This is a genomic window from Parasphingorhabdus sp. (assembly GCF_048269915.1).
Classification (GTDB): Bacteria; Pseudomonadota; Alphaproteobacteria; order Sphingomonadales; family Sphingomonadaceae; genus Parasphingorhabdus.
Map to the genome: position 1 here is coordinate 303,052 of NZ_JBLWTY010000001.1, position 115,343 is coordinate 418,394.

Consider the following 115,343-nt stretch of genomic DNA (forward strand, 5'->3'; position numbering starts at 1 on the left):
TAGCAGCACTCCACCCAGCATTTCAAATTTGGGGCGAAAGCCCAAGAGGAATTAAGACATGAACCAAGTAACAAATTTTGCAAATCCGATCGCAAAGCCGGAAACATTTGACCAGATCCAGATCGGCCTCGCCTCGCCAGAGCGTATCCGCAGCTGGTCCTTTGGTGAAATTAAGAAGCCGGAAACGATCAATTACCGGACGTTCAAGCCGGAACGCGACGGCTTGTTCTGTGCGCGCATCTTTGGTCCGGTAAAGGATTACGAATGCCTGTGCGGCAAGTATAAGCGGATGAAATATAAAGGCATCGTCTGCGAAAAATGCGGTGTCGAAGTCACGGTAACCAAGGTTCGCCGCGAGCGCATGGGTCACATCGACCTGGCTGCTCCGGTCGCGCATATCTGGTTCCTGAAATCGCTGCCATCGCGCATCGGCCTGCTGCTCGACATGCAGCTCAAACAGCTTGAGCGTGTGCTTTATTTTGAAAGCTATGTGGTTATCGAACCCGGCTTGACGGCGCTGGAAAAATTCCAGTTGCTGACCGAAGACGAAATGCTCGAAGCCCAGGACGAATATGGCGAAGATGCATTCTCTGCCGGTATCGGCGCGGAAGCCGTCAAGATCATGCTGCAGGACCTCGATCTCGAGCGTGAAAAAGAAGATTTGATGGAAGAATTGCGGACGACCAAGTCGACGCTGAAACCCAAGAAGATCATCAAGCGCCTGAAAGTGGTCGAAAGCTTCATCGAATCCGGCAACAAGCCCGAGTGGATGATCCTCGAAATCATTCCGGTCATTCCACCCGAGTTGCGCCCGCTGGTACCACTCGACGGCGGCCGCTTCGCGACCTCCGATCTCAACGATCTCTATCGCCGCGTGATCAACCGGAACAACCGTCTGAAACGCCTGATGGAATTGCGCGCACCGGACATCATCGTCCGGAACGAGAAGCGCATGTTGCAGGAATCGGTCGATGCGCTGTTTGACAACGGTCGTCGTGGCCGGACCATCACCGGTGCCAACAAGCGTCCACTGAAATCGCTCTCCGACATGCTCAAGGGCAAGCAGGGCCGCTTCCGCCAGAACCTGCTCGGCAAGCGCGTCGACTATTCCGGTCGTTCGGTGATCGTGACCGGTCCCGAACTCAAGCTGCACCAGTGCGGTCTGCCAAAGAAAATGGCGCTCGAGCTGTTCAAGCCATTCATTTACGCGCGTCTTGATGCCAAGGGCCTTTCGATGACCCTCAAGCAGGCCAAGAAATGGGTCGAAAAAGAGCGCAAGGAAGTCTGGGACATTCTGGAAGAAGTGATCCGCGAGCATCCTGTGATGCTGAACCGGGCACCAACGCTTCACCGTTTGGGCATCCAGGCATTTGAGCCGGTATTGATCGAAGGCAAGGCGATCCAGCTTCATCCGCTGGTCTGCTCCGCCTTCAACGCCGACTTTGACGGTGACCAGATGGCGGTCCACGTTCCGCTGAGCCTCGAGGCCCAGCTGGAAGCACGCGTGCTGATGATGTCGACCAACAACATCCTGTCGCCAGCCAATGGCAAGCCGATCATCGTTCCGTCACAGGATATGGTGCTTGGCATCTATTATCTGACGATGGACCGCAAAGGCGAGCCGGGCGAAGGCATGATGCTGGCCGACATGGCCGAAGTGCATCAGGCGCTGGAAATCGGCGCGGTGACCCTGCACTCCAAAATCACCACCCGGGTGCCGCAAACCGATGAGGAGGGCAATCCCATTCTCAAGCGTTTCGAAACCACACCGGGTCGCTTGCTGATCGCGGAATGTCTGCCGAAATCGCACAAAGTGCCTTTCGACATCGTCAACCGCCTGCTGACCAAGAAAGAAGTCGGCGACGTGATTGACCAGGTTTATCGCCACACCGGTCAGAAAGACACGGTCCTGTTCGCCGACGCGATCATGGGTCTTGGCTTCCGTCACGCCTGCCGTGCCGGTATTTCCTTCGGCAAGGATGACATGATCATTCCGGACTCCAAGGATGCGACGGTGGAAGAAACCCGCACCCTGGTGGCTGACTATGAACAGCAATATCAGGATGGTCTGATCACCCAGCAGGAAAAATATAACAAAGTAATCGACGCCTGGTCCCGCTGTGGTGACACGGTTGCGAACGCGATGATGGACGAGCTGGCCGCGACGCCAGAGGACGAACATGGCCGCGAACGCGAGATTAACGCGATCTACATGATGAGCCACTCCGGCGCCCGTGGTAGCCCAGCCCAGATGAAGCAGCTGGGCGGCATGCGCGGCCTGATGGCGAAACCTTCCGGCGAGATTATTGAAACACCGATTATCTCGAACTTTAAGGAAGGCCTGACGGTTCTGGAATATTTCAACTCCACTCACGGGGCGCGTAAGGGTCTTGCGGATACGGCGTTGAAAACGGCAAACTCTGGTTATCTGACTCGCCGTCTGGTCGACGTTTCGCAGGATTGCACGATTGTCGAAGAAGATTGCGGCACCGAAAATGCGCTGGAGATGAAAGCCATCGTTCAGGGCGGTTCGGTTATCGCATCGCTGGGCGAACGTATCCTCGGCCGCACCATGGCTGAAGATATTATCGACAGCAAAGACGACAGCGTTGTGATCAAAGCCGGCACGTTGCTGGACGAAGCAGCCATCGTCGTGATCGAGGAGCTCGGCATCCAGTCCGCGCGCATTCGTTCGCCGCTGGTCTGCGAATCCAAGATGGGCGTCTGCGGCACTTGCTACGGTCGTGATCTTGCTCGCGGTACACCGGTGAACATCGGTGAAGCGGTTGGCGTTATCGCAGCCCAGTCGATCGGTGAGCCAGGCACGCAGCTGACGATGCGGACCTTCCACATCGGCGGCGCAGCGCAGCTCAACGAGCAGTCCAATCTGGAATCGGTGGCAGAAGGTGTGGTCGAATATCGCGACATGCCGGTCATCGAAGACAAGAACGGACGCTTCCTCTCGCTGGCGCGTAGCGGCATCATCGCCGTGATCGACAGTGAAGGTCGCGAACGCTCTGCCGACAAGGTCCCTTATGGTACCAGCGTGCTGGTCAAGGATGGCGCGAAGGTAAATCTGGGCGATCGTCTGGCCGAATGGGATCCGTTCACCATGCCGATGATCACCGAGAAACCGGGCGTCATCAAGTTCCAGGACGTCATCGAAGGCAAGACGATGACCGAACAGACCGATGAAGCCACCGGTATCGCACAGCGTGTGATCACGGAATATCGGGCTTCCGGCCGCGGTGCCAATAAAGAGGACCTGCGTCCCCGCCTCACCCTGCTGGATGAGAATAGCGGTGAAACCGGTCGTTACATGCTCGCCAATGGCGCAACCCTGTCCGTCGAAGACGGTGCCAAGGTGGCTGCTGGTGACGTGCTCGCCCGTGTTTCGCGCGAAGCTGCAAAAACCCGTGACATCACGGGTGGTCTGCCGCGGGTTGCGGAACTGTTCGAAGCGCGTATTCCCAAGGACAATTCGATCATCGCCAAGATCGACGGACGGATTGAATTCGTTCGCGATTATAAAGCGAAACGCAAGATCGCGATTGTTCCGGAAGAAGGCGAGCCAGTCGAATATCTCGTACCAAAAACCAAGGTCATCGACGTTCAGGAAGGCGATCTCGTCAAGAAGGGCGACAATCTCGTATCCGGTTCTCCCGATCCACATGACATTCTGGAAGTTCTCGGGGTGGAGGCGCTGGCCGAATATCTCGTTTCGGAAATCCAGGAAGTCTATCGTCTGCAGGGCGTGAAAATCAACGACAAGCACATCGAGACGATCGTTCGTCAGATGCTGCAAAAGGTTGAGATCACCAATGGCGGTGATACCACGCTGCTGCCGGGCGAGCAGGTCGATCTGGAAGAGATGCTGGAATATAACGCCAAGCTGACCAAGAAGCAGGAACCTGCTGCCGGCAAGCCGGTTCTCCTCGGTATCACCAAGGCGAGCCTGCAGACCCGCAGCTTCATCTCTGCTGCCTCTTTCCAGGAAACCACCCGGGTGCTGACCCAGGCAGCTGTCGAGGGCAAGAAGGATCAGCTGATCGGTCTCAAGGAAAACGTGATCGTTGGTCGCCTGATCCCGGCCGGTACCGGCGCGGGCATGAACCGTGCGCGTATCGCCGCAACCAGCCGCGATGCGGCACTGCGGGCGCAACAGCAGAAAATGCTCGACGCGATGCAGGCTGCTGAAGAGCTGAAAGCGGAAGAAGTGGCGCAAGCTGCTGCTCCGGTTGCAGCAGAGCCAACCGCTGCTGACGTGTTCGGCGAAACACAGGTCGAGGAAGCCTTGATTGCTGCGGATAGCTCCGAGGAACAGCATGCTGCCGAACTGGCGCAAGGTGATGAAGCTGCCACGGGTGATTCCCACATGGCCAAAACCATGGGTGAAGGCATCGAGGAAAGCGACACCGAAGCAGCACAGCCGGATGAAGGCGACGACGAAAAATAAACGTCAACGCGTTCAATAGCATAAAAAAAGCCCCGCCGGAGACTATCCGGCGGGGCTTTTTTCTTGCACCCGTCTAGATGATATTGGCGACATCCAGCAAAGCTTCTTCCAAAGCCGCCTCACCCTTCATGATCTGCTGATCTGCTGCAATAATCGTTACATCGTCAATGCCGATGAAACCCAATATATGGCGAAGATAACCGGATGCGAAATCAATCTCGCTGCCAATCTCGGTACCGCCCGATGCCATTAGCAGATAGGCCTTTTTGCCCTTTACCAGCCCTTCCGGACCATCGGCGGTATAGTGGAAAGTCTTGCGCGCCCGAGCGACCATATCAATCCACGCTTTCAACGCAGCAGGAATACCGAAATTGTAGATAGGCGTGCTAATGACCAGAATATCGGCGGCAAAAAGCTCGTCCACCAGCGCATCAGACTGCGCCAAGATCGCCTTTTGCTCATCGCTGCGCGCCGCTTCATCGGCAAAATTGGCGTTCACCCAATCCTCGGTCACATGCGGAATAGAATCGGTCAAATCGCGAATGACGATTTGGTCAGCGCCGAGCCTGCCGATCAATGCATCCGAAAGCGCTCGCGATGAAGATATTGCCTGACGGGCGCTGGCGTCGATACGCAGCACATTTTTCGAATTGCTCATGATAAAATTTCCTTTCTTGTGAGGTTGTTGAAGGGGTGCCGACGTTGAGGGAAAAATGGCACCCCTTCCGTCGGGGGACTAGTGTCGAGTTTCGAAAGCTTCGACGAAGACCAGTTCAGCCTCTTCCAGAGCTTCGATCTTCAGGGTCGCAACATCGCGAACAGACAATGCATCACGAGCCGCGATTTTTTCGCCATTGACGCGGAGCCGGCCCGATGAGGCCACCAGATAGATATCAGCACCCGCTTTAATATCATGGTCTATTGCCGTTCCGGCCGACAGCGTCCCTCCGTAAAGGCGCGCATCAGCCCGGATCATCAGGGCTCCGTCAGCAATATCCTGTTCAAATCCGCTGGCAAGGATTTCCAGCTGACCGGAGCGATCGCCTTTGGGGAAGGCTCTCGCATCCCAGCGGGGAGCACCGCCCGCGGCGCGCGGCTCGATCCAGATCTGGAACAGGCGCGTCTGTTCGTCCTCCAGATTATATTCGCTGTGCATCACGCCGGTGCCGGCGCTCATCACCTGAACATCACCGGCCTCGGTACGGCCTTCATTGCCCATATTGTCGCGGTGGGTAATCGCCCCTTCGCGAACATAGGTGATGATTTCCATATCCTTGTGCCCGTGCATCGGAAACCCGGTTTTCGGTTTGATCTCGTCATCATTCCACACCCGGATCGGGCCAAAACCCATGCGGGCCGGGTCCCAATAATTGCCAAAGGAAAAATGATGGCGGGCCTGCAGCCATTCATGATCAACATGGGCCAGATCGCCAAACTCTCTCTTCTCAATCATCGTCTTGCTCCTGTTCGAACGAACCTTGTTTCCGCTCTGCTTGAGAGAGAGATAGGGCGATGCTACTGTTTCTAAAATAGACAAAATTGAATTTGATTGTTTCCAATGTTTATCTAATATGTTGCCATGGCATTACCCGATTATGAAGCATGGGCGATATTTGCAGCGGTTGCGCGGCTGGGCAGCTTCACCGCCGCCGCACAGGAACTCGCGCTCTCCAAGCCGACCATTTCGAAAGCGATCTCCCGGCTGGAACAGTCGCTCGGCACCGTCCTGTTCCACCGCACATCGCGCAAGATTTCCCTGTCCACCGCTGGCAAGTCGCTGCTCCATCATGCCCAGCAAATTGCCCGGGACGGCGAGGCCGCAATGGAGGCAGCGCGCGATACTACCCATCTATTGCAGGGACAGGTGCGTCTGGCCGCGCCGCTCAGCTACGGCCTCTCTCACCTCGCACCCGTGATCGCCGATTTCATGTGCGCCTATCCGGAGATCACCGTCGATCTCCAGCTCAACGATGCACGGATCGATCTGGTCGAGGAAGGCTTTGATTGCGCCATCCGCATCGGCGCGCTTCCCGACAGCAGTCTGCGGGCGATAAAACTGCGCCAAATGAACGGCTATTTCATTGCCGCACCGAGCTACGTCAAACGCATGGGTAAGCCCAAGACACCGGCCGACCTGAGTCATCACGATTGTTTTATCTATTCGAACACCTCCAGCCCCGAGGTCTGGCAAATTACCGACGCAAAAGACCGCACGACCAGTATACGCCCCAAATGCCGGTTCAAAAGCAACAATGGCGACGTCATGCTGCCGGCGCTCATCGCCGGACGGGGGATCGGATATCTGCCCGACTTTCTCTGTCAAAAAGCTTTGGATGAAGGCCAGCTCATCAATATTCTTCCAGAATGCCGCATAGGTGATATGGCCCTCAATATCATCATGCCCCCTTCCCGCTTGCGACCGGCCCGCGTGAATGCGCTGGTCAATCATCTGAAAGACTATTTGGATTAGCCAGCGGTAGGCGGAGCAGGAAATCCATCATTTCGCTGTCCTACATCGCCGGGACTTTGTAGCTTTCCCTTATGACCCATGATTTAATGATCTGTCCCAGTGCCAACAGACTTCTCCCCGATAGAATTTCGGATGCGCGAAAGGGCGTGTTTTTGTCAAAAATCAAAGGCGAAGAATTTTTTGCTCTTACACTGTAACGTTTGTAAAGTTCGTCAGGAAAACAGGTCCGAATATTAATGCCGATTGAAACCATATTGCTATTCGCCGCTGCCGATTTGATGCTCTGTTTGACTCCGGGACCAGCCACCATGGTAACCGTCAGCCACGCCCTTCCGCCCGGAAACGCTGGTGGGATGCGCGGCGCACTGGGGCCGATAGTCGGGATCAATATTGGCAATTTCATTTGGTACGCGCTGACCGCATTTGGTTTGATTGCGCTGATACAGGCGTTCCCGACCACCTATGTAACGCTCCGCTGGGCCGGCGTCGCTTATCTTGCCTGGATGGGGTTTCAGATGCTTGGGGGAAGTCACCGTCGCCTGACAAACCAGGCCGCGAACAAGGCCGATTTCAAACGTGGCTTTTTAAATGGCCTTTCCGTGCATATGTCGAACCCAAAAGCGCTGCTCTTCTACACGGCGTTCATCCCGCCGTTCATTGATCCCAATGGCAATTTAATACTGCAATTTGCAATCCTTGCCGGCATTACGGTGATCACCGAAACCACCGGCTTGACCTTATACGCGGCTCTGGCCTCCAAGGCGCGCACCTTGGGAAATGCCGGTCTGGCGCAACCGGTGTTTCAAAGGATCGCAGCGGTAGTGCTAATTTGTGCAGCGTTAATATTGGCTTGGTGGAACCTCACCGACAGCGCAATACAGAGCGCGTTCAACCTGACGAAAGGAGCGATCGGCTAGATTCGCGCCATGATCCGTATCTTTTTTCCTCTCTTGGCTTTGCTCGTTGCTGGGCCGCTGTGCGCACAAAACGCGCCCGATGCCGACTATGATCCCGATACAATATTGGCGCTAAAAGGTCTGCAGCGGCTTGACCAGCGGATGAACGCGATCGGTTACCGACTGGTCGATGCCAATGCGTCCTATTGCGACCAAAAAACCGCCAGGACCGGTCTGCTACTAAATGATGTTGCCCAATATGCCGACCAGGGCACCGCCCGTTTTGCGCTCGGTTTCGACGGTCCGATAGGGATTACTGCGGTGGCTCCTGACAGTCCGGCCGCAGCGGCAAAATTATCGCCGGGCAATAGCCTGCTGGCGATCAACAATATGGCAATTGATGATATTGTGATCGATGATTCGCAATCATCCAGCGAACAACCGGCCTACCGGAGGGTCGACACGATCAACCGGATGTTGCGACAGATGCTCGCCGAGGGCGATGTGGAACTGACCATATCGGAAGGCGGTATCAGCCGAACTGTTCCGATCAAGCCGGTCCAGACATGTCCAGGGCAATTCCAGATCCGGGTCAGTGCCGACAGGAGTGCAACCGCCGATGGCAAGATGGTCAGTGTCTCGTCGCGCCTCGCCGAATATTTCCTGGCCGATGATGAATTTGCTGCGGTTGTCGCGCATGAACTGGCGCATAATCTGCTGAAACACCGCGACAGGCTCGATGCGCAGCAGGTCAATCGCGGCTTTTTCGGGCAGTTGGGCAAGAGCGCCGGACGGATCAGGGACACCGAGATCGAGGCGGACCGGCTATCGGTCTGGCTGATGGCCAATGCTGGCTATGATCCGCAGGCTGCGATCCGCTTCTGGACCCGTTATGGCAAGGAGCATGGCAAAGGCATATTCTCGGCATCGACCCATTATCGCTGGAAAAAGCGCGTCCAATTGTTCGAAGAGGAAATCGCAAAAATGGCGGCAATGGAACCTGTCGATGGCAAATATGCGCCGCCTTTGCTGACCGAAGCAGACTGACTAATCGTCCCGGTTGTAAGCATCTTTACAATTGCGGCGCTCTCGCTTGTTTTGCGCTTCGTCCAGGCAGAGGTCCCGCTGCTTTTTCCGCTCGGCGAGCACTTTACGGCCCAGATCTTCTTCCTTCTCGGATTGACTCTGGGTGGTGGCATCAACCGCCGTTTCGACCACTGTCCCGGCGGCCTTGAACGGCGCCGTGACGATCTTGCTCGCGACGCAGCCGGACAATAGCAAGGGGATGAGGGCCACCGAAGATATGGATAATACGCGCATGATATGCTCCTCAGATGCTTTGTGCAGCGAATATGATGAAGTCCGGATGAATGGTGGAAGGTTCATGATTGCGCCAGCAGCTTCTCGGCCATCGCCCGGATGTCACTGCCGATTTCGGGATGGGCCAACGCCATCGCCAGATTGGCTTCGACATAGCCTTGCTTGGACCCGCAATCATAGCGCTTGCCGTCAAAGGTCATGCCATGAAACGGCTGTTTGCCGATCATCTGGGCCATTGCATCGGTCAGCTGAATCTCCCCACCGGCGCCCGCTTCCTGTGTTTCCAGAATACGCATCACTTCGGGTTGCAGAATATAGCGGCCCGGCAAGATCAGGTTCGACGGCGCGGTTCCCGCCGCAGGTTTCTCTACCAGCCCCTTCACCTCAGTGATCGGTCCGTCGCGATATCCGGGATCGATCACGCCATAAGAGGGCGTATCCTCGATCGGTATCTCCAGTGCACAGACAATATTCCCGCCGAGCTTGTCATAGGCGCTCACCATCTGCTTCATGCAGCCCGGCGATCCGACCATGAATTCGTCGGGCAGAAAAATTGCGAAGGGTTCGTCGCCAATGATGTCGCGCGCGCACCAAATGGCGTGTCCGAGACCCAGAGGCTCCTGTTGCCGCACAAAAACGCAGTCACCCGGCCTGAGCCGCGTGCCGTCCAGAACCGATGTGTCTTTTGACCGGTCGGCCATGTTGCGCTCCAGCTCAAAAGCCATGTCAAAATGATCCTCGATCATCCCCTTGCCGCGGCCATTGACGAAGATCATCTGCTCAATCCCGGCTTCCAGTGCTTCGTCTACCGCATATTGGAGCAGCGGACGATCGACGACAGGGAATAATTCCTTGGGCATCACCTTGGTCGCCGGGAGGAAACGCGTTCCCATGCCCGCAACCGGGAAAACAGCTTTTTTGATCGGTTTCATTGGTTTTCGCTAACCCTTCAGATTATCCGCAAAACTCGTCCGCAGTTTTTGCAATTTGGGTGGAATGGTTGCCACACAATAGGGATTACTCCGCCCTTCGTCAGCCCAATATTGCTGATGATAATCTTCCGCAACATACCAGGTCGCAGGTCCTTCGATGGTGGTTACTATCGGCTCTGCCCGCCCTTCGGCTGCCCGCGCTATGCCGGCTTCCGCTTGGACTCTCTGTTCTTCATCCAGCGGGAAAATCGCCGAACGATACTGGGTGCCAATGTCATTGCCCTGGCGATTAAGCTGGGTCGGGTCGTGGGTTGCGAAAAAAATGTCGAGCAGGACAGCATAGCTCACAATTGCATCGTCAAATATAATCTTGATCGCTTCCGCGTGGCCTGTCGTACCCGAACAAACCTCCCGATAGCTAGGGTCCGGTTTCTCACCGCCTATATAACCGCTTTCGACGGAACTGACCCCGGCAATATCATTGAATACCGCTTCGGTGCACCAGAAACAGCCACCAGCAAAAATCGCTTCCTGTTTTGCCATAAACACTCCTTTTACACGGCAGCAGCATGACCCTCGGTGCTTGTCTCGCCGCGCTCTTCGTCGCGCATGGCGACGAGAAGATACATGGCGGGTGTTACCACACGAGACAAGAGAGTCGAACTGATCAATCCGCCAATGATGATGGCCGCCAGCGGCCCGTACATCGCCCCGCCCCACAATGCCAGGGGAGTCAGTCCGCCAATCGCCGTGATTGAGGTTAAAAGCACCGGCAGAAAGCGCACTTCGCCGGCCTTTTCAATCGCCTCACGCAAACCCATGCCCCGGGCGCGCAGCTGGGTGGTAAAATCGACCAGCAATATGGAATTTTTGATTTCAATTCCGATCAGCGCAATGAAACCGATAATGGCCATGACACTGAGCGAATTGCCGGTGATGAAAAGGGCAAGAATGCCACCGAACGTTCCCAGAGGTATCACGCCCGCAACCACGATTGTTTCTCGAAACCGCCGAAACTCGGCGACCAGAATCGCCAGAATCAGCATGATCGCGGTTACGATCAACGGACCGAAATCGCCAAAAGTTTCACCAATGGCTTCGGATTCCCCGCCGACTGACCATTCATATCCCTCAGGAAAGTCGATCCGTTCCAGCTTTTCCACAGCCCGGTCGTTGACCTTCGAGGATATTTCTCCGAAGTCGATCTGAGCCGTAACCAGCACTGTCCGCTGCAATTGATAACGCTGGATTTGCGGCGGCACATTGGTCATTTTGGGGTTTGAAATCTGCGAAAGCGGTACCGGATCACCCGTACGACTGGCGACATAGACCTTGTTCAGCACCGAAATCGGAAGGCTGCCTTCGAACGGGAAACGGACGACCACCGGATAATTGTCTCCCTCCTGATCACGGAAAGACGCAGCCCGTTCTCCGCTGATCGCCAGCCGGATGGCGCGGCGCGGCTCTCCCGACGGAATATTTAGCAAGGCCGCTTTTTTTTCATCAAGGCCAATGTCGAGATCAATCTTGTCGATCTTCACCGGATTCACAATATCGCGCGCTCCCGGCGTTTCCCGTAACACGTCGGCCACCGTACCGGACAATTGTTTGAGCATGTCCAGATCGGGTCCCGTCACCCGGAAAACAATCGGGGCCTCGACCGGCGCTCCGTTCTGGAAAAGCTCGATTTTTATGCGCGCTCCTGCAATCTCGTCGAGTTGCTTGCGCAACCGGTCAATCATCTCGGGGCCCTCCCGGGTATCCCATTGATCCAGCACCGCCAACACTTCGCCATAGTTTATACGCTCAGCCCTGGGGCCGACATTGTAAAAAACCTGTGGATTGCCATTCCCGATATTTTCTGCCCGCACCTTGATACTGGGCTCGGTCTCCAGGATCTTGGTGACTTCCGCCACGATCCGGTCGGTGCGATCCAGACTGCTTCCCTGTTCCGATTCCACCGAAACTCGAAAATAGGGAGCATCCGCGAAGGGGAAAAGCGAGAAACCCAATGCCGGTACAAGCGCAAACGCCGACATACACAGTACCATTGCCAGCGCAACTGTCTTGACTGGTGCCGCGAGGGCAAGATGCAAAAAAGGCCGGTAGAATCGCTGAATTTTATCATTGACCCAGCGCAACGCTGGATTGCCTTCCGGATTTTCATCCCGCCGCAGGATAATACTGGCGAGAAACGGAATCAGCGACAGCGAAATCACCAGCGACGCAATCACGGTCGCAATAATGGCGATGAAAAAAGACCGTGTATAGGCTCCGGCACCGCCGGGAAGAAACAACAAGGGCACAAAGGCCAGAACCAAAACGAAAGTGGAGCCGATAACGGCTGCGCGGATTTCCAGACTGGCATCAATGGCAGCCTGGGTACGCGTCTTGCCCATCCGCAAATGCCGCGCGATATTTTCCGTCACCACAATGCTGTCGTCTACCAGCAGGCCGAGTGAAACGATAAACCCCGCAATGGAAAGCTGACTGAGGTTGAATCCCATCGCATAAAGAGCCAGCAGGCCGGACGCGAGCGACAGCGGAATGGAGATCATGACGATAGCAGAGGATCGCAATCCCAGCGGCAAAAGGGTGAAAACAACCAAGGCGATCGCAATCATGAAATCGCGGGTCAACTCGTTCAATCGCCGTTTAACATCTCTGCTCTGATCGAACTGCATCACCAGCTTCATATCCGGCGGAAGCGTGGCTTGCTGGCGCTCCAATTCGCTATCTAGCTGTTTTTTCAGCCGAGTGACATCGACACCGTCTTTCTGAGTTACGGTCAAGAACACCGCTCGTTGGCCATTGTGGCGTGTCCGGTAAATCTGTTCCTCAGACCCCCACCGGACATCCGCAACGTCACCGACGGTCAACAAAGACCCGTTCGCCGCCCGCAATGGCAACTCACGAATTTTTTGCAAATCTCTAAACGCACCGCCGGCTTCGACGTTCAGTCTTCGCTCTCCACTCTGCACCGCGCCACCGGGCAGGTCCGCTCCCCCCCGACGCACAGCATCGGCAATCGCACTGGCCGGAACGCGCAATTCAGACAAGCGACCGGGGTTCACTTCAACGCTGACTTCAGGTTTCGGCAAGCCGAACATCCGCGATTCCCGAACGCCGGGATTGCGGGTGAAGATGTCTACCATATCATCCGCATATTTTTCCATCCGTCGCCACGAAGCGGTTGGACTAACCAGAGCCACCTGCATGACGGCAGCTTCGGTGGTACGAATTTTGCGATATTCGAGCTTTTGCAATTGGTCCGGCAGCTGATCGCGGATCGCCGACACTTCGCGTACCACATCATCAAAATAGCCATCGACGTCGCCCGACCATTTACTGAATTCTACATGGACAACCGTACCGCCATCCGTGCTTGTCGATTGCACTTTGACGACATCATCAAGACTCTGAAGCACGTCTTCGATCGGTTTTGCGACAGTCTCTTCCATGTCCTGTGCATCAGCCCCGGGTTGGACCGCGATGATATTGACCGCCGGAATGGGAAAGTGGGCGTCAACAGCCTTGGGAATATTGTTCAGCGCAGTGACGCCCAGCACCACCAGCAGGATGAAAAGGACCAGACTGAGTTGCCAGCGGGAAATGACGAACCGGGCAAGCATCTCAGGAATTATGATCCTTTTCGTTTAAGCCGAAGATCACTGCGCCGTCCTGATCGGTTTTATCACGTCGCCATCCCGCAGCTTCTCGACCCCGCGCGTGACGATGACATCTCCTTCTTCCAGCCCGTCCAGGATTTCGAGACTCTCGTCATTCAATTTGCCAAGATACACGTTACGCTGCTTCACACGGTTCTTTACATCCACAACAAACACAAGACCTTCTCCCGTGCGGACACCGAATATCGCATTGGCCGGTATCGTAAAACCAGATGCAGTCCGACGGGACACTTCTATTTCGACCATACCCAATTGACCGGAACGCAGCCGGTCATCGACAGGGAGCAGAAAGCTCACTTCAAACGTACCGGTCCGCTCATCCGCCCGTCCGTCTTTCTCGCTGACCACCGCCTGAATCGGCAAGTCAGAAACCGCGGAAACCAGCACTCTGGCGGGCATCCCAACGTGCACTCGGGACGCGTCGGCATCGGTCATCGGCACACGCAGTACAAATCCCTTGTCAGTTTCTCCCAGCACCAAAGCGGTTGTGCCGGGCGCTACGACCTGCCCCGCGTCGATATTGCGTGTCAGGACTATGCCGTTACTCGGCGCATGGATTTGCGAAGTACGACTAGCGAAGCCAGTTGCCTTCACTCGGGCCCGAGCCGCTCGCGCTGCCGCGTCCGATTGTTCCAGCCTGGCTTTGGTCACCCAGCCGTCCTTGAACAATTCCCGGATACGGCCATATTCGGCTTCCGCACGATCACGTTCTGCGCGTGCTGCATTTAAATCTGCTTCAACCGTACTGCTATCTAGAGCGGCGAGCATCGCACCGCGTTTCACTCTGTCTCCCTCCTCATAGGAAACCGACGCGACTTGACCGCCAGTTGTGAAACCCAAGGCCGTTTCCCTCCGCAAGCGAACGGTACCCGCAGCACTGATAATTTCATTCTCGCTGGCGGGCTGGACGGTCGTTACGGCCGCCGGAATCAGGTCGGTAGATTTGGTGTTTTCATCTGGTTTGCCCGCGCTGCATCCAGCCAAAACAACCAACCCACCCAAAATCGATATTATCGTTCTGCCTACCGCCATATCGCGAACATCCACCCCTGATGTTTTCTTTAGGTCGCGATCGAGGCAGTACCAATAGAAAATTGAAAAATGGGACCAAAATGGGCCGGATTATCAAACCGTACCCCTCGAATGTGTTATTAATGAGTCAGTATCAGTTTTCCGTACCGACGACCTCTTGGCCGCAGCCATCCAAGATTCTATAATCAGCCCCTGCCAGAGTGACGGCGATGATATAATGCTGCATGCTATTTAGGGGCCGCGGCACGGCGTAGACGGTCATTCAACGCCATCCCGATGTCGGCATCGGGAATGGGAGCCACGGCAATTCTTGGTTTTCTACTCGCGTCGGCGTCGTGGAGCGCGGCAAACAACAAGCTGGCGGCTTCTGCGAGGTCCGAACGCGCAGAGAGGTTTTGGTCTCCTGCTACGGGTCCGAAGCCGATATGATATTCATCAGCCTCTACGGATTGCGCACCAAGACGCAGCGGTTTGGATGGGGCGTAATGCGAGGCAAGTTGGCCAGGTGCTTCAATTTTCCCGGCTTCCGCAATCATCGGCGCTTTGCCGGAGATTTTCTCAAGTTGCTCTTGTGTTACCGGTCCGGGCCGCAATATCCGGTACCCTCCGTCATTCACGGCAATAATCGTCGATTCGATTCCGCTTTCGCATGGTCCGCCATCCAGAATCAGCAAATTTTCATCCACCAGGCTACGCGCCACATGATCGGCCGTTGTCGGGCTGATTCCGCCGCTCCGATTGGCCGACGGCGCGGCCAGATATAGGTCGGATTCTGCCAGCAATGCGCGCATCACCGGATGCGCTGGACACCGCAAGGCGATTGTATCAAGGCCAGCAGTAACGGCAGCGACGACCGGACATTCCCTGGCCTTGGGGACGACAAGGGTCAATGGGCCCGGCCAGAAACCTGTAGCGAAACGGGTGGCAAGTTCGTCAAATTGACCAAGCTTTCCGGCAGCTTCCATATCCGGAACATGGACGATCAGAGGATTGAAATCCGGGCGGCGCTTGGTCCGGTAAATCTGTGCCACCGCAGCGGCATTGGTCGAATCGGCGGCCAGACCATAGACGGTTTCGGTAGGCACCGCGACCAGCCCACCCTGTCGCAATCGTTCGACAGCTTCACCGATTGTCGCCATGCCGTAACGGCCCGCGTCCGCGCCAATATGATCATTTGAGCCCGACATGACCCTGCGCTATAGCGCTCCGGAAATTGAGGCAACAACGGATAGCAAATTCATGAGTTTTTTAGCCCCCGGTCGCGAACAGAATTTTGTGCTCAAACATATCGCGGATATCGGTGCGCTGGTAGAACATGGACGTTTTGCTGGCGCGAGCGAGGATATGGTCGAGGCGATTGTCGAAGGTATCGGCCAATTCGCCGAGGGCGAATTTGCACCGCTCAACCGGATCGGCGACACCGTGGGCGCGCAATGGCATGACGGCCGGGTGACCATGCCCGAGGGTTATAAGCAGGCTTATACTCAATTTGTTGAAGGCGGATGGGCTTCGATCGACGGTCCGGAAGATTTTGGTGGGCAGGGCCTGCCCTATTCCCTGTCGGCACTGATCCTCGAGACGTGCGGTGCCGCAAATTTCGCCTTCACCCTGTGTCCGATGCTTAGTTTTGGCGCAGTTGAAGCGATTCACGCCCATGGGTCCGCCGAACAGAAGGCACAATATCTGCCCAAATTGATTTCTGGCGCGTGGACCGGCACGATGAATCTGACAGAACCCCAGGCGGGGTCAGATGTCGGCGCACTGCGCACGACGGCAGAACCCATCACCGATGGCGAACATGCTGGGAAATACCGGATAAAAGGACAGAAAATCTTCATCACGTTCGGCGAACATGAACTGACTGACAATATCGTCCATCTGGTACTCGCCCGAACACCGGGTGCGCCGGAAGGGACAAGGGGCATATCGCTTTTCATCGTGCCCAAATATCATCTCGATGCGGACGGCAATCCGGATGCGCCCAATGACGTGACCTGTGTATCCATTGAACATAAAATCGGCATCCACGCCTCGCCGACCTGCGTCATGTCCTATGGCGAACAGGATGCCTGCATCGGCGAGATGATTGGCGGTGAATTTGGCGGCATGAAAGCGATGTTCACAATGATGAACAATGCCCGCATCAACGTCGGTTCGCAAGGCGTCCAGATTGCAGAGCGGGCGACGCAGCAGGCCGTCCATTTCGCAGCGGAAAGAATCCAGTCGGCTCGTGCAGGCAGTGGCAACAAGGCATCGGTGGCAATCATCGAGCATCCGGATGTCCGGCGAATGCTGTTGCGCTCCAAGGCGCTAACACAGGCGGCGCGGGCCTTGCTTTACTACGCGACATCAAGCGTCGACCGCGCCACTTTGGGTATCGAAGGGGCCAAGTCCCGCGCCGAAATCCTGACGCCGCTAATCAAAGCCTATGGCACAGACATTGGCAATGAAGTCGCATCGCTTGGCGTTCAGGTGCACGGCGGCATGGGCTTCATCGAGGAAACCGGCGCTGGCCAGTATTTCCGTGATGCCCGAATAGCGCCAATTTACGAGGGAACAAACGGCATTCAGGCCGCCGATCTGGTGGGCCGGAAGCTGGGTCTGGATGGTGGCGAGGCAATGGAAGTGCTGATTTCCGAAATCCGGGCAGAAGCCGACGAGGAAGAGAGCCTCTCGGCACTGGCAGATGCCTGCGCAGATATCCGGCAGTGGATGGCGAGCGGTGATGCATCCATCGACGACCGACTGGCTGGCAGCTATGCATTCATGACCATGCTGGCGACTGCGACCTGCGGGATGCTGATGAAAAAACAACACCGGATCGCGGAAGCGCAACTGAACGGTGGAGAAGATCCATTTCTCAAGGCCAAGCTGGTGACGACCCGCTATTATCTCGACTATATCGTACCTGAAGCGATGGGGCTCAAGGCAGCCGCGCTCGGCGGAGCGGATATTCTATACAGTCTCAGCAGCGAGGAGCTGGTTGCCTGATCATGTCGGACGAAGGCGAAAAGGAAGAAGGCAACAAGGCCGTGTTGATGCGCATAGCCGATGCGCTTGATCGGTTAGCCCCTCCGCCTGCCAGACAGATTTCTTTGACATCGGGAGATGCCTTTCTTTGGGACGCCGCCAATCTCAAGTCTATTGCGCCCTTCCGGCCGATCGACATCGATTTGCTCACTGGCATTGATCAACAAAAGGCGCGCTTGCTCGACAACACGAGGCGCCACGCCAAGGGCCATGCCGCACATGATGTCCTGCTCTGGGGGTCACGCGGCATGGGAAAATCGGCCCTCGCAAAATCCGTAGTCCGGACGGCGCAGGGGTATCAGGGAAGTATAGCTTTGGTCGAAACGGCGTCCGACCAGCTTGAAAATTTGTCGGCATTGTTTGAAATTCTGGCGTCTGCCCCGCGTCGGTTCATTCTCTTCATTGATGATATTGGATTTTCCGAAGGCAGTTCCCAGCCGCGCCTTCTGCGTTCCATGCTGGAAGGCGGGGCCAGCCAGCGGCCTGACAATGTCCGCCTCTATGTCACCTCCAACCGGCGTCATATCGTACCACGCCAGATGAGCGAACAAGACGATCCGATCAACCCGCGTGACGCGGTCGATGATCAGTTGGCGCTGTCCGATCGCTTCGGCTTGCGGCTCGGCTTTCATGCTGCATCGCAGGACGATTATCTGGCAATCATCGCCCGCTATGCCGAAGCCCATGACCTGGACTTCGAGCCCGACGATGCCCTGCTATGGGCCAAACAGGCGGGTAGCCGTTCCGGCCGGATGGCGTGGCAATATATTGTCGAACTGGCCGGGCGGGCCGGAAAGTCGCTCGTATAGACTATTTCTCTGCCGCGGCGACAGGCGACGCGGTGGCTTTGCGTGACACCCGCCAGATGATCCCGCCGACATCGTCGCTGACGAGTAACGCACCGCTCTGGTCAAAAGTGACCATGGCCGGGCGACCGCGAGCCATGTTTTCTTCATCGACAAAGCCGCTCAGGATCGTGACCGGTTTGCCTTCCGGTTCGCCGCGCTGGCTGAAGTTGACATAGACCACATCATAGCCGGACAGCGGCTGGCGATTCCAGGAACCGTGCCGCGCAACAATCGCACCGGTCGCAAATGGCTTGCCAAGTGCCTGGCCATGCGAAAAGGCAAGACCAAGCGGCGCCACATGCGCGCCCAGCGCGTAATCCGGTCGCCGCTCATATTGGCGGTGGTCGAGATTTTTGGGTTCGACCCGCGGATCCACATGCCCGCCCCAGAAATGCCACGGCCAGCCATAATGCGCGCCCCAGCGCACCTCGGTGAGATAATCAGGCACCATGTCGCTACCGAGCATGTCACGCTCGTTGACCACGGTGTAGAATTTGTCGGTACCGGGCAGATAGGCCATGCCCACCGGATTGCGCATACCGGCAGCAAAGATACTCTTCTTGTTGGTGGCGAGTTCTACCTGTAATATGGCGGCGCGCTGTGTTTCTGTATCCATCCCGTTTTCGCCAATATTGCTGTTCGAACCGACGGAGATGTAGAGATATTTCCCGTCCTTGCTGGCGAGCAGGTCGCGGGTCCAGTGATTATTCGGCTGTTTGGCATTCAGATTGGCAACCTTGCGGCCTTCAGCGGTGATCTTGGTCTCGCCTTCCGAATAGGGGTAGGCATAAACCGCATCAGTATTGGCAACATAGAGCGTGTCTTCGATCAGCGTCATGCCGAACGGCGAGTTAAGATTTTCCAGAAAGGTGAACTTCTCGTCCACTTCACCGTCCTTGTCATTGTCGCGCAGCAGAGTGATCCTGTTGGCTGAATCGGTTCCTGCCCCGGCCTTGCTCATCAGATTGCGCATGACCCAGCCCTCAATACCCTTGTTAGTCCGCGGCGGGCTGTTAGTTTCAGCGACCAGCAAATCGCCATTGGGCAGACGGAACATGGTGCGAGGATGGTCCAGTCCATCGGCGAAGCGCTCAACCACGAAACCCTCGGCAGCGACCGGTCCTTCACCTTCGCTCCAAGGCTTGGCCTTGGCAATATTAATGGTCGGGAAATTTTCCGAACGGACGTTGGTCAGCTCCGGCTCCACACCAGTGGTTGCCTCCAGCGGCAAACGGGCGGTGTCGCCACGGGTAAAATAATAACCTGCGCCCACCCCAAGGATGATGAGCAGAATCGCGATATTTCTTATATGTTTCAGCATGGACCGATAATAGGTGGCGTCAAAGGTCCTGACAAGCGCGCTCTTGAACGCTCAGCGGCCGTTCCACCAGACCACCAGAGCCGCCAGAGCCCCGATTGCCAGTCCGGCCAGCAGGCCGGCCGAAGGCTGCCCCATATAGCCTCCGGTGAACACCCCGACAATGGCACCAATTGCGATGAATACACCGCCGCCGGCGCTATTTTTTGGCGGGTCATTGGAAGAATTGGAAACATGTTCCGGGATTTCAGGGTTCATGGCTGCAGCCTTAGCCGACGATTGACTATATGACCAGAACTTCCCATCCAACATATAGTTAACATGTTGGTAACCTTAGCTTTTGAAGATATTTCCACCGGTCGATTGTAAGACTTGCGGTTCAGCCTGGAAGTGCAACCACTTCCCGACAAAGGAGCCTTTGGTGCAACTACCCATATTTATCGACTCCACCCATTATAGTGACGCCGAACTGCTAATTTCCAACTATGGCGATGAAGCCGGTCTGGAAGCAGCCAATCGCGCGGATAAAAGCCGGTCACTTGGCAACCACATTCATTATTGCAAATGGCGACAAGTGGAACGGCTTTGCATTTTACTGTCAATCGACCAGTCGATCGGCACCATACACTGACTTAGCGGTCAGGATCGCAAATTATGTCCGCCGCACCATCGGTGCGAACGGTGCAGTTGGGTTTGCCGCCAATATCAATCCGGCCGGTACCATTATTGGTGATGATCGCCTCGCGTGTTGCGGTGATCCGGCTGCTTGCTGGTCCGCGCTGAATCAGCGTCAGCTTTTCAATCGTCAAGTCCGGGCTTTCAAAAATGCTGGCCCCTTGCAGTTCGATGCGGGCCTCGCGTGCCTTGCCAGCCATCACCACCTGGCCGCCGCCGGTCATTGCTACATCCAGCCGGTCGGCATCAACCGCGTCGATGCGCAGGATACCGAAGCCGCCCAGCCGCACACGCGGCGTCCGCCCGGATAATTGATCGAGCGTCACCCGACCCGAGCCCAGATGCGAAATATTGCTGATCGCATAGCTGCTGAGATATAGGGTGACCGGCGCATCCCTGTCATAATCATCGCCATTCAGCGATTTGGGACGGACGGACACGACCAACTGCTTGCCATTTTTCTGCAGGGAAACGCGGTCCAGAAGTTCGCGGCTATCCCCTTCCGCTCGCGCTGACGCACTTTTGCCAGACGTCAGCACCACATCGACGCCATTGCCGATTCGAATATCTTCAAATCCGAAGATGGAGAATTTGCGTTCGGCAGCCTGAGCCGTGGAAGACAGCAACAGTGAGAGGATCAACAGCGAGGCAGAAAGTAACCTCATATCGGTCGGGCCTCGCCAAATTCCATCCAGCCGAGCCAGCGCGGCGTCTTCGGCGCGTAATGGCCGTTATTTTCTGCAAGCGTGTAACCATTGGCTTCAATGAGCTTGGACACGGGTCGATGCAGATGGCAGCCGCCGGCGATATGTTTCCAGACCGGTTCGATCCGCCGTTGCCATTTTTCGGGTCCTTTGTCGGGCGCCCGGCCATGTTCGAGAAACAGAATCTTGCCGCCAGGCTTCAGGACCCTGCGCATTTCCGACAGGACCTGATTGCCATCCTGCACCGAACAGAGCGTAAAAGTGGTCAGCACAGTATCGAAACTGTCATCGTCAAACGGCATCGCTTCCCCGATGCCGTCGCATATCTCCATCTCCAGGCCGCGTTCACGCGCTTCGCGACGAGTATAGTCGAGCAGTTCTGCAGACGGGTCGAGACCGGTCAGTTTCGAGACCCGGTCCCGGTCGTAAAATTGTAGATTAATTCCGCCACCGCAGCCAAGTTCAAGCACATCACCTTCGGCTTTGGGCACGATCTGGCTGCGATCTTTCATCACCGCAGGTTGCGAACAAGCAACGCGGATCAGCTTCGGAACCGCATATTTTTCCCATAAATTTGACATCGCCGGCGAATCTGCCACAGCAGGGGCAGATCGCCAAGCAATTTCAACATATTGGCTGTGCGATCAACCGCAGGTAATGTCGCCGGATCCCGTCGCCCGTGACGTGCATTTGGCATCGCCGTGAATCCGAATATCACCCGACCCCATGACTTTGGCGTTGACGGTTCCATCCGACGAAAGCTCAACATCGCCGCTCCCGGCAACCGATATGTCAGCGCTCTCGGCTTTCAGATCCTTACCGCTGATATCACCCGAACCGGCAATCGATATGTCGATCGATTCCGCGGCCCCCGCCAGCGATAGATTTCCCGATCCGGCAATTTTTGAACTGAGCGATGCGGTATCAATTTTTGCGACCCGGATATTGCCCGATCCGGCAATGCTCAATCTGGTCGAATCTGTGGTCATCGCATCGACCTCAATGTCGCCCGAACCTGCCAGTTTTGCGCTTCTCAGGGATGGTGCACTGACATATATCGTTGCCCTGCCGCTGTCACCCCAGGACAGACCCTTGCTATCCCGGCCAATTTTAATTTGGTCGCCAGATATTTTATAGCGCAGCTGCTCGACAACATCGGCATCACCTTCGGCCCGGATCGAATAGTCACTGGCAGTGGTAAATACGACATTGTCAGGACCGGCGAGCGTGACGCCTTCAAACGCGCCGGGATTGCTATCGCTGGTTCCAATGGAACTGCCACCGGAAAAGCTGCTGCCACTGGAGCTGCTTGCAGCCTCGCCGACGGCATCGACTATTGATCCTTCACAAGCCGTGAGTGCCAGCAACGGCACGACAAACAGTATTTTTTTCATCCGATCCTCCTCTACTGTATTAATGAACTAATACAGTTGTTGCTGTTGGAGATCAACATAAAAATGCAGATCTTGCGGCATGAAAAAAGGGGCTGCCACATTATTGTGACAACCCCTTAACTGTTTCGACGAAGGATCGAAGCTTATCGATCAATCATCCTTGGTCTCATAATATTGCGGCGCGGCGATATTGAGGATTTCAAGAATCTTCGTCAGAGCCGTGGGCTCATCGGTTTCTTCCATCGCCGCCAGTTCGCGGGCAAGACGGCTGGAGGCCGCTTCAAAAATCTGCCGTTCGGAATAGCTTTGTTCCGGCTGGTCGTCGGCCCGGAAAAGATCGCGAGTCACTTCCGCAATCGATACCAGGTCGCCCGAATTGATCTTCGCTTCATATTCCTGCGCCCGGCGCGACCACATCGACCGTTTGACCTTGGGCTTCGCTTTCAGCGTTTCCATGGCTTCCTTGAGCGTCTTGTCGGAAGACAATTTGCGCATCCCTACGCCTTCTGCCTTGTTGGTCGGGACCCGCAGGGTCATCCGTTCTTTTTCAAAGCGCAATACATATAGTTCGAGTTGCATGCCGGCAATTTCTTCATTTTGCAGTTCGACAACCCGGCCAACGCCATGTTTCGGATAAACAACATAATCGCCCACATCAAAGGACAGCACATTCGCAGCCATAAAAAGCCTTTCTTGATTCGATGGAAAAGAACGCTGGTCACGTTCCGCTTTCGTAATTACGAAATAACCCTTTCGTACATATATTTAACGACCAAACACCACCTACTCCCTCGTGTGTTCGGTCGATTACATGCATCTTTTAACAGATTCGTAACAAAAAAGCAATTTATCGTTGCAATGCACAACTGATCGCAGCCAAACCGCCATTTTCAGGCATTTGGCTCTCAGAATCTTATCGCCACAGTGCAGCAATTATGGCCGGTACAGAGATGTGGCCGGATTCGAAGCTAGTCGCCCTCGCCGGGTTTCTCGGAGAAGAAGGCTTCGAACTTGCCTTCCATGCCCTTGAATTCTTCGGCGTCCGCAGGTGGGTCTCGGCTGACCGTAATATTCGGCCATTCTTCGGAAAACTTGGTATTTATCTCAAGCCATTTTTCCAACCCGTCTTCGGTGTCGGGAAGAATGGCCTCGGCCGGGCATTCAGGTTCACACACACCGCAGTCAATGCATTCGCTGGGGTTGATAACCAGCATATTTTCACCCTCGTAGAAGCAATCGACAGGGCAGACCTCGACGCAGTCCATATATTTGCATTTGATGCAGTCTTCGGTAACAACATAAGTCATCTGGTCGTGAACTCCCCAATACCAGTCCGCCATTTCAGGGCGGCAATTCGACCCTAGCTATTGTGCAATTTCTGACACGTCAACAGTTGGTTTAGACGCTATTTCAATTGCCAGTCTGCAATATTTCATAACAGGATTGGGCCAGCGCAGCGCTACCACGGCGTTCCGGGAGCGACAATATGCGCACCACATGCACATCCCGGCCTTGGGGTATGGTCAATATGTCGCCTTGCCGTACCTTGACATGACCCCGCTCAATGCGCCGACCGTTCATCCGGACATGGCCTTTTTCGGCGAGCTTGCGGGCCATCACGCGATTATGGGCAAAATGCAGGAACCAAAGCAATTTGTCGATCCGCAGCACCAGTTGTGCTGCCAGGGCCTGTTCCGATTTTTTGCCGCTCAATCCCGCATCCTATTTCTTCATGCTGTCCCGGAGCGCCGCCAATTCGGCAAAGGCGCCGCCTGCAGTAGCCAGCACGGGTTCTGCCTTGCGTTTGCCGGGCGTGGCCCTTGCCTGCTTTGCAGGCTTTCCCTTCGACTTGGCGGGATGGCGGGTCTTTTTGCGCGCCATGCCTTTCCAGCGCCAATATTGCGTGGCGGCAGCCGGTTCTCCGGTCCCAGGCCCATTATCTGCCGGCGCTTCGTCAACAGGCTTAGTGCCGGTTTCGATAGTTGCTGATTCTATTGGCTTAGCAGAAGCGGTTTCCGGTGCGGCATCATCACCCGATGGAGGTGGCGCAACCGGGGTTGGCTTGTCATCGGTTTTGACGAAGCCTGCGAGATCGAGCAACGCCTCGTGACAGGATTTCGACAGACCCAATGATGTCGCCAGGGCCGGGTCGATAGCAAATAATTCGCCCTGTTTCCGGGCTTCATGGGCCTGCTTGACTAGTCGCTCGACCATGTCAACGCGGACATATTCGTCGGCAATTTTGCGAAAACCGAGTCGCGATGCATGATCGGCAGCCGCAAATGTCCCTTCTTTCAGGTGCACCGCATTATCCGGCACCTGATCTATCATCGGTTGTGCGTCAAAAGCCGCGAACAGCGCGGTTCGCCAGAGCACGGCACCGGGCTTCATTAGCGCGTGATGAAATATATCAAGCGCTCCGAATACCAAGCCCGCGCGGCGCGCATGCCCCCTCATATCGTTATCGAGCGCACGGACTGCCTGGTCGATATCGCGCCGCGACAATATTCCGCCGGCATCGACGATTTGCGCAAATAACGCCCGAACCGCCGGCGGTGTTTCCGGATCATTCGCGAGCGCATCGATTTTCACCAAGCCTTCCAGATGCTTGGCTTTCATCGCTTCGACCCAGGCCTTGACGCGACTAGCCACTTTCTGACTGTCTTCGGGTGCCATATCCTTGACCGACCGGTCATATTTGATCTCGGGCTGCAAAAGCGTCTTGCCCTTGGTGAGGGTCGCCAGGTTCGCATCGCCCCAAAGGATCGTCGGCTGCCCGGCGGCGTCGGGCACCAGCGTCAATACGCTGTCCGGGGCCTTGGCGAGAGCATCTGCATTTTCCGTCATAATCCGTCCCAAATATCTTTCTGCTGCCGCGAGCAGCATCTTGCGGTCCTCTCTCCGGCTATCGGATGGCACGACAAATTGGAAGCCCTTGAGTGTTCCTAATTCGTGCCCCTCGACCATGACTGTGCCATCATCGTCGACCGCGACATCCTGTGGCAGCGTGTCTTTCAGAAGCCCCCGCATCAAAACCCGCGTTCTCTTATCAACAAAACGCTGGGTCAACTGACTGTGCATCGCATCGCTCAGCCGCGATTCCAGGGCTCGAGTGCGATCGATCATCGCGTCGGGCTGTTCCACCCAATGGGATTTTTGTGCGATATAGCTCCAGCTTCGCGCCGCAGCAATCCGTGCGCCAAGCGTTGCAATATCGCCCTGCACATTTTCCAGCCGTGATATCTCCTGTGCCATACGGGCGTGCGGTATTCTGCCTTGCCCCGCGGCCAGATGGGGCCAGAGCGAGGCGACAAAACGCGCCTGATGATCCGCGCCAACCTTACGGAAATCGGGGATGCTGGCGACTTCCCAGAGCAAGCGTACCTTGTCGGCAGAACCCGCGAGACGTACCACATCGGGATCGCGTGCAAGCCGTTTCAAGACCGCAAGGTCGACGGCTTCCGGCGCGGCATGCAGGCGGCGCTCCACCGGTCTTTCCTCGAGCGAGTGGATCAGCGTCTCGACCGTGCCAAAGTCAGGCTCGGCATTGCGCCAGTAGAGCCATTCCAGCCTGGGAAATCGATGGGCTTCGAGATTCTCGATTTCCTCGGGCAGCAATTCGTCCGAAGAGGCCAGGCCCGACAGGGTACCGAAGCTGCCGTCCTTCTGATGGCGTCCGGCGCGCCCGGCAATCTGTCCGATTTCGGCCAGAGTCAGTCTGCGCCGCCGACGCCCGTCAAATTTCCTGAGCGAGGCAAAGGCGACATGGGTGACATCAAGGTTCAGCCCCATGCCGATGGCATCGGTGGCGACCAGATAGTCGACTTCGCCATCCTGATACATCTTGACCTGCGCATTGCGGGTCTGCGGCGACAACGACCCCATGACAATCGCCGCGCCGCCATGCTGGCGTCGAAGCATTTCGGCAATCGCGTAAACATCCTCGAGCGAAAAGGCGACGACAGCGGACCGGCGCGGCAGACGGGAAAGTTTGCGCGGTCCCGCGTAGCTCAGGGTCGAAAAACGGGGCCGGTTGATAATCTCGGCATCGGGGAGCAGGGCTTCTATCAGCGATCGCAGGCTTTCCGACCCGAGGATCATGGTTTCATCGCGGCCGCGAGCATGCAGCATGCGGTCGGTAAATATATGCCCCCGCTCCGGATCGATACCGAGCTGCGCCTCGTCGATCGCAACAAAGGCAAATTCGCGGTTCATCGGCATCGCCTCTGCTGTGCACAGGAACCATTGCGCCTGATCCGGAATGATCTTTTCCTCGCCGGTAACCAGCGCCACCCGGTTCGCGCCCTTGAGCGCAACCACGCGCTCATAAACCTCTCGCGCCAGCAGGCGGAGCGGAAATCCGATCATGCCACTCGAATGCGCGCACATGCGCTCGATGGCGAGATGGGTTTTGCCGGTATTGGTCGGGCCAAGAACGGCGACAAGAGACGACTGGGGATACCGGGTCATTGATCGCACAACAGCCGATCAGGCACAGAGTTGCAAGGGGCTTGGCACATTAAGCGATATTGCCGACCGGATAACCGCGATTATGCACGGCTCGCCGCATGGAAAAGGCCACCGCAGCCACTTAATTTGACTTTAACTAAGTTCCTGCACAGAGGTTATCTATTAATTTGGGTGCAAAAGTTCCGACGATTGCATCACCAAGGGGTTGGCTTGTTCAAGAGTATCGATGATATCGACATGCAAGTTCAGGGGGCTGCAACCGTGGCAGCCCACCCTGGTCCGTTGACGCTCACCGAACCCCCCTCTCTCGGGGACCAATTCGCTGAATGGCGCGAATATTTGGCGGAGATTGACTGGGTACCCGATCTCGGCATGGATATCGGAAGTCCGTCCTGGTTCCGCGGCCTCGCGACGCTGACGTTCTTGTGCGGTATCGCAATCTCCTGCCTGCCCGATTTCGGCCCAATTGCCGGACACCGCGCCGACCCATTAACCGGGTATCGCGCTGATCAGGCGCGTTCGCAAATGATTGCGCCACTGGCTTATGGGGCCGATACCGGCGTACGGATGGCGGCAACCGATGCGGTGCGCCCGCTGGCGGAAAGCCCGGAACGGCCATCCATTGAGCTGGTGGCGACATTGGGTCGGGGCGACAGCCTGCGCAGGGTGCTGCAACGCGCCGGGGTCGCCAGCAATGAAGCCAGCGAAGTCACCGATCTGGTCGGTGGTGCCGTTACCCTCGGAGACATCAAGCCCGGCACCAAGATCGATGTTATTCTTGGCCGTCGCCCTGCGAAAAATCAGGCTCGGCCGCTGGACCAGTTGGCGTTTCGCGCGCGCTTTGACCTCAATCTCGAAGTGTTGCGTGATGGCGAAAAGCTGAAGCTCAATCCGAAGCCCATCCTGGTTGACGATACCCCGCTGCGGATCACCGGTACGGTAGGCTCGAGCCTCTACCGCTCCGCCCGTGCTGCGGGCGCGCCAGCTGATGCCGTACAGAAATATCTCCAAGTCATTGGCAAAAAAATGTCCGTGTCCCGTGACATACGCAGCACTGACGAATTTGATATCATATTGTCCTATCGCCGCGCGGAAACCGGCGAAGTTGAAGTGGGCGATCTGATCTATGCCGGTCTGGAACGCGGCGGCAAGCCGGTAGCGCAAATGCTGAAATGGCAGAGCGGCGGCCAGACCAACTGGTTTGAAGCATCGGGCGTCGGCCAGTCGAACGGGGAGCTGGCCCGGCCAACCAACGGCCGGATCACCTCCAGCTACGGCATGCGGCGCCACCCGATCCTGCGCTACAAGCGTATGCACAGTGGGCTGGATTTTGGCGGTGGCTATGGTGCCCCCATTTACGCAGTCACCGATGGCACCGTCATCCATGCCGGACGCAAGGGTGGCTTCGGAAATTATGTCAAATTGCAGCATGGTGGCGGGCTGGCCTCCGGCTATGCCCATATGAGCCGGATCGCGGTGAGCAACGGACGCCGGGTACGCAGGGGCCAGATCATCGGCTATATCGGGTCGACCGGACTGTCGACCGGCCCACATCTCCACTATGAACTTTATCGCGGCGGGCGGGCGATCAACCCCCGATCCGTCAAATTTGTTGAGCGCGCCCAGCTGGGCGGACAAGAATTACGTCGTTTCAAGGGCGAACTCCAGAAATTGAAGCGCGTGGAACCGGGCGCGGCATTGGGCGCGCTGAAAAGCGCATCGGTTGAAGCCAAGCCTGACCGGGAGATCAACCGGCTGAACAAACCGCTCAAGAGCTAGCGGCTTCAAACAATTCACAGAAGAGTTGAGCCCCGCTGTCGGCTCCGCTAAGCATTGCCCATGTCCCAACAAGCCTCTTTCCCACACACCCGACTACGCCGCACCCGCGCCCATGGCTGGAGCCGGGAAATGGTGCGGGAAAACCGTCTGTCTGCATCCGATCTGATCTGGCCGCTCTTCATCACCGAAGGCATGGGCATAGAAGATCCGATCACATCACTCCCGGGTGTTTCGCGCTGGTCCGTCGATGGCATTGTAGAGCGTGCCAGGGAAGCTTGTGATCTCGGCATTCCCTGTCTTGCCCTGTTTCCCAATACTCCGGCGGAGAAACGCAGCGAAGACGGAAAAGAAGCCCTCAATCCCGACAATCTTATGTGCCGCGCGACCAAAGCGGTGAAGGATGCACTCGGTGACCAAATCGGCATACTCACCGATGTCGCGCTCGATCCCTATACCAGCCATGGGCAGGACGGGCTGATCAATGACCACGGATATGTCGAAAACGACCGCACACTCGATCTTCTGACCAAACAGGCGCTGAATCAGGCCAATGCCGGTGCCGACATTATCGCACCATCCGACATGATGGATGGCCGGGTCGGTGCAATCCGCGACGTATTGGAACTCGCGCATCACCATAATGTCCAGATCATGGCCTATTCGGCCAAATATGCCAGCGCCTTTTACGGCCCCTTCCGCGATGCGGTAGGATCCGACGGCTTGCTGAAGGGCGACAAGAAGACCTATCAAATGGATCCAGCCAACTCCGACGAGGCGCTGCGGGAAATTGCGCTTGATATTGCCGAGGGTGCCGACAGCGTCATGGTCAAGCCGGGTCTCGCCTATCTCGACATCATTTATCGCACCAAGTCGGAGTTCAACATCCCGGTGTTCGCCTATCAGGTTTCCGGCGAATATGCGCTGATAAAAGCCGGGGCCGCCGCCGGCATTGGTGATCATGACGCGCTGATGATGGAAAAGCTGATCGCGTTCAAGCGCGCGGGATGCAGCGGCATTTTAACCTATTTTGCCGCCGATGCTGCGCGCTTGCTACATGGTTGAAAAGACTGACGATATTGTACTGGAAACCGACCGGTTGATCCTGCGCAAGTGGCGCAAGAGCGATATCGAGCCGTTTATGGAACATCTCAACACCCGCAATGTGATGCGCTGGCTTGGCGGCGTGCAAAGCCGGGAAAAATTCGATGCGGCAATGGAGCGGCTCGAAGGCTATGACCGCGACTTTGGCCACACTTTCTGGATTATCGAGCGCAAGTCTGACGAAGAAATTCTGGGCTTTTGTGGCCTCAAGCGGGTCAACGCGCCGCAACCGAAACTGACCGGTGCCCATGAAATTGGCTGGCGCCTGCGGGAAGATGCGTGGGGCAAGGGCTATGCAAAGGAAGCCGCAGCAGCCTGTATGGATGCCGCCTTCACCCGCTGGAAAGCCCCCTATGTGGTCGCGCTGACGGTCGCTGGCAATGAACCGAGCTGGGGATTGATGAAACGGCTTGGCATGACTCACCGCCCCGAACTGGATTTTCACGATCCCAATTATGGCGAAGAACTCAACCCGACCATTGTTTACAAAATCACAGCTGACGAATGGAACTCCAGAATATGACAGATGCCCTCATCCTGCCGTTCAATGGCAAAACCCCGAAGATTCACCCCAGCGCCTTTATCGCGCCGGGCTGCAAGATTATCGGCGATGTCGAGATCGGACCCGAGTCGAGTGTCTGGTATAATTGCGTGATCCGGGCTGACGTGAATTTCATCCGGATCGGTGCGCGCAGCAATATCCAGGACGGCACCACTATCCACTGCGACAGTGCAACGCCCGCCACCCCCAATGGCAACCCAACTATCATCGGCGATGACGTTCTTGTCGGCCATATGGTAATGCTGCACGGCGCGACGCTCGAAGACCGGGCCTTTGTCGGGCTGAGCACCACCGTGATGGATGGTTGCGTGATCGAGGGCGATGCGATGCTCGCCGCCGGGGCGACGCTGACTCCAAACAAGCGAATCCCGACCGGCCAGCTGTGGGCCGGATCGCCGGCAAAATATATGCGCGATCTTCCGGAACCGGCAATCGCCGGCATGCGAATGGGCGTTGCCCATTATGTCGAAAATGCCAAGGCGCACAAGGCGGCCATCGACAACCTGTAACTTTCCTGCCGGTTGTGTTAGGCTTCGTTCAGGGTCGCTGTTTTTGGAGACAGCGAAATGACTGAGCAAATTGACGAATCGAAGGTTGAAGAACTGGCCGGCAAGGTCATCGGCGACGTTGCCGGTGCGATGGCGGTGTTCATGTCTTATCTCGGCGATCAGGCGGGCGTCTATGCTGCCATGGACGGCGCCGGCCCCTTGTCCGTCGACGAACTGGCGGAAAGGACCGGTCTCAATCCGAAATATCTGCACCAGTGGCTCGGCTCCAACGCCGCGGCTGGCTATGTCACCTATGATCCCGCCACCGAACGTTTTTCTCTGACCCCGGAACAAGCCCTGGTCTTCTCTCGTGAAGGCCAGCCGGCGTGCATGCAGGGGTTTTTCCAGACGGTTGTCGCCCAATATGAAACCCAGGCGAAAGCGGTGGATACGTTCAAGTCCGGCGAAGGCAGGCCCTGGGGCGACCATTCAACCTGTTGCTTCTGCGGCACCGACCGGTTTTTCCGGCCCGGCTATGCAGCCTGTCTGATCGACCAGTGGATACCGGCACTCGGCGGTGTGGAAGCAAAGCTGAAAACCGGTGCCAAGGTTGCGGACATTGCCTGCGGCCATGGCTCCTCGACCGTACTGATGGCAAAAGCCTATCCCAATTCGGTGATCCACGGAATCGATTTTCATGAACCTTCGATCGTCGAGGCCAGGGCCAAAGCCGAAGCGGCAGGTGTGACCAATGTCGAGTTCCAGGTTGCCAGCGCCCAGGATTTTACCGGCAAAGATTTTGATTTCGCTTGTATATTCGACGCCCTGCACGACATGGGCGATCCGGTAGGTGCAGCTGCGCATATCCGCGAGGCTTTGAAACCCGACGGCAGCTTCATGCTGGTCGAACCGCTGGCCGGGGACAGGATGGAAGAAAATCTCCATCCCCTCGGACAGATTTTCTATGCCTTCTCGACGACTATATGCACGCCGGCATCTCTGGCGCAGGACATCGGACTGGGTCTCGGCGCGCAGGCCGGGCAGAAACGATTGACCAAAGTGCTCGGCGAAGCCGGTTTCTCGACGGTCAGACGCGCGACCGAAACGCCGACAAATATGGTGTTGGAAGTGACGGCCTGAGGCGGCACGGACCCCTACCGGCCCGAATCAGCGCAGCCGGTTTTTCATCGAGTCGATTTCCGCCTGTTGGCTGTCGACCTGTGCCTTTACGGCTTCTCGCCGTCCGGCGATCATGGTGGCACCGCCCGATTGGCCTGAGTCCGTCTCGCGTTCGAGCTGCGCCATATAAAGCGCATCAATATCGGCCAATGCCTCGACCGAAGCGCTGCGCTCCATCTCGAGTGCGGCCAGCTCCATTTGCGCGACAACCCAGGATTCGGTCGACACTGCAGCGCCGCGCGCCGCGTCCACGCGCTTTTTGACGACCGGAAGGCGAGACTGGAATTTTTCATGCGCAGCACCGCTTTGCGTTATTGCCGCGTTCAATTTGCTGTGCACATCCGCTGGCAACTCGGAAATGGTGTCGCCAGGTGCAGTCGTGTCGGTGATCACCGGATCATCTTCATATGGGCGCTTCTGAAGCGAAGGAAAATCACCCTGCTGCATCGCGCAACCGGATGTTGTGACGGAGATAATCGCCAGCAAAGCAGGGAGTTTTTTCATTGCTCTGTCTTTAGGAGAGGCTTATCCGGTCCGCAACGGCGAATATGTCGCATTGATGCAGGACATGATGATGCTGCGACGAATGGCCAAAAATCGCCTTAAGCCGGTTGACAGGGCCAGCTTCATCGGTTAGCTGCGCACTCTTTCCAGCGTGAGCCGTCGGACTCGCGTTAACGGCCTTGCGCGCTGGAACCACAAATTTGAAACGGAAAATAGCCATGTTCGCAATTGTGCGCACCGGCGGCAAGCAATATCGGGTTGCCGCAGGAGATATTATCGCAGTCGAAAAACTAGCTGGTGAAGCTGGTGATTCGGTAACCCTCGACGACGTTCTGCTGGCCGGAGACGGTGGCGATATGAAAGACGTCAAGGGCCTGACCGTGGCGGCAGAGATTGTCGCACAGGAAAAAGGCGAGAAGGTTATTATCTTCAAAAAGCGCCGTCGGCATAATTATCGCCGCAAAAATGGCCATCGCCAGCAGCACACCGTGCTGAAGATCAGCGCTATCGGTTCCGAAAAGGCCGCCAAGAAAGCTGCGCCGAAAAAGGAAGCCGCTCCGGCTGCTGACAAACCGGCTGCCGAAGCAAAAGCGGCTCCGGCCAAGAAAGCACCGGCGAAAAAAGCTGCTGCGAAGACCGAAGCAAAACCGGCTGCTGCCAAAAAGGCACCAGCGAAGAAGCCAGCCGCCAAAAAGCCGGCTGCCAAGAAAGAGGACTAAACCATGGCACATAAAAAAGCAGGTGGTTCATCCCGTAACGGGCGCGATTCAGAAGGTCGTCGCCTGGGCGTCAAGAAATTTGGCAGCGAAGCCGTTGTCGCAGGAAATATCATCATCCGCCAGCGCGGAACCAAGACCCATCCGGGTCGCAATGTCGGTATGGGCAAGGACCATACCCTGTTTGCGCTCATCGATGGCAAGGTGGAATTCCACAAAGGCAAGCTCGGTCGCAAATATGTGTCCGTTGACGCCATGGCGGAAGCCGCCGAATAACCGGATAATCGATAAAGGGTTATCCACAAGAGGGATAACCCGGCAGGTTCAACGGAACCACCAATTTCAGGGAGAGGGTTATCCTCTCCCTTTTTTGTCTCTCCCTGTCATTGCGTCACAGTCTTGTAATGGCGCCCCGCTAGTGGGCTCGTAAAACAAGACAGGGGCGTCGCTAATATGATGATGGAGAGTCCCGATGTTTGCCGTTACACCAAGATTATTGTTGAGGCCCGGCTGGCCCGAAGATGCCGACGCATTATTCGCCGCGATCAATGATCAAGCGATTGTCCGGAATCTCGCGCGTGCGCCCTGGCCGTACAGTTTACAAGACGCCCAGCAGTTCCTGTCCTTGCCGGCCCAACCGGCCCGCTGGCTGATATTCAGCCGGACATTGGCTTCGCCCCAGCTATTGGGGTGCATCGGGATTGACCGGCTGGAAGATCATAGCATCGAACTCGGCTATTGGATCGCTCGCCCCCATTGGGGACAGGGATATGCCACCGAGGCCGGTCGTGCGGTGCTGGAAACGGCGCGGGCCTTGGGACACCAATGTCTGGTCGCCAGCCATTTCGTCGACAATCCCGCTTCGGGAACAGTGCTGCACAAGCTGGGCTTCAAGCCAACCGGTCAAACGACCCGGCGCTTCAGCCTGGGCCGGGACCAGCATAGTGACGCCATAGAATATATCTGTGTTCTGGATGAAAAGCCCGAATGCGAGCTAATGCCTAAAATAGCCGCATAACCTATTTGTCAGGCGACTTTTCTCATGCGCTCCGGGGGGCGCTGATCTGGGAATATCGAAACTTTGCACGAAGCTTTTTCTTCGTCCATGATCGCGGCTTCATATTCACTCTCTGCGAGCTGAATGAGGGCGCGATCATCGATGTTCCAGGGGTGAAACCCCGGTCTGAAAAATTGCAGCCAGGGACGGATTGTACGCCGGAACGGTGCCGGGCTGACCAACGCATAATGGGCAAGTCCGATCCATGCCCGGAGCCCGGCGATGCCGTCTTGCCGTAACAAGTCGAGAACGCCCTTGATCCGGTTTTTTGTAAATCCGAGAGAGATTTTTGCCATGAAGGCGCTGCGGACAAGCCAGCGTTTCAACGGATTCCAGTCGCGGGTTACGTGCAGCCACGTATCATAGGCCACACCCTTGTGCTCAATCTCTTCCGAGGCATGCCAAAGCCACAAGTTGCGCTGGCGCTCGTCGGCATGTTCAAAATGCTTCGGGTTGGCAATCACCTCGGCAGCCAGAATCGCGGTAATATGCTCGATACACATAGTTGCCACGAGATGTGAAATCTCCGGCATGACCCGGATGCCATTGGTTACGTCGGCGATCGTCTTTTCGAGGCGCGAAATATCGAGATCGCAGTCTTCCAGATGCTGGTTGAAACAATGATGCTCACGACTATGGATCGCTTCCTGTTGAATGAAGGCGCGAATTTCACCCTGCAGCTTGGGCGGGACTCGCTTGAGGAATTTTTTTATCGAATCGATAAAAAATGTCTCACCCTCCGGGAAAGTGACAGAGAGGGCGTTGAAAACGGCAGACGCAAAAGGGTCGCCGCCAACCCACCGGCGGCGTTCGATTGCGGACAAGGAAAAATTTCGATTGCGGGGTCGAATATGCAGGTCGGTGGGAGTCGCAGTTTGATTTTGCGCGGAAAATTCGTTCGCTGCATCAGCGATAGTTGGAGCGATGCCCATATCTGGTTGTGTACCTCCCAGTACGTTTATATTTTGCGCGACCCATTTTTTGGTTAAGCGCTCGATAAACAAGGAAGGTTAAGATTCAGCATCACAGCATGCTTTACAAATATGGTTAATAATTCCTCTATCTGGCCGCAAACCGGTGGCCAGGAAGATTTCTGATTATGAACAGAAGGGACCGATTAAGGTTTATTTGCGCCGGTAGCGGAAATACCAGACTTCATGACCCTGGCGACGGGCCTTGGCTTCATAGCGCGTCTCCGGCCAGCCACCGGGACGAATCATCCAGTCTTTCGGGCTTTCGCATAACCATTCAAATTCATTGCGCTGGTTCATGATCATGCAGGCCCATTCCAGATAGACGGGATGATCGGTGCCGAAACGGAATTCTCCGCCGGACTTCAGCTTTGCCGCGATCATGTCCATTGGCCCGTGATTCATGAATCTTCGCTTGGCATGTCGCGCCTTCGGCCATGGGTCAGGATGGAGCAGGTAGACAAAGCTGAGCGTACCATCGGGAATTCGTTCCAGCACGTCGAGGGCATTACCCATGTGAAGACGGACGTTACCCAAATGCTGATCACGAACATGTTGGAGCGCACCAACCACGCCATTAAGATAGGGCTCACAGCCGATGAAGCCGTGATCAGGCAGCATATCGGCACGAGAAGCCAGATGCTCGCCAGCGCCAAAGCCAATTTCAAAATGCAGCGGGCGGGCGCTACCGAACAGCGATGCTGCGGTTACCGGGCCTTCCGTGGGAACAGCAATTTGCGGCAGCAGATTTTCAACCAGTTCGACCTGCTGATCGCGTAGCGCATGGCCTTGCCGCCGACCATAGAGCTGTCGGATGGTGGTTGGATCACCTTCTTTATGCGCGGTCATGTCGTGGGCACCGAAGCGAACGGGGTCAATTCAGATGGCGGCTTTCAACGCATCCACCAAATCGGTTTTTTCCCAGCTGAAGAAATCGCCGTCTGCCTTGCGGCCAAAATGACCATATGCTGCGGTTGGGCCATAAATGGGTTTATTCAGGCCAAGATGGGTACGTATCCCTTTCGGCGTAAGGCGCACCAACGTGGGAAGAATTTCTTCGAGCTTTTCTTCGCTCACCGTGCCGGTGCCATGCAGATCGACATTGATCGACAGCGGTTCGGCGACGCCAATGGCATAGGAAAGCTGTATCGCACACCGCTTGGCAAGACCCGCAGCCACGATATTCTTGGCCAGATAACGCGTAATATAGGCTGCCGAACGATCCACCTTGGTTGGATCCTTACCAGAGAAGGCACCGCCGCCATGAGGGCTCGCGCCGCCATAGGTGTCGACGATGATCTTGCGGCCGGTGAGGCCGGCATCTCCGTCCGGTCCGCCAATTTCAAACCGTCCGGTCGGGTTGACGTGGATTACGGTCTTGTCGGTTATAAAGCCTTCGGGCAGAACCGAGTGGAACACACTCATCACATAGTCACGCAATTCCTGATACAGCGCCGGATTGTCGCTGTCCTTGTAATAGCCCGGTGCGTGTTGCGTCGAAACCACGAGAGCGACCGCCTCGACCGGCACTTCATTGACATAGCGCAGGGTCACCTGACTTTTGCTGTCGGGCTCGAGAAATGGTGCCTTGCCGCTATGACGATCAGCGGCCATCTGCTTCAATATCTGATGCGAATATTGCAGCGTTGCCGGCATCAGATCCGGGGTCTCGTCGCTGGCATAGCCAAACATGATACCTTGATCACCGGCGCCTTCGTCCTTGTTGCCGCTCTCGTCAACGCCTTGCGCGATATGCGCCGATTGCGGGTGCAGATAATTTTCAAAGGTCAGATTCTGCCAGTGAAAACCATCCTGTTCATAGCCGATTTTTTTCACGGTCTCGCGGACAATAGTCTGAATTTCCTCCTGTGCGCCAGGAGCCCAGTTGCCATTGGTATCGATCATGCCTTTGCCGCGTACCTCGCCCGCCAGAATGACCCGGTCGGTTGTGGTTAAGGTTTCGCACGCAACGCGGGCTTCGGGGTCCTTTGACAGAAACAGATCAACAACGGCATCGGAAATTTGATCCGAAACCTTGTCGGGATGGCCTTCAGAAACCGACTCGGAGGTGAAAATAAATTCTGAGCGCATGGTAAAATCCTGATTTAGAGGTGGAAACAATATCAGCCTGGTGGGACATAAGGAAAAGTTTATATGTGCTTTAACGAGCACGCACGCGGATGGCAATGGCCGAGATCAGCAAAATGATCGCCAATCCAAGCGGCAAGATATTGCCATAGCGCGCAAAAAGCGTGGGTGATTTCGGTGGCGGCAGGAGCGCATCAATACGGCCCGCTTGTCCCATTGGCACGCTGTCCACGACCCGGCCATCAGCATTGATCAAGGCAGAGATGCCGGTCGGGGTCGACCGAATGACCGGCAAGCCTTCTTCCATCGCGCGCAACCGCGCCTGCGCGAGATGCTGCGGTGGGCCCCAGGCTCCGAACCAGGCATCATTGGACGGGTTGAAGATGAAATCCGGACGGTTGTCACGATCGACTACCTGGCCGGAGAAGATAATTTCGTAGCACACTTGCAAGCCGACCTTCCCGAACCCGCCCAGATCGAGCGAACGAGGCCCCGGTCCCGGCCAGAAATCAAAATCCCCGGGAGCAAGGCGCGACAGCCCGATCGCTTCGAGCACCGGCCGCATCGGCAGATATTCACCATAAGGCACCAAGTGATTTTTATCATAGCGGCCCAGCAATTGCCGCTCAGAATCCATCGCAAATATGCTGTTACGTGCGCCGACGGCTTGCTGATCAGCATCATCAAATTCCAGTTTGAGCGCACCGAGAAGGAGTACGTCGCCGGGCTTCATCAGAGCGCCAAGCTGGTGACGCACAAATTCCGGTGGACGGCCATAATAATAGCGCGGCGGGTAACCGGTCTCCAGATAGTCGGGAATAGCGGCTTCCGGCCAGAAGATGATCCGGGGACTATCCTCTTCCCGGCGCGTTAATCCGGCAAGCTTGGCCAGATTTTCTGCTTCATAGCCTGCTTTCCATTTGTCCTGCTGGCCGATGTTTGGCTGGACGACGGTGATGCTATGCTCCCGGCAATCTCCGATTCCGGACGAGCCACAAAGCGGTCCACCCATGGTAGCAAGGCCCGCTGCCGCAAACAGGAGGACCAGCGCCGACAAATATCCCGCATTTTTCCATTGGCGGTGCGAGGCCACGACGATCAGTCCAGCGAGAATTATCGGAACAGCCGATAATCCGTAGGTTCCGAAAATTCGGGACGACCAGGCCAGCAATGCCAAGGAATCCGATATCAATATGCTCGACAGCGGATTCCAGATGAAGCCGCTGAACACCCAGCTTCTGAGCCACTCTGTTGTAATCCAGAAACCAGCCAGCGACAGAATCAGCACCAACGGCCGGCCCTTGCCAAGCCACCATGCGCCTACTGCAGCCAATGCAGGAAAGACGGCCAGATAGAGGGACAGTAACACCACCGCAACATAACCCAGCCATTCCGGCATCGCGGCCTGGAAGGTGAACGCCTTGGCGATCCAGTTCAGGCCAATGATAAAATGACCGACGCCAAACAGCCAGCCGGCAGAAAATGCTGCTTTGCGGCTCTGCACCTGCATCACGATCGCCACCCACAAGGCCAGCATCAATATGGTCAGCGGCCACAGCGACAAAGGAGCGAAGCCAGTTGCGCTGATCCCGCCGGCTAGAAGCGAGAAAGCGTAGGGATGGCGACCGATCATATCTTGGAATTTTAACACCGGCGGCTTTTGCCGTGTTCGCGATCACCATTCAATTGCTAATTGCCGGAACATCGATTTGCTTGCTATTGTCCATCCATGAATTTTATTCCTTTCCTGATGCTCGCCCTATCGCAACCGATGGCAAGCGAACCTGCACCCCTCACCCCGGTTCAGCAGCGCGACCTGTCCTGTGTCGCGGTTCTAGCAATTGTCGCGTCGGAGCAAGAGGCCGGCGTGACCAGCGCGCTCGACTATCCTTTGCTCACCGAACGCGGTGCGACCTATGCCGGGCTGGTCGGGCAACAGATCATGGATGATAGCGGCAGAAGCAAGGAACAGGTCCGCGATGATATGATAGCGGCGGTGGCAGCGCGGCAGGCTCTGGCGCAATCGGCCGCCGATCCGGAAACGGCCGTCAGAAACGAAATGCCTATTTGCCTGCCGTTGCTCGATGCTGCCGTGCCGCCCAAGCCGAAGCCGGACCTGACCCAGTGCGCCGGCATGCTGCAACTGGCCTATGACGAAGTTCATGACCGCGAAGGCCTGTCCAAGACAGCGCAGGACCTGAAAACCCTGGCAGCCGTGCTCGACAGCCGCGCGCGCGACAAGATGCGCGCCGAGGGGCTGAGCGGTCAGGAAAGCGACATTTTATTGACCCAGAGCCGCGAAGCGATGCTGGCCGACTCCAAAGAGCGGGAATCGATGGGTCAGGGTTCCAATCTGGATTTCGAACATTGTTTCACCCTTGCCGCTCCCGAAGACAAGCAGAGAAAATATGAACATTGAACCCCAGCCGTCCTTGCGGCCCTTCCATCTCGCCTTCCCGGTCCATGATCTCGACGCAGCGCGCGCATTCTATGGCGAGCTGATGGGTTGCGAAGAGGGCCGAAGCGACCGGTGCTGGATCGATTTCAACCTGTTCGGACATCAGATCGTCACCCATCTCGACGAGAATTTCACGGCCCGGCCGATGGTCAATCCGGTTGACGGCGAGCAGGTTCCGGTGCCGCATTTCGGCGTCGTGCTGACCATGTCCGCATGGCAGGCTCTCGCAGACCGTCTGGCCGCGGCCAACATCGACTTTGTCATCCCGCCGACGATCCGCTTCGAGGGACAGGTTGGCGAACAGGCGACGATGTTTTTCTGCGACCCCAGCGGCAATGCGCTCGAATTCAAGGCTTTTGCCAGCGATGATCAGCTTTTCGCGAAAGACTGATCCGGCCATAAAAGCCTAGTCTTCGTGCTCCAGCTTCCATCGCTCCAGGGCATGATCCAGTTGTCGCTCTGCCATGTCGCGAGCCGAATCACGTGCCAGACCAAGCGACCCAGACAGACGCTCGCCGATCAGCGCATCACCGAGCGCCATCAACACCAGCGCCAGCGTGTCTTCGTGCATTTCGCGGTCTTTGTGCCCACCTTCTGCAAAATCGTCGACCAGCGTATGAATCGCATCAACAATCGGGTCGAGCGCGTCATCATTGCCCGTCAGCATCATCCATGACCACAATGCGGCCGCGCCCTGCTTGTCAAACGCGTCAAACGTCAGGTCGACAATGTCGCGTACCGCACCCTCCCCGGTCCTGGATTTTTGGATCGCCTGCGCGATCATGCCGCAAACTTCGTCGGACAAATAAACCGCAAGCGCTTTTTGCAGGCCGGAAGCGGAGCCGAAATGGTGCAACAGGTTGGCATGAGTGCGACCAATCCGTCCAGCAACGGCTTTCAATGTGACAGATTGTGGGCCTGTCTCCATCAGCAAATCGCGGGCAGCTGCCAGCGCCATGCTACGGCTTTCTTCTGGGGAGAGACGTCTTTTCGCTATTGACATTTATGTTAATAACCCTATTATCATGCGTGTCAGCTATAGGCCGCATTTCGTATAATGGAAACATCTGATGAATATGCCCAGCACCCTCCACGCCGAACCGGAGCCGATCCGTACGCCGACGCCTGCGGACCATGAAATCACGCCGCGTGACCGCCGCTTCGGGCGAGAAACAGGACATAACCCCGCAAAATACTGGCAAAATGGCGATCCCGTCGCGACCGCCTTTTACAATTGTCTGTCGCTCACATTCCCGCGCGGCGAGGCTTTTTTCATTGAAAGTGTAAAAGAATTCCGGGACCTCACGCCCCAAAAACTACAAAAAGAGATTCGGGCCTTCATTCAGCAAGAAGTGATCCACAGCCGCGAACATCTCGCACTCAACCGCCGGGTTGAAGACAGCGGCTATGATACCAGCCGCATCGAGCAGCGGATTACTGAATCACTCAATATGACCAAGGGCCGCCCAAAAATTGCCAATCTGGCCGCAACAATGATCCTTGAGCATTTTACCGCAATCATGGCGCAGCAATTCCTGGCCAACCCCCGGCACTGGAAAGATTCCGATCTGGAAACTGCCGATCTATGGCGCTGGCACGCATTGGAGGAAATTGAACATAAGGGCGTGGCTTATGACACATGGCTATATGCGACGCGCGACTGGAGCCGCTGGCAACGCTGGAAAGTCAAAGCGCTGATGATGCTGGTCATCACCCGGAATTTCTGGAGCAATCGCTGGAATGACACGCTCGACTTGCTCGCCCAGGACGGATTGACGGGATGGCGTGTGAAGCTGAAACTGCTAAAATTCCTGCTCATAGAGCCGGGAATTGCACGTGCGATCATCATTCCATGGTTCAAATTCTTCCTGCCCGGATTCCATCCGTGGAACGAGGATGATCGACATTTGATCCAGCGCGCCGAAAGCGAATATGAGGCGGCGATCACCGGCCAACCGGCAACCGCCTGAATCACATAGGTCGGTGAGCGGCTTTACTCATATCGACTTTTTCGACCCATTCCGGAAAAAAGCTGGGCTCGCGCGTTGACCAGCCGGGTGCGGTTGCCGCGGCTTCACTGATCGATTGGAGCAGATTCTTGCGGGTTTTCGGGTGCAGATGGGGCAGCGCAGCGGCCGCACAAAATGCGCCTGGTAGCCAGGGACGGGACTCCGGACCCAGCAGACGTTCGTAAAGAAAACGAAACGCCGGAAAACTCTGAATACGGCCCTGACCGAGATCATAAGCCGCAAGTGAGATCAGGGACGGCATGAAGGCTTCGATACTGTCGATCGCGCAATCGTCCGGAATGGCTTTGCGGATATCGCGAAGCCGCTGGTACAAAGACATCTGGACCTTGATACCCTCTTCTTCCACCTTGTCGCGTGACCATGTTTCAATGGCGTCCGAACGTTCGAGACCGACATCCAGCGATCGGCGAATATAGCGTTGCGTCGCAGAGCTGAAGCTCGCAAATTCCTTGATTTCGACCAGCGTCACAGCGCCGGGGACAGGTTGTATTTCTTTGGTCATGCTCTCGGGACTCCCTTTTGAATGATCCCACCCAAACATTTGGCCCAAACATGGTTAGCAATTGGTTAAATCGGTGCAGATTTGTTCAATATTGAACATCTGGATTCGGAAAATTGCGCACTAGACTTAGAAAGTTTCGACCAACCGCAAGCCTGTTTCGACCGGACACTATTCCCCTAGAGACAATTGATACCAAATTGCCCTAAGCTGGCCAGGAACCACGAATTGAACGCACATGAGAAAATTTGAACTCGGAAATCACAAGCCATCCGTCGGACATCAGGTCGCCATCCTGTCCATTCTCGGATTCTGGCTCTTTTATGTGATTGTCCTCACCCTGCGCGCTTCAATCGGCGACTGGCCCGCTCAAGGGGAAATGGCGATGCGCCGCATTGTCGTGACAATTTTTGGTATCGGCATAACCTATCTGCTGTATCTGTTGCTGCGACAGTTCGAAAATAAAGCGCTTTCAACCCGCATTCTAACAGCCTTCGCAGCGGCCATTCCCTGCGCGATCATCATCGCCGGGTTCAATCACTATGTCTTCAATATCTATTATCCGGAAAACCTTTGGGACGAAGCGCATGTCGAGGAAATGCGCAAATATATGACGCAGGAAAATTTGGCCCTGAAGGCAATTTCCGAAGATGCGACATCCCGCTTTTTCTTCATCATCAGCTGGGCGTCGCTCTATCTGACCTTGAGCTATGCAGGCGAAGTCCGGCAGATCGAGCGCAAGGCCGCCCGTTTTGCGCAAGCCGCGCAGGATGCGGAACTGCGGTCGCTCCGCTATCAAGTCAACCCGCATTTCCTGTTCAACACCCTGAACAGTCTGAGTACCCTGGTAATGCGACAACAGCCCGCTGAGGCGGAGGAAATGATACTCAACCTTTCCAAATTCTATCGCACCAGCCTGTCGGGTGACCCGCTTGAGGATGTTCCCCTGTCGGAAGAAGTCCATCTGCAGAATCTCTATCTCGATATCGAAGCAGTCCGCTTTCCGGAACGGCTCAAAACAAAAGTCGCCATTCCGGACGAACTGCTCGGCGTGCTGGTTCCGGGACTCATCCTGCAACCGCTGGTCGAAAATGCGATCAAGCATAGCGTCTCTCACAGCAAGCGGCCGGTCACCATCTCGATCAGCGCACGGTCCGACGGTGACAATCTTGTCCTTACGGTTGCCGATGATGGTGATCCGCGACCCGTGGATCTGCAGGACGACGGCCTGAACAGCGGTATCGGCCTCGCCAACGTTCGCGACCGTCTCGAAACCCGCTTTGGCAGACAAGCCAGTCTGCAGACTGTACGTCCGGCAGAAGGGGGCTATATTGCACAATTGACCTTACCGTTGATGCTGGACAATCCATGATCGAAGAAATCGAATCCAAACCGCTCAAGACACTGATTGTTGACGATGAACCATTGGCGATCGAGCGCTTGCAGCTGCTCTGCGCGCGGCAACCCCAAATCGATCTCATTGGCACCGCCAGCGACGGCGAGGCGGCCCTGCGGCTTACCGAACAATTGCAACCAGACCTTCTGCTGCTTGATATCGCGATGCCGGGCAAGGATGGGCTCGATGTCGCGCGCGCTTTATCCGGCAAGGCCGATGCCCCCGCGATCATCTTTGTCACGGCCTTCGATCGATTTGCAGTCGAGGCTTTTGATGTTGCGGCCATTGATTATGTTCTAAAACCGGTCGAAAACGAGCGCCTGACGCTGGCGATATCCCGTGTCCGGGAACGCACAGCGGAGCCGCGAACTGATGAAGCGGAGGACTCCCCCTGGGCGGAAGAATTCTGGGTTCCCTACAAATCCGAACTGCGCCGCATTGTCGCCTGCGAAATCGACCGGATCGAGGCAGAGCGCGACTATATGCGGCTCCATGTTGGCAGCGTAAGCTATCTCCTGCACCAGACGATCACCGGGCTGGAAGAGCGATTGAATCCGGACGATTTTATCCGGCTGCACCGTTCCCATCTTGTCCGGCGCGACTGGATTGCAGGGCTACGCCATGATGGCGGCGGTGTGTGGATGGCTTGCCTCAAATGCGGCAATGAAATCCGTATCGGTCGCACCCATCTGGCCGAGGCCAAGAAGCTCGCTGGACGATAGCAGGACCAGGCTATTAAAAGCTGTAACGAAGGGAAGCAGTCGCACTGGTTTCATCTTCGTTGACCACCGATATTCCATCCCGTGCAATCTGGGCCTTGCGCGCATTGACGCCCAGATTGGTCGATAGGCCGCGTGCGATATCATATCGCATACCCAGCGAAGCAGAAGCTTCGGATGTGCCATCCAGCTCACCATAATGGCCAGCAGCAGATAGGCTCAGCACGCCAATTTTTGTCTGTGTTCCCCCGGATATATACCAGCGATTCAGATCGATGGGGCCCGCCTGGAGATTCTCGTAACCAAAGCCGAGATCGAACAGGCTACTGCCATAGACAAATTCACCAACAATTGCAGCGCCCAGGGTTTCGAAATCGGTTACACCATCCGGTGCCAGATAGCGGGCTTTGGCGACGCGAGCAGAGAAACGATAATCTCGCCTGCCAATCGGCCGCTGAAATTGCCCGCCCAGCTCGAAATTACCGTCGGCATCGGCAATGCCAGTCAGGATCGCCGGGCCAAAGCGCCCGCTATAACCGCCACCCCAACGGTTGATACGGCCGTAAAAATCGTCAAATGCCAAGTTGGAATTGCCAACCGCGCGCCGCCGCCGTGTGGCTTCCCGCACCAGACCGTCGACATTGCCTCCGATCAGACTACCCCAGCTCGTCCGGACAAAGCCTGCGACATTATCCTCATAGTCATTCCTGTTTTCATCATATTGCCCGAAATAGGACACCCCGACATTCCACCGGTTGGCGAGCTGCATCTCGATACTGATGTCCAGGTTGGTGACCAGACTGACATCCACATCGCCATGAAAGATGCTATCGTCCACCGTGAGCTTGACCGGCACGTCTATGACACCGCCCACCAGAACGGTGGCTTGACCGATTTCAAATGCGAGCGGTTCTTCAAAAGATGAAAGATCATCATAGTTGAGACTGATCTGAGCCTTTGCGGCTCCGGCCGTCAGGACAAATACCCCAACAACAGTCGGAACGACCAGCAAGCGTAAAAATCCGGTTTTCATGGTTCACACCCTCGGCCGGAAAAAATGGGCGTGGGCATGGTCGGCAATCGCCTTACCGGCATCCATTCCGGCCTGATGATCCCGCAACCAGTGAACACCGCCATAGATACGGCTCATGCCATTCTCCTCCGCGGCATCGCTCAGCCGGTTCCAGTGGCGGGTGATACCGCGCAATCGTGGCCAGAGCACCTGATCGGGCGACTGATGCGAAAAGCGCACTTCATCCGTACCCAGGATATGTCCGATCATCTTGGCACCCGCCGCGCCAAAGGTCGAATGACCGGACGTATAGGAAGGGAATTCTGGTGTCGGGATATAGCTGCGCCACTGCTTCTCGCGTTCGACCCGGGGATCGCGATTGCCGAATTTCGGTGCCCGGTGGCGGATCGCTGTTTCGGGGCGAATCACATCATAGTGATATTTGGTGTCCCAGGCCTGGATCGACGCATCGCACTGGGTCATCCCGACCAGCGCCATTGCTCGCGCCCATTCGATGAAAGACAGGTTGCGGTCCTGCAGCACCTGGATAGCAATCAGCATATAATGGCCGGGCGGCGTAATCCCCCACGGACCGTCTTCCCAAAACATGGCTATCTCGCTCTGATCGGCAGTGCGCTCCCGGCTATCAGCGCGGCCCAATACCTTAACCTGGTCATATTCATCGGCAAATTCCGGACTGGCCGGATCGTGGAAAGGAGCCGACCGGAAGTTTTCGGTGCGGCCCATCGTCCAGGGTTTGATCTGTCCATGGCCGGGAAAAAGCGGTCGGGAAAAACTATCAAAGGCAGGACCAGGCTTGGCGCTGTATAGCGGTCCGGTGGGTGTCCATTGAAGAGCATCATGGCGCCGCTGGTAGCGGTTCAAATAATAGTTTACTTTGCTGGGTTGAGATCCGTCACGGGTACGCATTTTGACAATTTTCAGGCCAACCTGCCTACCCCATTCGGCACCCAGCGTCTTGGCCTCGCCGTCAGCGATGCCGTTGGCGAAATCCGTGCGCTCACCGACAAAGGGTTGCTGAAATACTTCGGAGGCCGCTGTGGCAAATGCCACGCCATATGCCATTTGGGCATCGGCTCGCCGGGGCCCCGGGCCGATACCAAAAGGGTCATCATAGGCTTGCAATATGGCGTTGGCGGCGAGAAACCCGGCGGCAGTCGGCATCGCGAGATTATAGGCTGCGCGCGGCGGTGGCACACGCTGGTCCCGTATCTGCTGAAGGAGAATGTCACACCAGGCCGTGACCATATTATGAAATTGCGGCCGCAATACGGGCGTCAGATATGACGTGGCCGTACCGAAACGGCCCGTACAGCCCGTAAGTCCAGCCAAACCGACAATTCCGGCACCCGCAATGATGTGACGTCGTGAAAAGATCATTGCCCCCCCTTAATAGCTGCATCGTCATGCTGATCAGGCAAAACGACAAATATGCGGGGCGGAATAAAGGTAAACCACCAATAAATGATTAAGCCCTGCTGTGACGCAGCCCAAAAAGCCATCGACAAGCGGACGGGCAGAGGCCTATTCTGCCTTTCCCTCGTCGAGAATCATCAAGCATTATTTTGACGCTCAATATTTTCATCATCCTGTCGACAATCGTCACCGGCTTTTTGCTGCTCTCGCCGCGACTGTCCAAATTGGCGGTCTGGCGGGCGACAGTAACGCCGCTGGCATCCATCATTGGCAGCGGCTTTCTCGTGCTCGCCCCAATATTGGTATCCGACTATGGTTATATGGCTCCGCTGGTTATGGCTGGCCTGTGTCTTGGAGCCTATCTGTTTGGCGGAGCGATCCGGTTCAACATCTTCCTCCGCAATATCGAGCATCCGCGGCAGGATATTTGGGTCACCCGGCTGGAGCTAGCCGCGTCCTGGGCGCTCGTATTCGCCTTCACTATATCGGTCGGCTATTATCTCAATCTGTTTGGCGCATTTGGGGTTAGCCTGACCGCTTTCGACAATCATGCCAATGCCAAGCTGCTGACCTCTGCTGTTTATATACTTATCCTGATCGTCGGCTGGACCCAGGGTTTCAAAGCATTGGAAAGGATGGAATATAGCGCGGTGACGCTGAAGCTGGCGATTATCATCGGCCTGCTGGTCGGCCTCACTTGTTATTTCTACCAGAAAGCCGCCGCGTCGGCACTCTTTGTCCATGCGCCACAGCTTTCTGGCTGGCCCGCTATCACGCTCGCTTTCGGGCTCATCATCACCGTGCAAGGTTTTGAGACCTCGCGTTATCTGGGTCATGATTATGACTCGAACACCCGGATCCGGTCGATGCGACTTGCGCAGATCGTCAGCGCGGTAATCTACATGATCTATATCGGCCTGTTTGCCTACACATTCGAACGTGAGCAATTTGTGCTCAGCGAAACCGCAATTATCGACATGATGGGAATCATCACCCCCATATTGCCGATATTACTTGTGGCAGCCGCACTTGCGGCCCAGTTCAGCGCGGCGATTGCCGATACCAGCGGTTCCGGCGGACTGGTTGAGGAGCTGACTCGGGGTCGGATCGACGCACGCACGGGTTATGCGCTGCTGGTGGCAATTGGCCTGATTCTGACATGGAGTGCCAATATCTTTCAGATTATCGCCTATGCCAGTCGCGCCTTTGCGCTTTATTATACATTGCAGTCTGCCATCGCTGCGCGGCGGGCTTTTCTCGCTCCTGGAAATCGTTTGAAAGGCGCGGGCTTCATTCTACTGACCATGTTCGGAACGATGATCATGCTATTCGGCAATGATGTCGAATCATCCAACCGATAATCGTTGCGTTAGCTTATCACTGTCCTGGGCCGCGCTTGCCGATAGGTTCCCAATATCCGCACGCTGTTGCAATGAAAGCTTAGCTCCTCCAGCGCCCGGTCGACAGCCGGATCACCGGGAGCACCCTCGATATCAGCGAAAAATTCCGTCGCAGCGAAGCTGCCACCCTGCTGGTAGCTTTCCAGCTTGGTCATGTTGACGCCATTGGTCGCAAAGCCGCCCATCGCCTTGTAGAGCGCTGCAGGGATATTCTTGACCTCGAAAATGAACGTCGTCATCAGCGGACCATTGGGTTCGGGCTGCGATGCAGTGGGGGCAAGCACAACAAAGCGCGTGATATTGTCCGGTGAATCTTCAATTGCGTCTTCAATGGGCTGCAGCCCATAAATCTGGGCCGCCAGCCGCGGTGCGATAGCTGCGGCATACGGATCATCCGACTGGGCCACATATGCGGCCGCTGCGGCGGTATCAGCATAAGCCATGGGGATGATTCCACGTTTGCGAAGATAGTGACGGCATTGGCCGAGCGCTTGCGGATGACTCATCGCCGTCCTGACCTCGACATCCGCCGATTTCGCCATCAGACAATGCTGAATCAGCATAAAATATTCATCGACAATATACAGGCCCGATTCGGGGAGCAGAAAATGGATGTCCGCTACCCGGCCATGGAGGGAATTTTCGATTGGAATGATCGCACTTCCCGCTGTGCCCTGCTTCACCGCATCAATCGCATCCTCAAAGGAAAAACAGGGAACCGGCAAGCCATCCGGCGCATAGTCAAGCGCGGCGAGATGGGAGTTCGCACCAGGCGCGCCCTGAAAGGCAATCGCCTTTTCCGGCATTTCTGCGCCTTTTTCGGTCATTTTTTTGACCATACCCAATGCATTTTGCGGAAAGCTGTCCATCATGCCCCTCTTCTTCTTCGCCGCGATAGTCGAACCGGACAGGAGTGAGCAAGAGGGAAGTGACCTGTGCATCAAGGCACTTCAGATTTCCTATTCACAATTGCAACTGATGCAACAATTGAGGCCTTGCGTTGGCCCCTCGCCCTCTTTACAGACAGCACAAATTTGGCAGGCTCTGCGCCGCCGCTCACTCAGGGGTTTGAGAGACAATATGAGCAACAACAATACCATCGCAGGTTGGGTTTTGGCGGGCGGCATTGCCGCTTTGGGTTTTTCCATTGTCAGCGGAAAATATTTCCATGCCGGCAAGCATGAACGGCCAGAAATCATGGGCTTTGAAATTGAGGGAGTGGAAGCCTCCGGTGGCGGTGGTAACGCTGGCCCGTCGATGGAAACGTTGCTACAAACCGCAGATCCTGCCGCTGGCGAGAAGGTATTTGCCAAATGTGCAGCTTGCCATACAATCAATCAGGGCGGAGCCAATGGCATCGGTCCGAATTTGTGGGGAACCATGGGCAAGCCTCACGGCCATGTCGCCGGTTTTGCCTATAGCGATGCCCTGAAAAGCATTCCAGGAAACTGGGACTGGGCGGGTATGGACGCATGGCTGACATCGCCGCGCAAATATGCCAATGGCACGAAGATGACCTTTGCCGGACTCGGCAAAGCGGAGGATCGCGCCAATCTGATGGTCTACCTGAACGCACAGGGATCGAACGTACCGCTTCCGGCTGCACCAGTCGCCGAAGCGCCAGCTGAAGACGATGCAGAAGCAGAAGCAGGCGCTTCTGCAGAGGCTGAGGAAGCGGTAGAAGCAAACGCGGCGGCAGCGGAAGAATAAGCCGCCGCCCGGATTGCCCTAGTCGCAATCCAGCTCATAAAATTGCTGGATAATCTCCCAAGCCTCGTCTCCCGTTTCTACGAACTGGAACAGGTCGAGGTCCTTGCGGCTGATCGTCCCTTCTTCTGCCAGGGCGTCGAAATTGATCACCCGATTCCAGAAGTCTTTTCCAAACAACAGAATGGGAAGTTTTTCCATCTTGCCAGTCTGGACCAGAGTGACAAGCTCGAGAAACTCATCCAGCGTTCCGAACCCGCCCGGGAATACCGCCACCGCTCTGGCACGCAACAGAAAGTGCATCTTCCGTAACGCAAAATAGTGAAACTGAAAACTCAGCGATGGCGTGACATATTCATTGGGCGCCTGTTCGTGAGGCAAGACAATATTGAGCCCGATAGACTCTTGTCCAGCATCGGCAGCGCCGCGATTGGCCGCTTCCATGATCGAAGGCCCGCCGCCAGAGCAAACCACGAAATCCCGTTTGCCATTGTCCGATATACCGCAACTGCTCGCCAGCCGCGCCAAATGGCGGGCTTCGTCATAATATTTGGCTTTGGCTTTCAATCGCTCGGCAATTTTGCGTGATTCGTCGTCAACCGCGGCCTCAATCAGCGCATCAGCCTGATCTGGCGAAGGTATCCGCGCGGACCCATACATTACCAAAGTCGATCCGATCCCCGCTTCATCAAGCAGCATTTCCGGCTTCAGCAACTCAAGCTGAAAACGGACGGGCCGCAGCTCTTCGCGAAGCAAAAATTCGGTGTCCTGAAAAGCTAGGCGATAAGCCGGGTCCCGAGTCTGGGCTGTGCCAGCTTTTTCGGCGAATTCGGCTTCTTGTTTGGCACGGTAAAACCGGCGGTCATGGAGATCTTTATTGGTCATGGCTTCGCCCTAGAGCAAAGATTTGTGACTGGCCAGTGGCCTTATGGCCCTATCGACAATATCCGTTTCCGCTCATATCGAGATGGAAATGATCGCGGTGGGCAGCATTGTAATTGGGACTAAGAACCGTACCAAAGCGTTTACAGGCGCTGTCGTGAATTGCGCTCAGGAACTGCATTTCGCTGCGACCGCTCTTCCAATTATTCTCGACAGTTATCCGGCGACCATCGGTAAGCACAAAAGCGGACACGTCGATCGCATTGGCGTGCGCATGCTGTGACAATTTGCCCGACCCGGCAATATTGCGGCAACTGTAGCTCCCCATGGTCTCGATCCGCTTAAGATCGCTGCCGAGATATTTGCGCGCTGCCCGTTTGACGGCAAATTCGGTCCAGGCAGCAAATTTGCCGGCCAGTTCGCATTTTACCGGCCCCAAATTTGTGACATCGGCACCGACATCAAGCAGCTTGATGCTGTCGATCTGACTACACCCTCCACTGAACTGCCGGTTGGGCAGAGGCGAAAAACGGATGTTGGCCTTGCCGAGATCGCTGAAACACTGGCGCGCCGATGGACTAGGATCAAACGCACCCAGTCCGGCCGAGGACGAGGGACGCTGTGCCTGCTCAGCTCGCCCCCCCGGAATGGCTCCGCAAGCGCTTAGCGCCGACGACAATATCCCCAGTATCAATATTCTACGTATCGAACGTGTCTTTTTGGCTACTATATCCATAGCCAATTCCCTGGCATAAGATGGTTAAATTTTAGCTAATGATCCTTGTGAATAAATTGTCCCTACCAGCGGGGCAGGATAAAAGGAAACATCGCACATCGCTGCAAATTTAACTGACTTGGAGATTGTGACAATGAAATATTCGATGATTGCAACTGCGGCCGCCGCAGTAATTGCAACAACCGCCCTTGCCGTTCCGGCCTATGCCACTGGCAAGATGCGATGCGAAGCAGGACCGCAATCCGATTGGAAAACCCGTGCTGAACTGGAAGCGAATCTCGTTGCAAAAGGCTGGACGATCAAAAAGTCGAAGGTCGATGGCGGGTGTTACGAAGTCTATGGCACCACTCCCGAGGGCGACCGGGTAGAGGCCTATTTTCACCCGGTTTCCTTAGAAAAACTTCTGGTGTCGCGCCGCGGCGAGATACTGTTCCAGAAAAAATAACCGGTTTCGCCAGCAACCAAGATCACGCTTGACTTGCTGCGCCGCACAATACAAAGCGGCGCCGGGCCACGCGGTCCCAACGCCGCGCGAGCTCTCTGTAAGGAGAAGCGTTAAAATGACTGATAATACGATACCGACGCCTGAGTTGCGTCCAGACTGCCCGAATTTTTCTTCGGGTCCCACCGCCAAGTTTCCTGGCTGGTCCCTTGATAAAATCAACACTATCGCAATGGGCCGCTCCCATCGATCGGCAACTGGCAAGGGGCGGCTGAAATATGCCATCGACCTGAGCCGTGAATTGCTTGGTATTCCCGATGATTATCTGATCGGCATTGTTCCGGCTTCGGATACCGGAGCCGTCGAACTGGCGATGTGGAATATGCTTGGTGCCCGTCCGGTAACGGTTGCTGCGTGGGAAAGCTTTGGCAATGTCTGGATTCAGGACGCAGTCAAGCAATTGAAGCCGGCAAACCTGACCGTGCTGGAAGCCGATTATGGCGAAATTCCGGATCTTAGCGGAATCGACAAGGGCGATGACATCGTCTTCACCTGGAATGGCACAACTTCGGGCGCAAGAATTCCCGATACCGACTGGATTGCTGATGACCGCGAGGGAGTGACGATCAACGACGCGACCAGCGCCGTCTTTGCCCAGCCGATGGACTGGTCCAAGCTCGATGCCACCACCTATAGCTGGCAGAAGGTCATGGGTTCGGAAGCCGGCCACGGCATGCTGATTCTCAGCCCGCGCGCCGTTGAACGGATTGAAAGCTATACTCCGTCCTGGCCGTTGCCGAAAATCTTCCGGGTGAAAAAGGGCGACAAGCTCAACCGGGCGATTTTCGAAGGCGCTACGATCAACACGCCTTCGCTGCTCGCAACCGAGGATTATATCGCGTCGCTCGAATGGGCGAAGTCGATTGGCGGCCTGGCCGAACTCAACGCCCGCGCCGACCGCAACGCGAAAATCGTCCATGACTGGATCGCAGCCACGCCATGGATGCGCAATATGGTCAGCGATCCGGCGAAATGGACCAACACCGGTGTTTGCATGGTTTTCCAGGGCGACTGGTATGACAGCCTCGACGATGATGCAAAGGCAGCTGTGCCGAAGAAGATCGCAGGGATGCTCGACGAAATGGGCATCGGCTATGACTTCAACGGTTATCGCGATGCGCCGCCAAGCCTGCGTATCTGGTGTGGTTCGACGGTCGAGGAAGAAGATATCCGCCGCCTGCTGCCCTGGATCGAATGGGCCTATGCGCAGGTGAAAGCCGAACTTTCCTGATCATTCTCTCGTCCCGGCCAAGGCCGGGGCGCAAACCGCTGCCTGCAATGTTCGGGCCGTGCTTTGGATGTCGGCCAACGCTGACATCACGATCCCAACAAGGAATATAGACATGCCAAAAATATTAATATCCGACAAAATGGACCCGAAAGCCGCCGAGATTTTCCGTGAACGGGGATGCGAGGTTGACGAAATTACCGGTCAGACTCCGGAAGAGCTGAAAGCGATCATTGGCGAATATGACGGGCTCGCGATCCGGTCCTCGACCACGGTCACACCCGAGATACTGGAAGCGGCAACCAATTTGAAAGTGGTTGGCCGTGCCGGTATCGGCGTCGACAATGTCGATATCCCGGCGGCTTCTGCCAAGGGTGTCGTCGTCATGAACACGCCGTTCGGCAACAGCATCACGACGGCAGAACATGCCATCGCGCTGATGTTCGCGCTCGCGCGACAGCTCCCCTCCGCCGATGCCTCGACCCAGGCCGGCAAGTGGGAAAAATCGAAGTTCATGGGCGTCGAACTGACCAACAAGACGCTCGGCCTGATCGGTGCCGGCAATATCGGCTCGATTGTCGCCGAACGCGCCATCGGCCTCAGAATGAAAGTGGTCGCCTATGACCCGTTTCTGACCGAGGAGCGCGCCGTGGAAATGGGTGTCGAGAAAGTGACGCTGGACGACCTGCTCGCCCGCGCCGACTTTATCACCATGCACACGCCGCTGACCGACCAGACGCGCAATATCCTGTCCGCAGAAGCCCTCGCGAAAACCAAGCCCGGTGTCCGGATCATCAACTGCGCCCGCGGCGGCCTGATCGATGAAGCAGCGCTGAAGGGAGCTCTGGAATCGGGTCATGTCGCCGGCGCGGCGCTCGACGTCTACGCGGAGGAACCGGCGAAGGAAAACGCACTGTTCGGCACACCCAATCTGATTTGTACGCCGCATCTTGGTGCCTCTACCAGCGAAGCACAGGTCAATGTCGCAATCCAGGTCGCGGAACAAATGGCCGATTATCTGGTCAATGGGGGCGTGGAAAATGCACTCAACATGCCAAGCCTTTCGGCAGAGCAGGCGCCGAAGCTCAAACCCTATATGGCGCTGGCCACACAATTGGGCTCGCTCGTGGGACAACTCGCGGCAGACCAGATCAAGGGCGTCTCCGTCGAAGTCGAGGGCGCGGCTGCTGAGCTCGACCAGAAACCCATTACTGCCGCCGTGCTTGCCGGGCTGATGCGCGCCTATAGTGACACGGTCAACATGGTCAACGCACCCTATCTGGCGAAAGAACGCGGTCTGGACGTCCGCGAAATCCGCCACGAGCGGGAAGGCGACTATCATACTCTGGTCCGGGTATCGGTGACCACCGACGAAGGTGAGAAATCGGTTGCCGGTACGCTGTTCGGATCGTCCGGCCCGCGACTGGTCGAAATGTTCGGCATCAAAGTCGAAGCCGACATGGAAGGCGACATGCTCTATATCGTCAACCGTGACGAACCTGGCTTTATCGGCAGCGTGGGCACCACACTTGGCTCAGCCGGCGTCAATATCGGCACATTCCACCTTGGTCGCCGCAGCGATGCGCCAGGCGGGGAAGCAGTACTCCTGCTTTCGATCGATTCGCCGGTGAAGGAGCCTGTGCTATGGTCCATCTGCCAGCTGGAAGGCGTGAAGACGGTCAAGGCGCTGAGCTTTTGATTCGCTAGACCAAAAGCCAAGAAAAAAGATGGCCTGAGGCTTGGCTTGGGCTATGGAGCAGGGCCATGCGAATACCATCCAATCTCTTGCCGGAAGGATTTCACGACGCGCTGCCGCCTTATGCCGAGGCGGCATCGCGACTGGAACGCGATGTACTGGATACGCTGGCCAGCCATGGCTATGCCCGGGTAACGCCGCCGTTGGCGGAATATGAAGATGGATTGACCGAACGGATGCAGGGCGCCTCGAGAAGCGACCTGATGCGCTTTGTCGATCCGATTTCGCAACGCACATTGGCGCTGCGACCGGATATGACGATGCAAATCGGCCGCATTGCGACGACAAGCCTCGCCGACCGGCCCCGTCCGCTCCGGCTCAGCTATTCGGGGCAAGTGCTAAAATTGCGCTCAGGACAATTGCAGCCGGAACGCAGCCGGTTGCAAATTGGCGCGGAGCTGATCGGCAGTGACAGCGTCATCGCCGCCAGCGAGATTGTCTCGGTCGCGATCGAAGCGCTGGAACGCGCCGGTGTGACAGGCATTACCGTTGATTTCACATTGCCCGACCTGATTGACATTTTGGCAGCAGGACCATTGCCGCTGAACGCGGCACAAATTGCTGAAGTGCGGAACGAACTGGACATGAAGGATGCTGGCGGTCTCGCGGCGATCGGCGCGAACGGCTATCTGCCGCTGATCGAGGCGACAGGCCCGTTTGACGAGGCGATGGAGCGTTTGCAGGCCTTCGATACCAATGGACTGCTCGACTCCCGTCTCGACGGTCTTGCCAAAATTGCCGACAGTATCAGAGGCAAGGCCAGCCTGACCCTCGATCCGACCGAGCGTCACGGCTTTGAATATCAGAACTGGTTAGGCTTCACCCTCTATGCCGATACTTTTATCGGTGCGCTGGGCCGCGGTGGCAGCTATGAAATTATGCGCCCGGACGGTGACACCGAAAACGCGGTCGGCTTCTCGCTTTACCCCAACCCTTTGATCGATGCTGGATTCGGCACGAAAAAATGGGATCAGATATTCCTGCCCATCGGACATGACCCCGCCGCCGCCGCGAAGCTGAGAGAAGCAGGATGGCGCACCGTGGCAGCGCTGTCCGATAACGACCAGGCCGCGGCGCTTGGATGCTCCCATATCTTGAACGGCAACCAGCCGGAACCACTGTAAGAAAGAGACTATATGGCCAATGTAACGGTAATCGGCGCACAATGGGGTGATGAAGGCAAAGGCAAGATTGTCGACTGGCTGTCCGAACGCGCCGATGTCGTTGTCCGCTTTCAGGGCGGCCATAACGCCGGTCATACACTGGTTGTCGACGGCGCGGTTTACAAGCTGTCCTTGCTCCCTTCGGGTATCGTCCGCGGCGCCTTGTCGATCATCGGCAATGGCGTGGTACTCGATCCGTGGCATTTGCGCGAGGAGATCAAGAAACTCGAGAACCAGGGCGTAGTGATCAATACGGATAATTTCGGTATCGCCGAAACCTGCCCGCTGATCCTGCCGATCCACCGCGATCTCGATGCCATGCGGGAAGATGCCAGCGGCAAAGGCAAGATCGGGACGACCCGGCGCGGGATTGGCCCCGCCTATGAAGACAAGGTCGGCCGCCGCGCAATCCGGGTTTGTGATCTCGCCCATCTCGACGATCTGGGGCCGCAACTGGACCGACTATGTGCGCATCATGATGCGCTCCGTGCCGGCTTTGGCGAGCCTCCCGTGGATCGCGAGCGGCTGCTCGCCGACCTCAAGGAAATCGCTGACAGCGTGCTGCAATATGCCCAGCCCGTCTGGAAACGCCTCAACGAAGCCCGGCGTGACGGCAAGCGCATATTGTTCGAGGGTGCGCAAGGCGTACTGCTCGACGTCGACCATGGCACCTATCCCTTTGTCACCAGCTCGAACACGATTTCCGGCACCGCTGCTGGCGGGTCGGGCATTGGCCCGTCCGGTACCGGCTATGTACTCGGGATTACCAAGGCTTATACAACCCGCGTCGGCTCCGGCCCATTCCCGACCGAACTGGATGATGATATCGGCCAGCGGCTCGGCGAACGCGGCCATGAATTTGGTACTGTCACCGGCAGACAGCGGCGCTGCGGCTGGTTCGATGCGGTGTTGGTCCGGCAGGCTCTGGCCGTGTCCGGCGTCCACGGCATCGCACTGACCAAGCTGGACGTGCTCGACGGTTTCGAGCAACTGAAAATCTGCGTCGGCTATGAGCTGGACGGCATCACCTATGACTATCTGCCGCCCCATCATCAGGACCAGGCAGCGGTCAAACCGGTTTACGAAACCATGGAAGGGTGGAGCGAATCCACTGCCGGCGCGCGCAGCTGGGCCGATCTTCCGGCGCAGGCGATCAAATATATCAAACGCGTCGAGGAACTGATCCAGTGCCCGGTGGCGTTGGTAAGCACTTCGCCGGAGCGGGAAGATACTATTTTGGTGACCGATCCATTTGCGGATTAAGCTATCTCGAGGTTTTTACCGTTTCCTCGATAGCAACCGATTGGCTTGACCGGTTCGCCCGTGTCATCACGAAATCACCACTCCAGTTGCCATGGATAATCCATGTTCCCGAGAGCTGTCGCCCATCAACGGAAAGCGTTCCTTCATAGGCGATGTCATCATATTCTTCGTTTGAAATATCGTATAGCTTCAAAAAGGAAACCGTTGAACCCGACCTGGATCCATTCAAACGAGCGGTCAAAAACTGGCCGCGTTCAGTTTCGCTTACTTCACCCGAAATGTGGCCGCAATTTTCCGTAATCTTAGCTTGAAAAGCAGTTTCCTGAAAAACTCCTGGATATCCAAAGACTCCGACCCAATGCCCCGTCATAACTAGAGGATCGGCTGCCATACTCGGATATCAAACATCGTCCGCCGAGATCATTTCTTCGCGGTCAATCTCGTTCGTCATTGACGCCACCGTCACCGCCACGGCGGCATCGCCCGAGACATTGGTGGTGGTCCGCATCATGTCCATGATCCGGTCGACGCCAGCGACAAAGGCTATGGTTTCGAGCGGCACGCCGACGCTGCCGAAGACCAAAGCCATCATGATCAGGCCGGCGCCCGGTATGCCGGCCGCGCCGATCGCTCCCAGGGTCGAGGTGATCGAGATCAGGAGATAATCGCCCCAGCTCAGATCGACGCCAAATATCTGCGCACCAAACAATGTAGCGAGGCCTAAATACATGGCGGTGCCGTTCATATTGATTGTAGCACCAAGCGACACCACGAAGCTCGCAACCGAATTGCTGACGCCGAGGTTGCGCTCGACGCAGCGCAGGGTCACCGGCAGGGTCGCGTTGGACGAGGCTGTGGAATAGCTGACTGCAATCGCGTCGACGATCCCGCGGAAGAAATCGATCACCGGGAGTTTCGCGACGAACTTGATCATCGCGCTGTACATGACACCGATGATCAGCAGACAGCCAAGATAGTTGAGACCAACCAGCTGCGCCAGCGATATCAAGGCGTCGGTGCCCAGCGTCCCCGCAACCCAGGCCATCAGCGCGAAGACACCGAAGGGCGTCAGTTCCATAACGATCATCGTGACCTTCTGCATCACCACCGCGCCGCTATCGAAGATTTTGGCGAGCGGCTTGCCGTCTTCCTTCGCCATCAATATGCCAATGCCGATCAGCAGAGCGAACACGATCAAAGGCAAGACGCGGACGTCGGCCATCACCTGCACCGGGCTGTCCGGCACGATCGACAGGATCATGTCGACTGCGGTCGTGTCATTGGGAACCGGCGTCTCGCCTTTTTGAATGGCGGCCGTTTCAACCCCCTTGCCGGGCTGGAAAAACGTACCGAGCGCAAGGCCGAGCCAGGCGGCAATCTGACCGGTGATCACGAACAGAATCATTGCCCGTCCGCCAACGCTGCCCAGTTTCTTGAGATCGCCCAACGCGGCTACACCGGCGACGAGCGAGAAGAAAATCAGCGGGACGACAAGCATCTTGATCGACTTGATGAAGAAGTCGCCAATCCATTTGATCGTTTCGGATTCCGGTCCCCAGACCATCCCGGTGATCACACCAAGGACAAGCGCTGCGATCACGCGCTGCCAAAGCGGTATTTTGAACCAGAATGCCAGCATGCCAAATCCCCCGATCTTTTCTTTCATCCATGCCTATCGTCAGCGGCGAAGCGCGGCAAGCCCCTTAGGGTGACCCTACATCCAGAAGCTGATCGCCAGACAGGTCGACAGTCCGACGCCAAAGGTCAGCGGAATGCCGGCCTTGAAGAAGTCGGTGAACCTATAATTGCCCGCCGCATAGACCAAGGTGTTGGTCTGATAGCCAATCGGCGTCGCGAAGCTCGCGGAGGCCGCAAACATGACCGCAATTACCAGCGGCCGCGGATCGACACCCAGATCATTACCCAGCGCAATGGCAATGGGCGTGATGATGATAGCAACCGCGTTATTGGTCACAATCTCGGTCATGATAACCGACATGATATAAATCGCAAACACCAGCCCCCAGGGTGGTACTTCCCGCAAATAAGGCGTCATTTCAGACACAATAAGTTCAACGCTGCCGGCCTGCTGCAAGCCGAGACCCACCGCGAGCATGCCGAATATCAGTACCAGCACATTGCCGTCGATCGAACCCCAGGCCTCTTCTGCGTCGATACAACGCGCCAGCAAGATTGCCCCGACGGCAAGGATAGCGGCGACAGCCAGCGAGATGATATTGAGCGCAGCGAGCACCACAACGGCGACCAGCGCCCCTATCGCAATCGGCGCGCGATCCCGCCGGAACGCGCGAATCTTTGTCTGACCAACTCCGAACAGATTGGGGTTTTGATACATGCGGTGAATATCTTCGCTCGAACCCGTTACCAGCAGCCGGTCGGCAGCGTGAATACGCGCGTTGGTCAGATCAGACCGCGGCAAATTACGGAAACGGGTCATGCCCAATATACGAACATCCAGCTGCGACAGGAAGGGAATGTCATACAGCCGGTTACCGATACTGGGGTGATTTGGCGCAATCGTGGCTTCGACCAGCTCCTCGCCCATCGCACCAGCATCACCCTTGTGGACAATACCGACCTTGAAATCTTCCGACTTTCGCAAGGAAATAAGCTCTGCCAGGTCCAGTTGCACGACAATCCGGTCACCAGCCCGCAATTCGTGATAATCCAGGTCATGCCGGATGTAGCTGCTCAACCTTTTGACCGCAGTGACGCGGATGCCTGCACGCCGCAATTCCGTTACGGCAGACAATTTCTTGTCGATTACGGACGCCTTTCGACGCACCGTCAGTTCAGTGAGAAAATCGCTTTCATCGCTGCTGTCAAACTGACCCTGGACCTGACCGCGGGGCAACAGCCAGCTGCTGAACAAAACCATCATGACCGTACCCGCGACGGCAGCGATCAGGCCATAGGGTGTGATCTCGAAAATTCCGAATCCAGCCAGACCCTGATCCCGCGCAACCGCATCGACAATAAGGTTGGTCGAGGTACCGATTAACGTCGTCGTACCGCCCAATATGCAGATGAAGCTGAGCGGTATCAGCAGTTTCTTCGAGGAAAAGCCGGTTGCCCGCGACAAGCGGAGGATGATGGGAATCAGCACGATCACGACCGGGGTATTGTTCATGAACGCAGAGGCGACAAAGGCACCAAGAAACATTTCTGCGACCGCCAGCTTGGGGTGACGCTTGGCGCGTTTAATAATGAAGCCAGCGATAGCATCGATCGTCCCCGTTCGCAGCAACGCTCCCGAAAGAATGAACATCGCTGCGATAGTGATTGGTGCAGTGTTGGAAAAGACCGAAAACAGACCATCGGAATCGATAATCCCGAGGAACAGGAACATACAGGCCCCAAGCACCGCGACCACCGCAGCAGGAAAGCGCTCCATGATGAAGCCGGCAAACAGAAAGCCAAGGATCACAAGACCGATGACAGCCTTGTTCGCCTGAATATATTCGTCAATGACGTGAAGAACGAGATCTATCATGGGATCAGGCACAGCCTTCGACATAGCTTACGGGGCCAGCCAGTCCGGCGCGGAAATCGGTGACATATTTGGGCTGAATTTTTTCTTCCATTCCCTTATCCGTCATGTTCCCGACTGAAGTTTCAAAAATCATGGCATATTTGCCGTTGCTGGATGTCAGCGTCAAATAGGATCCGGCATTATCCAGATAAGGATGGCCTGATATTTTGAGCCAGTCACCATAAATTTCGCTCACACTTGCTTCGGTCATGCCAATTTTGGCACCCGACAAGCTCTGCCAATTTTCTGCGCTGCTGCGAAACCCGATATCAATGCGCACAACCTTGCCCTCATTAATCATCACCGCCACGCCCGGAAAATTTGGCGCGCTATCAAGATAGTGACAGGCTCGAAAATCGGGGTCTCCCACTTCACCCCAGGGGCCCTGTGAGGTCAGCCGGAAGCCAAGGGTTTTCAGATTTTCCTCAGCCATTCCGATCCGGATGTTGCCCAGTCCCATAAATGTGAGGCGCGGCTTGTCATTTCCGTTTGCGCCCAGAGAGAGCTGCAGCAAAAGGGCGATGACCACAAAAACCGCGCGTTTCATCCACATTGCGCCCGGTGAAGTAATTTCTGATCGGCCAGAACCAGCGCCATCATCGCTTCAACAACCGGAACGCCGCGAATACCGACACAGGGATCATGACGGCCCTTGGTCGATATTTCGGTTGCTTGCCCGTCGGGACTGATGGTCGCCACCGGCGTTAATATGGAGCTGGTTGGCTTGAACGCCACCCGGCAGAATAGCGGCTGGCCGGTGGATATTCCGCCCGCCGTGCCGCCGCTGTGGTTGGCCAGAAATTCGGGACCATTGTCGCCCGGTCGCATCGCATCGGCATTCTCTTCACCGCGCAGGCGGGCGGCAGCAAAACCATCACCGATTTCGACGCCCTTGGTCGCGTTTATGGTCATCATCGCAGCGGCAATCTCGCTATCCATTTTGGCGTAGATCGGCGCGCCCCATCCAGCCGGTACACCAACGGCCTCGCAAGCGATAATCGCGCCAAGGCTGCTGCCATCCTTGCGAGCACCATCGACCAGCTTTTCCCAGCGTTTCGCGGCCACCGCGTCGGGACAGAAAAACGGATTATTGCCGATTTCATTGATATCAAAATGCTCGGAATCAATTGCATCACCACCGATTTCGGCGACCCATGCCCGAATAGTCACTTCCGGAATCACCAGCCGCGCCACGGCTCCCGCTGCGACCCGTGCTGCCGTTTCCCGGGCGCTCGACCGACCGCCGCCGCGATAATCGCGAAAGCCGTATTTTTGATCATAGGCATAGTCGGCATGGCCGGGGCGATAGGCTTTGGCGACTTCGCTATAATCTTTGGATCGTTGATCGACATTCTCGATGATCAGCGAAATCGGCGTACCGGTGGTCTTCCCTTCAAACACTCCGGAGAGGATTTTAACGCGGTCCGGCTCCTGACGCTGGGTCGTATATTTCGACTGACCAGGCCGCCGCGCATCGAGAAACGGCTGGATATCGGCTTCGCTCAGCGCCAGTCCCGGCGGACAGCCATCGACCACCGCGCCAAGTGCAGGTCCGTGACTTTCTCCCCAGGTGGAAAAGCGAAAAGCATGGCCAAAGCTATTGAAACTCAAAATTCGCTCTCCGCGTTTATAAATTCAATTCGGTTGCCAAAAGGATCCTGCACGAAAAAACGGGCATGATCATCGATCGCCTCTACCGGATATATTCGATAACCCGCATTCTTCAGCTTTTCCATCAAGTTATCGAAATTGCTAGCCTGAAACGCCGGGTGCGCCTTTGTTGCCGGCCTGAAATCCTCCTCGATCCCGAGATGGACGCGGACCCTTTCATTTTCAAACCAGCAGCCCCCGTTGGCGTTCAACTGCTCCGGCTTTTCTCGTTCGGGAATATCCAGAAGTTCGTGATAAAAACCTCTCGCTCTGTCTTCCCCCGCTTCGGGCATGGCCAGCTGGACATGATGCAAGGCGGTAATCATCAATCCAGCGCGATATCGGGCGCGTCTTCCTGCTTCATGCCGACAACGTGATAGCCGCCGTCAACATGATGGGTCTCGCCGGTCACGCCGGAAGACAGATCGCTGCAAAAATAGAGGCCGGCACCACCGACGTCATCAATCGTGACATTGCGTCGCAACGGAGAATTATACTCATTCCATTTCAGGATATAGCGGAAATCACCGATCCCGCTCGCCGCCAGTGTCTTGATGGGTCCGGCGGAAATCGCATTGACTCGAATATTGTCGGGGCCAAGATCGTTGGCGAGATATTTGACGCTGGTTTCCAGCGCCGCCTTGGCTACGCCCATCACGTTATAGTGCGGGATCACCTTTTCGGCTCCGTAATAGCTCAACGTGACGATGCTGCCGCCGTTCGGCATCATCGCGGCAGCACGCTGGGCGACCGCCACCAGAGAATATGCCGAAATATTCATCGTCATCAGGAAATTGTCGAGGCTGGTATCGACATATTTGCCGCGCAGTTCGTTCTTATCGGAGAATCCGATCGCGTGGACGACAAAATCCAGCGTATCCCATCGGGTCTTGATCTGATCAAACGCAGCATCCAGCGCCGCCATGTCAGATACGTCGCAATCGATCAGAAAATCGCTGCCCAGTTCCCCAGCCAGCGGCCTGACTCGTTTCGCCAGCGCCTCACCCTGATAGGAAAAGGCAAGCTCTGCACCAGCCTCGGCAAGCTTCTGCGCGATTCCCCATGCGAGCGACTTGTTGTTGGCGAGCCCCATGATCAGCCCGCGCTTGCCCTTCATCAATTCACTCATAGATCGTATCTCCCGAATACCGATTTGCGCCGCTGATAAACTGTATCCCCGCGATTTTCCAGCGGATCATTCGTCAGGACCGTTTCTCGAAGGGCGTTCGGCCAGCGCCGCATTAATCTCCGCGCCAATAACCACACCAAGGCCAACGAGATAGAAAAAAATGAGGGTGATAATCACGCCGGCAAGGCTGCCATAGGTCAGCTGGTAATTTGCCGCATATCTGAGGAAGACCGGCAAGAGGCCGGTAATCAACAGCCACCAACCGCTGATGAACACCGCGCCCGGCCATTTGGGATATTGGCGCGGCCGATATTGGCGGGGCGTCAGCAATCGAAACAGCAGATAGAGAGTCGCGAACAGCACGAAAAAAGGGATCGCGTTGGACAGCGACACCCACAAGGCATAGGTTTGAATGACGGGGAAATAGGCCCCCAGAAATCCGGTGATACCAGCAACCACAAATTGCGCACTGAGGGAGAGCATCGCCAGGAAGACCGAGAGAATGATCAGCATGATCGACGTCAGCCGATATTCCCAGAACGCGCGCTGGGCCTGAACGCCGTAAGCACGGTGAAGAATTTCCCGAATTGTCTCGATCAGGCTGGTCGTTGTCCATAGCCCTACCGCCGCGCTGAACCAGAGCAATGGCCCGGTGCGCGCCGTCATGGCATCACGGATCGGATCGTGGAGTGCCCCCGCGACTGACGGTGGCACAGTGACCAAAAATGCCTCGACGATGTCCGTCCCGACGGCGGTCTGGCCGAATCCCCCGACAATTGCCGCAGCAACGATGAAAAAGGAAAATACTGCCAGCAATGAGAGATAGGCGAAATTTCCTGCAAAAGTGAAGCCATCATAATAGACACCGACCGCAGTGCGTTCGATGATCATGATGGCTTGCCGAACGGGACCTTCATTGGCCAGGTTTTCTCGCGGTCCCTTGCCGGGTGCTCCGAATTCTCGTCGACTTTGACGCCTGGCTTCGGGAGAGAGTTCAGACATGCAGAATCCGGGCCAAGACTATACGCCCATGCTGGCGCGGGGATTGCCTTGCGGTTTCCAGTCCTTCACGAATTCTGCGAGCTTTTCATCTTCTTTGGGTAACATGATCATCAGCGTCACCAGCTGATTTCCGCGGACGCCGGATTTGGCATGAAAGCCTTTGTTTTTCAGACGCAGTGTCGTGCCCGAATCCGACCCGGCCGGGATTGACAGCATCACGGGGCCGTCCACCGTCGGGACCTTGATCTTGGCACCTTCCACCGCTTCTTTTAGGCTGATCGGCAACTCCAGCCTGATATTGTCGCCATCGCGCTCAAAAAAGGGATGGGGGTTGATATGAATGGTGACAATGGCATCGCCATCCCCGCCCGGGCCCTTGCGCCCCTTGCCGCTGAGGCGCATTTGCGTGCCTTCTTCGACACCCTTGGGCAGGCTAAGGTCAATGGTTTTACCATCTTCCAGCGTGATCCGTTGTTTCTGCAGTGTCGCAGCAGCAATGAACTCCACTTTCAGCCGGTAAGCGACATTTGCGCCCTTCGGTGGTGGTGCGCTGCGCTGGCGGCTACCAAAAGGCGAACCGCCGCCGCCGCCGCCGCCAAAAAGGCCCTCAAATATATCACCAAAATCGGCACCGGCGTTGCCAAAATCATGCTGCTGTCCAGCCGGACCACGCTGATATCCGCCTCCGCCAAATCCGAACGGTGCAGTGGGGTTGCCTTCCGCATCTATCTCTCCGCGGTCGAATTGCGCCCGCTTGTCCTTGTCCAGCAACAGGTCATAGGCTTTGGTGACATCCGAGAAGCGCTCGGTGGCCGCCGGATTATCCTTGTTCCGGTCGGGGTGCAGTTCCTTGGCGAGCTTGCGATAGGCGCTCTTGATTTCCTTTTCATTTGCGCCTTTGGCAACACCCAATGCTTGATAGGGATCTTTCATTATTTCCTCTTTTTCAAATCCTTATCATGAACAGATTGGAATTTTTTGCGGTTTTTCAACTCCGCTGTCTTATTCGGGTAGAACGCTCCCTGCAACCTTGTTGTGGCGCGTGAAACGCAGCAGCATGTAAAGAACCAGCCCCAAAGGCCCCAACATTAGTACGGAAAACAGGATAGGTATCTGCAGCCAGCGCGCAAACCCGTATTTATCCGCATTGCGCGCCACCCACAAACCAACGAAAAGATCAAAGGCAAGATAGTGAATCCATCCAATCGTCGCACCGCCCGGACTGGCAAGCGCTTGCTGTACCCCGGCAAGGGTCGAAAAGTCCGGCGATCCTCCGCTGCCGCCGTCGATCAGGCCGGTGAGCAAAGGAATGACGATAGCGGTATAAGCCAATGCCAGCAGCCCGACGCCACCGAAGAAGAGACCCGTCATGATCGCGGTGCTGCGCGGGGCCAAAGCCAGAATCAGCCACATCAGCAAGGCATGAGCATTGGTCACCGTAAATATCAGATTCCAGTCCATGGTTTCCCTCCCTGTTGCGGAGCTTTTAGCAGAAACCTGCCCCTTGTCGCCGGACAAATTTTGTTTGTTTGCGGGTCGAACATGCGATGTTAGAGGTGTCTCTATGACCGATCCATTTTCCCTGTTCGACAGCTGGTTCGCGGAAGCACGCGCAAGCGAGATTAATGATAGCAATGCCATGACCATTGCGACAGCCGATGCCGCTGGGCAACCTTCGGCGCGAATGGTTCTACTCAAGGGCCATGGTCCGGACGGCTTTGTTTTCTACACCAACCAGCAGAGCCGCAAGGCAAAGGACATATCCGAGAATCCAAAGGCTGCAATATTATTCCACTGGAAAAGCCTGCGTCGGCAGATCCGGATTGAAGGTCTTCTTTCGACGGTATCAGAGGTGAAAGCGGATGCCTATTTTGCTACCCGAAGCCGAGATTCGCAACTCGGAGCGTGGGCGTCCGACCAATCCCGTCCGCTCGACAATCGCGCAAGTTTTGAGGCCCGCTTCGCCGAAATGGCAGAGCGATTCGAAGGCAAGGACATCCCGCGCCCACCGCACTGGTCCGGCTATTGCCTCGCTCCCGAACGATTTGAGTTTTGGCAGGACCGGGCACATCGGCTGCATGAACGCCGAACATTTGTCCGCAATAATAACGACTGGACGGAAGGCCTGCTCTACCCATGACAGATTTGCCTTATTATCATGTCGACGCCTTCGCCGATCGCCCTTTTACCGGCAATCAGGCTGCGGTGATGCCGCTGACAAGCTGGCTCGATGATGCAGTCCTGCAAGCGATTGGCGAGGAAAATAATTTTGCCGAGACAGCCTTTTACCTGCCTGATGATAGCGGAGCCGCAGATTTTGAGCTTCGCTGGTTTACCCCGGCAGTCGAGATCGCCCTCTGTGGCCACGCTACACTTGCCAGCGGACATATCATATTGTCGCAGGATCCCCAAAAACAGCAAGTGACCTTCCGAACGCGCGAAGCGGGCATATTGACTGTGGTGCGCGATGGGGAAGGCTATGCGCTGGACCTCCCAGCCTATCCTCCCTCCCAGAGGGCAATGCCGGTTATTGTTGCCCTGGTCGGTGGTAGCCCGCTTGAAACACAGTTTCACGAAGGACGCTATCATATCCTTCGCTATAATAATGCTGAAGAAGTTCTGGCGCTGAAACCAGATCTGAAAGCGTTAGCCGCACACGGCAATGCGCAATTTATCTGCACGGCGCCGGGCAAGGATACCGACGTGCTCAGCCGTGTGTTTGTACCGGGCGGCGGCGTAGATGAAGATAGCGTAACCGGTTCGGCTCATGCTGTTCTGACGCCTTATTGGACCAGGCAATTGGATCGTGCCAGCTTTACGGCCTATCAGGCGAGCCAGCGGGGAGGCTATGTCAGTTGCCGTCTCGACGGCGACCGCGCTTGGCTGGGCGGTCGATGCGTCACGGTTGTAGAAGGTAGGTTTCGCCTTTAGCGCTCCGGCCAAGACTGACGCTAGCCGTCGATCGGGAACAGCGCCATGATCCGACCGATTTGGGCGCTCATCGGCGCCAACATATCATCCTGCGTCTTGCCGAGCCGCACCACGGTCAGCTTTTGCTCGGGCGACACCACGATCTGCTGACCGAGATGGCCCAGCGCGGCAAAAATCGTGTCCGGCCCATTGTCTGGAAATAGCACCGGGTTGCGTCCCTCGGGACGTTTCTTGTTCAACCAGATATGGCCTCCATAAGCAGGATCGTTTTCTGACGATGTCTTCATGAATCGCACCCAGCTCACCGGCAAATGCTGCGCCCCTTTCCTCGCCCCGTTGTTGCGCAGGAACTCGCCAAATTTCGCGTAATCGCGAGCCGTCGCCTGGATGATACTTCCCCCTATCAACGTACCGTTTGAATCAAATTCCGGATAGCTGCCATCCATGCCCAGCGGTTCAAGCAGCCTACCACGGATGAAACGTAGCGTAACGGCGTGCCGGACCTCCGGATCGGTGCTCTTGGTCAGGGTGCGGGTAATTATGTCGGAAAGTATGATCGTTGATGCAGTGCTATATTCAAATTTTTCACCCGCCTTGGCTTCCATCGGCCGGGCTTCAGCATAGGCTGCCATATCTTGCGCCCCATCCAGAAACAGCATGCGATTGGTGTCGGCTTCGAAAACACTTTTACCCCCCGGCTCGCCAGTTTCGGTATGATCGAGGCCGGACGACATATGCAGCAGGTGACGCAGAGTAATGTCACCGCGCGGATCGCCAGACCTTTGCCAGGCGGGCACGGGAGCGGGATCATCAAGGACCAACCGACCATCTGCCACCAGAAATCCGATCAGCGCACCAGTAAAGCTTTTTGCCATTGACCAGCTGATAAATCGTGTATCTTCATCATAACCGTCACCATAACGTTCGGCGATGATTTTCCCGCCATACATGATCAGAAGCGCGCGCGTCTCGGCCATAGCAGGATCTTCGAACAAAGGCGCAATAGCAGCATCCAGGCGTGCCTTTGCAATCGGGCTTTGATCCGAGATATAGGCCAGTTCTGCCGCGGTTTTCTCCGGCGGTTCTGCCGGTTCATCAGCCCCACCGCAACCAGATAAGACGAGCATCAGGCCTGATATCAAGGCGAGTTTAATCTTGTGCATATGTCGTCGTTGCACCAATAGAAGCCACTATGGCAACTGTAAAAGGCACAGCTCGAACTCCACTCACAAGGAAACGCACCGCATTATATGTCGGGGCGCTGTTTCTGGTGATCCTGATCGCTCTATTCGCGTATAATTACAACGCGATCAAAGGGCAGCTGGATGTCGGCACCGCTTATGGTGCCCGGGTCGCCTGCTCCTGTCACTATGTCGGCGGGCGCGATATCGACGATTGCCGCAAGGATTTCGAACCAGGGATGGAATTGGTCTCCTTATCCCTGGACGAGGAAAGCAAAAGCGTGACCGCTTCTGCCCTGTTCATGGAGTCGGCCACGGCTGAATTCCGTGAAGGCTGGGGTTGTGTGATGCTGCCTGATACGAAGCGGTAGATTGAACAGGCTAGACTTCTGCACCCGATAGCCACTGCTGTTCAACCGCAGCGGTGCGCTCGATCCAGCCGCCGCCCAGCACCCGGTCTTTATGATAAAAGACCGCCGCCTGTCCGGGGGCAACGCCAAATTCCGGATTGTGAAACCGCAACTCTTGTCCTTCCAGTCGGGCAAGAGTCGGCTTTGCCATTGAGCGAACTTTAACCTCGACCGGTCCCGCATAGTCGCCGCCGACCCAGTTAATATCCCGAAGCGATGCCGACGCTACCGCCAATGCGGCCTTCGGTCCAACGACAACCCGCTTCGCCTCTGGTTCCAGCCGAACGACGTAAAGCGGTTCCGCCTGTCCGCCAATCTCCAGTCCTTTCCGCTGACCCACGGTGTAATGAATCAGCCCTTTGTGCCGTCCCATTGGCGTGCCGTCGATATGGACAATTTCTCCATCATCATCTGCCTCGGGCCGCAATTTGCGGACAACACTGGCATAGTCTCCGTTGGGTACAAAACATATATCCTGACTATCAGGCTTGAAAGCCACAGCCAGTCCCATGTCTTCAGCGATCTCACGAACCTGTGTCTTGGGCATGTCGCCCAGCGGGAAGCGCAGATAATCCAGCTGATCCTGGGTGGTCGCAAACAGGAAATAACTCTGATCACGCGCCGGGTCGAGAGCGCGGTGCAATTGTGCACCTTCGGTGGTATCCACGCGTCTTACATAATGACCGGTAGCCAGACAGTCGGCACCCAGTTCACGGGACAGTTGCAGCAGATCGGTAAATTTGACTCCCATGTTACATTGTACGCAGGGTATCGGGGTGCGACCGGACATATATTCGTCGGCAAATACGTCCATGACCGAATCCTTGAACCGGCTGGCATGATCAAAGACGTAATGTGCAATGCCAAGCCGATCGGCTACAGCGCGGGCGTCGCGAATATCCTGTCCGGCACAGCAGCTGCCTGCACGCCCCACAGCTTCGCCATGATCATATAGCTGCAAGGTAATACCGATGGTTTCCGCGCCGGTTCGCGCTGCCAGGGCGGCAACTACGCTCGAATCAACCCCTCCAGACATCGCCACCACAATGCGCTTGCCGCTCAGGTCGTCACCCAGCTGAAAATTTCCGTTAATTTGATCCGTCATTATAATTGCATTCCTTAAAGAAATCCCGCTGCCTGCGCCAGCGCAGCAAGCGTTTTCCCTTTTTAGTGCTGATGTGGTCCATTTTGGTACGAATTGGGTCAATGCAAGAAAGAATTGCTTAACGAGTCCTAAGATCGAGTGAACGTCCCTTTCACATATGCTTATACCTTCGTCGCTAGACCAACGTCTATGGAAATGAATTTTGCCCATAAGGACCTAAAGCGATCTGCGCGGGATAGAGGCGATGATACATCCGCTGAGTTTACGGATCATCACGTTTTGCTCGCCCATGCCATTGCGCGGCAGGCATCCAGCCAGTCCGCACGGACTTTTGTGGCGGCGAGGCAAGGTCTGTCGGACGACAATTCCACGCCTCACACATCTTTCATGAATGATCGAATGGCCTTTTTTGCCGGACGTATGCGATCGGATATGGGAGGGAAAAAGGCGACAATGTTGTTCAAAACCGGTTGCTTTCGACCCGATTTGACGCAGCGGGAGACGAATAAAATGCAAAGATAATCGAATTTATAAACGTGACGTTTACCTTGGCAATTTAGGTAATCGAAAAGCTCTGGCGGTATGAGGTCCAGCCGTAACAAAAACCAGGGCGAAATGCCAAAGACGAAATTGAGGGTAGTATGATTGAGAACCAGAAAATAAAACCAGCGCAAGTTGTCGGGCCCCTTGGTGAACCGCTCACCATCGAAGACTTGCCGAAAGCAGGGACGACACGCTGGGTGGTGCGTCGCAAGGCGGAAGTTGTTGCGGCAGTCAACGGCGGCCTTCTGACCGTGGATGAAGTTTGCGACCGCTATGACCTTTCCTTGGAGGAATTTGCGTCTTGGCAACGAGCGATAGACCGGTCGGGAATGCCCGGCCTGCGGGTAACGCGAATCCAGCATTATCGCGATTTGTACGAGCGCCAGCAAAAATATTAACAATCTTTTGCGCGACATAAATTATTCAACGGACCGCCGGACAAAATCCGGCGGTCTTTTTTATTCCTTCAAGTCCGGGCAATAATCTTCTATGTAGTTGTATTCGCGAGGCTATAGAATTCACGCTCGCATTTAATCAGGAGGAACATATGGGTTGGATTATTGCATTGATCGTCGGCGGTATTGCGGGCTGGCTGGCAAGCATGGTGATGGGGCGTGATGCCTCCATGGGCGTCTTCTGGAATATCGTTGTCGGTATCATCGGCTCGGTAATCGGTAATTTTGTCGGCGGTTATTTCGGTTTCGGTGGTAGTATTCAGGAATTCTCGATTGCCGGATTGATTACCGCTTTTGTCGGTGCGGTTGTGCTATTGTTGATCCTGAATCTCATCCAGCGCGGCCGGGTTCGCTAACCTTCGCCTTTCATCAAAATACTATAATGTACGGAGGGCCAGTTTGTTCGCGAGCTGGCCCTTTCGTATGAGGATATTGGCTGTTAGTCGAACGTAGGCTTGTAAAATTGCCCAAATGCTGTTCCGGCTTGCCGCTAGTGCCATATTGATGTAACACAGTTGATGAAAAACCGAAGTTGCCCAAAATCAGCGATTCTTTTGTGTATTGCATGGTATAAATGCGATATGAGCCTGACTGAAGAGTGAAAACATGAACTATGAATCCACCATCCCCAGCGATGATTTTGCGAAGATGGACGAAAGCGAAGATCGCGCCAGAAGTCGCCGCCGCCTAATATTGGCAGCGGTTGCCGCTGTGGCGCTTCTGCTGGCTTATATCGGCTATCATTATTTTCTTGGCGGCACCGGTGCAGGCGACGATGATGCCGCAAGTCAGGCCCCAACTGTCACGGTCATCATACCCGGCAAACAGCAAGTTACACGCACCATTAATGCGACAGGAACGCTGGCGGCGCGGCGAGAGATTCCCGTCAGCGTGGTTGGCGAAGGCGGCCGGGTAACCAATGTCTATGTCGACGCCGGCGATTGGGTCAAGCAGGGTCAGATCATGGCGAGTATCGACCGGGCAGTGCAAACCCAGCAAGCGGTGAGCCTGGAGGCGTCGGTCGGTGTATCTCGAGCCGATCTCAATCTGGCCCAGTCCAACCTCGATCGTGCAGAAAAGCTCGTCGATCGGGGGTTTATTTCCAAAGCAGATATTGACCGGTTGACCGCAACCCGCGATTCAGCGGCGGCGCGCCTTCGTGTGTCGCAGGCTCAGCTGAACGAGACGCGCGCGCGCAACAGCCGCTTGAATATTGTAGCTCCCAAGGCTGGCTTCGTTCTCGACCGCAGTGTCGAACCAGGCCAAACGGTGACCCAAGGCAGCGGCACATTGTTCCTGTTGGCCCAGGACGGCGAAATGGAATTACAGGCAAAGCTAGGTGAAAGTGATTTGGCCAATGTGTCCGTGGGCACAACGACGCAAGTCACTCCGGTGGGTACAACCAAGACGCTGACTGGACAAGTCTGGCAGATTTCCCCGATCATCGACACCCAATCCCGTCAGGGAACAGCGCGAATTTCGCTCGGCTATGATAGTGCGCTACGGCCTGGCGGCTTTGCCAGCGCACGAATTCGGGGAGGAACTTCGGAGGCATCAGTATTGCCCGAATCTGCGCTCCAGAACGATAGCAAAGGAAGTTTTGTTTATATCGTGGGACCGGACAACAAGGCGGTACGACGCGACGTCGTGATCGGCTCAGTGTCTGCCGCAGGGCTTACTATAACCTCCGGCTTGAACGGAAATGAGAGGGTTGTGCTCCGCGCAGGTGGCTTCCTGAGTCCCGGAGAAACCGTCTTGCCAAAAGTCCAGAAAAAAACCGGCGGCGCGTGATACACGCGCAAACCTGAGGACTGATCAATGAATCTTCGCAATATTTCCGCATGGAGCACGCGCAATCCGGTGGCGCCGTTGGTACTGTTCGCCGGTCTGCTTTTTGCTGGCCTGCTGAGTTTCAACCGCATGGATGTTGTAAACAATCCCGAAGTCGAGTTTCCGGCTGTCACCGTGCAAATCGCACAGCCGGGCGCTGCACCGACGGAAATTGAGAACCAGATCACCCAGAGGGTCGAGGCGGCGGTTCGTTCAATCAGTGGCGTGAAGAACATTAGTTCGACCGCAAGCGAAGGCAGCAGCAGAACATTTGTCGAATTTGAAATTGGCGCGGATGTGAACAACAGCGTCAATGAAGTAAAAAATGCGGTTGACCAGATTCGGGGATCTTTGCCGGATGGTATCTTGGAACCGCAAGTCGCCAAAGTCGATGCCGTGGGTGGTCCGATCGCTTTTTTTGCTGTCAAAGCTGATGACATGACGGTCGAGCAACTTAGCTGGTTTGTCGATGACACGGTGGCCAAGCGGCTACTGACCGTCAACGGCATGGCCGAAGTTGACCGATTTGGTGGAGTTGACAGGGAGATCAGGGTGATTCTCCGGCCCGAACGAATGCAGGCGCTTGGCGTGACGGCCAATCAGATCAACGCGGCGCTGCGCCAGGTCAACATCAATGCGGCCGGCGGACGGGCAGAAGTGGGGGGTACACGGCAATCGGTCCGCGTACTGGGCAATGCAGACGACGCTTATGACCTGTCCCAGACACAAATATCGTTGCAAAATGGTCAGACGGTCAAGTTGAGTGATGTTGCAGAAGTGAACGACTCCTTCGGCGAGCGCACTTCCATTAGCAAGGTCAAAGGCGTTGAGGTTGTCAATTTCTCGATGTCGCGTGCACGCGGAGCTTCTGATGTGACGGTCTACGATGATGCAATGGTGATCATGGACAAGATCAAAGAGGAAGTTCCCGGGATTGAGTTCATTCCGCTGCTCAACAGCGTCAGTTACACCAAATCACAATATAAAAGCTCGATGCTGGCCATGATTGAAGGCGCAATCCTGGCCGTGGTTGTCGTTTTCATATTCCTGCGCGACTGGCGAGCGACGGTCATCTCCGCGATCGCCATACCATTGTCAGCAATACCGACCTTCTGGTTCATGGATCTCCTGGGCTTCAATCTCAATTTCCTTTCCCTGCTGGCTCTGGGTCTGGTGGCCGGTGTGCTGGTCGACGATGCCATTGTGGAGATTGAGAATATCGTGCGCCATATGCGCATGGGGAAAACCGCCTATCAGGCGTCGATTGATGCGGCCGATGAAATTGGTCTCGCGGTTGTCGCCACCTCATTCTGTATCGTCGCCGTCTTTCTGCCAGTCGGACTGATGCCCGGCATATCCGGCCAGTTTTTCAAGAATTTCGGTATTACCGTGGTTGTTTCGGTGCTGATGAGTCTTGCTGTTGCGCGTATGATAACGCCGATGATTGCGGCATATTTCCTCAAGGCCAAAGGCCAGGCGGAACACGGCGGAGGGGTCTGGATGGACCGGTATATGCAGTTGCTGCAGTGGGTTTTGGATCGTTCGGAGGCTGATCGCATCCGCAAGACGCTTGTCCCCGCAAAAGCTGCCTGGTGGCAATATCTCATCGGCTTTATTCTGTTCGCTCTAATCGTAATAGCATTTGTAGGGATCGCCCAACTGGTCGGCTCCATGATCTATGGATTGCTTACAAGCTTGGTGCCCAGTGACTTTTTGCGGGCGATAGTGAGTCTCGCTGTCGGTATCACCGCTGGGCTCGCCGGTGCAGCTCTGATGGCGCTGGGAATTAAATATGTGGTGAACTTGTTCGGCGGTCGTTTTGCCGACTGGTACGCTTTTCGTGCGGGACGTTTCCGCGCGCGCGCCCATGATCACCGTATATGGATGATGGGTACCGGTCTTGTCGCCTTTGGGTTGACGGTGATATTATTCGCTATCACGCCTGCTGAATTTCAACCGACGATCAATGAGGACAATAGCCGCATTCAGATCGAGGTAGTGCCCGGAACGACACTGAAGCAGACGGAAAGAATCGCTGACCAGGTGTCAGACCTTATGTATGCCCAGCCTGAAGTCGAACGGGTGCTTACGCGGGTCCGGGAAACAAATGCGACCGTGTTTGTCAGCCTCAAGGAAGATCGCGACAAAACATCGATCGAATTTGAGCGCAGCCTTTTACCGGAACTCCAGAAAATTCCCGATGCACGCATTTCCTTCCAGTCACAAAGTGGCGGCGGCGGAACCGGACGCGACATTTCCATCATGCTGACGGGGTCTGACCCGAATTTGCTTGATGCAGCGGCTGCCCAGCTGGTTGAGCAGATGAAAGGCATTAATCTGATACGTGCGCCTCGTATCGCATCGGATCTCAGCCGACCTGAAATCATCATTACTCCTTATATGGACCTGGCATCTCAGCTGGGCGTCACTACCGCGTCGCTAAGCCAGACGATCCGTATCGCAACATTGGGTGAAATCGATCAGAATGCAGCGAAATTTTCTCTGTCGGATCGGCAAATTCCGATCCGTGTCATGTTGCCGCTTGAATCGCGCACAGACCTGACGACTATCGAGAACCTGCCAATCCCGATTGCAAACGGCGGCACGGTGCCACTCAGCCGCGTGGCTTCGGTGAGTTTTGGGTCCGGACCGACATCGATCCAGCGTTATAACCAGAACCGCCGCACATTTGTCGGTGCGGATCTGGCGCCGGATGTCATCAAGGGCGAGGCGATGGAAAAAATCTTTGATCTACCGATCATGAAAAACCTCCCTACAGGCGTGTCCAATGAAGCATTCGGCGAAGACGAATGGCAGCAGGAATTGGCAATCAATTTTGTAATCGCGCTGATTGCCGGCGTTCTGCTTGTATTTGCGACGCTGGTTTTGCTCTACAAGCGCTTGATGTCACCGTTGGTCAACATGGGATCTCTTGCACTTGCCCCACTGGGCGGCATGTTGCTGGTCTGGGCCACCGGCACGTCACTTTCCATGCCAGTGCTTATTGGTGTGCTCATGCTGCTCGGCATTGTCAGTAAAAATTCCATTCTGCTGATCGATTTTGCCATCGAGGAAATGCAAAAGGGCATCCCGAAGTTCGAGGCTATCATGGATGCCGGCCACAAGCGTGCCCAGCCAATTATTATGACAACGGTCGCTATGACTGCGGGTATGGTTCCGACCGCCCTGTCCTTGTCTGGCGATGGGGCCTGGCGCGCACCCATGGGAATCGTCGTGATCGGGGGCCTGGTTGTATCAACCTTGCTGACACTGGTCATTGTTCCAGCCGGATTCAGTCTGGCGGATGGATTTGAACGCCGGGCCGGGCCATGGCTGCGCAACAAGATGTTAACATACCAACCCGGCGATGACCGTCACGATCTGCCCGATGCAGAGGTCCAGCCCGCCGAGTGAAGCCGATATCGTCACAAACAGGCAGCGGAGGCGGACCAGGATTCGCCACCAAAACCAATAATGCCGGCCGGGATATGAAGATCATCGCGACCGGTATGCTCGTGGTCATGGCAATCATCTATGTGACCTCGAAAAGCTATGAATCCGCACATCCAGTGCTCGGTTTCGTTCGCGCCTTTGCCGAGGCTGCAATGGTGGGCGGTCTCGCAGACTGGTTTGCCGTAACAGCCCTGTTTCGCCATCCTATGGGCCTTCCGATACCGCATACAGCAATCATACCGCGCAACAAGGACCGGATTGGCGACACGCTGGCCAATTTTCTCAAGGATAACTTCCTGATTTCGCGTCTGGTTGCCCAACGGATGAGACATGTCGATCTTGCCAGTGGTATCGGCCGCTTTCTGAAATCACCAAGCGGCGGGGAAGGACGACTAAAATACGGAGCGTCGCGATTATTGGGTGACGCGATTGCCTCACTCGACCAAGATCGCCTCGGCACCATGTTCAAGGGTGCGGTGAAGACGCAGGCTGTAGGCCTCGACATCGCTACGCCACTGGGCCAGATTCTCGAAGCAGTCATGGCTGAAAATCGGCATGGTCCGCTGATCGATTCTACCATTCGCTGGGCTTATCGGACGCTGGACACCAATGAACCGGTCATCCGCAATATCGTGACCGACCGCGCCAATGCAGTGATGCGCTGGACTGGACTGGATGACCGCGTCGCCAATGAAGTACTTGATGGCCTTTACAAACTGCTCGCCGATATGGCTGCCGACCCGCATCATCCGGTCCGTACCAAAACCGAAGAGAGCCTCCAGCAACTCGCCGCCGAACTGCAGCAGGACCCGGAGCTCCGTCAAAAGGTGAATGAATGGAAACTCGAAATGATCGAGAATCCAGCCATCGCATCGTGGCTCGATGGAATCTGGGAGCAAGGCCGGGAAGCGCTGCTCCGCGCTGCCCGCGATCCCGATGCCGCGCTGGCCGGGCAATTTGGTGACGCGCTGATCCAGCTGGGCAACAGCCTGCAACAGGACAAACAACTCAATCTCCAGATCAACCGATTTGGCCGACGAGCGGTCATCGGTGTCGTCGCCAGTTACGGTGACAATATCGTCAAGCTTGTATCGGAAACGATCCGCGGTTGGGATACCCAGACGATCACCGATCGCGTCGAGAATGCCGTTGGCCGCGACTTACAATTCATCCGCGTAAACGGCACCCTGGTTGGCGGGCTGGTCGGCCTGTCCCTCCATTTGCTGGGCTACTGGATCTAGCGCGAGAGCAGCAACCGCGCCTGTCCGGCAATTTGAGCCAGCATGGCAATTGACGGCTTTGGCGTTTGTTGCGCCCGATCCATGATCTTTCTGAACTGAGCCACGCGGTCAATATTGCGTTCGGCCCAGGTTTCAACAAATTGCTGCATATCCTTGCCGCGGGTCCGGCGAAGGAAATCAAGCCGCATCTGCTGAAAATCGCGCGCCAGTCCTGCCACCAGCAAGCGGTCCCAGGGATCGGACGGATTGATCCGTGTCGCGGTCATCTGCGCCCAGTCAAGACCCAGCTGACTACCGAGTTGGGTGAAGGCAACCGCGACATCAAGCGCGTCAATCTCGCGGCGATGCGCAAGAAAGGCAATACCGGTCGCGCCGTCATTTTTATACATATTGGCGATCTTGTCAGCAATTTCCGGCGTCGCGCCTGCATCGACGAGCAATTTCGTCTGCCGGGCCCCCTGCAGGCGCCCCTCTGCGGTAATCAGCTTTTCAACATTCTCATTGAGCGCGGTTACGCCCGGTGACAGCATATGGACTGTGTCTTCAATCCGGTCATCGGACACCCCGATCCGCATCAGATCGGCCATGTGCGAGCGGAGGATATATGCGAGACGATCAAACAGAGTTAACCGGATATCTTCCGCTATTTCTGCCTCTTCCAGCGCGCGCCAAATCTTGTCAACATGGAACAGGCGTTCTGCCATGACGAAGGCACGGGCAACTTCTCCCAGCGCGCACCCCTCTTCTTCAGCCAGTTCAAACGGGTCGATCAGCCCCATCCGGTTGACCATCCGGTTTGCCAGTTTTGTCGCAATAATCTCGCGGCGCAGTTGGTGATTGAGGATGGCTGCTTGGTGATCCTTCTGCATCGCGGCAGGAAATGCATGAAGCAGCTCGCTATTGAGCCCGGGATCATCTCCCAGATCGCTATTTTCAATAGCTTGCTGGAGTGCCAGCTTGGCGGTCGAGATCAGCACGGCCAGTTCCGGACGATATAGGCCTCTTTTTTCCTGCCCCCGGCGGATCAGGTCCTCATTACTGGCCAGTCCTTCAACGCTGCGGTTCAACTGTCCTCGTTCTTCAAACTGGTCAATCAACCGAACATAGGATGGCAGGGTTTTGGGTCCACCCATTTCGGCAATCGAGAGACCCAGTGCCTGAAGCCGGTTGTCTTCAAGCACCAACGCGCCAACATCTTCGGTCATCGATTCAAGCAAGGCATTGCGACTATCGGGTTTAAGCGTGCCACTTGCCAGTTCCGTATTGAGTGCAATCTTGATGTTGACTTCGTTGTCGGAGCAATCAACCCCGGCGCTATTGTCGATAAAGTCGGTATTGATCCGTCCGCCCTGGGCGGCAAAGGCAATTCTTGCCGCCTGCGTAATGCCTAAATTAGCCCCCTCGCCAATGACCTTGACGCGCAAATGCTCGGCATTGATGCGAATCTTGTCATTTGCCGGATCACCAACCTCGATATGGTTTTCGGACGCAGCCTTAACATAAGTTCCAATCCCGCCAAACCACAGGAGATCCGCATTGCATGCCAATATGGCGTTCATCAATTTGGTTGGGGTGGTTTCGGCATCATGGGGCAGCCCCAGCAGGCTGCCGATCTGCTTCGAGATTTTAATGGTCTTCGAACCGCGGGAAAATACCCCGCCGCCCTTGGATATCAGAGTCTTGTCATAGTCATCCCAGCTTGAGCGCGGCAAATCGAACAGTCTTTTGCGTTCGGTCCAGCTTTTTGCCGGATCGGGCTGAGGGTCGATAAAAATATGGCGGTGATCAAAAGCCGCCACGATTTTCAGGCTCTTGGAAAGAAGCATACCATTGCCGAACACATCACCCGACATGTCGCCAACACCGATCACGGTAACCGGTGCCGTCTGAACGTCAATTCCGGTTTCCGCAAAATGGCGCTGGACGGATACCCAGGCACCGCGCGCGGTGATACCCATCGCCTTGTGGTCATATCCGTTGCTGCCGCCGCTGGCAAAGGCATCGCCCAGCCAGAAACCGCGTTCGATTGCGATCTGGTTGGCAATATCGGAAAAGCTTGCGGTCCCCTTGTCCGCGGCCACCACAAAATAGGGATCATCATCGTCGAGGCGTTCGACCTGTGCCGGGGGAACGACCTTCCCCTCGACGATGTTGTCGGTAACCGACAGCAGCGCGGTGATGAAGATTTTATAGGCCTCGATGCCCTCCGCCAGAAAGGCATCGCGGTCGTCACCAGCGGGCAGCTGCTTGGCAAAAAATCCGCCTTTCGCGCCCGTCGGAACAATCACGGCATTTTTTACCCGTTGGGCTTTCATCAAGCCCAGTATCTCGGTGCGAAAATCATCTCTCCGGTCCGACCAGCGCAATCCTCCGCGGGCCACCGGTCCCGCCCGCAGATGGATGCCTTCGACGCGCGGACTATAGACAAATATTTCTCGCCAGGGCACCGGATCGGGAAGTTCCGGAATTTTGGCACTTTCGATCTTGAAGGCAAGTGCCTCCCCGGCTCCATAAGCGAAAGCGTTGGTCCGCAAAATGGATTCAATCACCGCCCGGAACAGACGCAGGATGCGATCATCGTCAATCGCGTTGACAGAAACCAAGGCGCCGTCAACATCGCGCACCGCAAGGGCGGCGGCCGCAGCCCGATCGCCTTCGAAATTCGGGTCGTGGAGGGCCCCGAAGAGCTGGATCAGCGCCGCGGTGACATCGGGTGCCTTGGTCAAGGCCTCGACAACGGTAATCAGGCCATAGCTCAGACCAGTCTGGCGCAAATAACGGAACCATGCCCGCATCCAAATCGTCGAGCGGGCATCAATGCCAGCGGTAATGATGAGCTGGTTAAAGGCATCATTTTCAGCCTCCCCATCCAATACGCTGGTAATAGCAGCCTCGATTTCATCCGCCCGGGCAATCAGGCTTTCACATCGTTCCGCGGACCGCAGCTCGAGCAGAAAATCGTGAATATAACCCAGCCGTCCGCCTTCGAGCGGCGTCGGCACGGATTCGAGCACGGTGAACCCGAAATGCTCCAGCGTCGGTACCGCATCCGACAACGGCAGCGCACAGCCGAGATGGTAAATTTTCAGTCGCAGCAGATGCTCCGCGTCGCTGGCAAGCCGATAGAGCCGGGTCGACCGCTGCCCGCCGCGCTCGAGCCGGAAAAGCCGCATGATATCCTTTGCCGCTTCCATAGGCCCATAAGTCGATTGATAGGTTCCGGGGAAACAATTGGCATAGCGCTGCGCCAGAATCGCCGCACGATTTTCCTGTCCGGCTTCCCTGAGATTGCGTTCTACTTCCGGTTTCCAGCCCCGAACCATATTTTCCAGTTCCTGATCGAGCAAATCAGGATCGGGAACCTTGCCGTCGGCCCCCATATCGAGCGTATAGCGGAGAGAGGAGACGCCGCCCTCTTCGAGCGTATTGGACCAGCTTAATATTGTTGCCCCGGTAGCCTCAATCAGCATTTTTTCGACATTCTGTCTGCGCGCGGTGGAGAGCTGTTCGCGGGGGAGCCAAACGAAGACAAACAGATGGCGCGCAAGAGGAGATATCACGCTGTGCAATTTCGGTCGCGGACGATCGATCAGCGACATTGCGATCAGAGCCAGTTTTTCCAGATCATCCTGCGCAAAGGTAATGAGCAGGTCATGCGGCAGCGCCGTCAAGATGTGGGTAAGACTTTTGCCGGCATGCCCCGATTGGGAAAATTCAAACTTGTCAAACAGCCGCGTGAGCTGCGTGCGCAATAGCGGAATATTTTCCGGTGGCGCCGCGAGCGCTGCACTGGTCCACATACCCGAGATGATTGATAGCGAAACAATCCGGTTCTGATCCCTCACCGGAATGATGATCAGATCCATCAGGACATGGCGGTGGACAGTGGAAAGTTGATTGGACTTGATGATAAGCGGTGCTTTGCCGCCATTTTCAAACCAGGCAAATGCACGCCGCCGACTCTCGTCAGAAAGTACCGGCTGCTCGCGCATCCGCGCCAGCCCGAGCTGCTGTGACCGTGCGCCTTCCGCATCAACCATTTCGTGGCCGAGCAATGTAAGGTTGCGGTCAAGAAACCAGCGCAGCAAAGTGGCGCCCTCTCCTTCTGGCAGTCCATCTGCATTTTCACCGAGCACGATCTGCAATTTCAGCCAATCCGTTACCGCTGCAGCGACGTCCCTGAGGTTTGAACGCAACGCCCTGACCAAATCCCGGCGAATGCGGGCATCGGTTCGCTCGAGTTCGATATAGATAATCGATTCGTTTTTCTCACCGCTGGTCGGCCGTTCGATAATCTCGACAAGCTGACCCTTGTCATTCCTCCGAACCGCGACCACGGGATGAATCAGCCGCTCTACAGTCAAACCGAAACCGGCGATCGTGGCGCAAATTGAATCGACCAAAAATGGCATATCGTCGTTGACGATCGCGAGGCGCAAATGCCTGTGTTTCTGGGACCCGCTAACGCTTTCCAGCAACAGATTGGCTTCGCTACCGCGACGTTCATGAGCGCATTGCAAGGTGAAGCGCGCAGCCTCTTCACAGGCTTTTTTATCAAAACCTATATTTTCGCCAGGCAACGCGCTTTCGAGAAAGGCTCCTACCAGGGCCTTTTCTAGGCCATCGGGCTTTGATTTGGTTCGCGTGGTTTTTCGGTCGCGATTGGCAGCCATTTCCCCCCCAAGTGGATCAAGACGAGTCAGAAGCCCGTCGGCATCGCAGATGCTATGCGCCTATTCCGGCACGTGCTCAAGGGGCTAACCAATGCTTTACAGGCGCAGTTTGGCGAATATTCTGGATAGTGGTATTTTGATTACATATGCAACTAGTGAAGGCTAGCGCTCTTCTGTGCACGAGCGAACAGCAAATATAATCAGATTTGGGTGTGCTGGAGCGCCTGACTGGTCAGCTTTTCATTGCCGCAAACCGGTCCGACGATAGTCAGCGCGCCGGTCGGATCCTTGCGCGCGACCAGCACGACAAACTCGGAATCGCCCGCATCTATATCCCGCAATTGCCGAGACGGCGCAGAGCGCAGTTTGGCCAACAGTTCTGCGCTGGCCGTCCGGGCTTTGGAAAACAGGCCAGACGGTCGTATTGCGCCGCGTTCTGCATGTACAACCGCTTTCAAGCCTCCGTCATGCTGACTGAGGAAATCACCAAAAGCACCTTTATCAATAGAAAGACGTTTGGCATATTTGAGCGCGGTCGCATATTCGGTCAGCCTTGTCTTGTCATATTGCGTACCAAATACCAGCTTCACAATCGGCGTCATTGGTGCCCGATCCTGAACCGCCAGGCCAGAATCTTCGAGCAACGTCAGATAATCGTCAGGATATTGCTCGGTCTTCAAATAAAAATCATAGGCGTGCCCGATCGCCGCATAAAGCGCTTTGCGACTGCGCTGATCGCAGTGCGCCGCATTGTCGGCACTGCTGCGGGCGGCCGACAGCCAGTCGGCCAGGCTTGCATCATCCGCCAGTTGATCGGACCAGCGCCCTGCGTCCTCTTCAACGGAGGCGGCTGCCAGCTCCGGAGCGAGATCCAGTTCATCAAGACTGGACGAATTCGGTCCATCTTCCCAAACCGGTCCTGCCACGAATTTTGCCGGAGCCGACAGCATCGCTTGAGAAACTTCCTCTTCAATGTCCTGCCGCATCGTATCGGCAACAACTTCTTTCCAGTTGATGACACCGTAAATGAAATCGATCGTTTCATCATCGGTGGAAAACGGGAGCAGGATTCCACGATACAGGATCGTTGCTCCGTGCTGGTTAACAAATTCGGCCTCAAATCCGATCGGTGCCTGGTTGGCAATGATCTGCAGATAGTGATCGGTGATCCGCGAAAGCAGTGAGCGCGCAGGGATATCAGCAACCGCGGTGATCGAATCGTCAATCGCGCATTCCTCGCGCAGCGTCCGGCCGAGAAACTGAATTGCGGGATTGTCGATACCCTTGGAGAAGTCGAGCAAAACGCTATTCGGACCAAAATCTTCATTGGATTCAGCCGATAAATCTTCAACCCTGGGAAAGTAACGCTCGCTTAACAACCCAGCCCAGAAGTTATAGGCCCGCACCTGCATGCGACGTTCATCCTGCCCAATGACCGGTGGCGGTTCTACCGCACCGTCATCGTCTTCATAGATGATATAGTCCGGGACAGAAGCCATATCCTGATCGCCAAGGTCACCGTGATTCCGTAGGTTTTCCATGCTGCCCCATTGCAATTGCACTCATTCCATATGTTCGTGCACCGCTCGTGGTAAATATACGGTAAATTTCCGGATAATGATTATCGCAACGGATTACAGAGATGATATAAATATACCGATGGCGGACGCTCGAAATATCAATCACGCGGACTTGTCACGGCAGAGCTCTGCTGGTAATGGCCCGCGATCAGTGCGAACGGAATGAGCCGATGCCAATCCGTTTCATCGATGCCGCTTTAGCTCAGTTGGTAGAGCATCGCATTCGTAATGCGGGGGCCAGAGGTTCGAATCCTCTAAGCGGCACCACCCACTTTCCTGTTTCCGAGCGTCTCTGCACCTGCTTCGATATGGCATAATTAATACCCGTTATTAATACCCGTTTTTCCGTAGACAGAATTTAAAGGACAGCCTCACGCGTTTGATTTTGAAGGAGGATGGCAATCGTTGGGTGTTTCTCACCCAACTGTGCACGATGCCTTATGGTCCGCCAGCGCAAAACCGGCCGCCGATGCTTGGGTTTCGACGAACCAACCCATTAGCGGTTTGCGTTTTCCAATTTGGAAAGAATAACCTCGATCGATTCAGGATTCTCAATCGTATTGGGCATTTTTACTCCATGTCCGTTAGCAATCGCACGCAACGACGAACGCAGGATTTTGCCGGAGCGTGTCTTTGGTAGGGCCGCGACGATGTGGATCGTGCGCAAGGATGCAACAGCCCCTATTTCCGACCGGACATGAGCAATACAGGATTCTGTCAAATCCTTTTCACTCGGCCGTCCGCAAGCAACAACAAAAGCAACAGGAATCATGCCCTTCAATGGATCATCCGCTCCGATCACCGCGCATTCGGAAACGCCTTCGACCCCTGCCAGGGCGCCTTCCATCTGACCGGTCGACAATCTGTGCCCGGCAACATTGATGATGTCGTCCGTTCGGCCCATCACATGCATGAAACCGTCCGCGTCGCAAAAACCCGCATCGCCGGTTTCATAATATCCAGGATAGGACACGAAGGCTTTCTGATAGCCCTCCGGATTGCCCCAGAGGCTCTGATAGCAGCCCGGCGGCAAGGGACATTTGATCGCGATGTTTCCCACTTTCCCGGAGGTGACCGCCTCGGCATTATCATCCAGAACATGCACCCTGTAGCCCGGCACCGGAAATCCCGCGCTTCCGGCTTTTCTCCGCTCATCACCGAGACCCAGACTGGTGGCCATGGCTGGCCAGCCAAGCTCCGTCTGCCACCAATGATCAATGACCGGACGACCCACGCGATTCTCCAGCCATTTTACAGTGTCCGGATCCGCGCGTTCGCCAGCGAGGAATATCGCTCGCAGCGATGGCAAATCACTTGTCGGGTAAAGTTCGCCATTTTCATCTTCTTTGCGAATGGCACGAATGGCGGTCGGAGCAGTGAAAAACACCGAAACCTGGTGGCGTTCGATGATCCGCCAGAATTCTCCGGCATCGGGAGTGCCGACTGGTTTGCCTTCGTAAAGAACCACGGTGACACCCGCAAAAAGCGGAGCATAGACAATATAGCTGTGGCCCACCACCCAGCCGACATCGGATGCGGCCCAGAAACATTCGCCGGGCTTCAGACCGTAAATATGTCTCATGCTCCAGTTGAGCGCCACGGCATGTCCGCCATTGTCGCGCACCACGCCTTTCGGCGTTCCGGTCGTGCCCGAAGTGTACAAGATATAGAGCGCGTCTGCGGACATCAGCGGGATGCAATCTGCAGGAACCGCTTTGATCAATTGTTCCGACCAGTCCTGAGCCCAACCATCCGCAATATCCGCAGGGAGCGTTTCCCGCTGGAACAACAGCACAGCCGGAACATGGTGCTCGGCCAGCGACAGGCTTTCGATGACCAGCGGCTGGTAAGGGATGATCTTTTTTCCCTCAATCCCGCAGGATGCGGTCAGCAATAATTTGGGCTCTGCATCATCGATCCGTTTGGCCAGTTCAGGCGGTGCAAAACCGCCAAAGACCACAGAGTGAACGGCACCGATCCGGGCACAGGCCAGCATGGCGAACACGGTTTGCGGAATCATCGGCATATAGATGATCACGCGATCACCTTTCTGCACGCCTTGAGCCGCAATCATCCCGGCGGTTTTTGCGACCTGCGTCTGCAATTCCCGGTAGGTGAAAATCTGCCGTTGCCCGGTGACCGGGCTTTCATAGATGATCGCCTGCTGATCGGCTCTGCCACTGTCAACATGGCGGTCGACGGCATTGTAACAGCTGTTCAGCTGGCCATCGGGAAACCAGCTGTTGCTGTCCTCATCCCATCCAATTTCAGGCGCCGCAACCCAGTCGATCTCCGTCGACGCCTCGAGCCAGAAACGATCTGGATCGACAATGCTCTCCGTTACCGACTTTTCATAATCACGCATCTGCGGCAGCTTACCCGTTCACGATCTCGGTTAAAAGCGAATGATCCAATATTGATGTCACATTATCCTGTTCATCAAGAAAAACGACCGGGCCATGGTTGGTAAAATATAGTTCCGTATATTCCGGAAAGGCCGTGTGATCGTGGATCACATCGAGCGGTTCATAGCCATAGGTTCCTTCAAGTGCTGCACCCATCCGATATTCCATCTTGCCTTTGACAACATAATATTCTCCCGCGCCAAGATGGCGGTGACGCGGAAAAGAGCTGCCTGGCTGACAGCGTAACAACACTGTCCATCGCCCCGTCTCCTTGCTGGCGAAGAAAAGTTTGAAATCAATGCCCTCGACCAAATTGAACCAGTCAATGTCCTTGGGTGTGGTGAGCAGTTCCGGCACTATATTCATCTTTGAATCCTGTCTTCGGTCTATGTTCAAAATGTGAGCCGGAGTTCGGCGCCATAAGTCGCGCGTTCGCCATAATAGCGGGGCACAAAACCGAATCCGCGGGTATCGGTCGCATCGACAATATAGGCTTTGTTGGTGATATTCTTCGCCCAGGCAGCCACTTCCCAGCCATTATCGGGATCGGAAAGGGAGGCACGAAGATTGAGCAGGCCATAGCCCTCACCAGAACTGATCAGTGGATCCTCGGCATTATTGTAGAATTTCTTGCCGGTATAATTATACTCAGCCCGCCAGCGCGTTTCGAAGCGCCCGACCGGCACGGTCACCTGTGCATTGGCCGAAAGTGTAAATTTGGGTGCTCCCGGCAAGCTGTTGCCGGAGAAGTCCCGGGGGAGACCTGAAACCGGATCAATCGCGCCAGACAGATAATTTTTGAACTTCGCATCCAGAACACCAAAATTCAGGCCGAGATCAAGCCAGTCGGTCGGCGTCGCAAACGCTTCCACTTCAATGCCTTTGATCGTCGCATCCGCGGCATTGTCGAGGCCCAACGTCGGCACCGCACTGCCCGCCTGAGTGTTGACCGACAACACCTGAAGATCGCTATAGTCATAATAGAAAGCCGCGACGTTCAGCCTCAACTTTCGATCAAACAGGGTCGACTTGAGGCCGATTTCGTAGGAAATCAGCGTTTCCGGGTCCACTTGGGTTCGTTCCGCCAGGCTCGTGATAATCCCGATATTGAAGCCGCCAGCCTTGAAACCCTTGTCGACGCTGAAATAGGCGAGCACGTCATCGGTGACATCATAGTCTGCTGCGAGCCGCCAAGAGAAGGACTTGTAGGAATCCTGCAGGTTGGCGAATGGCACCAGCGGAACCGGAGCGCCATTGGGAATATCGGTATCGAAAAACCCGGGTATCAGATCCGCCTGATGAGTCGCCCGAACCTTGTCGATCGTGTAACGTGCACCAACGGTAAGGCGAAGCTCCGGAGCCACGGCATAGGTCGCCTGGCCGAATGCGGCATAGGCCTTATTTTTGCGGGTGGCCTGGGTGATCAAAGGTAACGCACCTTGTGCAAAGGTCAGTTCGCCAATCAGGTCGGCATTGCTGCGCGCGTTAAAATCCTCATAGAAATAATAGAGGCCGGCAATCGCGTTTAATGTACCATCATCGTATGAAAGCTGAAGCTCCTGCGTGAATTGCTCGGCATTGGTCAAAAATGTGATCTCGTCGATCCGGAACGGGCCACCGTCGACATCGACCGCATTATCAACGTCACTCTTGTCATAACCGGTCAATGACCGGACCGACCAATCGCCAAAATCATGCTGGGCGACAAAATTCACAAAGACATTGTCGGAGAAATTTCGTGATTCCCCGTTGAAATTGAGCAACCGCTCGTCATCGGGGAAAGGATCGGTATAGCCGAACAAATCAGCGCCGTTAATCGTTCCCACCGGTTTGTTTTCCAGATAGTCGCTGCGGTCCCGACCACCGCCGACGGTCAATCGAAGATCGGTATCGGGGCCCGGTCGCAAGCGGAAAATGGCACGCGCCGCCGCCTCATCGACGTCAATCGCGTCGCTGCCGTCAAACCTGTTGAATTTCTCTCCGTCTCGCTTGCGGATCATGCCCGCTACGCGGACCGAAAATCCATCGGCAATCGGCAGGGATGCTGCCACCTCGCCTTCAAACAGACTGAAACGGCCATAGCCGAAGCGGGCGTTTCCTTCGAACTCGTCATCGGGCAATTTGGAGAAAAACTGGATCGCACCGCCCGTGGCATTTTTGCCAAACAAGGTGCCCTGCGGTCCACGAACGACTTCTATGCGCTCCAAATCAAACAGCGAGAATATCTGGCTCCCGGTCGATGCAACCACAATATCATCGCGGTACACGCTGATCGGACCGATTGATGAACTGTTGAAATCATTATTGCCCACGCCGCGGATGAATATATTCGGCACACCGCCAAATGTCTTTATTTCAAGATTGGGAACCTGATCCCCGATCGAGAGGCTGTTGGTAAACCCGGCATCAGCGATCATCTGCGTATCAAATGCGGATACGGACACGGGTACATCCTGGAGATTCTGGGCTCGTTTTTGCGCCGTGACGACAATGACATTGACTCCGCCACCCTGGCCTTCCGGCTCGGCATTCGCCGGCTTCGCCTGCGCTAACGCCGTGCCGTGGGCGAGCAAAGAAACCGATATAAGGGATCCAACTATGGTTGCGCGACATATATTGTTCATTGTTTTTCCTTCTCCTGAACGGTGAGCCATCTTTTCTGCGGTCATCCGATTTGTCGGGTACTAGCTTGGAATGGTTGGGCGTTTCTTGCTTGGGAACGGCGTTATTTTTGTATTTTGGTGAACCGACATGTCTAAATTTGTTTGAGCAGGACACCAAACTTGGCAATCTGTGCCATAAAAACACACCAGCTTGCGAATGTCGCCGAGGCGTCGTAGCGTTGAGTTAGGAGAGGGTTTATGGGGATAATTGAGGAAGAGAGCTGGCAATCGGCCAGCCTGCCTCCCACACGGCAATTGCCTGGCTTTCAGGAAGTGCTCGATCGCACCCATTTTCACTGGGATCTGAAATCGGATCGAAATGACCAATATATAGCCGAAGTGCGCCGGCGGGCCGTGAACGACTATATGCTCACCCATATTGTGGCAGATCCGGTAACCGGATTTCGTTCAATGGACGATATCAAGAAAAGCAAAGATGCCTATTTTTGCCTTCTTTTTTTCACGGAGGGAGAATGTCTTCTGGCGCAAGGGGCCAACGAAACCGTCATTTCGAATGGCAAAATCGCGATTTGGGACAGCACCCGTCCAGCAAAATTTCAAAATACCAGCAGGTTGAATCAATTCTCAATATTGATCCCGCGCGACAATGCCAAAATGATGATCCCCGGTATCGAAGATATGTGTGGCCTGAGTGTTGACGGGACCAAAGGCCTTGGGTCGATCTTACATTCCCACCTGGTGCAAATTCACCAAGCCATCGAGCTGGTGGAACCGGAAGACCGGCCAGCGGTGTTAAGGGCGACGGTGGAATTGGTCGCGGCAGCCTTCAAGCCGGATAGCGCCAATCGTTCGAGCACAGCCTTCCGGCAGGCAGTGCTTAACCGGGTCCAGGAATATATAGTTGCGAATCTTGGCGAACCCGACCTTTCCCCGGCATCAATTGCGGCGGCCTTCAAGTTCAGTCCGCGCTATTTGCATCGTTTGTTCGAAGGAGCAGATGAAAGTGCCGGAAGCTGGATTCGCAAACGACGATTAAATGCCGCCAAAGCGGATCTTTGCGAGCCGGCCAAAAGCAAATTGTCGGTGACCCAGATTGCTATGCAGCGCGGTTTTGCGGATGCTTCCCACTTCAGCCATGCGTTCAAGAATGAATTCGGACAGTCACCGCGGCAGTTCAAACAATCCTATCGAAGCAGCGACACCGACAACTAAGCCGATCGGTCCGGTATCAGTTCGCCCAGGATCAACTTTGTTGCCGCGCTGACACAAGCGGACTGGCAAGAGTTCAACTATTCCAGAACATCAAGACGAGGGGATGGGATTATGGCTGGACGCCTGCAGAACAAGGTCGTGTGTATTACCGGAGCGGCCCAGGGAATAGGAGCTGGCATTGCGGAGGCAATGGCCAAGGAAGGTGCACAGATCATCATTGGCGATGTCAATGATGGCGGGGCCAATGCACGCGCCGCTCAAATTGGTGCAACCGCCTTTCATCTGGATGTTTCCTCGTCAGATAATTGGCAGGAACTGGCTGATTACATCAGCGAGCAATTCGGCAAGCTTGATATTCTGGTCAACAATGCCGGGCTCGAACTTGTGAAACCAATGCGGGATCATAGCCTGGCAGACTGGCGCGGAATCATGGCGGTCAATGTCGATGGAATTTTCCTCGGCTGCAGGACACTGGAGGCGTTGCTTTGCGAATCGGGACAATCCGGTTCTTCCGCCTCGGTGATCAATATTTCGTCGATTGCGGGTCTGGTAGGCTACCCGGATCAACTGGCCTATAATACCTCGAAAGGCGCTGTCCGGCACATGACCAAAAGCCTGGCCATTGAATGGGCGGCGCATGGCGATGCGATCCGCTGCAATTCCATTCACCCGGGCTGCATTCGCACTCCGATGCTGGAAATGGCGGTTGAAGGATGGGTCGAAAATGGCTCGGTCCCGGCCGATGATCCATGGGGAGCGATTGCCGCGCTATGCCCGCTGAATACGGTTGGCACACCGGAAGATATAGCCATGGGTGCCATATACCTGGCCTCTGATGAATCTCGCTTTGTCACCGGCATCGAACTGGTGATTGATGGCGGATGGGTGGCACGATGAGCAGCAATGATAGCAAGCGGCTTTGGATGTATGCCCAGATGGTCAAGAGCCGGCATTTTGAAGATCTTATCAAGCCCGCTTATTTTGAAGGCAAATCACCGGTTTTCAACATGGCAAAAGGGCCGCTGCCCGGCGAGATGCATTTGTCCGATGGACAGGAGCCTTGCGCGGTGGGCGTGTGCGCGCATTTGCGCCCGGATGATACCGTTACCGCCACCCACCGGCCGCATCATATCGCGATCGCCAAGGGCGTCGATCTGAATGCCATGGCAGCCGAGATTTTCGGTAAGAAAGACGGGCTGGCTGGCGGACGCGGTGGCCATATGCATCTGTTCGATCCGGCGGTGAATTTTTCCTGCTCGGGCATTATTGCGCAGGGAATGGGACCGGCGGTCGGTGCCGCCATGGCTGCCAAAATGCGGGGAAGCGATGCCGTCGCTGTTGCTTTTCTAGGCGAAGGCGCCGCCAATCAGGGGGCTTTTCATGAAAGCCTCAATCTCGCTGCGGTATGGAAGGCTCCGGTGGTGTTTGTCATCGAGGACAATAGCTACGGCATTTCCGTCCCGAAAAGCGCCTGTACTGCGGTTGCCAGCAATGCCGACCGGGCGGGCGGCTATGCGATGCCCGGCTTTCATGTCGGCGGCAATGATCCCGATGCCGTATATGAGGCCGCGGGTATCGCCATCGAACGGGCAAGGTCCGGTTCCGGCCCCAGTCTGATCGAGATAGAAACCAGCCGGTTAGAAGGCCATTTCATAGGCGATCCGGAAGGCTATCGACCCAGGGACGAGGTCAAGCGATTGAAGGAAGCCGATCCCATTCCCGCTTATCGGGCCCGGTTGCTCGAAGCAGGATTTGAAGCAACCGAACTTGATCGCGCCGAAAACGAAGCCCGCAAAATTGTCGACCAGGCATTTTCCTTCGCGCGCAGCAATGATTACCCCGAACCGAAGGAGGCCTTTGACCATGTCTTTGCCTGATGAAACCGTCGAGAAACCTGGTGCGGAACGCCGACTGACCATCGCAAAGGCAATGAGCGAGGCCATAGGTCAGGAGATGAAACGCGACCCGTCCGTTCTGGTGATGGGTGAGGATATCGGGAAAATGGGCGGCGTGTTCGGTACAACCACCGGATTGTTCGAGACGTTCGGAGGGGATCGCGTGCGAGATACGCCGATATCCGAAACGGCCTTTATTGGTGCGGCGGTCGGTATGGCGGCATCGGGGGTACGACCGATCGTCGAATTGATGTTCGTCGATTTTTTCGGTGTCTGCATGGATGCCATCTACAATCTTGCCGCCAAGCAAAGCTATTTCTCGAGCGGAAAGGTGCCCTGCCCGATGGTGCTGATGACATCGGTCGGCGGCGGCTATGGCGATGCCGGCCAGCACAGCCAATGCCTCTACGCCACATTCGGACATCTGCCGGGCATGAAAGTGGTGATCCCCTCCAACGCCCATGATGCCAAGGGCCTGATGCTCTCCGCTATCCGCGACGACAATCCGGTCATTTTCATGTTCCACAAGGCGTTGCAGGGCATGGGCTGGCTGGGCACGGTGGCCGGCTCAATCAATGATACGCCGGAGAACGAATATCTCGTGCCGATCGGCAAAGCATCGGTCGTTCGCGATGGAAGCGATATCACCATTGTCGGCCTCGGGGCAACGGTGCATCAGGCGCTTGCTGCTGCCAGAAATCTCGATCAAACTGGAATAGACGCAGAAGTCGTGGATTTACGGACCATAGCGCCGCTTGACCGGGAGACGATCCTTGCCTCGGTCGCCAAAACCGGACGGCTGCTGGTGGTCGACGACGACTATCTCAGCTTCGGCATCGGAGCGGAAATCATCGCAACGGTATGTGAAGCGCTGCCCGAACCCCTGAAATGTCCGCCGCAACGCATCGCCCATCCCGATATCCCGATTCCGTTCACACCCGTTATGGAGCATTTCCTACTGCCCGATGCCCGGAAGATCGAGAGCAGGATAATCGCCATGCTGGGAGAACAGAAATGACAGATATATTGGTGCCTCGGGGCCAGTGGGACCCGGATCAGGAAGCCGCCCTTGCAACCTGGCTCTATGGCGAAGGTGAAACCGTTCAGAAAGGCGTGACGGTCGCCGAAATCATGGTGGAGAAAACCAGCTTCGAAATTTCTGCCCCGGCCAGTGGCGCGCTATGCATTGCGGTGGCAGAGGATGAAATTGTCATTCCCGGACAGGTGGTTGGCTCGGTACAATAATGGCCTCGACAATGGAACGGGAACTTGTTCGCCGCCTTGCTCGTGCAGTTTCGGCTGAAACTGAGGTTGAAGACTGTTCGGGACAGCAGGCGATAGACGATGATGATGCGCTTGTCGAAAAAGTCGCCGCTTTGCCTCCCGGGTCATCATGTCTCAGAATCTGGGAAAACCAAAACTGCCTTGTAACGACGCGTCCAATTGCGAGGCGTGAAGGGTTTACCGAAGCAGCAAACTTGAGCGCGAGATCAGGCTGGCCCGTCTATGTCCGGTCGTCGGGTGGTTCGACAGTGATTCATCGCCCGGGAATATTGAATGTCTCTCTGGCTGTTGCTGCAGGCAGTAAGCCAGTGAAGCCCAATACCAGCTACGAAAGCTTGATCACATTGTTACAAGAAAGTTTTCAAAAACTGCATATCAACCCTTTTGTCGGTCCGATCCAAGGGGCTTATTGCGACGGCAGTTATAACCTGTGTCTCAAAGGCAGAAAGATTGCGGGAACGGCATCGCGCATCGTCCGCCGAAAGAACCAAAACGCCTACATCTGTCACGCGTCCATAGCAATTTACGGCTCGCCCGAGAGCGATATTTCCTTAATAAGCAAATTCGAACGAGAGCTAGGACTGGGCCATGTATATGCGAGATCCAGCCACATTACTCTTGCAAATATAATGGATTTGAGCCTCGCATGAACAGAATCCGCTTTTCCCAACACAGCAGAGCATCTCGGGCCCCGCTCGCAGCAGGGTTTCGGCCTCAACGATCGTGTCAGCGTAGTCGACCAACCCAGCTTTGCGCTTGTACTTCAGCAGCTTCGGTCGAATAGGGGTGAGTCACGGGTATCGTGGCTGAGACTATTACGCCGCACTTAAGACGGTTCGACCGGATGGAAGCGAAGCATCCAAGTCGGCGATGATATCCTCAACATCTTCTAGCCCAACCGACAGACGGACCAGTCCTTCGGTAATTCCGAATCTGGCTCTTTCGTCTTCTGTATAGGTGCTGTGAGTCATTGTTGCAGGATGCTGAATCAATGTATCGGCATCCCCTAGGCTGACCGCACAGTGGATCAGTTTAAGACTATCGATCAATGATTTCCCGGCAGCAACCCCGCCATGCAATTCGAAAGCAATCATACCCCCAAAATCCCGCATCTGTCGCTTTGCCAAGTCGTGCTGCTTGAAAACAGGAAGCCCAGGATAGTGCACAGCAGATAATGCCGGATGCCCCTGCAAATAATTGGCGACCTGTTGCGCATTGAAGCAATGCCGTTCCATTCGGAGAGATAATGTCTTTAATCCGCGCAGCACAAGCATCGCAGTGAAAGGAGACATCACCGCGCCCGTCATATCTTTGAGCCCGAAAAGCCGGATATCCTTTATGATTTCTGCATTTCCTGCGATGATTCCAGCCACCAGATCGCCATGCCCACCGAGATATTTGGTAGCTGAATGCACCACCATGTCTGCACCATGTTCGATTGGACGGGTCAAATAGGGAGACGCGTACGTATTGTCCACAATCACCATGGCGCCATGGACATGGGCGATCTCGCTAATGGCCGCGATATCAACTAGCCGCATGTTGGGATTGGCGGGAGTCTCAAAATATACAATCCGCGTTCTGTGTCCTATTACCGCTTCCAAATTCTCAGGATTGGTCATGTCAACGTGGGTGATGGTAATTCCAAACCGGGCTAGCCCGTGCTTCATGAACGCAAATGTGCAACCATAAAGCGTCTTGTCCACCAATATTTCATCACCTGGCTTAACCAGTGTCCAGATTGCAGCAGCGATAGCGCCCATACCCGATCCGGTGCCCAGCGCCGCTTCAGCGCCTTCGAGCGAGGCGACACGTCGTTCCAACAGGTCAACCGTCGGATTAGATATGCGTGAATAGAAATGCCCTGGTGCCTCGCCTGCGAAACGCGCGCCCATTTCTTCTGATGTCTCGGACACAAAAGTGGATGTCAAATATACTGGTGGTGTCAACGCACCCTGTTCGTCCAGTGGATTATAGCCATCATGTATCGCGCGCGTCGAAAAACCTGCAGGATCAGTCATCTTTTCATCCTTTGCTAGATGACAGGGCTATATCGAAAAAGACGTGGTATGTGCTTGCGATTTTATCTAATTTTATTGATAAATTTGGCATATTATGCCATTTTCTCAATATGGATAGGATTGATATATCAATAATCAGAGCTCTACAGCAAAATGGAAAACTCACAAATCAAGAACTTTCCGATAAAATAGGGCTCTCGCCTTCTCCCTGCTTGCGCCGCGTACGCATACTGGAAAATAACGGAACTATCCGGGGTTATTCGGCTTCCGTCGACCAGGAAGCATATGGATTGCCAATTACGATTTTTGTCCATATCCGGCTTCAATCTCATACCGGCGAAGTCGTTCAGAAATTTGAACAGTCTGTACGTGACCTCGACAATGTTCTGGAGTGTTATTTGCTCGCTGGAAGTGATGATTATCTTCTGCGGGTCGCACTGGCCGATCTGGAAGAATACAACCAGTTTCTAAGAGGAAAAATCCATAAAATTCCTGGTATCGCATCAATCGATTCGAATTTCGCATTGGACGAAATCAAACGAACGGCGGTCTTTCCTATGCGACGCCCCTAGTCTTATATGGATCGAAACGACGGAGAAAGGAAAACTGCATCCGCTCAGCGGATCCGTCCGCAAGATCAAAAGGCTGTTTGGGACTTTCACTCATTCCGGCGTTAGCCCACAATCAGTAATGGGCTCTCCAACAAAGTTCTGAAGGCGGCCATAAACTCGGCGGCGACCGCTCCGTCTATCGCGCGGTGATCAAAGCTGCCGGTGGCAGACATGATCTTGGCCAGCGATATTTCTCCGTCCACCTTCCAAGGTTGCTCGATCACTGAGCCAATTCCCAGAATGAGCGCTTGCGGCGGATTGATAACCGGGACCATCTCGTCGATACCGAACATCCCGAGATTGGAGATGGACGCTGTTCCGCCTTCATAATCTTCGGGTTCCAGCTTGCCGTTGCGCGCTTTGGAAGCGAGCGCCTTGCTCTGCTTTGCAATGGCGGACAGGGAAAGTGACGCTGCATCCCGGATAACCGGCGTTATAAGGCCGCCTTCAATGGCGACGGCCATGGAGACGTCGGCCCGGCTAAAACGGTGTAGAACATCGCCGCCAAACTGGACATTCGCATCCGGTACTTCGACAAGCGCCATGGCCAACGCCTTGATCATGAAATCATTGACCGACAGCTTTATGCCGCGCGGCGCGAGACTGGCGTTGAGTTCGCTGCGAAGCTTGAGTAGCGGGTCGAGATTACAGCGAACGGCCAGATAAAAATGCGGCACAGTTTGCTTGGATTCGCTCAGGCGGCGGGCAATGGTCTTACGCATTGTGGTGAGCTTGACACTCTCTACCGGAACTCCTGCTGGCGGGTCATAGGCCGGTGTGGATCGAGGGGCATTCATTTGCGGCATAGCACTGGATGAAGGCGGCAGCATTGACGGCAAGCCGAGGTCGGCTTTGACGATTTTGCCGCGCGGTCCGGACCCTTTTAGGCTATGGAGCGAAAGCCCCTTGAACCTGGCGATACGCCGGGCAAGCGGGGTGGCATTGTCCGCCTGACTTTCCGTATGCGGGGCAACACATGGTGTCGGGGCGGGGTCGGCAACCGGAACCGCGGCGGGTTCCGGAGTGGCTGAAGGAGGAGCTATTGGCACTTCTGCGGACGCTTCACCCCCAGCGTTCGAAGCCTCCGGGACCGGGGGAGCAGCGACTTCGTCGCCGTCCTCGGCCATGGTTGCGATAATCGTGCCGACCGGAACATCGTCGGTGCCCTCAGCCACCGTGAGTGAGGCTATTCGCCCCTCATCAACCGCTTCAAATTCCATTGTCGCCTTATCGGTTTCGATCTCGGCAATGACATCACCGGACTTGACCTCATCGCCAACTGCGACGAGCCATCTGGCCAATGTGCCTTTTTCCATGGTCGGAGACAGTGCCGGCATTTTGAGTTCAAGCGCCATCACAATTCTCCAGGAACAGTTCAGCGACGGCATCGATGATGGCCTCTGAATCAAGCCTATATTCACGATAGAGGTCGGGCAGATCACCGGTTTGCCCAAAGCGATCGGTGCCGAGCGGGCTAACCCGCATACCCTTGACACCGCCCAGCCAGGACAGGGCTCCCGGTGAGCCATCCAATATTGTGACCAGACCGGCACCGGGTGGCAGGGCCGACAGCAGGTTTTCAGCGTGCGAAGCGCTATTGTCGGTCTGCGCATTGTTCCAGCGACCAGCACGGCGCGCAGACCAGCCGCGGTGCAGCAGGTCAGGCGAGGTCACATTGAGAAGACCCAGTCCCGGCATGTCTTCCGACAGAATGTCCCATGCTGCAAGTGCCTCGGGGGCGACCGCGCCGGTAAAGACGATGGCGGCTTCTGTTTCCGGTCCGGGCGGACGAAGCCAGTAACCGCCCTTCAGGGCGTTGGCCTCCCAGGCATCATCGCTCCGTTCAACCTGGGCAATCGACCGCGTGCTCAGACGCAGGTAGACCGAGCTGCCGTCAGGTTGCTGCATATGTTCAAACGCATGACGCATCATCAGCGCGACCTCATCGGCCCATGCCGGTTCAAAATAATCAAGATTGGGCTGACCCATCCCGATGAGCGGCGTGTTGATCGACTGGTGAGCACCGCCTTCGCCGGCAAGCGTCAGACCCGACGGTGTCCCCACAAGCAGGAAGCGCGCATCCTGATAACAGCCGTAGTTGAGCGCATCGAGACCGCGCGCAATAAACGGATCATAGACCGTGCCAACCGGCAGCAGCCGCGTACCGAAATGCGGTCCCGAGAGCCCCAGTGATGTCAGCATGAGAAAGAAGTTATTCTCGGCAATTCCCAGCTCGATATGCTGGCCCGCCGCGTGGGCCGCCCATTTTTGCGCTGAGGGGATTTTGGCCTGCCTGAACACATCGGCCACTTCCTGACGGCGGAACAGGCCGCGCTGGTTCACAAAAGCACCAAGATTCGTCGTCTGCGTCACATCTGGCGCAGTGGTCACGATCCGGTTGCCGATTTCCTCATCGGATTTGGCGAGGTCAAATATTATCCTGCCAAACGCCGCTTGTGTCGACAGTTCATCACCATCGGGCGTCGCAAATCGCGGTGGGACCGCAATGGTGTCCGCTTCGCCCTCTTGTGGCGTTTTGGCAAAGGCGCTGTTTTCCATAAATGCCTTGAGTTCGGCGGCCATATTGTCGCCAAGTCCTGCATAGGGCTCCCATTCATCCCCCTCGGCAATGCCCAGCCGATCGCGCAGTCCATGAATCTGAGCGGGGTTCATCATGCCGGAGTGATTGTCTTTGTGTCCGGCCAGCGGCAGGCCAAAGCCCTTCACGGTATAAGCGATGAACATAGTTGGTAGTTCGTCGTTCGCTGCATCAAACGCCTCAGTCAGACTTGCCATACAATGACCACCGAGATTGGTCATGAGCGCGGCAAGCTGGTCGTCGTCATAGCTGGCGATGAGCTTCTTGACGTTCGCCTTGCTGCCGATGTCTGCGAGCAGCCGCTCCCGCCACGCCGCTCCGCCTTTGTAGGTCAGGACAGCAAAATCGGCGTTTGGACAATTGTCGATCCACTCCTCCAGCGCCCTGCCCCCCGGCTTCTTGAACGCCTTTTGCTGAAGCTTGCCATATTTGAGCGTGATCACCCGCCAGCCACAGGTCTCGAATATATCGTCAAAGCGGCGGAACATGCGGTCGGCGGTGGTGCTGTCCAGTGACTGCCGGTTATAATCCACGATCCACCAGCAATTGCGGATATCATGTTTATATCCTTCGATCAGGCACTCGTAGATATTGCCTTCATCGAGCTCCGCGTCGCCCATCAGCGCGATCATTCTGCCCGCGTCTTCGTTTTTCAGCTGGCCGTGCGCGATCAGATAATCCTGGACCAGACTGGAAAAGGCCGTAACCGCGACCCCCAACCCAACGGAGCCGGTTGAAAAATCAACCTGGATGCTATCCTTGGTCCGCGACGGATAGCTCTGGACACCGCCAAGGCCGCGAAAGTTTTTCAGATTTTCGCGTGATTGATTGCCAAGCATATATTGAATGGCATGCAGGACGGGGCCCGCATGTGGCTTCACTGCGACCTTGTCCTGAGGGCGCAGCGCATGGAAATAGAGTGCAGCCATGATCGCAGTCATCGACGCGCAGCTCGCCTGATGTCCTCCAACCTTCAGGCCGTCCCGCTTGGGTCTAATGTGATTGGCGTTATGCACGGTCCAGGACGAAAGCCAGCGCAAACGCGCTTCAAGGGTTTCGAGCACATTTGTGGTTTCCGCGCTTGAGTATGACGCCGTTCTCACCATTCTTGAATCTCCGGATCTAGGTCGCCGCTTATAGATCGTTACGGCCAACATGTCCTTGCCAATGCTTACGTCATATTCAGATATATTGACGTGATTTTACGCAAAATACCGGTTGCGAGGCCGATCATGCCAAATGACGGGACCCCTGAAATTCCTCAACAGGAAACCAGGGGTCGGCCTGGGAACGGACCGACCAATGGTTCTGTCGCTGGCATAGGATCGTTGTCGTATTCGCTTCGCATAGGCGGAGGCCAGGCGGGGAAGAGATTGGAATTCCCGACCCCGGCCTTGGCAACGCTAGCCAATGGCTGACCATATTGACGTTGGCACAACAGAGCTTCCGGCGAAGCGACGCCTCACATCTCGTAGGAGAGGCTAACTCCAAAAGTACGCGGAGCCCCGTAGTGATAGGTCCATCCTACACTGGTGACCAATGCCTGCGTCCGATAAAGCTTGTCGAAAACATTCTTGGCCCACAACGATGCCCTGATATGATCGTCGAACGTCAAGCCAATCTCTGCATTCCCGAGAAAATAGCCGTCTTCGATCGCTTCGACCGGACTGCGGACGACATCGAAGCGGACCCGACTCTGATACTTGCCTGAAAGCGAAATATCGGCGGCAAGCCCGTCTGACAGATCCCATTCATAGCGCAGCGTACCATTGAGGTTGAGGCTGGGAGAGTTTGGCAGAATGCTACCTTCCGTCACCCCGGCCACGACCGACCTGGTCACTTTCGTATTAACGGTTCCCACACCGAAACGCAGATCCAATCCGTCGACCGGCTTCCACCAAATGTCCGCTTCCGCGCCTTGGACGCGCGCGTCTCCGACGTTATCAATTCCGAACAAAACCCCTACCGGCGAATCGAACAAGGGACCGTAGATCTGCAACTCCGTGTAGTCGTAGTAAAACGCTGCCGCATTCAACTGCAGATTAGATGCCAGGCGGACTTTGAGCCCGAGTTCATAGGCGGTCAATTGCTCATCATCAAACGGCTCCAGCACGGTAGGGTCAAATACCAGTTGCCCCTGGAATCCGCCGGACTTGAACCCACGGCTCACCGTCGCATAGATTAGCGTGCGGTCGGCAGGCTGATAATTCAGTCCGATCTTGCCCGAAACATTCGAGGTCGAATAACGGTTCGATACCGGTGCGAAAACATTTGAACAGGCATCCGCGGCACACAGGAAGGTGGTGGCATTGTCGAACACCTTCTTTTCCTCGGTATAGCGAAGGCCACCGATCAGTGTGAGCGAGGGTGCGAAGGTCCATTCGCCATGCAAGAAGGCAGCATAGGCATCTGTTTCCTGTCGGTAGGTATTGCCTATCACATCGAGACCACCCAACCCGAACGACGGCAACAAGTCCGGCGAGAAATATTCATCGCGCGTGCTAATTTCATCATTCGAATAATAGAGGCCGCCGATTAGATCGAGCGCATCGCCATCGAAGCCAAGCCTCAGTTCCTGGGAGTACTGTTTGATATCGTTTGCATAAGTTGAGTCGAGATAACTCAGCGAGGTTCCATCCGTATCCTCCACATGGACACGGCTGAAATCTTCATATGCGCTGATCGAGGTCAGCGTCAGACGTGGAGCAACCGTCCAGTCGATTGTCGCCGAGACACCGGTTGACTTGAGCTCCATGTGCGGATTGTTTCCGGCTCCGGTGGTCCGGGCATCATCCGCAAAGGCGTCCTCTTCGGTGGTGAGAATATTATCCGCCTTGTGAAGCAGCACGGCTGACCTGTCTTCACCATGGTGCGCGCTCAGCAGAACGTTAAACGAGTCACTCGGCTCCCATTTGAGTTGCAGGCGCCCGTTGGTCCGGTTGATCCCGCCGAATCGCTCGCCGGTGACATAGTTGGTTTGCCAGCCGGATTCCTGCTGCATCGTCTGGAAGGCGACCCGACCCGCCAGGGTTGGTGCCAATTCTCCGCCAGCGCCGACCCGGAAGTTGGCGCTGTCATAGCGCCCGTATCCGGCTTCCATCTCGAATTCCGGACTAAAGGTCGGGCCCCGGCTAATAATGTTGACGGCACCTGCGGTGGTGTTACGACCATAGAGATCACCTTGCGGCCCTTTGAGAACTTCCACCCGATCAATATCAAACAGTCCAAACGTCAGCATCGCCGGCGAGACGAGATAGACATTGTCGACGTAGATGCCGGCCGCTGGATTATTGTTTGCTGCATAGTCGTTGAGCCCGATGCCGCGGATGGTGACGTTGGTGATGCTGTTCGAAACCACGTTTTTTATCTGAACATTCGGCGTAATCCCGGCGAGGTCAACGAGAGATACCGTGCCGGAGGCTTTCAGATCGTCGCCGGTCAGTACATTGATCGTGACGCCGACATCATCGAGACGCTGTTCTCGTTTCTGGGCCGTGACAACGATGACACCAATGTCGGTGTCGGAGCTCTTGGCTTCCTGCGCCATCGCAGGAGTAGCTATTCCCAGGAGCGTGGCTGCAATGGCTGTTTGACTGGTATGCTTGTAAAGATGCTGGATCATGTTTTTTTCTCCCTGTCATACTTCAGTTATAGCCGGATAACCGACCAATTCTTTCGCCCGCGGGGGGGCATAAGTCCGTTTGCTGTGAGTGAGGCCCGCGCGCACAATTCCGGCGGCCATGCAGACCGTGGCAGGGATAGGATCAATCACGGGAAGATCGTATCCTTTGGCATTCAGGGTCGCGGTAATTGCATCGGCACAGCCGAGAAATCCCGTACAGCCGAGCACAATCGCATGGGCGCCATCTTGCTCGACGGCTTCCAGCGACGCCTTTATAAGCTTCTCGCTGACGCGCTCCGGTTCCGCCTCGATTTCGAGCACGGGTATGCCGATTGAGCGAACCGAAGCCAGCTTCCCGCCGACACCGTAGACCGTGGCAAGGTTTTCCAGCATCGGCACCACGGCATCGAGCACCGTCACGACGCTGAAACGATGACCAAGCATTGCGGCAACGTGCATTGACGTTTCCGCAGGCCCGAGCACCGGGATAGAGACCATCTCCCGCGCCACCTTCATGCCCGGGTCACCCATGCAATCGATAATGATTGCATCGCAGCCAGCCCGTTCGGCCTTGAGGGCCTCTGCAACGATCCCCGGCACGGCCATGGCCTCGTCAAATTCACATTCGATGGAAGCTGGCCCCGTCTCGATGAGGGACTGCGTAATCGAAAGCTCGTCGTTTATCAGCTGAGAGACATCGTCAAGCGTGCGAATACCTTCGGTGATGATGGGCGTTATGAGATGGATGTGCATTAGATGATATCCTCAATCAGTTGGGCAATCGGAATATATTCCTCGGCCAGCCCAAAGCATTTCGGGCCAACGACTTCGAGGGCGCGGGATGTCCTGAGCATGGGAGGGGCGCTGCAGCCGACAACGGCCACGCGCTGACCATAGGCAAGCCGCTCGGTCGGAATGGCGTGACCGGTCTCGGCATCGACGACGGTCGCGAGGTCCGGCACGACACACCGCAGCTTCCCATCAACATGGACGACGAGATTTTCGTTCTGAAACTTCAGCTCTGCCTGACCCGACCCGCTCAGTGCGGATACCGTGCAGGAGCCGAACACCCAGCCCTTGCTAGTGTCCCGTTCCAGCGCCGTGATCTTGCCCTGGAAAAGCACGGCAGCATCGGAATAATATTGGTGCCCGCGCAATGCAGCCAGCAGCCGTTCCACCGGTGGCGTGGAACTGCCATGGCGCGCAATCGCCTCCCCGATTGCTACCGCCCCGGACAGAGTATTCGGTATTGCCGCTCGGCGCGCCTGCTCGCCGGTCATCGGATAGCAGGACATGCAAACGCTGGCCCCCATGGCACTAGCGACTGGGCGCGCCAGTTCCTCCGCTTTCGGACCGGATGTGGTCTGGAAAACGACGCTGTTTCCATGCTCGTCGGCAATAGTCATCGGGGCCGATGCCACGCCTTCGATATTGAAGCTGGTCATCTGCAGCTCAGGAAACGCGCGCCCCATCCCATCGCCATCGATGATTGGAAGTCCGCGCATAGCGGCATAAGCGACCGGCATCATCGAATTGCATCCGCCGATCTCGGCGGAGATGATCGCGGTGGCCTTGCGGCCGAGGAACTGCTCGAGCGCGTCGACTGCGCGATGCTGATCCTCGATCGAAAACAGTTTCTCAATCATCACCGTAGGCGCGCCCAGGGCGGCTGCGATAAAGACCTGGTCTTCATCCCGGATGGATTCGACCGGCAAGATATCGACAGGACCGTGTTCGGCGATGGCTTCCCTGCAGAGCAGCGAACCAAGATAGGGGTCGCCACCGCCGCCCGTGCCGAGGAAGGACGAGCCGATTGCGAGAGCTTCGATGTTGTCGAGGGTAATTTGGTTGATCATATCCGTCACGCTCCGATGGCCAGGTCGCCGACGACGCGGCACACAACCCGGGTGGCACCACCCGGCAAATATTGCAGAGGAACGGCCTCTACATCGACGACCTCGACCGTGCTTTCAGCCGCTCCGGCTGCCACTGCCTGGGCGCTTGCCTGCATTCTTGCATCGTCAAGCGCCTCTTTGCGGCTAATCTCGTCGGTGATGGCGTAAATCCGGTCGATTTCACCACTGACCTGTCCGATGGCTGCACCGATCGCGTTGGCGACCCCTGCATGTTCGGGACGCAAGACCTCGGATACCCCTCTTGGAACATCGGCAATCAGCACGGCTCCGCCACCGACGAGGATGAGCGGCATGTCGCCCGGTGCCGTCTTCATCCTGTCGATAGCGTCTCCGACCAGTCGGGTGATCGCGCTTTGAGCCTCGGTGATAAGATTCTGGGAAAGACCAGCGACAAGCGTCCGGTCACCAAAGTCGGCAGCGCCTGCCGCCACTGCAATATCACTGGCCGTCAACGTGTTCCCTCCAAAGATCATCCCTTCGGAAAGCAGCCGGAAGCCGACCGAATCCGGTCCCACAACCACATCATTTTCAGTTTCGCTTACAAGGCTGCCGCCGCCCAGCCCGATCGAGTAGACGTCGGGCATCCGGAAATTGGTTCGGACTCCGCCGACATCGACATGAAAAGTCGACTGTCGCGGAAAGCTCGAGACAAGCACCCCGACGTCCGACGTCGTTCCTCCAATATCGACCACAATCGCGTCGGTTGCCCCGGTAAGCCATGCCGCTCCGCGCAGGCTGTTCGTCGGCCCAGCAGCGAAGGTGAGAACCGGATATCGCTGCATATGATCGGCACTCATCAGCGTGCCATCATTCTGGCTGATAAAGAAAGGTGCGGCAATTCCGAGATCTTCGAGGGCCTTTGCAAAAGCCGTGGTTATCGTCCGCGCCATCGGCCTCAGGCTGGCGTTCATGATCGCTGCATTCTCCCTTTCCAGGAGCCCGATGCGCCCAAGCTCGTAGGAAAGCGACACTTCCATCTCGGGCGCGATCTTGGCGATCAATTCTGCCGTGCGCTGTTCATGAGCGGAGTTCAACTGGCTGAAGATGCAGGACACGGCAATTTGCGTGATTCCCTTGCGACGTGCCGCTTCGACGCTGGCGGCGATCGCCTCCTCGTCGAGCGGCCCTATTTCCCGACCATCGAACTCAAACCCGCCGCCAACCATCGCCGTGCCACCGCAAACGACATCGCGCAGATCGTTGGGCCAGGATGAGAAAGGGGGAATCCCCCGTCCTGCCGGAAAACCAAGTCTGAGGGCGTAGACAGGCACCAGCTCGCGGCGCTGGATAAAGGCATTGGTGAAATGCGTAGTCCCGATCATGACTGCGTCCACCGCATCCGGCGTGACGCCGCATTCTTCGACCAACGCAGAGATCGCTTCGGAAATGCCGGTATTTACGTCCTTGCTGGTCGGCCGCTTGACGGCGCCAAGCACCTCGCGCCCACTAAGCAGGACGGCATCGGTATTTGTTCCACCTACATCCACGCCAATTCGCACATTTGATCTCCCGTTCCAACTTCGAAGCAGATAAGCGGATGATCGTAACGCGAGCAATCCAGTCGGCGTGGAGGTGATTTGTACTACTCGGTAGTCACCCTATTAGTAGCATCATGCACTCCTACCTGAATTAGTAGGCACAGGGAATCGAAGGAGCTTTTTCTGGTGTGCAATGGCGATGGCAGAGGTCCGGTCATGCACCTCCAGCTTTCTGAATATGTTCTTGAGGTGGTACCGGACACCGTGTTCTGAGATGCCGAGCCGCCTGGCCAACTGCTTGTCGGATCCACCGTCAGAAAGAGCAGAAAGTACTTCCGTCTCCCGAGCGCTCAATTTGCTTGCCGAAATGCCTCGCCGGGTTTTTCGAACACGGGCACGGGCCACAAATTGCCCCTCCTGCTCGCTGAACGGCCTGCCACGTTCCAGCTCGCCTGCATGTTCAACCAATTGCGGACCGACCAGGTCAGATATGATCTGGCTGGCACCCGAAGCGGTTCCCAGCGCGACGACCTCCCGCAAGGATTTGATCGCCTGTTCCAGGTCACCGCATTGCTTGTAGACACAAAAGATCTGGATTTCATATCGCAGGACCGAGCGGCGGAGTTCTCGCTCAGTTGCAGAAAGCTTGGCCGCATCGAGCTTCTCAATCGCACGTTCGAAATTCCCGTTCGAGATATCGAGATGGGTCGAAGCAAGCGTGTAGGTTTCTTGTTCTTGCCAGCTCCAGACCGGATTTTCTTCCTGAGAATCTGCGCTGAATCTGTGATCGACCATTTCTCCGCGTTGCCGTGCCTCGCCGGCCAGGCAATCGCCCAGCCCGCCCAGGAGACGCGCGATTCGGCCCAGCCCACGTGCCTCAAGGTTCGCTTCTTCCGCCGCAAGCATATCGAGGGTCGCGGTCAGGTCGTGGTCTTTGAGGTAGATTCTGGCGTAGGGTTCGTACGCTGCGAAATAGATATCGAACCACGCCTCGGCATCGGGCATCCGGTGGGCAGACTTTCGCAACGCATGGCGTGCGCTGGTCAATCGGCCAAATGCAAATTCGATGGACGCACTCAGGGCCGAGAACACGGTCTCGACGCCGATATCGTCCGGGAACTCGCTCCGCCACATTTTTCGGGCATTGGCAACCAGCCGGCGCGCCGTTTCCGGCTTGCCCTGGGCGAGCTCTATGGCCGCCTCGTGGAGATGGAGAAACATGAGATTATACCGAGCACCGGCCCGTTCGGCATGCATGCGTGCCTCGCGCAGATTTTCGCGCGCCCTGTGCAACCGCCCCCTTTGGGAATTCAGCATGCAACTTAGCGTCGCCAGGAATGTCTGCCACGCCGGTTCGTTGCTTTGCTCTGCGAGCAGGTCGGCAAACAGCTCGAGGTCGTTCTGGCGGGCGAGGGAGCAGCCATATGCAAGGAGCGTAACCCGTACGATCTCGATTTCCTTGCCCATCGATCCACTGATTTTCGGGTCTTCGGCAAGCCGCTTGAATTCCCTCTCTGCTCCGTGAATATTTCCCATCTTCAGAAAGACGATGCAGCGCATCATCCTTAGAACAGGCGAGCTATCGATAACCTCAGCGCCAGCATTGTCGACCAGTGCTCTCACGTCGGAGAAGCCGCACAGGACCCAGATCAGAAGCGCACCATGCTCTTCCGCATAGGCTCCGATACGTTCCGGATGACCGGCCTCGGCGGCCAGCCTTGCTGCATCATGCAGGCGGTTTTTTGATGCGCATTGCTCGGCCAATTCGAGAATTTTGCCCTGAAATTTCTCGAAATCCTGCGTGGCCGCATGCTCAACAACAAAGATCCTCAGGGCCTGGTTGATTGAAAACTGCTCGTTCTTGCGGCTGATGAGGCCCTGCAGCTTGTGTGCGGCAGCAGCGAAATTGCGATCCTCCCGCGCCGCCAGGCGCAACAGGGCGATATCGGCCCGCGAGAGCAAGCTTGCCCGCGCGACCACTTCCTGCTCCACCGGACTCAGCAGGGGAAACACCCGTTGATTGATAAAATCGTAAAGGCCGGACGCCCGGAGCAAGTCTGCGTCGGGAAGACCAAAGGCATCGCTATCGGACTCCAGGGCAAAGCGGACCAGCAAGCTGAGCGCAGCCGGCCAGTCACCTGCGATTCGCGTGATCCGTCGCCGCACCGACTGGAGGCCGACGACTTTTGCCGCCTCCCGTATTTCGCGGGGGGAGATTGCCAGTGTCTTCGGACCCACGATGTCCAGAGCGCCCTTTGCCCTCAGTCCAGCGATTGGCAAATGATCCAGCGCATCCATGGCCAGCACGATCTTGGGCGAAAGCTCCGCGCCCACCCGCCTTTCAATCGCCCGAACCAGAAAGTCTCCATCGCATAGCAGGGGGTCCGCTATGAGCAACAATGCTTGATTGTCAGCGGCCAACACAGCGTTGCCCGCGCCCTTCGGATCGAGCTTGTGGTCAATGCCGTCAATGAACAGTGCCTGGCCAGTTCCCGCAGGATTACCAGCAAGCTCCAGCAGCGTCTCGCGTTTGCGGTATCCGGGAGGCGCGCACAAAAGAGTCACTTTGTCCGTGCATCGAATCCGATTGATCAGCGCGGGAGTCGGGAATCTGCTCATTAGTCGTCCGTCTACCAGCAACTTCGCTAACTACCAAGTAGGCGATACATGAGTGGGCAACTCCCGCGTGAGCCCGATGTGCAGGCCATGCGCACCAAAATTTGCTTGCTAAGCCTCGCCCGCCGGTCTTACTCCACGCCAAAGTTCGCCGTGGCAAATAGCCAAGAGGCGCAACAATCGGATCTGCAACGGGAGGAATCATGGATAGTTACGAGCGGAAAATTTTGAAAGAATTACGCGATAACGGCCGGATGACCAATCAGGAGCTTTCCGATCGCATCAATCTTTCCCCCTCCCCCTGCTTGCGTCGCGTACGCGCCATGGAGGAGTCCGGACTGATCGTCGGATATACGACGGTGATTGATCAGGCCCTGCTGGGCAAACCCGTCACCCTGTTCGTCAGGATAAAGCTGCAACAGCACAACAAGCGAGGCGTCGCAGAGTTCGAGCGCGGGATAATTGAATCCGAGAATGTACTGGCCTGCTACCTGGTGAGCGGTGAGTACGACTATCTGCTCCACATCATTGCAGAAGATTTGGACGCCTACGAAAAATTCGTGCGCACCGAACTCCACAACCTGCCGGGCGTCGCTGGCATTGATAGCGGTTTCGCCTATGGCTGCATCAAGCCGCCTTCGGGACTCTATGTCGCAGGCACATCCAAACCTTCCTAGACTGCGACCAAAAGAGCCGGGCTGGTTGGGCCAAGCTGCAATGCAGCGTATTTTGGTCTTGATTGGGAGCCAACAGCCGAGATTTTTGTGGCGACATGGCCGAATCTGTCGCGCACACAGTGCATAGGGACGCGAGCGAATATCGCATATAAGCCGCAGCAGAAAGTTGCGCATAAAGATTGAATTCGGAAAATTTCTGCCGCCGCTGTTGATTAGGATCCCAAATACGCCAGCAAATTGCGCTCTCGCATCACTACAATCCCAGAAATCGAATTCCACCTTTCCGGCCGGTTTGCCTGCCGGATCGCAATTGAGGGAGCTGGTGATGGTTTGCAAGGACGCATATTCCAGCGATCGGGTCATGCCCGTTCGCGGTGATGGCCGCTCAGCGGGGATAAATTCGGACGCCGCCGGCTGGTTAGGGTCGATGGATCGCAAACGCAAATCCGGACCTCATACAGATAGGTTTGATATCGAGGGACTCTCAGATGAGACACTGGCCGTCCATGCGGGAAGCGGGAACGACACGGCCACCGGATGTGTCGGCACACCGATCTATCAATCGACGACGTTCCTGTTGAATGACGACCAGTACCGGTCCTTCGCGCAAGGCTATGCCCGCGACCGGTTCATCTACACGCGATATGGAAACCCAAGCCAGTGGTCCGTGCAAGAAAAGCTCGCCGCGCTCGAAGGTGCCGAATCTGCGGTGGTGTTTTCCTCCGGCATGGCCGCGATCGCCACGACCCTGATGGCGCTGCTCGATCCGGGCGGGCACGTCGTGGCATCGAACGAACTCTATGGCGGCACCTATAATTTCCTGAATATGGAACTGCCCAACACGGGCATGTCTGCAACGCTCGTCGATCCGCGAAACTATGCCGCGATCGAAACGGCCATACAGCCCAACACCCAGATCCTCTACTTCGAAACGATCACCAATCCGCTCCTCAAGATTGTCGACCTCAGGCGCCTCGGCGAAATTGCCGCTCGCCGCGGTATTCGTCTTGTTGTCGATGCCACCTTTTCCACGCCGATCGTCACCAAGCCCCTTCAGTTCGGAGCCCATGTGGTGGTGCATTCGGCGACAAAATATCTCAATGGTCATAGCGACCTCGTGGCCGGTGTTGCACTCGGCGAACGGAAGCTGGTCGATCAAATATGGGCGCGGATGCTCAATTTCGGTGGCTGTCTCGATCCCCATGCTTGCTTCCTGCTGGAGCGCGGACTGAAAACGCTCGCCATTCGCATGCAGGCTCACGCGCGGACGGCGCTTGTCGTCGCTTCCTATCTCGAAACGCATCCCCATGTGCGCAAGGTCTACCATCCCATGCTCGCCAGCCACGCCGATCATCGCCTGGCGAAAGAGATAATGCGCTGCGGCACGGGGAATGTCACCTTTGAGATCGAAGGTGGCGATGAAGCCGCGTTGCGGCTGGTCGACAACATGAAGCTGGCGCGCAGCGCCACCAGTCTCGGCGGCGTCGAAAGCCTGATCAGCCTGCCGTTCAATTCTTCCCATTCCAGTTTTACCGCGAAACAACGCGCGGAGATGGGGATCATGCCAGGATGTATCCGGTTATCTGCAGGGATCGAAGATCCGCAGGATCTGATCCAGGATCTGGACCAATCGTTCAATATCATTTTTTCGGGAAGAGAAACGGTCAATGAAAAATAGCATCTCCGTCTGCGCGCTGAGTGAATTCGTCAACGAGGTGGAATCGTCGCCAGAGGAGGCATGCGCTTCATATGCCGTCGACCTGGAGTGGCAGAGCGGTGCGCGAAGCAAGGCGTCCACCGCTCCGATGAAGGTTGGTCCGCATACCGTAAGCCGGACCTTTTCCTGGTCCATTGACGAGCCGCGCCAGCTATTGGGGTCAAATCATGCGCCCAACCCCCAGGAATATCTTCTCTCCGGCTTCGCGGGCTGTCTGATGATGGCCTTTGTATCGGGAGCCACCGCTCAGGATATCCAGCTGGAAACGGCCGTCATCCATGTCACAGGAGACCTCGATCTGCGCGGTTTTCTGGGTGCCGGTGGCAGCAGTTCGGTAGGCTTTTCCGATCTTCATTATCGGATCGAGGTTTGCGGCGATGCGGCTCCCGACGAATTCGAGGCGCTCATGCGTCAAGCGGAAAGCCACAGCCCCAATGCCATGACTCTGGCACAGCCGGTGAAGCTTCACGGGGAAATTCTGCCCCTGCGCTCAGGCGATCGCAGCTGATGGCCTGCATCATCCCTTTGTCCGGCGGACGTAGGTCGATCATAGCGAAGCTGGCTTGTCAGTTTAACATGCGCGTTTCGATGACGAGAATCGAACTGGCAATTGCCGCACGTCGATCTTTGTGGTCTACATCAGACACTTGCATTTGTTCGGGTAGATTCCATGGCCGATGACGATTTCGCCTTCGAAGAGGTCCCTCCCGAAGAAACCGTGTCCGGTCTTCGGATAGCGGTTGTGATCATCGGCATCATCATCGCGCTTCCCGCCTTCATCACTGGCGCGGATATCGGATTTACGCTCGGGTTTCAAAACGGCGTGCTGTCGATCGTGGTGGGCGGGGCGATCCTTACACTTATCGCCATGGCGACCGGAACCATTGGTGCGAAGACTCGTCTGAGCACGGCGATGATCGTTCGCGGGACCTTCGGATCGGTTGGCGGCCGGTTCGTGAGCGGAATTCTGGCGGTGGCCTGCCTTGGATGGTTTGGTGTCACCGCCGAGGTGTTCGGACAAAGCCTGCGCGAGGTGCTTGTAGTACAGTCCTGGGATTTCCTGCCACTCCCGGCCTATATCGCGATGGGAGGCATGCTGATGGTCATGACCACGCTCTTCGGCTTTCGAGCCCTGCAGCGCCTGTCGGAACTGACCGTTCCATTGCTCGCAGCCCTGATCGCCTACACGGTATATTTGACCCTGAACCAAGGCGACTATAGCGCGCTGGCAGAGGACGGGATGGGCAAGGCCACATTGGGAGACGGAATCTCTGCCATCGTCGGGGGCTATGCTGTCGCAGTCACGATTTTCCCCGACCTCTGCCGTTTTTCGAGAACGCCAAAGGGGGCGTGCCTGGCCGCATTGATAACCTATACCATCGCGATGCCGGGTATTCTCATGCTTGCCATGATCCCCAGTATCGTGACACGTCAGCACGATCTGACGATCATCATGACCACTCTGGGCCTCGGGATACCGGCGCTTGTGCTTCTCGTCTTCAAGGCTTGGGCAACTAACTCCGGCAACCTCTATTTCGCATCTCTCAGCGCGGCAAACTTCCTTGCGTACCGGAATTTGAAGGTGATCATTGTCGCCGCGGGAATCGGTGGAGTGCTATTTGCGATGTCAGGTCTGACGGAAATGTTGATAGAATTCCTCGTGATGCTTGGGGTCAGCATTCCCCCCATCGCCGGCATTTACATCGCGGACTTCATGGTCACCGGGGCAAAGAAGGACGATTATACCGGGACGGTACAAAAAATTAACTATGGAGCATTTGCCTGTTGGGCCCTCGGCATTGCGATTGCGGTTGCTGCGCGGATGGACTTTTTTACACTTTCCGGCATTTCCGCGATCGACTCCATGGTGACTGCTGCTGCGAGTTACTTTCTATTTTGCAGGATTCGCCGGAGCCCTCTTCTGAAATTGGCTGGCTAGCGAATTTCCCGGATATTGGGACATAACGCACAATATATTCCGGTAGAGATAAATTCGCTCCGGTGAATTGAAAGGGGCTGACAATGGCATCGGCACATTAACGGGGTCGATGCAAATTTTTTGTGCGTTCGTTGTCGATATGTTCAGCCGTAGCATGCAGTTCTCGAAATGCTGTGTGATATGATCGCAGCTTGTCGGTGATGATTAGCTTTGATAGCATTTCGGTACCGCTGATGCCGAATGGTCCTTTTCCCGGGTTCGGAGCCTACCCTGATCTGCGCAAGCGAGCTGGTCTCGCGTCATACTTTTGGCTAACCACATCGACTGCAATGACATCTACTTGCCCACATTCACGTTGCCCAGCACCAGCACTAGCGGAATCGGCAAATTCTAACATTTTTACCTCTCCAGATTTCGTTTTTTGGCAATATCTGTTTCCGCCGGCACCTGGAAATTTCGGCATGATTTCTCCCGGCACGGCATCGGCCATGGCACTGGGCGCATGGCCTAAGCTGACAGGCTGAAGTAGCGAGACAAAACGCTATCCCTGTTCTCACAGGCCGGCCCGCTAGGCCTTTTCCGTTCAACCAGTTTGCTTTGACAGCACCCGCTTAGCGGCTAATATGACAAACCAATGGAATGCTTCCCAGCCACAGCCCGATCGACACATCCCGAGCCAGCCAAGATTTCCAACAATCTATGGTCCGCGAGCAAGCTTTGACGCTAGAAGAGCAAGCGAGGGAAGCCCTGAAGCGCGGCGACCTTTCGGCAGCTGCGGTCGCGGCCAGATCGCTGGTCATGGCGGACAAGGATCAGCCTACAGGCTATTTTCTGATGGGGGTTGCTGCCGCCGAAGCTGGCCAGATCGCCAAGGCCGTACCGCTCATAGAGGCTGCAGTAGATCGCGGACCGGAGGCAGAACATTTGGCCCAACTGGCCAAGCTGCTTATCCTGCTGCGACGCGATGGCGATGCCGCCGATGCGGCGCGAAGGGCGATGGCGCTGGCACCCGGAGACGCGCGTACATTCGATACGATTGGCTGCGTTTTCACCCGTCTCGGTGACCATGAGGGTTCAGTCGAACCTTTTCGTTCGGCGGTAGCCGCCGAACCGGACAATATCGACTATCTTTACAACCTCGCGGCAGCGAGCAGCTTCACCGGCCGGGTCGAGGAAGCCAACAGGCATTATGAGGCGATTCTCGCTGTAGATCCCGGCAACGCACGCGCCCATTATGCCCTCGCCATTGCCGCCCGCCAGACATTGCAATCCAACCATATATCCAGGTTGAAAGTCGCTCTCGCCGAAGCACAGGGGCAAGACGACGGGCTGCGTATCCGTTATGCACTGGCAAAGGAACTGGAAGACATTGGCGATCCGGAGGCGTTCACCCATCTGTCGGCCGCGAACGACGAGCATAAGCTCTCGCTAGGATATGATTTCAACCAGGATGCAGCGATTTTCGACGCGATCGAGACCTTGTTCACCGAGCGCAATCATACCCTCTTGCCGGGCACAGGAAATCCCGACAAAGCGCCGATATTTGTGGTCGGGATGCCCCGCACCGGGACGACGCTCGTGGACAGAATTCTTTCCTCGCACCGCGATGTGGGATCGGCGGGAGAACTTCAGGCCATGCCGCTCGCGGTCAAGCGACTGGCGGCAACGTCGTCCCGTACCGTCATCGACAGGGAAACGGTCGAGGCGAGTGGCAAGATCGACCCGGCCAGGATCGGTGAGACGTACCTCGCCCAGGCCCGCCACCACCGGCACGAAGGCACCACCCGGTTTACCGACAAATTACCTGCCAATTTCCTCTATATCGGTCATATCGCGCGGGCTCTGCCCAATGCGAGAATCGTGTGCCTGCGCCGCAATCCGATGGACAGTGTCTGGAGCAACTACAAGAATCTCTTTGCCAGCCAGTCCGCTTATTACGCCTATTCCTACGATCTTTTGGACACGGCGCGCTATTATACGCGCTTTGACCGGCTGATGAACATGTGGGACAAATTGTTCCCGGGACTGGTGCTGCAGCTATCCTACGAACAACTGGTCGCGGACCAGGAAGGGCAGACCCGGCGGTTGTTAGAATATTGCAGCCTCGACTGGGACGAGACCTGC

At 56.0% G+C, this 115,343-nt stretch carries 101 protein-coding genes and 1 tRNA gene (1 of these 102 running past the window's edge); 48 read left to right on the top strand and 54 right to left on the bottom strand.

What is annotated here, in order from left to right; all coding sequences use genetic code 11:
- Positions 1–58: 58 nt before the first annotated feature.
- Positions 59–4,456 (top strand): DNA-directed RNA polymerase subunit beta', encoded by a 4,398-nt coding sequence (gene rpoC, locus ACN0WX_RS01445; protein WP_417620493.1) that lies wholly within the window; start codon positions 59–61, stop codon positions 4,454–4,456.
- 73 nt (positions 4,457–4,529) lie between these two features.
- Here the strand turns inward: rpoC and ACN0WX_RS01450 are convergent, their stop codons facing one another.
- Together ACN0WX_RS01450 and ACN0WX_RS01455 are read right to left on the bottom strand one after the other, a co-directional pair.
- Entirely contained in the window at positions 4,530–5,114 is a 585-nt protein-coding gene (locus tag ACN0WX_RS01450; protein ID WP_417620494.1) for an FMN-dependent NADH-azoreductase, read from the bottom strand.
- A 78-nt stretch (positions 5,115–5,192) separates the two neighbouring features.
- Positions 5,193–5,909, bottom strand: coding sequence for a pirin family protein (locus ACN0WX_RS01455; protein ID WP_417620495.1), 717 nt, complete (start codon positions 5,907–5,909; stop codon positions 5,193–5,195).
- 126 nt (positions 5,910–6,035) lie between these two features.
- On the opposite strand from ACN0WX_RS01455, the gene ACN0WX_RS01460 reads away from it, so the two are divergent.
- The 3 genes from ACN0WX_RS01460 (at position 6,036) to ACN0WX_RS01470 (ending at position 8,869) form a co-directional block, all read left to right on the top strand.
- Positions 6,036–6,926, top strand: coding sequence for a LysR substrate-binding domain-containing protein (locus tag ACN0WX_RS01460; protein WP_417620496.1), 891 nt, complete (start codon positions 6,036–6,038; stop codon positions 6,924–6,926).
- A gap of 236 nt (positions 6,927–7,162) precedes the next feature.
- On the top strand, positions 7,163–7,843 hold the full coding sequence (locus ACN0WX_RS01465; protein WP_417620497.1) for a LysE family translocator: 681 nt from the start codon (positions 7,163–7,165) through the stop codon (positions 7,841–7,843).
- A gap of 9 nt (positions 7,844–7,852) precedes the next feature.
- The gene (locus ACN0WX_RS01470; RefSeq protein WP_417620498.1) at positions 7,853–8,869 is read left to right on the top strand and encodes a M48 family metalloprotease; all 1,017 of its coding nucleotides are present in this window, start codon (positions 7,853–7,855) and stop codon (positions 8,867–8,869) included.
- On the opposite strand, the gene ACN0WX_RS01475 is transcribed toward ACN0WX_RS01470, so the two are convergent.
- From ACN0WX_RS01475 to ACN0WX_RS01500, 6 genes are all read right to left on the bottom strand, one after another.
- Positions 8,870–9,142, bottom strand: a complete 273-nt coding sequence (locus tag ACN0WX_RS01475; RefSeq protein WP_417620499.1) for a DUF6726 family protein — start codon at positions 9,140–9,142, stop codon at positions 8,870–8,872. It lies immediately after the preceding gene.
- A gap of 62 nt (positions 9,143–9,204) precedes the next feature.
- Entirely contained in the window at positions 9,205–10,074 is an 870-nt protein-coding gene (locus ACN0WX_RS01480) for a UTP--glucose-1-phosphate uridylyltransferase (RefSeq protein ID WP_417620500.1), read from the bottom strand.
- Positions 10,075–10,083: 9 nt separating this feature from the next.
- A complete protein-coding gene (msrA, locus tag ACN0WX_RS01485; protein ID WP_417620501.1) occupies positions 10,084–10,617 on the bottom strand; it encodes a peptide-methionine (S)-S-oxide reductase MsrA in 534 nt (177 codons plus the stop codon).
- A gap of 11 nt (positions 10,618–10,628) precedes the next feature.
- A complete protein-coding gene (locus tag ACN0WX_RS01490; protein WP_417620502.1) occupies positions 10,629–13,706 on the bottom strand; it encodes an efflux RND transporter permease subunit in 3,078 nt (1,025 codons plus the stop codon).
- A gap of 36 nt (positions 13,707–13,742) precedes the next feature.
- Positions 13,743–14,795, bottom strand: a complete 1,053-nt coding sequence (locus tag ACN0WX_RS01495; RefSeq protein WP_417620503.1) for an efflux RND transporter periplasmic adaptor subunit — start codon at positions 14,793–14,795, stop codon at positions 13,743–13,745.
- 227 nt (positions 14,796–15,022) lie between these two features.
- Positions 15,023–15,982, bottom strand: coding sequence for an L-threonylcarbamoyladenylate synthase (locus tag ACN0WX_RS01500; protein ID WP_417620504.1), 960 nt, complete (start codon positions 15,980–15,982; stop codon positions 15,023–15,025).
- 52 nt (positions 15,983–16,034) lie between these two features.
- Between ACN0WX_RS01500 and ACN0WX_RS01505 the strand changes: the two genes are divergently transcribed.
- Both ACN0WX_RS01505 and ACN0WX_RS01510 read left to right on the top strand, forming a co-directional pair.
- Complete coding sequence (locus ACN0WX_RS01505; protein WP_417620505.1) at positions 16,035–17,786, top strand: acyl-CoA dehydrogenase; 1,752 nt, start codon at positions 16,035–16,037, stop codon at positions 17,784–17,786.
- Between the two features lie 2 nt (positions 17,787–17,788).
- Positions 17,789–18,634 (top strand): ATP-binding protein, encoded by an 846-nt coding sequence (locus ACN0WX_RS01510; protein ID WP_417620506.1) that lies wholly within the window; start codon positions 17,789–17,791, stop codon positions 18,632–18,634.
- A 1-nt stretch (position 18,635) separates the two neighbouring features.
- Here the strand turns inward: ACN0WX_RS01510 and ACN0WX_RS01515 are convergent, their stop codons facing one another.
- Both ACN0WX_RS01515 and ACN0WX_RS01520 read right to left on the bottom strand, forming a co-directional pair.
- Positions 18,636–19,994, bottom strand: a complete 1,359-nt coding sequence (locus tag ACN0WX_RS01515; protein ID WP_417620507.1) for a PQQ-dependent sugar dehydrogenase — start codon at positions 19,992–19,994, stop codon at positions 18,636–18,638.
- A 51-nt stretch (positions 19,995–20,045) separates the two neighbouring features.
- Positions 20,046–20,249: a hypothetical protein gene (locus tag ACN0WX_RS01520; protein ID WP_417620508.1), complete on the bottom strand. Its 204-nt coding sequence runs from the start codon at positions 20,247–20,249 to the stop codon at positions 20,046–20,048.
- 163 nt (positions 20,250–20,412) lie between these two features.
- Here ACN0WX_RS01520 and ACN0WX_RS01525 point away from each other — a divergent pair, with 163 nt between their 5' ends.
- Entirely contained in the window at positions 20,413–20,622 is a 210-nt protein-coding gene (locus ACN0WX_RS01525) for a hypothetical protein (RefSeq protein WP_417620509.1), read from the top strand.
- Between the two features lies 1 nt (position 20,623).
- Here the strand turns inward: ACN0WX_RS01525 and ACN0WX_RS01530 are convergent, their stop codons facing one another.
- The 7 genes from ACN0WX_RS01530 to ACN0WX_RS01560 all read right to left on the bottom strand — a co-directional run bounded on the left by ACN0WX_RS01530 (position 20,624) and on the right by ACN0WX_RS01560 (position 27,234).
- Positions 20,624–21,331 (bottom strand): GIN domain-containing protein, encoded by a 708-nt coding sequence (locus ACN0WX_RS01530; RefSeq protein WP_417620510.1) that lies wholly within the window; start codon positions 21,329–21,331, stop codon positions 20,624–20,626.
- On the bottom strand, positions 21,328–21,951 hold the full coding sequence (locus ACN0WX_RS01535; RefSeq protein WP_417620511.1) for a class I SAM-dependent methyltransferase: 624 nt from the start codon (positions 21,949–21,951) through the stop codon (positions 21,328–21,330). Before ACN0WX_RS01535 ends, ACN0WX_RS01530 begins: the two co-directional genes overlap by 4 nt.
- A gap of 63 nt (positions 21,952–22,014) precedes the next feature.
- Positions 22,015–22,764, bottom strand: a complete 750-nt coding sequence (locus tag ACN0WX_RS01540; protein ID WP_417620512.1) for a head GIN domain-containing protein — start codon at positions 22,762–22,764, stop codon at positions 22,015–22,017.
- Between the two features lie 150 nt (positions 22,765–22,914).
- Positions 22,915–23,445: a CarD family transcriptional regulator gene (locus ACN0WX_RS01545; RefSeq protein ID WP_417620513.1), complete on the bottom strand. Its 531-nt coding sequence runs from the start codon at positions 23,443–23,445 to the stop codon at positions 22,915–22,917.
- A gap of 287 nt (positions 23,446–23,732) precedes the next feature.
- Positions 23,733–24,071: a ferredoxin FdxA gene (gene fdxA / locus ACN0WX_RS01550; RefSeq protein WP_417621184.1), complete on the bottom strand. Its 339-nt coding sequence runs from the start codon at positions 24,069–24,071 to the stop codon at positions 23,733–23,735.
- A 103-nt stretch (positions 24,072–24,174) separates the two neighbouring features.
- Positions 24,175–24,477, bottom strand: a complete 303-nt coding sequence (locus ACN0WX_RS01555) for an RNA-binding S4 domain-containing protein (RefSeq protein ID WP_417620514.1) — start codon at positions 24,475–24,477, stop codon at positions 24,175–24,177.
- 9 nt (positions 24,478–24,486) lie between these two features.
- On the bottom strand, positions 24,487–27,234 hold the full coding sequence (locus tag ACN0WX_RS01560; RefSeq protein WP_417620515.1) for a helicase-related protein: 2,748 nt from the start codon (positions 27,232–27,234) through the stop codon (positions 24,487–24,489).
- Between the two features lie 210 nt (positions 27,235–27,444).
- On the opposite strand from ACN0WX_RS01560, the gene ACN0WX_RS01565 reads away from it, so the two are divergent.
- From ACN0WX_RS01565 to ACN0WX_RS01585, 5 genes are read left to right on the top strand one after another with little or no spacing between them, the layout of a single operon-like run.
- Positions 27,445–29,013: a M23 family metallopeptidase gene (locus ACN0WX_RS01565; RefSeq protein ID WP_417620516.1), complete on the top strand. Its 1,569-nt coding sequence runs from the start codon at positions 27,445–27,447 to the stop codon at positions 29,011–29,013.
- A gap of 60 nt (positions 29,014–29,073) precedes the next feature.
- Positions 29,074–30,075 carry a porphobilinogen synthase gene (gene hemB, locus ACN0WX_RS01570; RefSeq protein ID WP_417620517.1) on the top strand — a complete coding sequence of 334 codons (1,002 nt, stop codon included), beginning with the start codon at positions 29,074–29,076 and terminating at the stop codon, positions 30,073–30,075.
- Positions 30,068–30,637 (top strand): GNAT family N-acetyltransferase, encoded by a 570-nt coding sequence (locus ACN0WX_RS01575; protein ID WP_417620518.1) that lies wholly within the window; start codon positions 30,068–30,070, stop codon positions 30,635–30,637. Before hemB ends, ACN0WX_RS01575 begins: the two co-directional genes overlap by 8 nt.
- Positions 30,634–31,185 carry a gamma carbonic anhydrase family protein gene (locus ACN0WX_RS01580; RefSeq protein WP_417620519.1) on the top strand — a complete coding sequence of 184 codons (552 nt, stop codon included), beginning with the start codon at positions 30,634–30,636 and terminating at the stop codon, positions 31,183–31,185. Before ACN0WX_RS01575 ends, ACN0WX_RS01580 begins: the two co-directional genes overlap by 4 nt.
- A 57-nt stretch (positions 31,186–31,242) precedes the next feature.
- Positions 31,243–32,304, top strand: coding sequence for a methyltransferase domain-containing protein (locus ACN0WX_RS01585; RefSeq protein WP_417620520.1), 1,062 nt, complete (start codon positions 31,243–31,245; stop codon positions 32,302–32,304).
- 27 nt (positions 32,305–32,331) lie between these two features.
- Here ACN0WX_RS01585 and ACN0WX_RS01590 read toward each other — a convergent pair whose 3' ends face one another.
- The gene (locus ACN0WX_RS01590; RefSeq protein WP_417620521.1) at positions 32,332–32,847 is read right to left on the bottom strand and encodes a hypothetical protein; all 516 of its coding nucleotides are present in this window, start codon (positions 32,845–32,847) and stop codon (positions 32,332–32,334) included.
- 218 nt (positions 32,848–33,065) lie between these two features.
- Here ACN0WX_RS01590 and rplU point away from each other — a divergent pair, with 218 nt between their 5' ends.
- The 3 genes from rplU (at position 33,066) to ACN0WX_RS01605 (ending at position 34,581) form a co-directional block, all read left to right on the top strand.
- Positions 33,066–33,566, top strand: coding sequence for a 50S ribosomal protein L21 (gene rplU / locus ACN0WX_RS01595; RefSeq protein WP_417620522.1), 501 nt, complete (start codon positions 33,066–33,068; stop codon positions 33,564–33,566).
- A gap of 3 nt (positions 33,567–33,569) precedes the next feature.
- Entirely contained in the window at positions 33,570–33,839 is a 270-nt protein-coding gene (gene rpmA, locus ACN0WX_RS01600) for a 50S ribosomal protein L27 (protein WP_159646056.1), read from the top strand.
- 196 nt (positions 33,840–34,035) lie between these two features.
- Positions 34,036–34,581: a GNAT family N-acetyltransferase gene (locus ACN0WX_RS01605; protein WP_417620523.1), complete on the top strand. Its 546-nt coding sequence runs from the start codon at positions 34,036–34,038 to the stop codon at positions 34,579–34,581.
- A gap of 8 nt (positions 34,582–34,589) precedes the next feature.
- Here the strand turns inward: ACN0WX_RS01605 and ACN0WX_RS01610 are convergent, their stop codons facing one another.
- The 4 genes from ACN0WX_RS01610 to lnt form a co-directional block, all read right to left on the bottom strand.
- Positions 34,590–35,552 (bottom strand): metal-dependent hydrolase, encoded by a 963-nt coding sequence (locus tag ACN0WX_RS01610; protein ID WP_417620524.1) that lies wholly within the window; start codon positions 35,550–35,552, stop codon positions 34,590–34,592.
- A gap of 192 nt (positions 35,553–35,744) precedes the next feature.
- A complete protein-coding gene (gene trmB / locus ACN0WX_RS01615; RefSeq protein ID WP_417620525.1) occupies positions 35,745–36,440 on the bottom strand; it encodes a tRNA (guanine(46)-N(7))-methyltransferase TrmB in 696 nt (231 codons plus the stop codon).
- Between the two features lie 30 nt (positions 36,441–36,470).
- Positions 36,471–37,682: a methionine adenosyltransferase gene (gene metK, locus ACN0WX_RS01620; RefSeq protein WP_417620526.1), complete on the bottom strand. Its 1,212-nt coding sequence runs from the start codon at positions 37,680–37,682 to the stop codon at positions 36,471–36,473.
- Positions 37,683–37,752: 70 nt separating this feature from the next.
- A complete protein-coding gene (gene lnt, locus ACN0WX_RS01625; protein ID WP_417621185.1) occupies positions 37,753–39,312 on the bottom strand; it encodes an apolipoprotein N-acyltransferase in 1,560 nt (519 codons plus the stop codon).
- Between the two features lie 96 nt (positions 39,313–39,408).
- On the opposite strand from lnt, the gene ACN0WX_RS01630 reads away from it, so the two are divergent.
- Both ACN0WX_RS01630 and ACN0WX_RS01635 read left to right on the top strand, forming a co-directional pair.
- Positions 39,409–40,098: a hypothetical protein gene (locus ACN0WX_RS01630; protein WP_417620527.1), complete on the top strand. Its 690-nt coding sequence runs from the start codon at positions 39,409–39,411 to the stop codon at positions 40,096–40,098.
- Entirely contained in the window at positions 40,088–40,528 is a 441-nt protein-coding gene (locus ACN0WX_RS01635) for a VOC family protein (protein WP_417620528.1), read from the top strand. Before ACN0WX_RS01630 ends, ACN0WX_RS01635 begins: the two co-directional genes overlap by 11 nt.
- Positions 40,529–40,543: 15 nt before the next feature.
- On the opposite strand, the gene ACN0WX_RS01640 is transcribed toward ACN0WX_RS01635, so the two are convergent.
- Positions 40,544–41,140: a TetR family transcriptional regulator gene (locus ACN0WX_RS01640; protein WP_417620529.1), complete on the bottom strand. Its 597-nt coding sequence runs from the start codon at positions 41,138–41,140 to the stop codon at positions 40,544–40,546.
- Positions 41,141–41,207: 67 nt separating this feature from the next.
- Here ACN0WX_RS01640 and ACN0WX_RS01645 point away from each other — a divergent pair, with 67 nt between their 5' ends.
- A complete protein-coding gene (locus ACN0WX_RS01645; protein ID WP_417620530.1) occupies positions 41,208–42,107 on the top strand; it encodes a metal-dependent hydrolase in 900 nt (299 codons plus the stop codon).
- A gap of 1 nt (position 42,108) precedes the next feature.
- Here ACN0WX_RS01645 and ACN0WX_RS01650 read toward each other — a convergent pair whose 3' ends face one another.
- A complete protein-coding gene (locus ACN0WX_RS01650) occupies positions 42,109–42,669 on the bottom strand; it encodes a hypothetical protein (RefSeq protein WP_417620531.1) in 561 nt (186 codons plus the stop codon).
- Positions 42,670–42,904: 235 nt separating this feature from the next.
- Between ACN0WX_RS01650 and ACN0WX_RS01655 the strand changes: the two genes are divergently transcribed.
- Complete coding sequence (locus ACN0WX_RS01655) at positions 42,905–44,038, top strand: sensor histidine kinase (RefSeq protein WP_417620532.1); 1,134 nt, start codon at positions 42,905–42,907, stop codon at positions 44,036–44,038.
- Positions 44,035–44,784 (top strand): LytR/AlgR family response regulator transcription factor, encoded by a 750-nt coding sequence (locus ACN0WX_RS01660; protein ID WP_417620533.1) that lies wholly within the window; start codon positions 44,035–44,037, stop codon positions 44,782–44,784. The genes ACN0WX_RS01655 and ACN0WX_RS01660 overlap by 4 nt, the downstream gene beginning before the upstream one ends.
- Before the next feature lie 13 nt (positions 44,785–44,797).
- On the opposite strand, the gene ACN0WX_RS01665 is transcribed toward ACN0WX_RS01660, so the two are convergent.
- Positions 44,798–45,814 carry a hypothetical protein gene (locus ACN0WX_RS01665; protein ID WP_417620534.1) on the bottom strand — a complete coding sequence of 339 codons (1,017 nt, stop codon included), beginning with the start codon at positions 45,812–45,814 and terminating at the stop codon, positions 44,798–44,800.
- 3 nt (positions 45,815–45,817) lie between these two features.
- Positions 45,818–47,194, bottom strand: a complete 1,377-nt coding sequence (locus ACN0WX_RS01670; RefSeq protein ID WP_417620535.1) for a vanadium-dependent haloperoxidase — start codon at positions 47,192–47,194, stop codon at positions 45,818–45,820.
- Positions 47,195–47,379: 185 nt separating this feature from the next.
- Between ACN0WX_RS01670 and ACN0WX_RS01675 the strand changes: the two genes are divergently transcribed.
- Positions 47,380–48,591 carry a hypothetical protein gene (locus ACN0WX_RS01675; RefSeq protein WP_417620536.1) on the top strand — a complete coding sequence of 404 codons (1,212 nt, stop codon included), beginning with the start codon at positions 47,380–47,382 and terminating at the stop codon, positions 48,589–48,591.
- 8 nt (positions 48,592–48,599) lie between these two features.
- Here ACN0WX_RS01675 and ACN0WX_RS01680 read toward each other — a convergent pair whose 3' ends face one another.
- On the bottom strand, positions 48,600–49,499 hold the full coding sequence (locus ACN0WX_RS01680; RefSeq protein WP_417621186.1) for a prephenate dehydratase: 900 nt from the start codon (positions 49,497–49,499) through the stop codon (positions 48,600–48,602).
- Between the two features lie 211 nt (positions 49,500–49,710).
- Here ACN0WX_RS01680 and ACN0WX_RS01685 point away from each other — a divergent pair, with 211 nt between their 5' ends.
- Positions 49,711–50,340, top strand: coding sequence for a c-type cytochrome (locus ACN0WX_RS01685; protein ID WP_417620537.1), 630 nt, complete (start codon positions 49,711–49,713; stop codon positions 50,338–50,340).
- 18 nt (positions 50,341–50,358) lie between these two features.
- On the opposite strand, the gene ACN0WX_RS01690 is transcribed toward ACN0WX_RS01685, so the two are convergent.
- Both ACN0WX_RS01690 and ACN0WX_RS01695 read right to left on the bottom strand, forming a co-directional pair.
- The gene (locus ACN0WX_RS01690; RefSeq protein WP_417620538.1) at positions 50,359–51,222 is read right to left on the bottom strand and encodes a TIGR00730 family Rossman fold protein; all 864 of its coding nucleotides are present in this window, start codon (positions 51,220–51,222) and stop codon (positions 50,359–50,361) included.
- 49 nt (positions 51,223–51,271) lie between these two features.
- On the bottom strand, positions 51,272–51,955 hold the full coding sequence (locus ACN0WX_RS01695) for an extensin family protein (protein WP_417620539.1): 684 nt from the start codon (positions 51,953–51,955) through the stop codon (positions 51,272–51,274).
- A gap of 145 nt (positions 51,956–52,100) precedes the next feature.
- Between ACN0WX_RS01695 and ACN0WX_RS01700 the strand changes: the two genes are divergently transcribed.
- The 5 genes from ACN0WX_RS01700 (at position 52,101) to ACN0WX_RS01720 (ending at position 57,867) form a co-directional block, all read left to right on the top strand.
- A complete protein-coding gene (locus ACN0WX_RS01700; protein WP_417620540.1) occupies positions 52,101–52,400 on the top strand; it encodes a PepSY domain-containing protein in 300 nt (99 codons plus the stop codon).
- Positions 52,401–52,515: 115 nt separating this feature from the next.
- Positions 52,516–53,688, top strand: coding sequence for a phosphoserine transaminase (locus ACN0WX_RS01705; RefSeq protein ID WP_417620541.1), 1,173 nt, complete (start codon positions 52,516–52,518; stop codon positions 53,686–53,688).
- A gap of 112 nt (positions 53,689–53,800) precedes the next feature.
- Positions 53,801–55,384, top strand: a complete 1,584-nt coding sequence (gene serA, locus ACN0WX_RS01710) for a phosphoglycerate dehydrogenase (RefSeq protein ID WP_417620542.1) — start codon at positions 53,801–53,803, stop codon at positions 55,382–55,384.
- Between the two features lie 65 nt (positions 55,385–55,449).
- On the top strand, positions 55,450–56,565 hold the full coding sequence (locus ACN0WX_RS01715; RefSeq protein WP_417620543.1) for an ATP phosphoribosyltransferase regulatory subunit: 1,116 nt from the start codon (positions 55,450–55,452) through the stop codon (positions 56,563–56,565).
- A 12-nt stretch (positions 56,566–56,577) separates the two neighbouring features.
- Entirely contained in the window at positions 56,578–57,867 is a 1,290-nt protein-coding gene (locus ACN0WX_RS01720) for an adenylosuccinate synthase (RefSeq protein WP_417620544.1), read from the top strand.
- Between the two features lies 1 nt (position 57,868).
- Here the strand turns inward: ACN0WX_RS01720 and ACN0WX_RS01725 are convergent, their stop codons facing one another.
- The 10 genes from ACN0WX_RS01725 to ACN0WX_RS01770 form a co-directional block, all read right to left on the bottom strand.
- The gene (locus ACN0WX_RS01725; RefSeq protein WP_417620545.1) at positions 57,869–58,258 is read right to left on the bottom strand and encodes a hypothetical protein; all 390 of its coding nucleotides are present in this window, start codon (positions 58,256–58,258) and stop codon (positions 57,869–57,871) included.
- Positions 58,259–58,267: 9 nt separating this feature from the next.
- Positions 58,268–59,506: a dicarboxylate/amino acid:cation symporter gene (locus ACN0WX_RS01730; protein WP_417621187.1), complete on the bottom strand. Its 1,239-nt coding sequence runs from the start codon at positions 59,504–59,506 to the stop codon at positions 58,268–58,270.
- A gap of 75 nt (positions 59,507–59,581) precedes the next feature.
- Positions 59,582–61,381: an SLC13 family permease gene (locus ACN0WX_RS01735; protein ID WP_417620546.1), complete on the bottom strand. Its 1,800-nt coding sequence runs from the start codon at positions 61,379–61,381 to the stop codon at positions 59,582–59,584.
- A gap of 4 nt (positions 61,382–61,385) precedes the next feature.
- Entirely contained in the window at positions 61,386–61,967 is a 582-nt protein-coding gene (locus ACN0WX_RS01740; protein WP_417620547.1) for a hypothetical protein, read from the bottom strand.
- Positions 61,964–63,031, bottom strand: a complete 1,068-nt coding sequence (gene aroC, locus ACN0WX_RS01745) for a chorismate synthase (RefSeq protein ID WP_417620548.1) — start codon at positions 63,029–63,031, stop codon at positions 61,964–61,966. Before aroC ends, ACN0WX_RS01740 begins: the two co-directional genes overlap by 4 nt.
- Positions 63,028–63,396 carry a VOC family protein gene (locus ACN0WX_RS01750; RefSeq protein ID WP_417620549.1) on the bottom strand — a complete coding sequence of 123 codons (369 nt, stop codon included), beginning with the start codon at positions 63,394–63,396 and terminating at the stop codon, positions 63,028–63,030. The genes aroC and ACN0WX_RS01750 overlap by 4 nt, the downstream gene beginning before the upstream one ends.
- Positions 63,396–64,199 (bottom strand): enoyl-ACP reductase FabI, encoded by an 804-nt coding sequence (fabI, locus tag ACN0WX_RS01755; protein WP_417620550.1) that lies wholly within the window; start codon positions 64,197–64,199, stop codon positions 63,396–63,398. Before fabI ends, ACN0WX_RS01750 begins: the two co-directional genes overlap by 1 nt.
- Positions 64,200–64,265: 66 nt before the next feature.
- Positions 64,266–65,201: a YihY/virulence factor BrkB family protein gene (locus tag ACN0WX_RS01760; RefSeq protein ID WP_417620551.1), complete on the bottom strand. Its 936-nt coding sequence runs from the start codon at positions 65,199–65,201 to the stop codon at positions 64,266–64,268.
- An 18-nt stretch (positions 65,202–65,219) separates the two neighbouring features.
- On the bottom strand, positions 65,220–66,134 hold the full coding sequence (locus tag ACN0WX_RS01765; RefSeq protein WP_417620552.1) for a DnaJ C-terminal domain-containing protein: 915 nt from the start codon (positions 66,132–66,134) through the stop codon (positions 65,220–65,222).
- 69 nt (positions 66,135–66,203) lie between these two features.
- Complete coding sequence (locus tag ACN0WX_RS01770; protein ID WP_417620553.1) at positions 66,204–66,662, bottom strand: ABA4-like family protein; 459 nt, start codon at positions 66,660–66,662, stop codon at positions 66,204–66,206.
- Positions 66,663–66,765: 103 nt separating this feature from the next.
- On the opposite strand from ACN0WX_RS01770, the gene pdxH reads away from it, so the two are divergent.
- Both pdxH and ACN0WX_RS01780 read left to right on the top strand, forming a co-directional pair.
- The gene (gene pdxH, locus ACN0WX_RS01775) at positions 66,766–67,341 is read left to right on the top strand and encodes a pyridoxamine 5'-phosphate oxidase (protein WP_417620554.1); all 576 of its coding nucleotides are present in this window, start codon (positions 66,766–66,768) and stop codon (positions 67,339–67,341) included.
- Positions 67,338–68,132, top strand: coding sequence for a PhzF family phenazine biosynthesis protein (locus tag ACN0WX_RS01780; protein WP_417620555.1), 795 nt, complete (start codon positions 67,338–67,340; stop codon positions 68,130–68,132). Before pdxH ends, ACN0WX_RS01780 begins: the two co-directional genes overlap by 4 nt.
- 20 nt (positions 68,133–68,152) lie before the next feature.
- Here ACN0WX_RS01780 and ACN0WX_RS01785 read toward each other — a convergent pair whose 3' ends face one another.
- Positions 68,153–69,295: a serine hydrolase domain-containing protein gene (locus ACN0WX_RS01785; RefSeq protein WP_417620556.1), complete on the bottom strand. Its 1,143-nt coding sequence runs from the start codon at positions 69,293–69,295 to the stop codon at positions 68,153–68,155.
- A gap of 29 nt (positions 69,296–69,324) precedes the next feature.
- Here ACN0WX_RS01785 and ACN0WX_RS01790 point away from each other — a divergent pair, with 29 nt between their 5' ends.
- Positions 69,325–69,684 carry a hypothetical protein gene (locus ACN0WX_RS01790; protein WP_417620557.1) on the top strand — a complete coding sequence of 120 codons (360 nt, stop codon included), beginning with the start codon at positions 69,325–69,327 and terminating at the stop codon, positions 69,682–69,684.
- Positions 69,685–69,694: 10 nt separating this feature from the next.
- On the opposite strand, the gene mnmA is transcribed toward ACN0WX_RS01790, so the two are convergent.
- Positions 69,695–70,828: a tRNA 2-thiouridine(34) synthase MnmA gene (gene mnmA, locus ACN0WX_RS01795; protein ID WP_417620558.1), complete on the bottom strand. Its 1,134-nt coding sequence runs from the start codon at positions 70,826–70,828 to the stop codon at positions 69,695–69,697.
- Positions 70,829–71,469: 641 nt separating this feature from the next.
- Between mnmA and ACN0WX_RS01800 the strand changes: the two genes are divergently transcribed.
- The 5 genes from ACN0WX_RS01800 to ACN0WX_RS01820 all read left to right on the top strand — a co-directional run bounded on the left by ACN0WX_RS01800 (position 71,470) and on the right by ACN0WX_RS01820 (position 78,350).
- Positions 71,470–71,769 (top strand): DUF1153 domain-containing protein, encoded by a 300-nt coding sequence (locus ACN0WX_RS01800; RefSeq protein WP_417620559.1) that lies wholly within the window; start codon positions 71,470–71,472, stop codon positions 71,767–71,769.
- 149 nt (positions 71,770–71,918) lie between these two features.
- Positions 71,919–72,182, top strand: coding sequence for a GlsB/YeaQ/YmgE family stress response membrane protein (locus ACN0WX_RS01805; protein WP_417620560.1), 264 nt, complete (start codon positions 71,919–71,921; stop codon positions 72,180–72,182).
- Positions 72,183–72,432: 250 nt separating this feature from the next.
- The gene (locus ACN0WX_RS01810) at positions 72,433–73,617 is read left to right on the top strand and encodes an efflux RND transporter periplasmic adaptor subunit (protein WP_417620561.1); all 1,185 of its coding nucleotides are present in this window, start codon (positions 72,433–72,435) and stop codon (positions 73,615–73,617) included.
- Between the two features lie 27 nt (positions 73,618–73,644).
- Positions 73,645–77,070, top strand: coding sequence for an efflux RND transporter permease subunit (locus tag ACN0WX_RS01815; protein ID WP_417620562.1), 3,426 nt, complete (start codon positions 73,645–73,647; stop codon positions 77,068–77,070).
- Between the two features lie 74 nt (positions 77,071–77,144).
- A complete protein-coding gene (locus ACN0WX_RS01820; RefSeq protein WP_417620563.1) occupies positions 77,145–78,350 on the top strand; it encodes a DUF445 domain-containing protein in 1,206 nt (401 codons plus the stop codon).
- On the opposite strand, the gene ACN0WX_RS01825 is transcribed toward ACN0WX_RS01820, so the two are convergent.
- Both ACN0WX_RS01825 and ACN0WX_RS01830 read right to left on the bottom strand, forming a co-directional pair.
- On the bottom strand, positions 78,347–83,023 hold the full coding sequence (locus ACN0WX_RS01825; protein WP_417620564.1) for an NAD-glutamate dehydrogenase: 4,677 nt from the start codon (positions 83,021–83,023) through the stop codon (positions 78,347–78,349). The two genes, ACN0WX_RS01820 and ACN0WX_RS01825, sit on opposite strands and share 4 nt — an antisense overlap.
- A gap of 200 nt (positions 83,024–83,223) precedes the next feature.
- Entirely contained in the window at positions 83,224–84,564 is a 1,341-nt protein-coding gene (locus ACN0WX_RS01830; RefSeq protein ID WP_417620565.1) for a hypothetical protein, read from the bottom strand.
- Positions 84,565–84,794: 230 nt separating this feature from the next.
- On the opposite strand from ACN0WX_RS01830, the gene ACN0WX_RS01835 reads away from it, so the two are divergent.
- A tRNA-Thr gene (locus tag ACN0WX_RS01835) sits at positions 84,795–84,870 on the top strand.
- Between the two features lie 229 nt (positions 84,871–85,099).
- Here ACN0WX_RS01835 and ACN0WX_RS01840 read toward each other — a convergent pair.
- The 3 genes from ACN0WX_RS01840 to ACN0WX_RS01850 are packed head-to-tail and all read right to left on the bottom strand — an operon-like array spanning position 85,100 to position 89,632.
- Positions 85,100–86,968 (bottom strand): AMP-binding protein, encoded by a 1,869-nt coding sequence (locus ACN0WX_RS01840; RefSeq protein ID WP_417620566.1) that lies wholly within the window; start codon positions 86,966–86,968, stop codon positions 85,100–85,102.
- A 10-nt stretch (positions 86,969–86,978) separates the two neighbouring features.
- Positions 86,979–87,374: a 2,4'-dihydroxyacetophenone dioxygenase family protein gene (locus ACN0WX_RS01845; RefSeq protein ID WP_417620567.1), complete on the bottom strand. Its 396-nt coding sequence runs from the start codon at positions 87,372–87,374 to the stop codon at positions 86,979–86,981.
- Between the two features lie 26 nt (positions 87,375–87,400).
- Positions 87,401–89,632 (bottom strand): TonB-dependent receptor, encoded by a 2,232-nt coding sequence (locus ACN0WX_RS01850; protein WP_417620568.1) that lies wholly within the window; start codon positions 89,630–89,632, stop codon positions 87,401–87,403.
- A gap of 237 nt (positions 89,633–89,869) precedes the next feature.
- Here ACN0WX_RS01850 and ACN0WX_RS01855 point away from each other — a divergent pair, with 237 nt between their 5' ends.
- The 6 genes from ACN0WX_RS01855 (at position 89,870) to ACN0WX_RS01880 (ending at position 94,673) form a co-directional block, all read left to right on the top strand.
- Positions 89,870–90,844 carry a helix-turn-helix domain-containing protein gene (locus ACN0WX_RS01855; protein ID WP_417620569.1) on the top strand — a complete coding sequence of 325 codons (975 nt, stop codon included), beginning with the start codon at positions 89,870–89,872 and terminating at the stop codon, positions 90,842–90,844.
- A 111-nt stretch (positions 90,845–90,955) separates the two neighbouring features.
- A complete protein-coding gene (locus ACN0WX_RS01860; protein WP_417620570.1) occupies positions 90,956–91,741 on the top strand; it encodes a glucose 1-dehydrogenase in 786 nt (261 codons plus the stop codon).
- Complete coding sequence (locus ACN0WX_RS01865) at positions 91,738–92,721, top strand: thiamine pyrophosphate-dependent dehydrogenase E1 component subunit alpha (RefSeq protein ID WP_417620571.1); 984 nt, start codon at positions 91,738–91,740, stop codon at positions 92,719–92,721. Before ACN0WX_RS01860 ends, ACN0WX_RS01865 begins: the two co-directional genes overlap by 4 nt.
- A complete protein-coding gene (locus ACN0WX_RS01870) occupies positions 92,708–93,757 on the top strand; it encodes an alpha-ketoacid dehydrogenase subunit beta (protein WP_417620572.1) in 1,050 nt (349 codons plus the stop codon). Before ACN0WX_RS01865 ends, ACN0WX_RS01870 begins: the two co-directional genes overlap by 14 nt.
- A complete protein-coding gene (locus ACN0WX_RS01875; protein WP_417620573.1) occupies positions 93,754–93,984 on the top strand; it encodes a lipoyl domain-containing protein in 231 nt (76 codons plus the stop codon). The genes ACN0WX_RS01870 and ACN0WX_RS01875 overlap by 4 nt, the downstream gene beginning before the upstream one ends.
- Positions 93,985–93,995: 11 nt before the next feature.
- Positions 93,996–94,673, top strand: coding sequence for a lipoate--protein ligase family protein (locus tag ACN0WX_RS01880; protein WP_417620574.1), 678 nt, complete (start codon positions 93,996–93,998; stop codon positions 94,671–94,673).
- 165 nt (positions 94,674–94,838) lie between these two features.
- Here ACN0WX_RS01880 and ACN0WX_RS01885 read toward each other — a convergent pair whose 3' ends face one another.
- Positions 94,839–96,044 (bottom strand): methionine gamma-lyase, encoded by a 1,206-nt coding sequence (locus tag ACN0WX_RS01885; RefSeq protein WP_417620575.1) that lies wholly within the window; start codon positions 96,042–96,044, stop codon positions 94,839–94,841.
- Here ACN0WX_RS01885 and ACN0WX_RS01890 point away from each other — a divergent pair.
- Positions 95,948–96,616 carry an Lrp/AsnC family transcriptional regulator gene (locus tag ACN0WX_RS01890; protein ID WP_417620576.1) on the top strand — a complete coding sequence of 223 codons (669 nt, stop codon included), beginning with the start codon at positions 95,948–95,950 and terminating at the stop codon, positions 96,614–96,616. The two genes, ACN0WX_RS01885 and ACN0WX_RS01890, sit on opposite strands and share 97 nt — an antisense overlap.
- A 101-nt stretch (positions 96,617–96,717) precedes the next feature.
- Here ACN0WX_RS01890 and ACN0WX_RS01895 read toward each other — a convergent pair whose 3' ends face one another.
- The 7 genes from ACN0WX_RS01895 to ACN0WX_RS01925 all read right to left on the bottom strand — a co-directional run bounded on the left by ACN0WX_RS01895 (position 96,718) and on the right by ACN0WX_RS01925 (position 108,889).
- The gene (locus ACN0WX_RS01895) at positions 96,718–98,010 is read right to left on the bottom strand and encodes a pyruvate dehydrogenase complex dihydrolipoamide acetyltransferase (RefSeq protein WP_417620577.1); all 1,293 of its coding nucleotides are present in this window, start codon (positions 98,008–98,010) and stop codon (positions 96,718–96,720) included.
- On the bottom strand, positions 98,000–100,360 hold the full coding sequence (locus ACN0WX_RS01900; RefSeq protein ID WP_417620578.1) for a transketolase: 2,361 nt from the start codon (positions 100,358–100,360) through the stop codon (positions 98,000–98,002). Before ACN0WX_RS01900 ends, ACN0WX_RS01895 begins: the two co-directional genes overlap by 11 nt.
- 356 nt (positions 100,361–100,716) lie before the next feature.
- Positions 100,717–102,876 (bottom strand): TonB-dependent receptor, encoded by a 2,160-nt coding sequence (locus tag ACN0WX_RS01905; RefSeq protein WP_417620579.1) that lies wholly within the window; start codon positions 102,874–102,876, stop codon positions 100,717–100,719.
- A 15-nt stretch (positions 102,877–102,891) separates the two neighbouring features.
- On the bottom strand, positions 102,892–103,629 hold the full coding sequence (locus ACN0WX_RS01910) for an aspartate/glutamate racemase family protein (protein ID WP_417620580.1): 738 nt from the start codon (positions 103,627–103,629) through the stop codon (positions 102,892–102,894).
- A complete protein-coding gene (locus ACN0WX_RS01915) occupies positions 103,629–104,732 on the bottom strand; it encodes a DUF917 domain-containing protein (RefSeq protein ID WP_417620581.1) in 1,104 nt (367 codons plus the stop codon). The genes ACN0WX_RS01910 and ACN0WX_RS01915 overlap by 1 nt, the downstream gene beginning before the upstream one ends.
- Positions 104,733–104,737: 5 nt before the next feature.
- Complete coding sequence (locus ACN0WX_RS01920; RefSeq protein WP_417620583.1) at positions 104,738–106,291, bottom strand: hydantoinase/oxoprolinase N-terminal domain-containing protein; 1,554 nt, start codon at positions 106,289–106,291, stop codon at positions 104,738–104,740.
- Between the two features lie 111 nt (positions 106,292–106,402).
- Positions 106,403–108,889, bottom strand: coding sequence for a response regulator transcription factor (locus ACN0WX_RS01925; RefSeq protein WP_417620584.1), 2,487 nt, complete (start codon positions 108,887–108,889; stop codon positions 106,403–106,405).
- A gap of 200 nt (positions 108,890–109,089) precedes the next feature.
- Between ACN0WX_RS01925 and ACN0WX_RS01930 the strand changes: the two genes are divergently transcribed.
- The 5 genes from ACN0WX_RS01930 to ACN0WX_RS01950 form a co-directional block, all read left to right on the top strand.
- Positions 109,090–109,563, top strand: a complete 474-nt coding sequence (locus tag ACN0WX_RS01930) for an Lrp/AsnC family transcriptional regulator (protein WP_417620585.1) — start codon at positions 109,090–109,092, stop codon at positions 109,561–109,563.
- Between the two features lie 325 nt (positions 109,564–109,888).
- On the top strand, positions 109,889–111,241 hold the full coding sequence (locus tag ACN0WX_RS01935; RefSeq protein ID WP_417620586.1) for a trans-sulfuration enzyme family protein: 1,353 nt from the start codon (positions 109,889–109,891) through the stop codon (positions 111,239–111,241).
- Positions 111,231–111,788, top strand: coding sequence for an OsmC family protein (locus tag ACN0WX_RS01940; RefSeq protein ID WP_417620587.1), 558 nt, complete (start codon positions 111,231–111,233; stop codon positions 111,786–111,788). Before ACN0WX_RS01935 ends, ACN0WX_RS01940 begins: the two co-directional genes overlap by 11 nt.
- 162 nt (positions 111,789–111,950) lie before the next feature.
- Positions 111,951–113,219 (top strand): cytosine permease, encoded by a 1,269-nt coding sequence (locus tag ACN0WX_RS01945; protein ID WP_417620588.1) that lies wholly within the window; start codon positions 111,951–111,953, stop codon positions 113,217–113,219.
- A gap of 699 nt (positions 113,220–113,918) precedes the next feature.
- A protein-coding gene (locus ACN0WX_RS01950) for a tetratricopeptide repeat-containing sulfotransferase family protein (RefSeq protein ID WP_417620589.1) crosses the window boundary here: on the top strand, positions 113,919–115,343 show its 5' portion. The gene runs 159 nt beyond the window's last position; the window shows 1,425 of its 1,584 coding nt (coding positions 1–1,425); it begins with the start codon at positions 113,919–113,921; its stop codon lies off the right edge, out of view.

What these genes read in the sequence shown, in the direction of transcription:
- ACN0WX_RS01805 (WP_417620560.1), top strand. Translation starts at nt 71,919, where the DNA reads ATGGGTTGGATTATTGCATTGATCGTCGGCGGTATTGCGGGCTGGCTG.
- pdxH (WP_417620554.1), top strand. Translation starts at nt 66,766, where the DNA reads ATGACCGATCCATTTTCCCTGTTCGACAGCTGGTTCGCGGAAGCACGC.
- ACN0WX_RS01870 (WP_417620572.1), top strand. Translation starts at nt 92,708, where the DNA reads ATGTCTTTGCCTGATGAAACCGTCGAGAAACCTGGTGCGGAACGCCGA.
- ACN0WX_RS01480 (WP_417620500.1), bottom strand. Translation starts at nt 10,074, where the DNA reads ATGAAACCGATCAAAAAAGCTGTTTTCCCGGTTGCGGGCATGGGAACG.
- ACN0WX_RS01855 (WP_417620569.1), top strand. Translation starts at nt 89,870, where the DNA reads ATGGGGATAATTGAGGAAGAGAGCTGGCAATCGGCCAGCCTGCCTCCC.
- ACN0WX_RS01455 (WP_417620495.1), bottom strand. Translation starts at nt 5,909, where the DNA reads ATGATTGAGAAGAGAGAGTTTGGCGATCTGGCCCATGTTGATCATGAA.
- ACN0WX_RS01810 (WP_417620561.1), top strand. Translation starts at nt 72,433, where the DNA reads ATGAACTATGAATCCACCATCCCCAGCGATGATTTTGCGAAGATGGAC.
- ACN0WX_RS01585 (WP_417620520.1), top strand. Translation starts at nt 31,243, where the DNA reads ATGACTGAGCAAATTGACGAATCGAAGGTTGAAGAACTGGCCGGCAAG.
- ACN0WX_RS01590 (WP_417620521.1), bottom strand. Translation starts at nt 32,847, where the DNA reads ATGAAAAAACTCCCTGCTTTGCTGGCGATTATCTCCGTCACAACATCC.
- hemB (WP_417620517.1), top strand. Translation starts at nt 29,074, where the DNA reads ATGTCCCAACAAGCCTCTTTCCCACACACCCGACTACGCCGCACCCGC.
- ACN0WX_RS01935 (WP_417620586.1), top strand. Translation starts at nt 109,889, where the DNA reads ATGGTTTGCAAGGACGCATATTCCAGCGATCGGGTCATGCCCGTTCGC.
- ACN0WX_RS01640 (WP_417620529.1), bottom strand. Translation starts at nt 41,140, where the DNA reads ATGTCAATAGCGAAAAGACGTCTCTCCCCAGAAGAAAGCCGTAGCATG.
- ACN0WX_RS01610 (WP_417620524.1), bottom strand. Translation starts at nt 35,552, where the DNA reads ATGGGCATCGCTCCAACTATCGCTGATGCAGCGAACGAATTTTCCGCG.
- ACN0WX_RS01510 (WP_417620506.1), top strand. Translation starts at nt 17,789, where the DNA reads ATGTCGGACGAAGGCGAAAAGGAAGAAGGCAACAAGGCCGTGTTGATG.
- metK (WP_417620526.1), bottom strand. Translation starts at nt 37,682, where the DNA reads ATGCGCTCAGAATTTATTTTCACCTCCGAGTCGGTTTCTGAAGGCCAT.
- ACN0WX_RS01540 (WP_417620512.1), bottom strand. Translation starts at nt 22,764, where the DNA reads ATGAAAAAAATACTGTTTGTCGTGCCGTTGCTGGCACTCACGGCTTGT.
- rplU (WP_417620522.1), top strand. Translation starts at nt 33,066, where the DNA reads ATGTTCGCAATTGTGCGCACCGGCGGCAAGCAATATCGGGTTGCCGCA.
- ACN0WX_RS01930 (WP_417620585.1), top strand. Translation starts at nt 109,090, where the DNA reads ATGGATAGTTACGAGCGGAAAATTTTGAAAGAATTACGCGATAACGGC.
- ACN0WX_RS01925 (WP_417620584.1), bottom strand. Translation starts at nt 108,889, where the DNA reads ATGAGCAGATTCCCGACTCCCGCGCTGATCAATCGGATTCGATGCACG.
- ACN0WX_RS01575 (WP_417620518.1), top strand. Translation starts at nt 30,068, where the DNA reads ATGGTTGAAAAGACTGACGATATTGTACTGGAAACCGACCGGTTGATC.
- ACN0WX_RS01705 (WP_417620541.1), top strand. Translation starts at nt 52,516, where the DNA reads ATGACTGATAATACGATACCGACGCCTGAGTTGCGTCCAGACTGCCCG.
- ACN0WX_RS01670 (WP_417620535.1), bottom strand. Translation starts at nt 47,194, where the DNA reads ATGATCTTTTCACGACGTCACATCATTGCGGGTGCCGGAATTGTCGGT.
- ACN0WX_RS01905 (WP_417620579.1), bottom strand. Translation starts at nt 102,876, where the DNA reads ATGATCCAGCATCTTTACAAGCATACCAGTCAAACAGCCATTGCAGCC.
- ACN0WX_RS01580 (WP_417620519.1), top strand. Translation starts at nt 30,634, where the DNA reads ATGACAGATGCCCTCATCCTGCCGTTCAATGGCAAAACCCCGAAGATT.
- ACN0WX_RS01760 (WP_417620551.1), bottom strand. Translation starts at nt 65,201, where the DNA reads ATGTCTGAACTCTCTCCCGAAGCCAGGCGTCAAAGTCGACGAGAATTC.
- lnt (WP_417621185.1), bottom strand. Translation starts at nt 39,312, where the DNA reads ATGATCGGTCGCCATCCCTACGCTTTCTCGCTTCTAGCCGGCGGGATC.
- ACN0WX_RS01885 (WP_417620575.1), bottom strand. Translation starts at nt 96,044, where the DNA reads ATGACTGATCCTGCAGGTTTTTCGACGCGCGCGATACATGATGGCTAT.
- ACN0WX_RS01500 (WP_417620504.1), bottom strand. Translation starts at nt 15,982, where the DNA reads ATGTCGGGCTCAAATGATCATATTGGCGCGGACGCGGGCCGTTACGGC.
- fabI (WP_417620550.1), bottom strand. Translation starts at nt 64,199, where the DNA reads ATGAGTGAATTGATGAAGGGCAAGCGCGGGCTGATCATGGGGCTCGCC.
- ACN0WX_RS01910 (WP_417620580.1), bottom strand. Translation starts at nt 103,629, where the DNA reads ATGCACATCCATCTCATAACGCCCATCATCACCGAAGGTATTCGCACG.
- ACN0WX_RS01785 (WP_417620556.1), bottom strand. Translation starts at nt 69,295, where the DNA reads ATGCACAAGATTAAACTCGCCTTGATATCAGGCCTGATGCTCGTCTTA.
- ACN0WX_RS01740 (WP_417620547.1), bottom strand. Translation starts at nt 61,967, where the DNA reads ATGAAACGCGCGGTTTTTGTGGTCATCGCCCTTTTGCTGCAGCTCTCT.
- ACN0WX_RS01655 (WP_417620532.1), top strand. Translation starts at nt 42,905, where the DNA reads ATGAGAAAATTTGAACTCGGAAATCACAAGCCATCCGTCGGACATCAG.
- ACN0WX_RS01725 (WP_417620545.1), bottom strand. Translation starts at nt 58,258, where the DNA reads ATGGCAGCCGATCCTCTAGTTATGACGGGGCATTGGGTCGGAGTCTTT.
- ACN0WX_RS01875 (WP_417620573.1), top strand. Translation starts at nt 93,754, where the DNA reads ATGACAGATATATTGGTGCCTCGGGGCCAGTGGGACCCGGATCAGGAA.
- ACN0WX_RS01865 (WP_417620571.1), top strand. Translation starts at nt 91,738, where the DNA reads ATGAGCAGCAATGATAGCAAGCGGCTTTGGATGTATGCCCAGATGGTC.
- ACN0WX_RS01715 (WP_417620543.1), top strand. Translation starts at nt 55,450, where the DNA reads ATGCGAATACCATCCAATCTCTTGCCGGAAGGATTTCACGACGCGCTG.
- ACN0WX_RS01735 (WP_417620546.1), bottom strand. Translation starts at nt 61,381, where the DNA reads ATGATAGATCTCGTTCTTCACGTCATTGACGAATATATTCAGGCGAAC.
- ACN0WX_RS01460 (WP_417620496.1), top strand. Translation starts at nt 6,036, where the DNA reads ATGGCATTACCCGATTATGAAGCATGGGCGATATTTGCAGCGGTTGCG.
- msrA (WP_417620501.1), bottom strand. Translation starts at nt 10,617, where the DNA reads ATGGCAAAACAGGAAGCGATTTTTGCTGGTGGCTGTTTCTGGTGCACC.
- ACN0WX_RS01605 (WP_417620523.1), top strand. Translation starts at nt 34,036, where the DNA reads ATGTTTGCCGTTACACCAAGATTATTGTTGAGGCCCGGCTGGCCCGAA.
- ACN0WX_RS01720 (WP_417620544.1), top strand. Translation starts at nt 56,578, where the DNA reads ATGGCCAATGTAACGGTAATCGGCGCACAATGGGGTGATGAAGGCAAA.
- ACN0WX_RS01465 (WP_417620497.1), top strand. Translation starts at nt 7,163, where the DNA reads ATGCCGATTGAAACCATATTGCTATTCGCCGCTGCCGATTTGATGCTC.
- ACN0WX_RS01535 (WP_417620511.1), bottom strand. Translation starts at nt 21,951, where the DNA reads ATGTCAAATTTATGGGAAAAATATGCGGTTCCGAAGCTGATCCGCGTT.
- ACN0WX_RS01695 (WP_417620539.1), bottom strand. Translation starts at nt 51,955, where the DNA reads ATGGATATAGTAGCCAAAAAGACACGTTCGATACGTAGAATATTGATA.
- ACN0WX_RS01820 (WP_417620563.1), top strand. Translation starts at nt 77,145, where the DNA reads ATGAAGATCATCGCGACCGGTATGCTCGTGGTCATGGCAATCATCTAT.
- ACN0WX_RS01685 (WP_417620537.1), top strand. Translation starts at nt 49,711, where the DNA reads ATGAGCAACAACAATACCATCGCAGGTTGGGTTTTGGCGGGCGGCATT.
- ACN0WX_RS01765 (WP_417620552.1), bottom strand. Translation starts at nt 66,134, where the DNA reads ATGAAAGATCCCTATCAAGCATTGGGTGTTGCCAAAGGCGCAAATGAA.
- ACN0WX_RS01845 (WP_417620567.1), bottom strand. Translation starts at nt 87,374, where the DNA reads ATGAATATAGTGCCGGAACTGCTCACCACACCCAAGGACATTGACTGG.
- ACN0WX_RS01665 (WP_417620534.1), bottom strand. Translation starts at nt 45,814, where the DNA reads ATGAAAACCGGATTTTTACGCTTGCTGGTCGTTCCGACTGTTGTTGGG.
- ACN0WX_RS01900 (WP_417620578.1), bottom strand. Translation starts at nt 100,360, where the DNA reads ATGGTGAGAACGGCGTCATACTCAAGCGCGGAAACCACAAATGTGCTC.
- ACN0WX_RS01730 (WP_417621187.1), bottom strand. Translation starts at nt 59,506, where the DNA reads ATGCTGGCATTCTGGTTCAAAATACCGCTTTGGCAGCGCGTGATCGCA.
- ACN0WX_RS01940 (WP_417620587.1), top strand. Translation starts at nt 111,231, where the DNA reads ATGAAAAATAGCATCTCCGTCTGCGCGCTGAGTGAATTCGTCAACGAG.
- trmB (WP_417620525.1), bottom strand. Translation starts at nt 36,440, where the DNA reads ATGACCGCGCATAAAGAAGGTGATCCAACCACCATCCGACAGCTCTAT.
- ACN0WX_RS01860 (WP_417620570.1), top strand. Translation starts at nt 90,956, where the DNA reads ATGGCTGGACGCCTGCAGAACAAGGTCGTGTGTATTACCGGAGCGGCC.
- ACN0WX_RS01470 (WP_417620498.1), top strand. Translation starts at nt 7,853, where the DNA reads ATGATCCGTATCTTTTTTCCTCTCTTGGCTTTGCTCGTTGCTGGGCCG.
- ACN0WX_RS01850 (WP_417620568.1), bottom strand. Translation starts at nt 89,632, where the DNA reads ATGAACAATATATGTCGCGCAACCATAGTTGGATCCCTTATATCGGTT.
- ACN0WX_RS01680 (WP_417621186.1), bottom strand. Translation starts at nt 49,499, where the DNA reads ATGGACAGCTTTCCGCAAAATGCATTGGGTATGGTCAAAAAAATGACC.
- ACN0WX_RS01840 (WP_417620566.1), bottom strand. Translation starts at nt 86,968, where the DNA reads ATGCGTGATTATGAAAAGTCGGTAACGGAGAGCATTGTCGATCCAGAT.
- ACN0WX_RS01880 (WP_417620574.1), top strand. Translation starts at nt 93,996, where the DNA reads ATGGAACGGGAACTTGTTCGCCGCCTTGCTCGTGCAGTTTCGGCTGAA.
- ACN0WX_RS01660 (WP_417620533.1), top strand. Translation starts at nt 44,035, where the DNA reads ATGATCGAAGAAATCGAATCCAAACCGCTCAAGACACTGATTGTTGAC.
- ACN0WX_RS01515 (WP_417620507.1), bottom strand. Translation starts at nt 19,994, where the DNA reads ATGCTGAAACATATAAGAAATATCGCGATTCTGCTCATCATCCTTGGG.
- ACN0WX_RS01450 (WP_417620494.1), bottom strand. Translation starts at nt 5,114, where the DNA reads ATGAGCAATTCGAAAAATGTGCTGCGTATCGACGCCAGCGCCCGTCAG.
- ACN0WX_RS01630 (WP_417620527.1), top strand. Translation starts at nt 39,409, where the DNA reads ATGAATTTTATTCCTTTCCTGATGCTCGCCCTATCGCAACCGATGGCA.
- ACN0WX_RS01650 (WP_417620531.1), bottom strand. Translation starts at nt 42,669, where the DNA reads ATGACCAAAGAAATACAACCTGTCCCCGGCGCTGTGACGCTGGTCGAA.
- rpoC (WP_417620493.1), top strand. Translation starts at nt 59, where the DNA reads ATGAACCAAGTAACAAATTTTGCAAATCCGATCGCAAAGCCGGAAACA.
- ACN0WX_RS01495 (WP_417620503.1), bottom strand. Translation starts at nt 14,795, where the DNA reads ATGGCGGTAGGCAGAACGATAATATCGATTTTGGGTGGGTTGGTTGTT.
- rpmA (WP_159646056.1), top strand. Translation starts at nt 33,570, where the DNA reads ATGGCACATAAAAAAGCAGGTGGTTCATCCCGTAACGGGCGCGATTCA.
- ACN0WX_RS01945 (WP_417620588.1), top strand. Translation starts at nt 111,951, where the DNA reads ATGGCCGATGACGATTTCGCCTTCGAAGAGGTCCCTCCCGAAGAAACC.
- ACN0WX_RS01560 (WP_417620515.1), bottom strand. Translation starts at nt 27,234, where the DNA reads ATGACCCGGTATCCCCAGTCGTCTCTTGTCGCCGTTCTTGGCCCGACC.
- ACN0WX_RS01825 (WP_417620564.1), bottom strand. Translation starts at nt 83,023, where the DNA reads ATGGCTGCCAATCGCGACCGAAAAACCACGCGAACCAAATCAAAGCCC.
- ACN0WX_RS01490 (WP_417620502.1), bottom strand. Translation starts at nt 13,706, where the DNA reads ATGCTTGCCCGGTTCGTCATTTCCCGCTGGCAACTCAGTCTGGTCCTT.
- ACN0WX_RS01830 (WP_417620565.1), bottom strand. Translation starts at nt 84,564, where the DNA reads ATGGAAAACCTACGGAATCACGGTGACCTTGGCGATCAGGATATGGCT.
- ACN0WX_RS01780 (WP_417620555.1), top strand. Translation starts at nt 67,338, where the DNA reads ATGACAGATTTGCCTTATTATCATGTCGACGCCTTCGCCGATCGCCCT.
- fdxA (WP_417621184.1), bottom strand. Translation starts at nt 24,071, where the DNA reads ATGACTTATGTTGTTACCGAAGACTGCATCAAATGCAAATATATGGAC.
- ACN0WX_RS01790 (WP_417620557.1), top strand. Translation starts at nt 69,325, where the DNA reads ATGGCAACTGTAAAAGGCACAGCTCGAACTCCACTCACAAGGAAACGC.
- ACN0WX_RS01700 (WP_417620540.1), top strand. Translation starts at nt 52,101, where the DNA reads ATGATTGCAACTGCGGCCGCCGCAGTAATTGCAACAACCGCCCTTGCC.
- ACN0WX_RS01645 (WP_417620530.1), top strand. Translation starts at nt 41,208, where the DNA reads ATGAATATGCCCAGCACCCTCCACGCCGAACCGGAGCCGATCCGTACG.
- ACN0WX_RS01545 (WP_417620513.1), bottom strand. Translation starts at nt 23,445, where the DNA reads ATGGCTGCGAATGTGCTGTCCTTTGATGTGGGCGATTATGTTGTTTAT.
- ACN0WX_RS01690 (WP_417620538.1), bottom strand. Translation starts at nt 51,222, where the DNA reads ATGACCAATAAAGATCTCCATGACCGCCGGTTTTACCGTGCCAAACAA.
- ACN0WX_RS01475 (WP_417620499.1), bottom strand. Translation starts at nt 9,142, where the DNA reads ATGCGCGTATTATCCATATCTTCGGTGGCCCTCATCCCCTTGCTATTG.
- ACN0WX_RS01530 (WP_417620510.1), bottom strand. Translation starts at nt 21,331, where the DNA reads ATGAGGTTACTTTCTGCCTCGCTGTTGATCCTCTCACTGTTGCTGTCT.
- ACN0WX_RS01750 (WP_417620549.1), bottom strand. Translation starts at nt 63,396, where the DNA reads ATGATTACCGCCTTGCATCATGTCCAGCTGGCCATGCCCGAAGCGGGG.
- ACN0WX_RS01520 (WP_417620508.1), bottom strand. Translation starts at nt 20,249, where the DNA reads ATGAACCCTGAAATCCCGGAACATGTTTCCAATTCTTCCAATGACCCG.
- serA (WP_417620542.1), top strand. Translation starts at nt 53,801, where the DNA reads ATGCCAAAAATATTAATATCCGACAAAATGGACCCGAAAGCCGCCGAG.
- ACN0WX_RS01505 (WP_417620505.1), top strand. Translation starts at nt 16,035, where the DNA reads ATGAGTTTTTTAGCCCCCGGTCGCGAACAGAATTTTGTGCTCAAACAT.
- ACN0WX_RS01890 (WP_417620576.1), top strand. Translation starts at nt 95,948, where the DNA reads ATGTCAAATATACTGGTGGTGTCAACGCACCCTGTTCGTCCAGTGGAT.
- ACN0WX_RS01815 (WP_417620562.1), top strand. Translation starts at nt 73,645, where the DNA reads ATGAATCTTCGCAATATTTCCGCATGGAGCACGCGCAATCCGGTGGCG.
- mnmA (WP_417620558.1), bottom strand. Translation starts at nt 70,828, where the DNA reads ATGACGGATCAAATTAACGGAAATTTTCAGCTGGGTGACGACCTGAGC.
- ACN0WX_RS01895 (WP_417620577.1), bottom strand. Translation starts at nt 98,010, where the DNA reads ATGGCGCTTGAACTCAAAATGCCGGCACTGTCTCCGACCATGGAAAAA.
- ACN0WX_RS01635 (WP_417620528.1), top strand. Translation starts at nt 40,088, where the DNA reads ATGAACATTGAACCCCAGCCGTCCTTGCGGCCCTTCCATCTCGCCTTC.
- ACN0WX_RS01915 (WP_417620581.1), bottom strand. Translation starts at nt 104,732, where the DNA reads ATGATCAACCAAATTACCCTCGACAACATCGAAGCTCTCGCAATCGGC.
- ACN0WX_RS01800 (WP_417620559.1), top strand. Translation starts at nt 71,470, where the DNA reads ATGATTGAGAACCAGAAAATAAAACCAGCGCAAGTTGTCGGGCCCCTT.
- ACN0WX_RS01770 (WP_417620553.1), bottom strand. Translation starts at nt 66,662, where the DNA reads ATGGACTGGAATCTGATATTTACGGTGACCAATGCTCATGCCTTGCTG.